Source organism: Prosthecobacter sp. Pr1, from assembly GCF_057652315.1.
In genome coordinates this window covers 1-115,343 of record NZ_JBYFBS010000016.1, presented here as the reverse complement: position 1 = coordinate 115,343, position 115,343 = coordinate 1, and the positions used below count along the sequence as shown (strand labels likewise).

Below are 115,343 nucleotides of genomic sequence, written 5' to 3'. Positions count from 1 at the left end.
ATCCTGAAACTTCTCTTTGAGCACAAAGTGAAAATCGAAGTCCGGGTCGATGAACGTGGTCTCATCCATCGGCGGAATAAACAGCGGCTCCTCCCCCGGAATCGTGCGGCGGAAAAAGAGATAGCTGGTTTCACCGAAGTAAGCGAGGCCGAGGCTCTTCTTCTCCCCACGGATCAGCGGCGCCAGACTCGTGCCTTCAAACCGCGGCTGAGCAGGCACACCCACGAGGTCCAGCAGCGTGGGCGCAAAATCCAGCGTGCGCGCCAGCTGCGCATGCCGCTGCGGCTTCTCCAGACCGGGGATGTGGAAAATCGCGGGCACATGATTGGCCTGATCACCGCCATTGAAGGTGGTGCCGTGGCCAAAGGTGCAGTTCGGCTCAAAGAGATCATCCCCATGGTCTCCGGTGACCAGGATGATCGTGTCATCCAGCAGCCCCTGCTTTTCCAGCTCGGCCACCACGCGGCCCACCGAATCGTCAAACATGCGCACGCAGCCGTCATACAGCGCCGTGATCTGCTCCACCTCCTTGCGCGGCAGCTTGCTCCATTTTTCATTGATGTCCGTGCCACCGATGAACTCGTCCACGTTCAGCGCCAGCTCATGCTTGTGCGGGCCGTCGTACTTCGGGTCCGTCCACATCTTCGCGTAATGCGTGGGCGTCTTGTACGGCAGGTGGGTGCATGAATAGTAACCAAAAAGCAGAAACGGCTGCCGGTCCCCCGCACGCTGCTTGATGCGGTCGATCACCTGGTCCGTCACCACCTCCGGCGTCATGTAGTTCGCGAACGACTTGAGCTTGGGAAACAGCATATGCCCCACGTGGTTGTCAAAAAACAGCGGCAGAATCTGATGATGCAGAAAGACCACCTCGCTCATGTACACGCGGAAGTTGTCAAAATCGGAGACGATGATCTTCTCGAAGCCCATCGGCAGTTCGTTGAATCCGCACGCACACCAGTCGCCGATCACCGCCGTGTCATAGCCCTGACGCTTCAGCTCCGCGCCGAGCGAGGGCGCTTCCTGATTCGCCTTGTCCACCATCGCCCGGCTGGGGAACATGTGCCGCACCCCGTGCGTGTGCGGATACTGCGAGGAAAACATGCTCGTGAGCGATTCCAGCGTCGAAGCGATCGGCGTCAGGCAGCGCTCAAAATTCACCCCCTTCGCCGCGATGCGGTCGATGTTCGGCGACGTCAGTCGGTGATACCCATTGCAGGAAAGATGATCCGCACGCAGCGAGTCCGATCCCAGGATGACAATGTTCTTGGGCCTCTTCCTGCCACCCGCCAGCTCTTCCACATCAGGCACTCGGTTCACCCCGTAGCCACTCACCACAAACAGCGCCAGCAAGCCCGCCACCGCCGTGAAGCTGAACAGCAGCGGCCGCGCGGCCCGCGTGAACCAGCGCCGCAGCTCAAAAAGATAGAATCCCGCCGCCGCCACCAGAGCCACCAGCGGAAACACCTGCGTGATCATGCCATGCACGGCATCCTGCACGCCCGTGCCACACACCCGCCCCAGCGCATCATACCAGCCCAGCAGATAGCTGTAGTCACCGAAATACGGCTTCTCCAGCATCAGCTTGAAGATGAAAAAGCCATATAACAGGCACGCAAACAGCAGCGTGCGCCACACGACTCCCCAGCGCGCAAAGGTCCGCACCTTGCCCCACAGCCGCACCAGCGGGTAAATGAGCAGCACATACCCGGCGGCCACCAGCAGGTAGCCCTTCAGCACCACCAGATTGCTCCACACCAGGTACCACCAGTGGTGCTGGATGGCCACCTCCGAGAAGCGGTTGTTAAACCCGTACGAATTGCCTGCAAAGCTCAGGATCGCGCTCAAATACCACGCCAGCAGCGTGCCGAACACGGTCAGCACGACAATTTTCAAAATGTGACGACGTTGCAGGGATGGAGGCGGCATGCTGGAGGGGAACCTAAGACTACAGCACTATATATGCTGCTCCATCGGTATATCTCAACTCCTCACATCACTCAAGACAGCGTTGCCGAGATAACGTCCCTCCCCCTCCGCCACATCCAGCATCCAGCATCCAGCATCCAGCATCCAGCATCCAGCATCCAGCATCCAGCATCCACCTCACGGCGGCAGCTGATTCGGTGCCGGCAGTTTCCCCTCCACCACATCCACCCGCGCACCCACCTTCACCCAGTGGACAGCGCGATGATTTCTGCAGACGCCATGCGGATGCAGCCATACGAGGCCGGCGTCTTCAGCTTGGCCTCCTCCGGCGTGCCGTGAATGTAGATCGCCCGCTCCAAAGCATGCCTGTTGCGCCACTCCATGCCACGCAGGCGCAGCACGCGGGTCACTATGGCATCACGCCCCGGCGCATCCACCGGCACGATCTCCCCCGTCTCCTCCCGGGCCTTCAGCCTCGCCCCCACCGGCAGCCCCTGCCCCACGATGTCCACCACCTCCATACGCCCCAGCGGAGTCAGGTACGTCCCCCGTTTGTCACCCGTCCCAAACCGGGAAGTGCTCACACGAAACAGCCGCCGGGGAGTTTCCCCCTCCATCGTCACCATCATTTGCTCCGCCACACTCACCACCAGACGCTGTGTCACTGGCACCACCATCTGCGGCACCTCACCAGCGGCCTGTCGCCTGGCATGCCCGCACGCCACCAGCGCCAACATCACCATGGTCAGGTGCACGGCCACTGCGATTTTCTTCATCCGTTCCCCCATGGTATGTCCCTGCAAACAGCAGCCAGTTTCCAGCACGCAGCCCGTTTAATCAGCCCCCGGCAGCCGTATTCCCGTCGTTCTCTCATGCGGATAGTAACGCTCCCGATGCGAGCGTGTATGCCCGATTGGGTCAATCCAACGCCAGAAATCATCCACCTTCGTATGGGTTTCATGGGCGCAGCCTGCCATCAGGCAGCTTCCCAGCAGGATCATCCAACAGCGCATCACATTCATTCCGCGTCACTCTGAGATAGGCTGCAAAGGGGTTCAAGCATTGCTTATGGCCCCCTGATTTAATCCAGCCCACCCCACAAGCCCGGTGCAAATCTGCACTCTTTTCATCTTTGAGTTCTAAAAGCTCATGGGAATCTGCGAAGCTTCGACCGAAAGCGCAGGCGGGATCACGCGGCGGAAGTCGTCGAGTGACACAGGCTTGGTCAGGAAGGCATTCATGCCGCACTCGCGGCACTCCTCTTTGACTCCAGTGAGGGCATGCCCCGTCATGGCGATGATGGCGGGCTGATGTTTGAGCTGGAAATTCCCGCGAATACGCCGCGTGGCCTCCACTCCGCCCATGACAGGCATCTGCAGGTCCATGAAGACAATATCATACCCTCCTTGAGCGACCATGCTGACGGCCTCCTCACCGTTGTTGGCGATGTCCATCCTCACATAGCCCAGACGCTGCAGCAGCATCGAGGCGATCTTCTGATTCAAAGGCTGATCTTCAACCAGGAGAATTTGCGCCGGGTTCTGGCTGGCGAAGTTGTCCGTCTCCGCCTTGGCAGCCTTGGCAATGGCACGGTTCGTGGCTTGAGACACATGAATGTCATGCACGCCAGCAGCGGCACGTGCAGAACCTTGATTCGACATGGCCGGAGGCGCAGGCGTCTCCAGGACCGAGGGGGACTCAAACGTGGAAACCATCTGCGGCTGTCCCATCTGCGGCTGTCCCATCTGCGGCTGTCCCATCTGCGGCTGGAAATAATAAGGCTGCTGCGACTGTTGCACAGGCGTGGCAATCGGACGCAAGGAAGGCGCTGTGACAGGAGCCGGTGCCGTGATGGGCCGCTCCAGAGGTGCGGCCGCAGTGACAATAGGAGTCAGGACCACACGACGCGGCATGCGGTACAGCTCTGCCATGGTGCGCAGGAGCTCACGACGTTTGATGGGCTTGGAAAGCCGTGAGTGACGGCTGCCGGCGGGCGGACTGAAGCGTTCACGATCCAGCTTCGCGCTGGTGATGGACATGATGGTGATGATGGCGGGGCCCCGCATGGCGGCGGCATTCAGCATCTGCACGGCCTCCTCATGCTGAAGGCCCGTGACGTCGAGGATGAAAAGGCCCGCTTCTTCGATCACTGCATCCAGCTCCACCAGCGAACGGTCACGCAGCAGCCTCACGGTCATGCCCCATTGCATGAGTGACTGGTTCAGCACCTGCAACGTGGTGGGATGCGCGCTGTAAACGGTGACTGGCCGCGCCTTGACACCATCGATCCAGGCCAGTTCTTCCTCACGTGATTCATCATCCGGGGCAACGATGAGCGGCAGTTCAAAGAAGAAATCAGACCCCTTCCCCTCCTCGCTCACCACACTGATCTCCCCCTGCATCATCTTGATGAGCTTCTTGGAAATGGCGAGGCCCAGACCCGTGCCGCCGTATTTGCGCGTGGTGGAGGTGTCCGCCTGGTTGAAGGCCTGGAAGAGCTGGCCGATTTTTTCCGGCGGAATGCCGATGCCGGTGTCACGCACGGAGAAATGCAGCAGCGTCTTGTCCCCCTGCGGTGTCTGGCGCGAAACCTGCCGCACCAGGATCAGGATCTCCCCCTTCTCGGTGAACTTGATGGCGTTGCCCACGAGGTTGACGAGGATTTGTTTGATGCGCTGGAAGTCGCCCAGCACCTTGCGCGGCAGCGCCGCGTCGATGTGGACATTGAGCTCGATGTTCTTCTCCGCCGCTTTGTGGGAGAAGACGTCCGTCGTTTCGCCAAGCAGCTTCTCGATGTCCACCGGCAGCTTTTCCATGTCCATCTTCGCGGACTCCAGCTTGGAGAAATCGAGGATGTCATTGATGACGTGAAGGAGTGATTCACCGCTGGAGCGGATCATGCGGATCAGCTCCTCCTGCTCGGGATCCAGCCCCATCTCAATGAGCAGGCTGGTGGTGCCGATGATGCCGTTCATCGGCGTGCGAATCTCATGGCTCATGTTTGCCAGGAAGCTGCCCTTCGCGGCGGTCGCGGTTTCCGCCTGCCGCTTGGCCGCTTCATATTCGACGAGCAGAGTATGCTTCCGCTGGTCATCTTCCTGCACGTGCGAGATCATCGTGTTGAACTCCTCCTGCACCAGGTCCAGGTCATCATTGCCGTTGGCGGGGACGCGGACATTGAGATTCCCCGCACGCATCGCACGGAAGGCGTCGATGAGCGCATGCGTCTTCTTCGTGATGCGCCGGCCGATGATGTAAAAGCTGAACACTGCCAGGGCCAGACCGGCGCAGGCGCCGAGAATGGGCACGGTAAGACGCTGGGAATTGAAAAGATGACGCAGCTGCACCAGCGGCTGACGTGCAATGAAAGCGCCCGCCACATACCCGCTTCTGGAGTACAGCGGCGCGGCGCTGATGAGCCAGTGATCCCCGCCGTTGATTTCCATATCACGACTGTCACTGGTGTCATCCATCACCAGAGAACTGCCCGCCATCACGCGGTAGATGAGATTGTTCATGTGTGCCGCAGAAGGCTCCTCAATGGCACAGCTCTGGCAGCCCGGAAGGATGACGATGGACGGCGACTTCACCACCGGCGGGGTGCCGGCGCCACCAGACTGGCGTGGTGCCACCACCTCGACCTGGAGCCCCAGATTCTGCAAGGCGGGCGGGATATCCACCGTCTGCAGGCGCATCCGCAAGCGTGTTTCATTCTCCCAGTTCAGCGGGGCCACTCCGGCCATCTCGCTCTCAGTGAGCGCCTGCCGGTTCAGCTCCATCTGGCCCGCCAATGCCACCGCACCGAGGTAGGAGCTCTGCACAAAACGCAGAGTGATAAACTCCTGCCAGATGAAGCCCGTGGCAGTCGCCCCCGCACCCACCAGCACGGCAAACATGCCGAGCAGTGTAAAGCGGTTGGCGATCTGAAAGTGAAACCTCATGAAGCAGAACCCGATTTGAAGCTCGAGAAACCTGACTCCGCCGCTTCCGAATCCTGCACCATGGCACGACGCACCGCCAGACACAGGCTTTCAAGATTGAAGGGCTTGTGCAGCACATCCACAAAACCAATCGCCTGGCAAAGATCCTTCACATCCTCCTGGAAGTACCCGCTGCACGCGATGACGGGCAGCCGCGGATCACACGCACGCAGCCATTCCAGCACCTCAAATCCGGAGGCGCCGCCAGGCATCGTGAGATCCAGAATCGCCGCGGTGAATCGCTGCCCCGCTTCCATGCCCACGCGCACGAGCTCCAGCGCCTCTTCGCCACTGCGGGAGGTGACGGCCTCAAACCCGTGGGCCTCCAGCACGGCCTTTCCCACAGCCAGCACATGAGGTTCGTCATCGATGATCAACACGCGCGCAATGGCACGCGAGGCAAATTCACGAGGCAGAAGCTGAGTGGTCGGGGGCATGGCGTTCAAGAGTTGGATGGTTGAAAAAAATTCTCCCGCTTACATGGCGGTGTAGCTGAGGCATTTGATTTCATCGAGAGATGTGTGCCCGCCGATGACCTGCTGCAGGCCTTCTTGATAGAGCGAGCGGAAACCATTTTTGAAGGCGGCGGCGCGCATCGCGCTCAGCGGGGCGCCCTCTTCCACGAGGTCGCGCAGTTCATTGTTCACCTCGCACAGCTCCATCAGCGCCACGCGTCCGGCATAGCCTGTGCCATGGCACTCATCACACCCGCGGGCGGTGTAGATCGGTGTGGTGATCGGCTGGGTGATGACGGCCTGCTTGGCCATCAAATCCTGCACGTCCGGCGGGGCCTGCATCGGCTGCTTGCAGTAGGTGCACAGGCGGCGCGCCAGACGCTGCGCCTGGCTCAGTGCCAGTGAATCTGCCAGCAGATATTTTTCCACCCCCATCGACAGCAGTCGTGACACCGCACGCAAAGAGTCATTCGCATGCAGCGTGGTGAGCACCAGATGTCCCGTGAGAGAGGCGTTCACCGCCGCACCTGCCGTTTCCGCATCGCGTGACTCACCGATCAGGATGATGTCAGGGTCGGCACGCAGCAGGGAGCGCAGGCCGTTCGCGAAGTCGAGTCCGCGCGCGTTGTTTGTCTGCGTCTGATTGATCCCTTCAATTTCGTATTCGATCGGGTCTTCGATCGTCTGAATGTTGACGCTCTCATCATTCACGCTGTTGAGCAGCGCATACAGCGTGGTCGTTTTACCAGAGCCGGTCGGGCCCGTCACCAGCACCAGCCCCTGGTCGCGCTGCATGGTCCGTGTCAGGATGTCGATCTGGCGCTGCGAGAGATTGAAATCCGAAAGGCGCTTCACCCCGTCCTGCTTGTCCAGGAAACGCATGATCACCTTCTGGAACTCACGCCGCGTCGGCACCGCAGCCACGCGAACATCCACCCGGCGCCGGCCGATGGAGAGCGCCATGCGCCCGTCCTGGCACTCCTGCCGGTTCTGGCTCATGCCCGCGTAGTTTTTCAGCAGCGCCACGTAGCGGTTGAGCTGACTCTCCGGCGCGGTCATGATCGTCTTCATCGTGCCGTCCATGCGCGCACGGAAGCGCGTGAAGCTGTAAAATTTCTCCAGGTGCAAGTCGGAGGCGCGGCAGCGGATCGCGGTGAACAACGCCCACTGCACCAGCTGCTCCGGCTCGTGGTTCGGATTCTGCGGATTGATCCGCGCCATGTCTTCGGGAGAGATCTCCACCACGCTGGCATCATCCGCCACCGAGAGCGTCGTCCCCTCCATCGAAGCCACCGCGCTGGGGTCAAAGGTCGCGCCCGCACGGTTGATCGCCTCACGGATGCTCGCCAGATCCGCCAGCACCGGCACGATCTTCACCGACGGATTGCCCATCGAGAGCCACTCGTCCTCGAAAGCATAGCAGTCAGCGCTCTCACTCAGCAAAAAGACGACCTGCTTGCCGATGTAGAGCGGGTAGACATTGTGCCGCTCCAGCAGCGGGATCGGGAAGAAAGTCTGCCGCTGAGCCTCGGTGGCGCTGTACACCAGCGTTCGGCAGCCGCTGACGAGGTGCTGCAGGGCGATGCCCATGTTGCGCTGCACCACATTGAAATGCGTGACTCCCAGCGTCTCCGACTTGCCTTTCTGCGCCTCGTAGAAACCTTTTAGCTTCGTGATTTCAGCCGGCTCATAGGGATATCGTTCCAACAGCCATTGGAAGGTGCCTTCCAGCCCCAGGTCGGCAAACACCGGTGGCTGCAGCTGCTCCATCGCGTTGGACTGGGAGATCGGCATCTGGCCAAAGCGCTGCACCAGATCCTTCCGCGTGTTTTGATACTGGTCCTGGGTGATCAGCACCCGGATCGTGAGGAAGTGCGGCACTCCCCACAAGTCGCCCGCCCGTGGGTTGTGGTGCGCCATCACCAGCAGCGGTCCGATGGTGCTCACCGGCAGCCAGGGATCCGCCACATACGGCACCCGGCCCAGCTTCCGGATCAGCCGCTCCGCATCCGGCGAGCAGCTCTCACGCAGCAGCGTCACGGGCAGCATCCCATGCTGCAGCGCCAGGCCCTCAATCGATTGAATGGCAAGGATCGCCGTCTGCCTCGCCTCAACTATCGTGTTTGGCGGATTACTCGCAGCACCAAAGGATTTTGGTGCGAGCGGGTTCGTCGGGATCTGGAGGGTGGCAGCCATGAGTTTTTGCGTGGCAGGGATCAGCGTCCCGCCGTTTGGAAGTTCGGCGGAAAAACAAATGCCGTGGTGAAGTCCGTACCTTCGAAATTCATCAGAATGCCGGTGCCGCTCTGCCCGGGTTTGAGCAGTTCAAACATGCGCCCCGTCCAGCGCAGACGATGCACAGTGGTGTCGCTGGAGGTGACCGGATTGTACCGTGGGTCCATATAGGGGGAGCCCGGCTGCGCACGGTTGCTGTTCGGATCACGATATTGCAGCGTGCGCAGAATGACCATCTCATCCGAAACGGACCCGCTCCTGGCGTCAAACAGCAGTTCGTAGTTCTGCTGAGCAAAACGTGACAATGCCTGGTTCAGCGTCTCCTGCCGGGACTCGGCCAGTGCGTCTTTGGAGCTGCCTAAAAATTGACTGAACGATGGCACCGCAATGCCCGCCAGCACTGACAGAATGCAGATCACCATGACCATTTCCGACATGGAAAACCCGCGCTCACTGCCGACGGGCAGCCAGGTGGTGCGCTTTCCTTGATGTGAGGTGAAGGTCATGCCGGAATGCGTCAGTAATTAATCGTCCCGGTCGGGCTGGTGAGAGTGACCTTGACCATGGACGTGATCGTCGGGGGGAAAGCCACCGAGTACCCGGACGGCAGGTAGCTGACCAGGTCCTTTTCTGCAAAGCTCAGGTAGTTGCTCAGCAGTTTGTACTTCAAATCGGGCGTCGAAGCTGCGGCCCATTCCAAGGCAGCCTGGGTCCGGCCTCGCACCTGGATGTAGCTCGCCTGCGCCAGATTCAACGACTCCGCACGCGCGATGGCCAGATTGCGCTCACTGTCACCCCGCATGCGGGTGACGGACGGGATCGCCATGAAGGCGATGATGCCAATGATCGACACACAGGCCATCATCTCCACCAGCGAGAAACCGCGGCTGAACAAGTGAGATTTGGAAGAGGAGGTATGCATGATGAAGTTGAGCGGGAGACCGCTTTATTGATTGACCAGATCCACACGGGGAAAATCGCCTTGCTGCCAGTCTGGCAGCGTCAGGTACTGCTGCGCATTGTACAAGGCAGCGGTTTGCAGTTGATTGGCGTTGCTCGTGTAATCCGTAAAATGATCGGCTGTCGTTTGATCGAGAAAGCCGACACGCGCACTCGGATCCGTCGATGTCGGGTTGGGTTTCAGCAGTTCGAAACGTGCCTGGGTGGAGGACTTGGAATTATACTCGGAGCGCACGCTTTCGAGACTGCGAAACTGAGCTGTGCTGCCCATGCGCATCTGCGCCATCACCCACGCCGTCAGCGCGCTCTGCACCGACGCCTGCTGCTGCCGTGCCATGACACGGTGCGCATCGCGTGAGGCATTCGAAATCGCTGCCACCACGATCGATGACATGATGCCGATGATGGCAATCGTGAAGATGGCCTCAACAAAACTAAATCCCTGCTCCCTCCTCCTCTTTATTGTCATGTTCATAATCAGTGCCACCTAAATTTGCATATCGCACAAAAGCCGCCGGGGAGTCACCTCCCCGGCGGACGTGAAGCGTCCGAATCTGTTGTTTTTAGATCAACAATGAGCCGGGCGAAACGTTAGCTGAGCCTTGGACTACTGCGAGGAGGTCGTGTCGTACTTCAGCTGCTTGTTGGCGTTGTCCCAGCTCAGGTAGCCGATCACCGTGGTGCGATCTTCAGCATTGATGGCACCAGAGGTGAAGACCTTGCCCGCGAATGCACCCTGCGTTGGGGACAGCGTGCCACCTTCAGCAGCGGCAACAGCCGATGCAGTGTCGGTGATCGTGCTGGTGTCAGCGCCAGCGGCGATGGCGGCATTCACCACGGAGGCAACGGTCTGCGCATTGCGGCGGGCCGAAGCGTCACGGGCGCTTGCGTTCAGGTTGCCGATGTTCGGGATCGCGATGGCGGCGATGATGCCGATGATGGCGATGACGACGAGCATTTCCACGAGGCTGAAGCCAGCTTTGCGGGAAGTGTTGAGCTTGATGTTTTTCATAGTGTGTTGTGTGTGTTTGGCTGTTGGTTTTGCATTCGAGATGATCAGCTTGTGGAGTTGTTCAGCCTCGAATTATGGAAATTGTAATTTATTGTGGAAATAAGTTCAATGATTATTTTCATATTTTTTACAATTGAGACACATCTATTCGCTTCTGTTTCAGTCTTTGCAGTCGTTTTCCCTGCTAAAGGCTAGACTTAAGGCCCGATAATTCGCGCCTGTCTTTTTTCGAATACGGCCAAAGTATAAAGCTTTTTCCCTTCGAAAAGCACCCCAATCCCCCGTTGTGTGCCCCAATTTCATCCAATCTGGATTTAATTGGCGATTTAATTCTTCTCATAATTCAGCCCTTCCAACCTCCATTAGAATAATATGGCCATTATTATCTATGCCCTAAATTTTAATCAAAGCCGATTATCTTGAATGAAATTTTCCATACTAACAATAAGCTAAAGCTTCATCTGGTAACGTCAGTCCACGACCACCTCCGCGACTTCCGCTCGCCAACTCCCCACAAAGAGGCAAATTTCCATCCTTCATGAATCCCCTCCTCATGCCAGCACTCCTGCTCTTCGGACTCTGCACCTTTGCCCTCGCAGCGGAGCCGCCCGCCAGCCCCGTGCTGCCTCCCGCCGTGATTGTCCCTCCGGAAGTTCATGAGATCGCCCCGGATCAAGTCGTCCGCCAGCTCGTCGATCAACCGGACACGCTGATCATTGATGTCCGCACCGAGGACGAGCGCCACATCCGCGGCTACATCCTCAAATCACTCAACTACGACTACTTCCACGGCCAGCAGGCCCTTGATGCCATCGCCAAGCTCGACAAAACCAAGCCCTGCATCGTCCACTGCGCCATCGGCGGCCGCGCCCAGTTCATCGCCGTCCAGATGCACCAGCTCGGCTTCAAAAACATCCTCCTCCTCAAAGGCGGCTTCAATGCCTGGACCGCCAGCGGCCAGGCCATCGCCAAGTGAGGGCCTATTCCGCCTTCTTCATCTCCAGCCGCTCCCCGCACCGCATCACGCGGTACGGCTGCTCCAGCCTTTCGCAGGCGCTCACAAATTCGTCCGTCGTCTCCGTGTTAAACTCAAACATGTCGTAGTGACAGGGCACCACCAGCCTTGCCGCCCCCACCTTGGCCAGCGCCGCCGCCTCCGTGCCATTCAGGTTTCCCGCCACCCGCCGCTCCGGCCGGTTCCCATTGATCGGCAGCAGCATCAGATCACAAGAAAACTGCCGCGCCATGCGCACAATGTCATCGTGCCAGAGCGTGTCCCCGCTGTGGTAGATCGTAAACGGCCCGCACCTCACCAAAAAGCCCGTGCAGTGGCAGTGCTCATCCTCATCACGGATCACCTCATTGTGCTTGGCAATGACCCCTCGAATTTCCCATTTTCCCTCGAAATACTTGTCCCGGTCCCCCGTGCCGCAGTAGGTCACGTCGGCATCCCCCAGCCTCTTCTTGGCCTCGGGAATGACCGGATAAGGCACATACAGCCGAAAGCCCGGATTCGCCTCCGCCAGCGGCACCAGCGTCGCGCCGTCCAGATGATCCGTGTGCACATGGCTCGCCGTCACACGGCTGATCCCCGTCAGCCACCCCGGGTCGATGCAGCGCTCCGTCATCCGCACATGCGGCTTGTCCGTGGCGGCATACTTTTCCGTCAGTGAATCCGAGAGGTAGGGGTCAAACAGCAGCCGCTCCCCGGCCCACTGCGCCAAAAATCCGCTCTGCCCCAGCCACCACACATGCAGCGTGTCTTCGTCCAGCGAAGCCGCCGCCATGTCCGCCAGCAGCGCATCGTCTTTTTGTAACGCTGGGATCATGCGCCAAATTGGATCGCTGCGATTTTTTCCGCCATGTCATGGCTGGCGCAAAACACCAGTTCCGCCGCCGCCGCACGCGACATCCGCGCATGCAGCGCCACCACTCGCCCCATGCTCAGCCCGTCCACATACGCCTGCACCGGCCGGTGCTTCGGGTCGATGTTCCGGATCTCCACCGTCGTGTCAGGAGAAAGCAGCGCGCTGCGCCAGTGCGCCGGCTGCAGCACGTTCGAGCCCACAAGTAACCATGCCGGCGTATCCGCCAGCAGCGGCGCCGCACCCATGCTCCGCGCATACGCCGTCGATCCGGCAGCCGTCGCCACCAGTGCCCCGTCGCACACCAGCTTGGGAATTCGTCGCACGTTATTCACAGTGATCTCCAGCCACGCCGACTGGCTCGTCGCACGCTCCAGCCAGGAATCATTGAACCCATGCGCCGGGTGTCTGCGCCCCTCTTCGTCCTCAAACTCAAGGAAGAGCATCGGCATCTGGCGGAAAATCACATCGCTCGGCGGAAACGAATTCGCCGTTACTTGATCCGGCCCGTTCAGCAAAAATCCCAGGTGCCCCGCATTGACGCCGAAAAACGGCAGCCTCTTCCGCCAGTGCTCGCGGATGCTCCGCAGCATTGCCCCGTCCCCGCCGATCACGTTGATGAAATCCGCCTCCCCCGCCGCCACATGCCTGCCATCCAGCAGCTGGCTCAGCTCACGCACCTTCGGGTTTTCCACATCCGCCTGCAGGAAAAACTTCGCGTCCTCCAGCGTGCCCCGCGCCCAGTTCCCCGGCACCGGCGCACGGTACAGGCCGTAGCGCGCTAGGTAGGCCTCCGCCCGTGGCGGCACCAGATCGCGCACACATTTTCCATGGCTCAAATGTTCGCGGATCTCCGTGCTGGAGCCCTCAACCAGATGCTCGATCACCCGTGCATGAGGTGGCAGGTCGTCATCACTCATCGTGTAGCCCGGCCGCTTCAGCACCGCAAAATTCGCCCGATCCCACAGCTCCAGCCCCTGCGCCCACGTCCGCTGGATCAGCGACTCCCCTTTCGCACCTCCCGTCACCAGATCCGCCCCCACCACATGCCACAGCTCCCCTTCAGCCTCAAAGCGCCGCTGCAGCTCATGATTCCGCGTAAAAGTTTCCTGCTCAAAGTCAGACAGATCCACCGTCACCTTCGGCAGCCCCCCAAACACGATGTCCGCCAGCGCCGCCCGGTACACCGATGGCACGCTGTCCGTCTCCGGCTTGTCCGGCCGTGGTCCGCAGGGGATCACCCGCACCTCGTCAAAATCCTGCGCCAGTCGCATGGCGATGGCGGCATGGTGGTTCCCCGGGGGGTTGAAGCTGCCTCCAAAAATAGCGATCCGCTTTGGCATGCCCCACCGTGCCAGTGGTCCCTGCGAGTGCAAGCAGCCAGAAGCCCTCCTCGCAAAGTCAGCCCGGCAAATCTTTATTCCCATGTCGTTTTTCCAGCGCACCAGAATCGCTGCTTGATACTGTGCCTCCTTTCTGCCGCCCCTGCTCGCACGGCAGCTTCCCCTTTGATATTCAACGCTTCACCATGAGATTTTCCCTCCCTTCCCTGCTCCTCTGCACCGCCCTCACTTCCTCCCTGCAGGCAGAGGTCACCCTGGACCCCTGGTCCTACACCGAGACCGATCTTTACCCCAGCGCCATCGTCTCCACCGCCACCGTGGACTGGAACGGTGACGACCAGATCGCCGAAGACAAAAAAACCGCTGACGACCCCAAGCCCAGCAAAAAGGAAATCCCCATTTATGGCGACGAAAACGGCTGGCTCGCCGTCGATCTCACCGGCCTCCCCAAAAACGCCCAGGTTGAAGTCACCATCTCCATCGACGGCTTCCTCAAGCCCTCCACCTGGAAAGGCAAAGTCACCCGCATCACCAAAGCCGGCGAAGCCCGCATCTTCCCCAAGGCCCTCTGGGACTACGATGCCCTCCTCAAAGTCCGCCAGCAGCGCCCCATCAACGTCACCTTCCAAGCCACCGTCAATGGCGTCGCCGTCCCCGACGACCACGAAACCTACGTCATGCGCTCCATCAATGACTGCATGTTCTACGTCCTCATGGACGAAGAAGGCGAGGACTTCGACGACTTCTCCTGGCTCTTTGCCGCCTACGTGAATGAAAACCACCCTGAGGTGGACATGATCCTCAAGGAAGCCCTCAAAAGCGGCATCGTCTCCGACTTCTCCGGCTACCAGTCCGAAGAGCCCAAAGACGTCATGATGCAGGTCTTTGCCATCTGGAACGCCCTCCAGCGCCGCGGCATCAAATACAGCGATGTCTCCCACACCCTTCCCAGCAAATACGTCGTCAGCCAGACCGTCCGTTTTCTCGATGACTCCGTGCGGGCCACTCAGGCCAACTGCGTGGACGGCTCCGTCCTCATGGCCTCCGTCCTCAGCAAGATCGGCATCACCTCCTACCTCGTCATGATCCCCGGCCACTGCTTCCTCGCTTTCGACCTCGGCGATGGCGAAGACGCCAAGCGCATCGGCCTCGAAACCACCATGCTCGGCAACGACGAAATCCGCTCCGTCGAAGAAATCGCCAATCTCACCGAGAAAGCCAAACTCACCGAGTTCAAAGCCTCCTACAAGACCTTCACCAGCGCCGTCAAAATCGGCAACGCCAACCTCAAGAAATACAAGACCGAGTTCGAAGACGACTCCGAAGACGCCGATCCAGACATCCAGCTTATCTCCATCCCCGACGCCCGCGATCTCGGCATCATGCCCATCGCCACGTCCAGAGATTCCAGGTAGCCGAACGCACCTCCCATCTCCGCAGGTGAAATAAAGTATTCCTACTTGCCCGGTGGGCGTAGCCCTTTCATAATTATTGCCATGCGACTGACCAAACGCGGAGAATATGCCTTGCGCACCATGATACGGCTGGGCATTGCCGAGAGACAAAAAGAAGGCGTGATTTCCGTCTCCTCATTGGCGGAGCAGGAGCATCTGCCCTTCAAGTTTCTTGAGGCCATTCTCTTCGAACTGCGCACTGCCGGCTATGTGGAAAGCACTCGCGGCAAATACGGCGGCACGCGGCTGGCCAAGCCGATGAAATCGATCAAAATGGGCGAAATCGTCCGCCTAATTGATGGCAAGCTCGCTCCCATCGGCTGCGCCAGCGAGACGGAGTATGAGAAGTGCACCTGCCCGGACGAGACGCATTGCGGACTGCGCATGCTCATGATCGATGTCCGCAATGCGATCGCCAACATCCTGGACCGTTACACCTTGGAAAACGTGGTGGAAGTCACCCTGCGCAAACAGGAACAGTGCGCTGCAGCCCCGAAAAAGTCCGCCAGGAGAAAAGCCAGCGCTAGGCATGCCGATCCATCAGACGGCTTCCTGGCCGTGCTGCTGGACTCGGTGGCATAGCCCGGACTGTTTGTTGCAAGCGCAGATTCGCTGAACTCATGCCCTGGCGTGCTCAGCCGCTTCAAAAACTGCGCCCTTCTGTCTCCAGGGGTGGTGGCTGCCTCATGCGCCACCTCTCAGCACGGCGCTAAAAAGCAATTTTCACCCGTCCGCGCCACCGGCTGCGTCCGAAATCTGCCGGAAGACAAAAAGCCTTATATTCCTACTGGACAAGAGTGATATAAAAGCTTAATCTCCCACTAGAAAGATATGCTTTAAAACAGCTCATCAAAGAACCGATCCGAAAACGGAAGGACTTTTCAAAATGCGCCCGCGTCCGAATCCCCTCCATGGGAAAGGCTGCGGTCCACCCCACGGAACAAATGAAAAATCCCCTGCACTCAGACTTCCCCATTCTCGCTTCGACGCCGGCCATGCTCCGGCTTTGTGAATGTCGTTGAGTTGATGTGGTGACGGGCTGCCCCTGCCAGTTCGTCTTTCCTCAGCACCCGTCTGTTCTGTCTCTTTGGCTTCCTGCTTCAGGATCAGCCTCTCCACGCGCACGCCCTCTTTCCAGGCATCACGGCGCTTCAGCCCCCGCTTCTTCTCATGAAACTTTCCGCTTCCCGCTCCAGCTCCCGCCGCCGTGGCATGGCTTTGGTCATGGTCGTGCTCATGCTTGCGCTCATGCTCACCCTCATGCTCGCCGTGTATTCCATGTCCGGTTCTGAGCTGAAAGGAGCCAATCGCTACGCCAGCGGCCAGCAGGTGCGTCAGTTTGGCGATCTCGCGGTGGACGTGGCCATCGCGCAGCTGCGCAAAGGCACCACGCCGAACGCGCAAAACATCGGCCGTGAGGTCTGGACCTCCCAGCCCGGACTCATCCGCCAGCATGATGCCTCCGGAGATCTGCTCGCTGCATACAAGCTCTACTCCAGCTCTCAGATGGTCGTGAACGGCGGCACCGATGCCGAAGTCTCCCTGCTCAATGACACTCCGCCAACGAACTGGCAGGAGCTCAAGGCACGCTACGTCGATCTGAACCGTCCGATCCACCGCATCGATACCACCGGCACCACCACGCTGCATTTCCCCATCATCGATCCACGCGCCATGACCGGGCAGACTGACACCGTCAGCGGCTTCTCGTATTCAGACAAGCTCGTCAACGGCCGCACCGTCACCGGAGTGAAGACCACCGGAGGAGACAGCCAGCGCCTGCCCATGCCGGTGGAGTGGCTTTATCTGCTGCGCGATGGCACGATGGGCACGCTGGACCTGCAGAACAAATTCGTCGCTGCCGTCTCACCGACTGTGGACAATCCCATCGTCGGCCGCATCGCATTCTGGACCGATGACGAGAGCAGCAAGGTGAACATCAACACCGCCTCCGAGCCCACCCCCTGGGCCGTCCCCACTTTCTACCACGAAGACGATGCAGCCTATGCCCGCTACCAGCCTGTGAATGGAGAACTCCAGCGCTATCCCGGCCATCCCGCCACCACCGCGCTCAGCCCCATTCTCTTTCCCGGCAAAACGCTCACTCCTCCAGACAAGGATGTCATCTATCGCCTCACGCCCAAGATCGGCACCGGCGGCTCTGTCAGCGGCACCAAGTCCTTCCAGGACAGCAGCATCGCCCAGATCAAACTCGCCTCCTTTCGCAAAGAGCGGCTCTATGCCAGCCTGGATGAATATCTGCTGCAGGAAAACCGCACAGAAAACAACTTCGGCCTTGGGGTGCAGGCGCGGGACGTCCTCCAGCGCAAAGGCTTCTTCCTCACCGCACAAAGCCGTTCTCCAGAATTGAATCTACACGGCCTTCCCAAGATCGCCCTGTGGCCCGTCAACTATCGCGGCACGGACTACGGCACTTCGTACGATCAGCTCATCGCCTTCTGCTCCACCCTGCGCCAGAGCGGCACCGGCGGCCTGCGCAAATACATCTTCCAGCGTGGCAACGCAGACTCCACCACGCAGGACATCCAGCGCCCTGAAAACCAGGCATTGCTGAATTATCTCCACACTCTCCTGCAAAACCCCATGCCCGGCTTCGCCGCCGTGCCCAGCCAGAACTTCTCAGCCAAGTACGGCGATGACCTGCGGCAGATCCTCGTCGAAATTTTCGACTACGTCCGCAGCACCAACCTGCATGACGGCAACATTGTGCAGGACCCCAAGGTCATCACTCCCGGCGTCGATGCCACGCAGAACTTCCTCCTTGGCTACGCCTCCGGTTCATCGCGCACGTTTCAGTTCAAGACCTTCACCGATCCACGCTTTTTCCGCTCAGACCCAGACAGCCCGGACGCCAGTGGCTCTGGACTCGTCGAGGCACTGGGCTATCCCGGCCACGGCCAGGTCACGCCATCACAGTGGGCCACCGGCGGCAAAACTTACCAGGGCATCGGCCGCTTCCCCACCGTCACCGAAGTCGGCCTGCATTTCATCTGCGCCGCAGACAACACCGACGACCCCGCCAACACCTATCCCGAAGTCTATCCCAACATGGGCAGGCCCGGCGGCCGCACCGCGCCCACAATGGATGGCACCACACCGCAGGCTCGCTGGTATTCAAACTTCCCCCCGGTGCCCACTCCAAATCCCTTCCGCGGCGAAAAGGCAAACACCAAAACCTGGCCCAAAACCGCTGGATTCCCCTACGGCCCGGACCCCGCGCATCCAGGCTACCAGTCCGTAAACTGGAACTTCCAGCTCAACAAAAACACCCCGCTGCAGCCCGGCATCCGCCGCATCCAGTCACGCCTGCTGCTGGAGTTCTTCGTGCCTGCCGCAGGATACACGCTTCTGGAACCCGAGTTCACCGTGCGCGTCTCCGGCCTCAAGAAATTCCGTGTCAACGGGCAGCAGCTCTTCCCCAATGACAGCGAACTCCTCTACACCGGACGCCGTGCCACCAACACAGGCAGCCAGATGACCGGCGGCTACGGCATCGGTCTCAAAGGCGTCCTGCGTGGTCGCGAGGCCGTCGCTCGCGCACCCATGACCGCTGACAACAACTGGGGCAATGCCGACTGGAAAGTCAAACCCTCCGCCTCCTCTGGCGATGACACCAGCGTGATCAATTACAACCTCCTCAGCAACTTCATCGACATCGACGTGGGCCGTGACGGCAGCAAGCCCATGAACTTCTCCCAGGCGGATCTCAGCATCGAAATCTACAGCGGACACCTCAACCGCATCCCCGCCAGCGGAGACACTCAGGCCGTCCTTGTACAAACGCTCACACCCAGCTTCCCTGCTGCACCCACCATGCCCGCCCCCACGCTGGTGCGGCAGTTCAACAACGCCATGACTGCGGCGAACGACAAGCTGGAAGCTCCCGCCTGGTGGACATTCTACAGCCGGGGTGCCCTCGGCATCAGCCTCACCAAGGCCCAGGAGACCGCCATCCGAAACGATTCCTCAGGCTTTTACAGCACCTTCACGAAAAACAGCACCGCCACTCAGCGTGGCCGCATCTTCCGGGACAACGTGGCAGCCCGTACCGGCTCACAGCCCGCCCGCGGTGCCTACTTCTTCGGCTTTGATGCCGAAGACTCTGCAGTCCGCCTGTTCAAGCCACAGGTCTCCTCCAGCGTGGCGCAGGCCGAAATCGAAGAAGGCAGCGACGTGGTGCAGACCGTCACCATCAAGCATGGCGACTACCGTCTCACCTCCGCCATGAACGTGGTGGACGCCAGCCAGTGGCAGCCGCATCGCTATTTCGGCACTCGCAGGCTCGCCCACAGCTTCACCAATTTCGTTTCCAATCAGCTGCCCGGATATGACTACGGCACCAAGTCCGACGTCCCCAGCCGTCTCGTCGCCACCAAGGCCGGAGCCACTTATCCAAACACTCGAATCCCGGATCTCCCCTACTTTAACGCCGCCACCACGGCTGCACAACTCTACGGCGACTTTGACAACGGCCCGGGCCCAGCGCGCGACGGCCCCTACATCAACAAACCCGATGAGGGCAACGTGAACAAAGTCGCCAATGGTGGCGTCCCCTACCTCAGTGAATCCAACCAGCACACCACGGTGGACAACGTCTTCTTCACGCCCAACCGCCTCATCGCCTCCCCCGGTGCGCTCGGCTCTCTGCCCACCGGTGTAAAGTCTGGCAAACCCTGGCGCACCCTGCAGTTCCGCCCGCAGCAGGGCCACCCCGGCGGCCCGTCCAAACTCGGCGGCACCAATCCTCCCGACCATCTGCTGCTCGAATACTTCTGGATGCCCGTCGTGGAGCCTTACGCCATCAGCGAGCCCTTCTCCACCGCCGGCAAGATCAATCTGAACTACCAGATCCTCCCATTCTCCAACATCCGCCGGGCCAGCGGCCTGCACGCCCTCCTTGCCAGCGAGCGCATCACCGCCGTACCCACCAGCGACGCGCCGAACTACAAAGTCTTCCCAAAGTCCTCGGATCAAAACACCTTCTGGACCACGTCCGGCGGCCAGCGCTGGCACTACAACATCGACGCGGAAAAGACCCTCGCCCAGTTCGAGCAACGTTTCAAGGCCGGCAAGATCTTCCTCAGCGCCAGCGAGATCTGCGACGTCCATCTCGTCCCGGATCGTGACGTCGCGGACTACACTCAGATGGAAAGCTTCTGGGCCACCCGCCGGCTCACCGGAGACAACACCCGCGAGCGCCCCTACACCAATCTCTACCCGCGCATCACCACGCGTTCAAACACCTACCGCGTCCACTACATCGCACAGATCATCCGCAAGGCACGCTCCACACCGGTCAACACCATCACCGATGGTGACACCTTTGAGAGCGAGTACCGCGGCTCCGCCGTGGTGGACCGCTTCCTTGATCCCGCTCAGGCGGATCTCCCGGACTTCACCTCCAGCACCACCGCCTCTCCCGAGAGCCTCGACAACCACTACCAGTTCCGCGTCCTCGAAAAGCGCAAGTTCGGCAACTGACCCTCCTCACAAACCAAAACAAAAACCATGAACATCCGCACCTCCAGCCTCCGCACGCATTCGCAGGGTTTCTCCCTGGTGGAAGTCACCCTCGCTCTCGCCATCGCCGCTTTTGGCATCACCACCATCATGGGCCTGATCCCTCATGGCGTGACCAACGTCCGCACCGCAGGCGAGATCACCGCCGCCTCGCGCATCTCCCAGCACATCCTCGGCACGCTCGATCAGTCACAGGCCTCCGGTGCGCAGCAAAAGCAGCGCTACTATTTTGACGCCTACGCCGTCCCTGTCGATCCCGCAGGCCGCAGCAAGGCCGACATCGCCTTCGTCGCCGAAGTCGGCGTTCCTGCCACCGATGTGCTCCTTCCCGGCAACACCGGCACCAACGATGCCTTTCTGCGCCGTGTCACCGTGAAGCTGAAGCAGACACCCGCCGCTGATTTCAATTTCACCGAAGCACAGCCTGCCACCTACAAGCTCTACTCCTACGTCGTTGCGAGGACTGGCAAATGAAACCCACCTCCTTCCATTCACGCCGCAGGCAGGCATTCACTCTCGTGGAGCTCATGGCCTCCATGGTCCTGCTTTCACTGCTCATGCTTGCCTGCGTCACGGCGCTGGACTCCGTGCGGCGTTCCGTCACCGGAGTGCATAACAAGACGCAGCAGTTTCGTGAGGCACGCCAGGCGTTTGAACTCATCACCAAGACACTTTCCCAGGCCACGCTGAATCCTTACTGGGACTACTATTACAAAGCCACCGGCTCCAATACCGCACCTGCCACCGGTACCGTCACTCCACCCACCGCCTACATCCGCTTCTCGGAGCTGCAGTTTCAGATCGGCCCGGCCACCACGCTGCTCGGTGGGAAAGCAACTCCCGCCAGCACCCCGGGCCATGCCACTTTTTTCCAGGCACCTCTGGGGCTGACGAACGACCAAAACGGCCTCGGCAGCCTGCTCAACGCACGTGGCTACGCCATCCAGTTTGGCGATGACAACACCAACCGCCCGCCCTTCCTCTCCGACTACACCATTCCCGTGCGCTACCGCTACCGCCTCGTGGAATACCGCCCGCCGTCAGAACAGGCAACTTATTTCCAAGGCAACACCATCTACACGCATCCCATCGACTGGTTCCGGCAGGACCTCGAACAATCCACACGCATCGTGGCGGAAAACATCATCCTGCTTGTTCTTTCACCTCGCGTCTCTGCAGAAACCGCCCTCGCCACCAAGAAGACCCCGTATTGGATCGCACCCAGCTACACCTACAATTCCCTCGACGTGAACAACGCCACCCCCGCCGTGGATAAAGTCACCGTCGATGCTGCGGGCAATGCCACGCAAGGCACACAGCACCTCCTGCCTCCGCTCGTGGTCGTCACCATGGTCGCACTGGATGAAACCTCCGCCGCCAAATGGGCGCAGGAGTACAATCAAACGCCCGTGGATTATCTGGCGCAGGCCGCTGCGCCCTTCACCGATGCCACCGCCTACGATGCAGATCTCGCCAGCCTGGAGGCGTGGCTCAATCAAAAGCGCCTCAATTACACGGTCTTCTCCAGCACCGTCCCCCTGCGCAATGCCCGCTGGGACTCCCGCACTTACTGAATACCAGCACCTCACATGATTCTTCGCACCCATCACAGCCGCCCGGGCTTCACCTTGATCGAGCTCATCGTCGTCGTCAGCATCATCACGGTCATCGCCGTGCTCAGCGCGCCCTACATCGCCGGCATGGCCGCTTCGGCGCGTTTGCGCACGGCCTCAGAGGCCGTGCAAAACCGCCTCATGGAGGCCCAGTCCCTCGCCATCCTCTTCAACACCGACGCCGAACTCCGCGTTTATGAAGCTGCCGATCTCATCGACGGCCGGCCCACGCTGCGGAAGCTGCGCATCCACACCCTCCGCCCGCCGGAGGATGTCCCCAACGCCCCTGCCACCGACGTCTTTGAACCCATCGGCGCCGTCACCAGCCTCGATCAGGAAATCGAAATCAGCGCAGACGCCACCCGCTCCTCCATCATCGACCTCGGTTTCCAGGAGAGCGCATCGGATATCTACGGCCGTTACATCGCCCTGCGCTTCCACTCAGACGGCAGCCCCGCGCTCCAGCCTGCCAAGCCATGGTTCCTCACCCTGCATGAAAAGAAAGACGCACAGCTGCGTGACGCGAAGCTCAAAAACTTCGTCACCGTCCAGATTGATGCTGCCACCGGCCGCCTCCGCACCTTTCAGCCCTGAGCATTTCAGTCATCACCGCCTCCGCGTTGCTCACCTTGTTCAGGACGTGACAGGCGAACTGTGACAAAACAATGACAGAACAATTTTATAGTCTATTTGTCGAATAGGAGTTATAGGCCATTTAATTCCCACCATAAAGGTAGGGCAGCAACTCCGACGCAAACACGATTCAGGGCGCCATCATCAACAACACGGGCGCGGGCACCAGCGGCACCAATGCCGTGGCACTGATGAAGCGGGACACAGGCGTGTGGATTCTCGCCGGAGCCAGCACCTACAGCGGCGGCACCACGGTCAGTGGCGGCACCCTGGTGGTGAACAACGCGACGGGCTCTGCCACAGGAACGGGCTCGCTCACCATCGCCAATGGCGGACGCCTCGGCGGCAGTGGCACTGCGGGATCGCTTGCTGCGGGCGCGGCCCTGACCCAGCAGACTGGCGGAGTGATCTTCGCGGGTCAGAACGGAGTTCAGGATGCGCAAACTCTCACGCTGCAGGCCGGCGCGGGCTTCACGCTCAGCGGCAGCATCGAGCTCGACATCATCGGCGGCGCTGCGAGCGGTACGCTCAATACTCCGGGCGGCAGCAATGATCTCCTCGTCTTCAGCGGCGGCGCGGTGACACTGAACGGAGCCACGCTCACCATCCACTCAGCACTGCCGGTCACCAGCGGCACATGGGTGGCGGGATCGACATGGAATCTCATCGACTGGTCCTCCGTCTCCGGCACTTTTGACACTATCACCGGCCTTCCCGATCTCAGCTCACTTGGTCTTGCCTGGGACTGGAGCCAGCTTTACTCCAGCGGCACGCTCAGCGTCGTAGCCGCAGCGCCGGAGCCCTCCCGTGCGCTTCTGGCGATGGTCGGGCTGTCCCTGCTGCTGCAGCGCCGGCGGCGCGCAGTGTGAGATCACGCCACGCGGGCCAGCTTGATTTCCGCATGCGGCCGCCGTGCTGTTTTAAACCGCGTGGGCTGATGAATGGCCTGGAAAATTCCAATGCGGGATTCGCTCACCACCACGGCGGTGATCACCGGCTGCGCCAGCAGAGCCAGCGCTGTCTGTATCTGAAGAGCACCCAGATGCAGACCTGTGGAGTCAGCGAGATTGAGACGGCCCGGCATGAGAGTATTCACTGCCGGCTCCTGACGACCACGGGATAAAATGCCCTGCACAGACAGCAGGATCACGCCTCCCAAGGGTTCATCCGGAAGTCGCAGGCTGATATGAACCTGAAGATATTCCTCGGTCATGGTGGCATCCCAGGTTCGTTCGGGAACATCGGCATGAATCTGGAAATCAATTGGGACAGCTGACAAGGCGTGCTCAATGGCAGTACTGAACCTCCCTTTCGGAGCGACTGCATCGGCGTGGTGACGGAGCAGGTAATGCTTGAGCAGAATGCCAAAGCAGGAAATGCGAAGTGCTGACATAGGAGGCAGTTCCGAATGGTTCACGCGCTCAATGCCACGCCAGGCTGGGAGGTGTGGCGCAAAACATCCAGCACATGATGCAGATGACCGATGATGGCCTGCGGGCTCGCATCCTCATGCCGGAACTCTCCTCGAAGGATGCCCGCCTGGGTGTTCGAAACATCCACCGCAGACGGTTTGAAGTCCAGACCGGCGCAGCTTTCATCCGTGAATGTCAGCACACCGGAAACACGAATCAGGATGGCGGCTGCAGCGGGCTGACGCGGCGTGATCAGCAGCTGCAAAGGTCTTCCCACGAGCTGCTGTGCAGGGAGTTTTGAGACCACCACCACCACGGCATAATCATGCGACAGCAGCCGCAGGCTGCTTTTGAAGGTGGCGAGAAGACTGGCATTGGGAGGCTGAATGACCTGCTGTTCCTGAAGCAGTTGCTCAAGAAGCCATTCGCGCAGCGTGAATTTTTGATCGTTGTCCATGATGGAATGCGGCTGTTATTTTTCTGTGCCGGTTGTTTTACCGCCGCTCTTCACATCGCGTGATGCGGCACACCGGATGGAGGCGGTCAAATCTCAATGCCTCCCGGCGGTCTGCGGTCAGGTGCGCCTTACTCCTATTAAATATATATGATTTAAAAACCTTCAACCGGAAAAACGCGGCTCATTCAAAAAGATACAACCCGCCATCCGGCAGAAACGATGAAACACATCCGGCCTTTGAGAAGCCGGGGGATTCGCCGCCGCACCAGCGCATGACTTATTTTTTTAATTCCTACTTGCCGTATGTATTTTATAACATATTACTCAACGCAGGCCGAAGCAATCCGCCCGGATTCCCCGCCACCCTCAAGAGACTGACCGGACCACCGGAGGTGTTCGAAGCATGCATAAGCATCTGTTTGAAGCATCTCAGGCGCTGTCCCAACGCGTGATCCGAAAGGATCAGGTCGGTCCCAAACCGAAACACAGGCCACCGTTCCGCAGCCGCTCAAACATGAAAAAGACCCTTTCGACAAGAACACTGGATCAGCGCTTCCTGACACAGGCGCTTGGTCTCCTGCTCCTCACCGCGACCGCTGCCTTTGCTGCTGAAGTGGAGTCCAAGAAGCTCACTCGCGGCACCTATTACCAAAACCCGCTCAGCTACAGCACCACGCGTGACCCAGATCCGCCGAAGTATGTGCGCAACGTGAGCGAGCTGGGCGTCGATTCGCTGCTGAACGTCAAATGGCTCGATGTGGGCCTGGACTACCGCTTCCGCTATGAGTACCGCGACAACGACCTGCGCCGGGCGCAGAAGGGAGTGGACCAGCCCCTCCTTCACCGCACGCGCGCCTACATCGGCATCAAGGACATCCTCGACCCCTTTCGCTTTGCGTTTGAGATGCAGGACTCACGCCGCGAAAACAGCAGGTATGCGCGTGACAACCGCGACGTGAACGAGTTTGAGATCATCCGCGCCTATGTGGAGCTCTATTTCAAAGACCTCTTCGGACATGACTCCATCGGCAACGCCCGGCCCTTGAGCATCCGCTACGGGATTCACAACTTCGAATTCCTTGACCGCCGCCTCATCGGCAACAACCAGTGGCGCAACACCGCAAACGCCTTTCAGGGCTTCCACGCCAGCATTGGCCAGGAAAGCAGCGACTGGCAGCTCGACCTCCTCGCCGTGCAGCCGCTGAACCGTCTGCTGTATCAGATGGACCGTCCTGTGGAGCAGCAGTGGATGTATGCCGCCATCGGCCATTTGCGCCAGTGGTCAGACGTCATCACCTTGGAGCCTTATTACCTCGCGCTGCATCAGTCCGCCTATCGCGGCGTGGCGGAGCGCATGGTGCATAACCCCGGCCTGCGCGGCTACGGCATCATCGGTGCCACGGGCTTCGACTACGACGCCAGCATGAACTACCAGTTTGGTCAGAACGGCACCAGCAAGGTGCGTGCCTATGCCGGCACGGTGGAGGTGGGGTACACCCTCAGCTCCAATCCGTGGAAACCGCGCGTCAGCCTGTTTTACGGCTACGCCAGCGGCGACCGCAATCCTAACGACAGCACGGACAACCGCTTCGAGCGCTTCTTTGGCTTCGGCCGTCCGTGGTCGGCCAACGACTACATCGTCTTTGAAAACATCAGCACACCGAAAGTTCGGGTGGAACTCAAGCCGCGCCACAATCTGCGCGTGGACTTCGGCTACAGCTACTACTGGCTCGCCAGCGGCACGGACCGCTTCAACGCGGCCAACAACGCCCGAGATCGCACGGGGGCCAGCGGGAACTTCCTGGGCCAGGAGTTCGACATCCGCGCCCGCTACACCTGGGACGCGAAAACAGAGTTCACCATTGGCTACTCCTACTTTGCCGCGGGCGGCTTTGTGGAGCGCCAGCTGCAGCGCCCCAGCACCAACTTTGCCTACTTTGAATTCAGTCATCGCTTCTTTTGAAGCCAAACCTCGAACTCCCCGATCCACCATTCCGCATTCAAACCTCGTCATTTCCCATTCTTTTCTCAAACATCATGAAAACACGCCTCAGCCTCCTCTCCGCCGCTCTCTTCGGCCTCACCGCCCACGCAGCCGACTTTGAGCTGCTCAACGTCTCCTACGACCCCACCCGCGAACTCTACTCGGAGTACAACAAGGCCTTCGCCAAACACTACAAGGAAACCACCGGCAAAAAAGTCAGCATCGACCAGTCGCACGGCGGCTCCGGCAAGCAGGCACGCGCTGTCATCGACGGCCTCGAAGCCGATGTCGTGACGCTCGCACTCGCCGGAGACATTGATGTGATCGGCCAGCAGGCTGGCTTGATCTCGAAAGACTGGCAGAAGCGCCTGCCCAACAGCAGCGCGCCTTATACCAGCACCATTGTGTTTGTCGTGCGCAAGGACAACCCGAAGAACATTCAGGACTGGGACGACCTCGTCAAAGAAGGCGTGAACGTCATCACTCCGAATCCGAAAACATCCGGCGGTGCCCGCTGGAACTACCTCGCCGCCTGGGCCTATGCGCTGAAGAAAACCGGCAGCGAAGCCAAAGCGAAGGAGTTCATCGCCGCGCTCTTCAAGAACGTGCCCGTGCTGGACACCGGTGCGCGTGCCGCCACCACCACCTTCGCACAGCGCGGCATCGGCGATGTCTTCCTCTCCTGGGAAAACGAAGCCTGGCTCATCCAGCGCGAGTTCCCCGGCCAGACCAAGATCATCGTTCCCTCCATCAGCATCCTCGCCGAGCCGACCGTGGCCGTGGTAGACAAGAACGCCGAGAAAAAAGGCACCGCCGAAGTCGCCAAAGCCTACCTCGAATACCTCTACTCTCCCGAGGCGCAGGAAATCATCGGCAAAAATTACTACCGCCCGCGTGACGCCGCAGCCGCTGCCAAATACAGCGCCCGCTTTCCAAAGCTGAACCTCGTCACCATCGACGGCGACTTCGGCGGCTGGGCCAAGGCGCAGAAGAAGCACTTCGATGACGGCGGCATCTTTGACCAGATCTATCAAGGGAAGTAAGCCCACCGCCCCCCTGTGAATGCGCTTCTCACGAGTGGAGCGCATTCACTTTGCACCACGAGCTCATTGATAACCAGCCTGCTTCATCCCTTGTCACGCCCACGCCATATCCTTCCCGGCTTCAGGCTCTCGCTTGGCTTCACCATCACCTACCTGAGCCTCATCGTGCTCTTCCCGCTCTCCATGCTCGTGTGGAAGGCCACCAGCGGCGGATGGGAGCACATGCTTGCCACACTGACGCAGGCGCGCGTGATTTCATCGCTGAAGCTCAGCTTCGGCACGGCCTTCGCCGCCGCGCTGGTGAATGCCGTCTTCGGCCTGATCACCGCGTGGGCGCTAGAGCGCTACGCCTTCCCCGGCCGCCGCCTGCTGGATGCCATGGTGGATCTCCCCTTCGCGCTGCCCACCGCCGTCGCAGGCATCGCCCTAGTCACCCTCTATGCGCCCAATGGCTGGATCGGCGCCTGGCTCGCGCAGCATGACATCAAGGCCGCCTACGCACCGCTCGGCATCACCATCGCGCTCACCTTCGTCGGCTTTCCCTTCGTCGTGCGCACCTTGCAGCCCGTCATCGCCGATCTCTCCATGGATGTCGAGGAAGCCGCCGCCTGCCTCGGCGCGAACCGCTGGCAGACGCTCACACGCATCGTGTTTCCCGCGCTGCTGCCTTCCACCCTCGCCGGCATGACGCTCGCCTTTGGTCGCGCCGTCGGTGAATACGGCAGCGTCGTCTTCATCTCCGGCAATCTCCCCTTCAAAACCGAGATCGCCCCCCTGCTCATCACCATGCGCCTTGAAGAGTATGACTACTCCGGTGCCGCCACCATCGGCGTCGTCATGCTCGCCGCTTCCTTCACCATCCTCGTTCTCTCCAACTTGCTCGCTCAGTGGAGCCGCAAACGCACGGGAATGAGATGACGAATCACCCTTCCTTTTTTTCCACTTACCGCCTCCCCTTTCGCATTTTTAAAGCATGGCCGCCATCATCGACATCCATCCACCGCGCACCGTCCGGCCTCGCAAAGCTACCTCCGACTCCCTCTTCTCGCGCGGCCTCATCATCGGCACCGCCGTGGCCTTCATGGGGCTCATGTTTGTTCTTCCGCTCGTCGTCATCTTTCAGGAAGCCTTCCGCAAAGGCTGGGAAGGTTTCGTGGAAGCCTTCGATGACCGCGCCACCATGCACGCCATCTGGCTCACGCTGAAAGTCGCCGCCATCACCGTGCCGCTCAACACGCTCTTCGGCCTCGCCGCAGCCTGGTGCGTCTCGCGTTTTCAGTTTCGTGGCAAGCGCTTTCTCACCTCCCTCATCGAGCTGCCGCTGTGGGTCTCCCCGGTCATCGCCGGCATGGTGTATGTGCTGCTCTTCGGCGCGCAGGGTTTATTTGGCCCGGCGCTGAAAGAGCACGGCTTCAAGATCATCTTCGCTCTGCCCGGCATCGTGCTCAGCACCATCTTCGTCACCTTCACCTTCGTCGCCCGCATCCTGGCTCCGCAGATGGAGGCGCAGGGCCAGGCTGAAGAAGAGGCCGCCATGACCCTCGGTGCCAACGGCTTCCAGATGTTCTGGCGCGTCACCCTGCCCAAGATCAAATGGGGCCTGCTCTACGGCATCATTCTCTGCAACGCACGCAGCATGGGCGAGTTCGGTGCCGTGTCCGTGGTCAGCGGCCACATCCGCAACAAGACCAACACCGTGCCGCTGCACATCGAAGTTTTGTACAACGAATACCAGTTCGTTCCCGCCTTTGCCGTCGCCTCCATGCTGGCCTTGCTGGCGCTGGTGACCCTGATTTTGAAAACTCTGACGACCACCCGCCGAGGAGCAGCATGAGCATCCACATCCACCACATCTCCAAATCTTTCGGCAGCTTCCAGGCGCTGAAAAACGTCGACCTCGAAGTCAAAACCGGCGAACTCGTCGCCCTGCTCGGCCCCAGCGGCAGCGGCAAGACCACGCTGCTGCGCATCATCGCCGGACTCGAATTCGCCGACGCCGGCGCAGGCAGCATCCAGTTCCATGGCACCGACGTCACGAACCGCAGTGCCTACGAGCGCAAGGCCGGCTTCGTCTTCCAGAACTACGCCCTCTTCAATCACATGACCGTCGCGGAAAACATCGCCTTCGGCCTCCGCGTCATGCCACGTGCCACACGGCCCGATCGCGAAGAAATCGACAAAGCCGTCACAGAACTCCTGCGCCGCATCGCCCTGGAAGGCTACGGTTCACGCTACCCGTCCCAGCTCAGCGGCGGCCAGAAGCAGCGCGTCGCACTCGCCCGCGCCCTCGCCGTCGGCCCGCAGGTCCTCCTGCTGGATGAACCCTTCGGCGCCCTCGACGCCAAGGTGCGCAAGACCCTGCGCAAATGGCTACGCCAGTTTCACGACGAAACCAAAGTCACCACCTTGTTTGTCACGCACGATCAGGATGAAGCCTTCGAACTCGCCGACCGCGTCGTCGTTTTGCATGAAGGAGACATCCAGCAAATCGGCTCACCGCAGCAACTTCGCGAGCATCCGAAGAATGAGTTCGTCGCCGACTTCCTCGATTGCGTGATGATTTGAGTGTTCGGCTGATTTCTCATGCTCCGGAGCAGATGACATCAAGCGCCTCTGCCAAAGAATGAGCCTGGTATAGCCGCCCGTCCTTCAACCTTTGGTTATGATGCGCCAAGCATCAAACTAACAGCGCGGAGAAACTGTACCGCATCCTCCGGATGCCGGGCGTGCAAACCGGCGAAGCTTGCGGCGGATTCCAGGCCGACGTGGAGTGTGATGCCTCGGCTGTTCAGCTCTCGGAAGGCGTCCTCATCGGTGACGTCGTCTCCCAGGAACAAGGTGGATTCAGAAGCAATGTCGAAATGCTGCTGGATACGGCGCAGGGCATGGCCTTTGTGCCAGTCTACTTGCGGACGAAACTCGACAACTTTTTTTCCATCTGCGCGGCGGATGCCTGCGGGGAGCACCATCTGCAGCACGGCTGCATGAAGACGCGGAAGATCAGCGCTGGCGACGCGTCGGTAGTGCAGGGTCAGGCCAAGCCCCTTGTCTTCGATCAGAGCTCCTTCAATGCCACCTGCAAGGGATTGAAGCTGCGTGACAAGCGCCTCTATCTGCGGCCGGTTTTGAGCTGAGGAGGGATGCATCCAGTCAAGTCCGGCACCGCTCATTTCCAAACCATGATTGCCTGCCAGAACAATGTTTTCCTGGGCAATCGGCAAACGCGAGGCGAGATCAGCCAGCGACCGCCCGGAAAGAAATGCCAGCCTCACACGCGGATGCAGCGTCGCGAGACTTTTGATCACCATCTGAGCCTCCGACGACAACACCGCCCGGGATGGGCAATCCATGATCTGAGCAAGCGTGCCGTCAAAGTCTGAGGCGATGAGCACACTCGGCGCCTGAACCAGACAGGAACAAATTTTTTCGAGATGCCGGGTCCAGTGAGGTCGCAGGCTCATTTCATGCATCCTCAAAAGGCTGCTGCTCAAGCAGTTCATCGTCATCTTCGTCGTCCGGGTGCTCAATGCGCAGCATGGCCATGAGCAGACGGCTGGCCCAGCGATAGACGTTCTGATGTGCCACCTGCTCGCGCATGAGCCGCATGCGCCGCTGCTGACGCCCGGCGCTCATTGTCAGCGCGTTATGTACAGCAACGGAAATTTCCTCAATAGCGTAGGGGTTGATGCTAATGGCCTGCGTCAGTTCCCGCGAGGCTCCGGTGAAAAGGCTCAGGATCAGCACGCCACGCTCGTCACTTCGGCTGGCCACAAATTCCTTGGCCACCAGGTTCATGCCGTCATGCAGGGAGTTCACCATGAAAAAATCTGCCAGCCGGTGCAGGGCCATCATGTCCAGCGGCCCGTGGTGTTCCTTGAGGAGATAAACAGGCTGCCAGTCCGAGGTGCCAAAGCGTTCATTGATGCGCGCCACCGCGAAGTCCACTGCCGCCTGTTCCGCCTGATAACTTGCCAGGTGATCACGACTTGGCACGGCAATCTGCACAAAACAGAGCTTGCCCAGACTCTCCGGGTGCTGTTCAAAAAAAATGTTCGAGCCCATGGATGCGCTGTGGGATGCCTTTGGAGTAGTCCAGACGCTCGATGCTGGCCCCGATCTTCCGCCCCTTCAGGCCGGGCAGTCGCTGCAGCCAGCGCTGCATGGCGGCAGCCACTTCTGGCGAAGTGGCGAGTTTGTTGTCAGCTTCGAAATCGATGCTGATGGGAAAGGGGCGCACGCGGGTCAGATGCCCGCCACGGGTGATTTCACTTCGGTCCGTGTCCACCCGTGCTTCCAGAGCGCGGTCCACGGTGCCCAAAAAATTCTGACAATGGTAATGAATGTGAAAGCCGAGGAGGTCATTGCCCAGCAGACCGTCCAGCAGTTCCTCCCCCCATGGAAAGGCGCGAAAGACTTCACGGTTCGGCCATGGGATATGCCAAAAGTGTGCACTCACGATACGTCCGCCACTCATCTCCCGCAGCATGCGCGGCAGCAGGCAGAAGTGGTAGTCTTGGATGAAGACCAGCGCCTTGCCGCCATCCGCCTCCTTGAGCACCGCTTCGGCAAAGATGCGGTTCGCCTCTTTATAAGCCAGCCAGTCCTGGGGGCGAAACTCTGGGCGGGTGAAGGTGATGTGACACAGCGGCCACAGTCCTTCGTTCGACAGCCCGTAGTAAAATCCGCGTTCCACTTCGGGATCAAGCCATACGCGCCGCAGTCTGTAGCCCGGCGCCTCAGGCGGCACCATCACGCAGTCGTTTGCATCCACTGTGTCCCGGTCCGCATCCCCTGCCCCCTGGGCCACCCAGGTGCCGCCGGAAGCCATCATGATAGGGTGCAGCGCCGTGGCCATGCCACTGGCTGGCCGGATGCACTCCACCGTGCCATCCGGGCGCTTGCGGTGGATGAAAGGTTCGCGGTTTGAGACCACAATGAATTTGCGCCCCTCAAGACGGCTTTCAATCAGCCGGTGCAATCGTTCCCGGCTCCACCGCTGCTCCACCGCTGTCGGTGAGAGCCATTCAAGGAACCTCCCTCCACCCAGCCCAGTTTGAATCAGGCGATGAAACCTGCTGCGTTTTTTTACTGTCGTTGACATCTTCTTGGTGAAGCAACCCTTGCCGCCAGTTGCAGGCTCTCGCAATTCGCCATAGCCCAGTCTCTTCTGTGGCAGAAACCGCGACAGCCCAAGCCACCACTCGCATTCCATTCGACAATGCTCATGCATCCATCCTCACTTGATGTCTGACTGAAATGCATCATTGAGCGGGTCTATGTAGCTCTTGTGTAGTTCCACCTTGTGAGACACCCGCTTTGCTTTCATCCGCGCGCACAGTTGGCACATTTAAGCGGTCAGTCAGTTTGGCGGAACAAAGCGCCTTGTTAACTCATTCAGTAATGAGTGGCGCACCCGTCAGGATTCGAACCTGAAACCTTCTGATCCGTAGTCAGATGCTCTAATCCGTTGAGCTACGGGTGCGTTGAAACTTACCTTCCCGCCGTGTTTGAAACAGCGGGCAACGAGAATAGACCAGTGCGTTCTTTTGTCAAACTCTGTGGAGAGATTTTATTCATTTTATTCACGTTCCTCAGCGCGATTGCTCATACGCATGCGCCACACGCAGCACGGTGGCTTCATCCAGCGCTTTGCCCACGATCTGCAGTCCCACAGGAAGCGCTTTGCCTTCCACATCCACCGTGCCGCATGGCAGACTGATTCCCGGAAGTCCGGCCAGATTCACGGGAATGGTGAACACGTCTTCAAGATAGGCCGCCAGCGGGTTGTCTTTGAGTTCACCCAGCTTGTGGGCTGGTGTGGGGCTGGTGGGGGAAAGGATCACGTCCACTTTTTTGAATGCTTCCGTGAAGTCATTACGGATCAGCGTGCGCGCCTTCTGCGCACGGATGTAATACGCGTCATAGTAGCCGGAGCTGAGCATGTAGGTGCCCAGCAGGATGCGCCGCTTCACCTCGGGGCCGAAACCTTCCGAGCGGGACTTCGTGTACTGCTCCATCAAATCCCCTGCACTGCTGCTGCGGTGACCGTAACGAACACCGTCAAACCGGGCGAGGTTGGCCGAGGCCTCCGCAGGTGCGAGCACGTAGTAAGTCGCCACACCGAGTTCCGTATGCGGCAGGCTGATTTCTTCAATGATCGCCCCCAGAGACTCCAGCTGGCGAATGGCCGCCTGCACGCTGGCAGACACTCCGGCGTGGATGCCGTCGATGTAATACTCTTTGGGCAGGCCGATGCGCAGGCCCTTGATGTCCTGGCCAAGGGTTGCGGTGAAATCCGGAACCTCGATATTCAGCGAGGTCGAGTCATGGGCGTCGTAACCACAAAGGTGATTCAGCAAAAGCGCGGAGTCTTCCACCGTCTTGGTGACCGGGCCGATCTGGTCCAGCGAAGAAGCAAACGCCACGAGGCCATAGCGGGACACACGGCCATAGGTGGGCTTGATGCCCACGCAGCCGCACAGCGCCGCTGGCTGGCGGATCGAGCCGCCCGTGTCTGACCCCAAGGCCGCAATGGCAAGATCTCCCGCCACCGCCGCAGCACTGCCACCGCTGGAGCCACCGGGGACGCGGGAAAGATCGCGCGGATTGCGAGTGACGCCGAGGGCGGAGTTCTCCGTGCTGGAGCCCATGGCAAATTCATCCATGTTCAGCCGGCCAAATGGAATGGCACCACCCGCACGCAGCTTTTGGATCGCGCCCGCATCGTAGGGGGCCGTGTAGTTTTCAGCCAGGATGCGCGAGCCGCAGGTGCAGGGCTGGCCGGTCACGTTCATGTTGTCCTTCACCGCGATGGGGATGCCACCCAGCGGCTTCGTGATATCGGCGCGGTCGGCTTCGGCGAGAGCGGCTTCAACGTCCCAGGACAAATAGGCACCGATCTCCGCATTGCCTGCTTCGATGGATTTCGCGACATCCAAAACGATGTCTCGTGGCGTGATTTCACCCGCAGTGATGCCTTTGCGCAAGGCTGCGATGGTGGAGGAGGCGAGCATAGGAAAATGAGAGCGGGAAGCAGCGGCAGAGGTTGGACGGTTACTCGATTACCTTGGGAATCTGAATCTGGTCGGCGATACGTTTCGGCGCGTTGGACAGCGCCTGCTCCTGAGTAAAGCCAGGACGCGGTTCATCCGCCCGCAGCACATCATAAACGGGCATGGCGTGCGCCGTCGGCTCCACTCCGTCCAGATCGTAACGTGTCAGCGTGTCGATGTAGGTCAGAATGCCGTCCAACTGGGACTCGTAGCGCTTGGCTTCTTCGTCGGAGAGCGTAAGCCGGGCCAGCTTGGCCACATGGTTGATGTCGATCTTATGAGCTTCAGGCATGAGGAAACGGTTCTTTCTTGCCAGCAGGAACCCTGCTTTGCAAACAAAAGGCACAGACTGTTTGCAGTCTGTGCCTTGAGAAACTTGCCTTGTTGGCTGTTACCAGCCCTGGGAGGAGGAATACGGAATCTCGGAGCGGAAGCCCACTTCAGGAGCGAACTCCGTGTAGCCCCACCAGGTGTCCACGTTCTCCTTGTGATGATAAGGTGGGCGGTAGGTGCGCTTCCAGCTAGGAATTGGGAAGGTGGCAATCTCATAGAGCCCGTAGCCAGCTCTCACCAATGTGCGCTTGGTTCCTTCGACGAAGAAATCGGAAGCGGCGGCGATGGAACCATCAGACTCGTTGGTCTTGCGCCAGACAGCCGGGTATTCGAACCAGCCAAACAGAACGTTGCCGATACCGCGGCTGAGTTTCCGGCTCCACGTAAAGTGATGTCCGGGAGGAGACTGGATGTCACCGTAAGCGATGCTGGAAAGAGCGCAGACGGTGAAGGCAAGGAGTAAAAAACGATTTTTCATGTGGCTTAATGATGATTAACAAAATTTGGGCGTCATTGGCAACCATTAAGTTGCGCTTTTTTACAGTCCTTTTGCCTGTTTTATCGCTTTCCACGCGGAAATTGGCGTACCAAAAGCTGCTGCGCTTGTTCGAGGGCCGCACGATCAGCCGGACTGGCCATCACATTGTTCATTTCCGCCTCATCACGGGCGTGGTCATACAGCTCGCTCGCCACCACGCTGCCAGTGTCAAAATCCCGCCATTCGGTATAACGCAGCGTCGGGGTGCGGACGCTCACCCCCATCACCTCCGGCCTGCCACGCGGGGTACGGTCCGGATAGGCAGGTCGGGGAAATTGCGTGTAGGCGGCGACTTTGATTTTAGCCTTGGGATCGTTCAGCAGCGGCACAAGGCTGACCCCGTCCAGGCCCGGCGCCTCCGGGACAGCGCACAGGGCGGTGATGGTGGGAAAAAGATCCACCATTTCCACCAGCGCATCCGTGCTGGCCCCGGCATGCTTTGCCTGCGGTGGCACCACGATGAGCGGCACGCGCGCATCCAGCTCGAAGTTTGAGGTCTTGGCCCACAGACTGTGTTCTCCGATGTGGTAGCCGTGATCCCCCCAGAACACGATGAGAGTGGAGTCCAGCAGGCCCTGCTTTTCCAGCTCGGCGGTCACCTTCCCAAGCTGGGCGTCCATGTAGCTGATGGCGGCGAAATACCCATGCCTCATCTCCGCCGACTGCTCTGCGGTGGGCTGCTTTTGGTCTTTCACCGGCCCCAGAATCTCCGTGCTCTGGTGAAAAGCGATCTCTGGGGCGGCGGCCGGCCGTGCGGGATCGAGCACCGGCAGCTGGTCTCTCTGATACATGTCCCAGTATTTTTTGGGAGCGTTGAACGGGGCGTGCGGCTTCCAAAAACCGACGGCAAGAAAAAACGGCTCGCCTTTGATCTCACCCAGCACACGCACAGCCTCGGCGGCCACCCGCCCATCATAATAGGCTTCATCCGGCAGATCACGGCACTCACACAGCGGCACCTTTCCATACTGGCGCAGGCTGCTGGAGAGCGTGGTCAGATTCGGCGGCAGCGGTCCGCCGACCTGCGGCACGTCATCGCCGTGATTTGCGTAGTGCAGGAATTCCGGAGCGCTCCATGAGCGCGGGTCGCCATGCTCCTTCGTATGCCAGTTGTGGAAAATTTTGCCCACACAGCGGGTGGTGTAGCCGTGGTCCTTCATCCACCCCGGCAGTGTGTTCACCGCCGGCTTCAGCTCGCGAAAATGCGTTCCATTCACATACAGCCCCAGAGTGTCCGGACGCAGCCCGGTCAGCATGGAGGAGCGGGAAGGATTGCAGACCGCCTGCTGGCAGTAGGCCTTCCGGAAAATCATGCCGCGCTTCGCCAGCGCATCGAGATTAGGCGTTACCGCCACAGAGCCGTAGCAGCCCAGCTCCGGACGCAGGTCATCAGCCATGATGAACAAAACATTCGTGCGGGGTGCTGCGTGCAGCAGCGGGACGGACAGCAGAAAAATAGCCTTCAGGGCGGCAGCGCGACAAATCATCATCGGGCCATAACGCGCCATCCTCAGCAATATTGCCCGGCTGGCAGGCAAAAAAAGACTCAGTCCTGCTGCCCCTTCAGCTGGTTTCGCATGCTTCGCCACTCCGCGCGGTGGTTCTGCGCCCAGTCATTGAGCGCAAACTCAAACCCGATGTCATGGCCTTCGCTCTCACTGGCGAGCCACTTCAGGCGTTGAATTTCTTCCTGCTCGGCAAGGAATTCACCATAGGGAGTTCCAGCTTGGGCAGCTATGGTTGGACTGGGCATAGGCCACTCTCAGTGAGTTCACCCAAGATTCAAGCACGAGCTGTTGGGAGCCGGGTGGCTGCCATTTGCACCGCCTCAGGCTTTCCCCACCCGCCCTTGAGCTAAGAATTTTTCCACCTGTCAAAGAAAGCAAATGACAAGATCTGAGCACCCCTTATATAATTAAAGACTTAAAGTCACACGTTCATGCCGGAGTAGCTCAGTGGTAGAGCATCGCATTCGTAATGCGAGGGTCGCGGGTTCAAATCCCGCCTTCGGCTCCACCAACGCGTGTTTGCCATGACCCATCCGAGCATCGCTGACAATGATCCGCCACGCCGCAGCCGAGCCCGGCGGCGCGAGGCCATGATCAACGCCGTTGCCACCATTCTCGGCTGCATGGCCCTCGTGATCATGATCGCCACGGTCGTACGGGTCGTCATGATCAAGCTCTGGGAGTCCGCCCGGGTCAATCCTGAGTACGTTCAGTCGATGTACGACAATGATAAGGAACATCACTGGTCAGGCAATATCAAAGAGCAGCCTTCTCTTTTGGGCGATCCCTCCGAGATCCGTCCGTCCATAGGCGCCGCCCCCCGTGGAGTCAGCCCCAACACTCCTGTCAGCTCCCAGTCCAGTTCATTGAAACTCATGGCTTCAGGCTCCCCAAGTCCCTCCGCCATTGTGGACATCGAGAGCAAAAGATCCCAAATTGAACGCACACTTCGTGGTTTTTTTGAAGCCTCCACCACGGACCAGCAGCTCGCTTTTGTCCGTGATCCCCAGCGTGTGCGTCCATTGATGGAGCATTACTACAGCAGCCATCCTCACGCTCCGCTCGAGTGGAAAACTCTTGGCTGGGCGCTGCCGGTGGAGGAGGAAGGCTACCGTCTCGGGTATGCTCAGGCCGTTTTTGCCAATGCCGAGCCTGTCAGCCTCATCATTGAAGAAATGGTGGACGGCACCTTCCGGGTGGATTGGGAAAGCTCGGTTCGTTATGGCGAAATCGACTGGGAGGAGTTCATCAAAACCCAGCCGTCCGCGCCCACACTCCTCCGCGTGATCGCCTCCAAACCTCAGAATATTCCGCCGGAGGCCGCTCCGATGGGCAGCGAACTGCTCGAAATCAAGCATCCTGACGATAATGACGTCGTTTATGCCTACTTTGATCGTAAAGATCCTAAATTCCAACCCCTTCTCCAGCAACTCCAGACCGGAAACTGGAAAGATGTCCCCTTAACTTTACGACTTTGTTTTCCAGGCCCAGCAGGCAGCGCTAAAAACGCACGGATCGCGGAAGTCGAAGGAAAAGGATGGCTGATATTGCATGGAACCAGGAGCTAGACTGTGAGCAAACCTAAACGAAACACGAAAAAGGCGGCCCAAGGTAAGGCCAGGCCTGTTGCGGCAAAATCCAATAAAACCGTGGCCTCCAAGACCAAGGCCAAACCTGTCCCAGCCAAGAAAACGCTGACCCAAAAGAAGCCGGTTCCCGCCAAAAAGACTGCTGCCAAAAAAACCGCGGCCAAGCCAGCCCCGAAGAAAGTGGTCAAAAAAGCCACTCCATCCAAGGCCGTGGTGAAAAACCTTGCGGCCAAGGCTCCTGCTCCAAAAACCAAACCTGTCGCGGCGAAGCCCGCTCCGGCCCCCGCCAAGCCTGCCCCCAAGCCGGTGGCTAAAGCAGCCAAAGCGCAGGCACCCGCCCCTTCCAAGCCTGCCGCCGCCGCCAAAGCTCCTGCGGCCCCCGCTCCTGTGGCTGTCAAGGCCGCGCCAGCGCCTGCCCCTGAGAAGCCCGCGCCCGCCAAAAAGGCCCCCGCCCCCGTTCCAGCCCCGGCTGTGGAAGTGGCTGCGCCCGCAGTAGAGGCCCCGGTGGTCGCTGCCGCTCCGGTCGTCGCCGTGGTCAAGAAAGCACCGGCCCAGCCGCTGCCACCTCCCGGCCCCACCAAGTCTGGCGCTTTGTTTTACGATTCCCACATGCACACCCCGCTGTGCAAGCATGCCTGGGGTGAGCCTGAAGAGTACGCCCAGCAGGCCCTCAAGGCCGGCCTCAAAGGCATCATCTTCACCTGCCACTGCCCCATGCCCAACGGCTTCTGGCCCACGGTGCGCATGTCGGAGAGTGAGTTCGACACCTACGTCGCACTCGTTCAGCGTGCCGCCGATGCCTTCAAGGGCAAGCTCGACATCCGCCTCGGCATCGAAAGCGAATTCTTCCCCGGTTGTGAGGAATACATCGCCAACCTCCACAAGCGTGCCGACTTCCATTACGTGCTCGGCGCCGTTCACTGGCAGGCCAAGGAATACCTCAACAAGTTCGAGACCGGCACCATCGAAAACTTCCGCCGCACCTACTTCGAGCACCTCGCCAAGTCGGCTGAATCCGGCCTCTACGACTGCCTGGCACACCCCGATCTGGTCAAAAACTACCATCCGGACTCCTGGTGCTTTGCCATCGTCAAAAACACCGTCTCCACCGCTCTCGACCGCATCGCGGCCACCGGTGTGGCCATGGAACTGAACACCTCCGGCCTCAACAAGAGCTACTCCGAAATGAATCCCGGGAATGAAATGCTGCGCATGATGGCTGATCGCAAGATCCCCATCGTCCTCGGCTCCGATTCGCATCGCGCCTTTCGCGTCGGCGAGCATTTCGTCACCGCCTTGAACCACCTGACTGAAGCAGGCTACGAAAACGTCAGCTACTTCCTCAACCGCCAGCGCATCGACCTCCCCATCCCCGAGGTGCTTGCCAGCTTGAAGAAAGCCGCAGATCATAACGCCTGATTTCCACCCATGGTACGCACAGGCATCGGTTACGACGTTCATTCCTTTGAAGAAGGCCGCCCCCTCGTCCTCGGCGGTGTCACCATCCCGCATTCGCGCGGCCTCAAAGGCCATTCGGATGCGGATGTGCTCAGCCACGCCATCGCCGACGCCGTGCTCGGCGCTCTTGGCGAGCCCGACATCGGCCACTGGTTTCCCCCCAACGATCCCACCATCGAAGGCATCTGCAGTCTCAAAATCCTCGAAAAGTGCGCCCAGATCGCCGCAGACAAGGGCATGCGCATTGAAAACGTGGACTCTTCCCTCATCGCTGAAGCGCCCAAGGTGAATCCCCACGCCGCCGCGATGAAAAAGAACATCGCCGCCGCACTGGGCATCCAGCCCAATCAGGTCGGCGTCAAAGCCACGACCAACGAACGCCTCGGGTTCGTCGGGCGTGAGGAAGGCATCGCCGCCATGGCCATCGCCTGCATCAGCAAAATCTGATTCAGCGGGATTCTGCAAATCCCTCTTTTTTGTCTTCTTGCCAGCATGTGTGCAAGAGTGGAAAGAACTCCCGTTCCGTCCTCGTGTTCACTCTTCGCCCGTTGATGCCTTTCTCGGCTTCAATTTTACTCGTCATTCTGATTTCGTCATCCCCCCATGTCCGACTCCGCTGCTGCCGCCGCTCTCGTCTCAGGTTACAACAAACTCAAAGCTGCTCTCGGCAGACGCATCGTCGGACAGGAGGCCGTCATTGAGCAGGTCTTCATCGCCATCGCCGCCGGCGGCCACAGCTTGCTCGAAGGGGTGCCCGGCCTCGCGAAGACCCTCCTCGTCAAATCGCTCTCCGACGCGATGCACCTGAGCTTCCGCCGCATCCAGTTCACGCCCGACCTGATGCCTGCGGACATCACCGGCACCGAGATCATCCAGGAAGATGCGGAGACCGGCCGCCGCAAGCTCGTCTTCCAGCCAGGCCCCATCTTTTCCCAGATCATCCTCGCCGACGAAATCAACCGTACCCCTCCCAAAACGCAGGCCGCTCTGCTGGAGGCCATGCAGGAAAAGCATGTCACCGTCGGTCAGGTCACGCATGAACTGCCCAAGCCCTTCTTCGTGCTCGCCACGATGAACCCCATCGAGCAGGAAGGCACCTACCCGCTCCCCGAAGCCCAGAAGGACCGCTTCCTCTTCCTCATCAAAGTCGATTACCCCACGCGCGATGACGAGCGCGAAATCATCGCCCGCACCACGGGTGGCGTGACACAGGAAATCGAAGCCGTCATCACCGCTGAAGAACTCCAGGCCGCGCAGCAACTGGCCCGCAAGGTGCCTGTGCCTGATCACGTCATCGACTTCGTCCTCGATCTCGTCCGTTCCACACGCCCCACGGAACCCGACGCCTCCGAGTACGTGAAGAGCATGCTCAGCTGGGGTGCCGGCCCGCGTGCCAGCCAGATGCTCGTCCTCGCCGGCAAAGTCCGCGCCCTTCTTCAGGGCCGCACGCATGTCACCACAGACGACATCGAAGCCCTCGCCGCCCCTGCCCTGCGCCATCGCCTCGTTCCCACCTTCCACGCCGAAGCCGAAGGCATCACGGTCGATCAGATCATCGCCGAACTGGTGAAGAAGACGAAGAAGAGCGAAACGCGAGTGCTGTGAGCGGCTGCGCCACACGCCCGCCCCCCCTAATTCCCCACATCAGTGGCTACTCTCTCCGACATTCTTCAAGCCGAAGACATCACCAGCCTGCAGACTCTGCAGCTCTTTGCGCGCACGGTTGTCGAAGGTTTCACCACCGGTCAGCATGCCTCGCCGCACAAGGGCTTCAGCGTCGAGTTCCGCCAGCACCGCCCCTATGTGCAGGGGGATGAGATCCGCCGCCTTGACTGGAAAATTTTTGGCCGCACCGACCGCTTCTACATCCGTGAGTTTGATGAAGAGACCAATCTGCGAGCCACCGTCGTGCTCGATGCCAGCGGCAGCATGGGCTACCGCGGCCAGAAGGGCATTTTGAAGTTCGACTACGCCCGCAAGCTCGCCGCATCCCTCGCCTACCTGCTCATGAGCCAGCAGGACGCCGTGGGCCTCATCACCTTCGACTCCAAGGTGCGCGACGTCATCCCCTGCCGCACCAAGATCACGCACCTTCACCTGCTGCTTGAGACCATGGTCAAGACCGAGCCCGGCAAGGACACCAGCCTCGCCCCGGTGCTCGAATCCCTCGCCCAGCGCCTCAAGCGCCGTGGCCTCGTCATTCTCATCAGCGACTTCTTTGACGATCCCGCCGCCCTCCTGCGCTCCATCGGCGTCCTGCGCAAGAAAGGTCACGAGATCATCGCCCTCCAGCTCTGGGACCGCGACGAAATCGACTTCCCCTTTGGCAACTGGGCACGCTTTGAAAACCTCGAAAACGACGACGACTTCCTCCTCCTCGATCCCGCCACGATCCGCCAGCGCTACATCGAGGCCCAGCAGAATTTCGCCGCCCAGCTCAAGGAAGGCTTCCGCAAGCATCAGGTCGATTACTTGAGCCTGCCTACCGACGAATCCCACTCCGCCGCGCTGCGGAGTTATTTAGCACTGAGAATGCGATGAGTTTTCTTCACGGCATTCTCCTTTTTGGCGCAGCGGCCTTTCTCATCCCGCTGATCATCCACTTGTTGAACAAGCGGAAGGTCGTCACCGTGCGCTGGGGTGCCATGCACCTGCTGCATGAGGTCATCCGCCAGCGGAAGCGCAAGATGAAGGTCGAGCAGCTCCTGCTACTCATCATCCGCATCGCCATTCCCATCGTGCTCGCCCTCTGTCTCGCACGCCCGGTGCTCACGGCACTACGATCGCTCGGCCTCGGCAGTTCCTCGCTCATCGTCATGCTGGACGATTCCTTCTCCATGCGCGCCCCCGCCGCACAGACCACACTGCCCGGCGGCACCGTCATGCAGCAGGCGCGTCAGGACATGCAGACAATGATCACCGATCTGCCAGACGGCTCCAGTGCGCAGGTCCTTCTCTCCGGCGGCACGCCGCGCAAGCTGCTGGATCAAGCCACCACGGATCGCACCCTCATTCCCAAGCAACTCAGCGAGGTGCCCTCCATGTCAGGCCCGCTGTCTGCGAATGATGCCTTTCAGGCCGCCACCTCGGCCTTGAAGGACTCCCCCAATGCCACGCGAGAAGTTGTCATCGTCTCCGATTTCCAGGAAGCCGACTGGAAAGCTATCGCCGACGGTGCTGCGCTGCCTGCACTCGAAACGATTTCCAAACAGGAGCCCAAGCCGCAAATCACCTTTTACCGTGTGGGCAGTGATCTCGCGGAGAACATCAGCATCGCCAGCGCCGACATCTCCGCACTCGTCGCCGCTGAGTCCCAGCCCATCGGCCTGAGGGTGCGCATCAAAAACCACGGCAAGCGCCCCTGGCAGGACATCCCCGTGCATCTCGAAGCCGATGGCGCACGCCTGCGCACCGCCCGTGTTTCACTCGCCCCGGAAGGCGAGGCCGTGCTCTCCTTCACGCATGCCTTCGACAAGGTCGGCGACCATTCGCTCTCCGTCCGCCTCGAAGGCGACAGCTTCGCCGACGACAACGCCTTCCACTCCATCGTGCAGGTGCGCAATCAGCTCAACGTCCTGCTCATTGATGGCAGCCCCGGCAAAGAACCACTCAGCGGCGCCACCGACTTCCTTGAGATCGCCCTCACACCACACACCGTCGCAGCAGCCACTCTGAAGGACCTTATCCGCACCAAGAAGATTGATCTGCGCAAAATACGCAATGAAGACCTCCGCCAGCAGGAAGTCATCATCATGGCCGATGTGCAGCGCCTGCAGGGCAACACGCAGAATGAGATCGACAAATTCGTCAAAGAAGGCGGCGGCCTGCTCGTCTTCGCCGGACCTGACTGCGATCTGGATTGGTACAACCGCGAGTTCTTCCGCAAAGGCGAAGGCATGTATCCTGCCGCCATCAAGGGCCAGGCCCGCGCCGATTCCGACTCACTGCCAGCGCGCATCCTCATGCAGCGCTTCACGCATCCCTCCGCGCTGTATTTCAATGACACTCGTGCGGGTCGCCTCCAAGACGCCGAGTTCCGCCACTGGCTTGAGCTCGCACCGCAGGGGGATCAAACTCAGCGCATCTTCAATCTCGACCGCAACGTGCCGCTGATGATCGAGAAAAAGTACGGGCGCGGCCGCGTCATCGCCGCCGCCACCACCGCCAATGCGGAGTGGAGCAATCTGCCCCTGCAGCCCTTCTTCGTGCCACTCATGCAGCGCCTCACCACCTACCTTGCCACCGTAGGCAGCGCTCCCGCCTGGCAGCTTGTCGGTTCCACGATCCGCCTGCCGCTCGAAAAAGCCGAACTCGGCGTCGAGTTCACTCTGCGTGATCCCACCGGCCAGATACAGACGCTCAAGTCCGCCAAAGAAGGTGACGCCGTCTTCGTCCAAAGCCCCTCCATCACCCAGCCCGGCATCTTCCAGCTTCAAAAAGTCGGCGCGGAAAAGACCATGCTTCTTGCCTTCAACATCGACGGCACCGAGTCCGATCTCAAAGCCCTGCCTTCCGCCGACATCCAAAAAATCGCCACCCGTTACGACGCCGCCTTTGCCGACACCCTGCCCGCCTACCAGGCCCTTGACCGCACCCGCCGCCACGGCAGCGAACTCTGGCAGCCGCTGCTCATCCTCCTGCTGGGCCTTCTCTTTGCCGAAGTCCTCCTGCAACAGCACATCGCCAAAGGCTGACGCAGGCTTAACGACCGATTGAAACCCTGCTCCAGAAATCGTATTAACTGGCATGACCCCCGAACAATCCACGGATACCCTTCTCTCACGGATCACCATTGATCCTGAAGTCTGTCATGGAAAGCCCGTCATTCGCGGACTGCGTTATCCGGTGGAATCCATTCTGGAGTATCTCTCCGCCGGCGACAGTTTTGAAGACATCCTGGCCGAATTCCCTGATCTCGTTCGCGACGATCTGCGGGCCTGCATTGAATTTGCAAATCAATCACTCAAGCTCCGCAGCTGGCAGCTCGTCGCGGCATGAAGTTCCTGATCGATGCGCATCTCCCCCCTGCCCTGCGGCGTGTTTTCGCCGCCGCAGGCCATGATGCCCTTCACACGATCGATCTGCCGGATCAAAACGCCGCGAAAGACAGCGCGCTCAATTTGGTTTCAATAGCCGAGCAGCGAGTTGTCATCTCCAAAGATACCGACTTCTATTATTCTCATCTCTTGCACGGACGTCCATGGAAGCTGGTGCTGGTCCGTACCGGCAACATGAGCCTCCGCGACACCTGCAAGATGTTCGAGACCCATCTCCCAGCGATTGTTTCCGCATTGCAGTCTCACACGCTCGTTGAACTGGATCGCCAGAATCTCTCCATCATCGCCTGATCATGACTCCCCAGACCGAAACCTCCCTGCGCTTCACCGGCGGCTATTCGCCGCTCCCGGTGGTCGTGCTCGCGTTCGGTCTTGCGGCCCTGATGTGGTTTCTCTACCGCCGTGAATTGAAGTACGTCGGCAGTCGTGCCGCGCAGGTGCCCGCCATCCTGCGTTCGCTGGCGGTCTTCATTCTCGTGCTGGCGCTCGCGGGTCCGATCCTGCGCCACGTCACCACCTTGCGTCAGCTTGGACGCGTCGTCGTCGCGGTGGACAGTTCCGCCAGCATGCAGCTCACGGACGAAGCCGCCGGCGCTGCCGCTGGCACATCCAAGGCACGCTTTCAACGCGCCGAAGATCTCCTGCTCAAAGGCACGACACCACTGCTGAAAAAACTCGCCGAGACCCAGGATGTGGAGCTCGTGGCCCTGCGCGGCATGAACACGCAGCGCCTGTGGTGGTACCGCCAGGGCGGCAAGGACACTTCCGGCGACATGCCCGCCACGTTTGAGATGCCCGCCACCTCACCCATCACCAATCTCGATCAAACCCTGCGCTCCGCACTCGGCCCCGCCACCGCAGGCACCGCGCTCGTTGTGCTCTCGGATGGCCAGCACAATTCCACCGGCTCTCCCGAAGAATTCAGCACCGCACTCAAAGCCAGCGGCACTGCCATCTTCACCATCGGCTTTGGCACTGAAATCCCACCGCCGGACCTGGCCCTGCTGGCCGTCGCGGCCCCCGAATCCGTCTTCTCCAAAGAAAACTTCCAGGGCCGCCTCACCGTCAATGACAGCATGCCCGCTGGTGTTCCTGCCAATGTGCGCATCGAAAGCCAGGGCAAGGTGCTGTGGAAAAAGGACTTCACCACCGATGGCAAAGGCGAGAAGGGTTTCGATTTCATCTTCCCCGTCACCGAGCTGCCACCACCCGCCCCCGGTCAGCGCGACAAAACTCTGCGCAGCGTGAACATCCTCATATCCGCCAGCGGCGACCGCGCCGCGCTGGAAAAGACGCGCTCCAACAACGCCCGCGAGCTCTCCATTCACCTGCTGGAAAAGAAGCGCAAGGTGCTCATCCTCGATGGCCGCCCGCGCTGGGAGTCACGTTACATCCACAACCACTTCGACCGCGATGAGCGCTGGCAGGCCACCAGCATCTTCGATGACATGGCGGACAATGCCGCCAATGGCAGCCTGCAAAAAAACTTCCCCAAAACTCGCGACGAACTCCTGAGCTACGACCTCATCATCCTCGGTGAAGTCATCCCAAGCCGCCTCAAGGCGGAAAGCCTCGACTGGATCCTTGAGTTCGTCGAAAAACGCGGCGGCGGTTTGATCATGATCGATGGCCAGCGCGGCAAATTGCACGAATGGAGCCAGGGCAAAACCGCCCCGCTCATCCCGGTCAAGTTTGTCCCTTCCAGCACCAAGCATCAGCCCACCAGCCTCGAACTCACCACCGATGGCCAGCGCTTTGATGCCCTGCGCCTCAGCGACAGCCCCAGCGCCAACACCGCTCTCTGGCCCACGCTTTCCAAAGTGAACTGGCACGCAAATGTCGAGCCCCTGCCCGCGGCCATCACCCTCGCCAAAGCGCAGCAGCCCACCATCGTCTTCCGTCAGGTTGGCGCCGGTGCCGTGCTTTACCTCGGCACGGATGAACTCTGGCGCTGGCGCTTTCAGGTCGCGGATTTGTATCATCAGCGCCTGTGGATGCAGCTCGGTGCCTGGATTGCCGCGCCGCCGTTTCAGATCGACCAAAAGAAACTCTCCGTCGGCACCGACCGCCTGCGTTACTCGCCCGGCGAAGCCTCTGAAATCCGCGTGCGTGTGCGCAATGACAAAGGCGACATAGTTACCGATGCCCAGCCTCGCGCCTACCTCATCCACGACGGCGCTGATGTCGCCACCCTGCAGCTCGAAGCAGACCCCACCCACATCGGTGTTTATCGCGCCCTCACCCCGCCCCTCAAAGCAGGCACCTATGAGATCGCCGTCGCGGAAAGCCCCAGCGCGCCGCGCAGTGAGGCACGCCTCTCCCTCCACGTCTCTGATACTGGCAATCCCGAGTGGGCCACGCTCACCATGAACCGCACGCTGCTCGAAACCATGGCCACCAATAGCGGCGGTCGTTTCCTGCGCGAAGAACAAGCCGCTACCGATCTCCCCAGCCTGCTACAAAGCATCGACCGCAAGCAGGTCATCACCCAGGAGACCAATCTCTGGTCCAGCTGGTGGTGGTTCGGTGCCGCCATCCTGCTGCTCACCGTCGAGTGGCTCATGCGCAAGCGCCTCAAACTCGTCTGATCATGGCCGCCTCCACCGATCGCTCCCAGCTCGCCGTCCGCGTCACACCGAACGCCAAGAAATCCGAGTTCGCCGGATGGACCGCCGATGAAAAAGGCCGCCCCGTGCTGCTGGTGAAACTGCACGCCCCACCCGTGGATGGCAAAGCCAACACCGAGCTCATCCGCTTCCTCGCCGAAGCCCTCGACTGCCCCAAAGGCCAGATCACGCTGATACGCGGCACCTCCAGCCGGCAGAAGACCGTGGAGCTTCCTGCAGCGGTGCTTGAGCGGTTGTCCAAGTGATTATGGCCAGTGATTGATGCTCGACAGGAGCATTTCCTATCAGCTATTTTGAGCGTCATCTGCGCCCATGCACGATGCCGATTTCTTCATTACACTTTCTTCAATCCTACTGCTCGTTGCAGTGTTGGCATGGGTCCAGCATTCCAAAGCCAGAAAGATCGTCCTGCAGTGGGCCCAAACGACGGAAGTAGAGCTTGTCTCCGCACAGGTCCGTTATCTCAGGACCGGCCCTTTCTTTCTTGCACACAGCAGAGGGCAGTTTGTCTTCCGAATCCTTGTCAGGGATCAAACTGGCCACGAGCGCGCAGGCTGGCTGCGCGTGGGTGGCTGGCTCCTCGGCGTCTTGTCGTCAAAGACCAAAGTTTATTGGGATTCCTGATTTACCCCGGAGCCTGCTCCAGCAAATTCATCATGAGGAAGGACAGCATCAGCGCCAATTGTTCTCCTTCATCCGCCGGGCCTTCCTGCTTCAATCTAAAGCTTCCTTCGGAAAGCGAAGGCTGCTTGGTCAGGCGCATCGTGGGAGCTCCGCCTTCGCGACGGGTGGCGAGGTAGCTCGGGCGCAGGAAGTAGCCAGAGAGCAGGTTGATGCCCATATCGCTCACAAGGGCGTCCAGCATGGTGATAAGAGGATTGACATTCTGAATCGCAAACGTCGGTTTTTCCTCACCTGGAGCAAACACATCGTAGTGCGCCTTCCACATGGATTTCATTCCACGCCTGCCCACCCCGCCCAACTCCCGCCCATCGGGAGATCTGAACGTGTAGCGCGCCGACCAGTCGATGATGCGGTCCGCCTCAATCGTCGCCAGCAGCGACCTCTCCGAGTCATCCGCGAACACCTCCACCTTCTCTTTAAGGCGAAAAAACTGCTGCCTCACATGGCAGATCGTTCCGCCATACGCATCCGTGACATCGATCTCCGGCGTGGACGTCATAAGCTTGAAGCAGAAGTTAAGCGGGTAGTACATGAGGCCGCGAAGGTGACCGGACGGCTCAAGGCTGCAATGACAGAACGACCGCAGATTTGCAATCGTCGGTCGACCTTGAAGAGATTGCTACTTTCCTTAACCCCGCGCCCGCTCCAGCAGATTCATCATGAGGAATGACAGCAGCAGTGCCAGCTGCTCCCCTTCATCCGCCGGCCCCTCCTGCGTCAATCCAAAGCGCCCTTCGAAAAGCGCGGGCTGCTTGGTCAGGCGCAGTGTGGGAGCACCCGCCTCGCCACGGGTGGCAATGTAGCTCGGATGCAGCATGTAGCCGGTGAATATTCCCACGATGGGAATCTCACCCACCAGGCCATCGAGCATTTTCACCCACGGATTCGCTTCCTGAATTGCAAATGTCGGCATCTGCGCTCCAGGAGCAAAGACATCATAGTGCGCTCTCCACAGCGACTTCATTCCGCGCCGGCCAATGGCTCCGAGCACCTGACCCGTGGGAGATCTAAATGTATAGCGCGCCGACCAGTCAATGATGCGGTCCGCCTCAATCGTCGCCAGCTGCGTCCTCATCGTGTCATCCGCAAACACCTCCACCTTCTCTTTGAAGCGAAACAGCTTCTGCTTCACATAGCAAACCGTGCCGCCATGGGCATCCGTCACGTAGATCTGCGGAGAGAAGGCCAGAAGCTTGAAGTGGAAAGTGAGCGGGTAGTTCATGTGAGAGCCAAGGTGGCCTGACCAATGGAGGCTGCAATGATAGAACGAACGCCGGTTTGCAATCAGGCGGCCGCTTTGGCCATGTTGCCCAGCAGCGCCTGCGCACACGCCGCCGCAAACTCCGGCGCATTGATTTCGCAGTCCATCTCCACCAACGGAATGCCCGGACGCAGGTTCTGACGGATGGCATCAAACAATGCCGCATCAGCCTCAGCATCATAGAACGGCTTGCCGGCAGCGCTGATGATGCTGATGGCCTTCAAAGGCAGCAGCACAGTGACGGGGCCACGGTAGGCATTTGCCTTCAAGGCGATGATGCGGCCCAGCTCCGCGCATTCCGCAGCATCCGTGCGCATCAGCGTCACCTGCGGATTGTGAATGTAGAAGTGCCGTCCTTCAAACCTCGAAGGCACACTCGCGCGCTCCCCAAAATTCACCATGTCGAGGCAGCCCGGTGTGATGATGGCCGGAGCACCTGTCCTTGCGGCCGCATCCAGGCGTGTGGGGCCGGCGCTGAGAATACCGCCCAAAAGTTCATCCGCCCATTCGGTGGTGGTGATGTCGAGCACGCCTGCAAACATACCGCTTTCGATCAGCGACTCCATGATCTTGCCGCCCGTGCCGGTGGCGTGGAAAACGAGCACTTCATACCCGGCGTCTTCCAGCACCTGCTTCGCCCGGTTCACACACTCGGTCGTGTTGCCAAACATCGAAGCGGCGATCAGCGGTTTGTCCACTCCCTCAGGCACCGAGCTTTCCACCATGCCGCAGATCGCCCCCGCCGCGCGGGCCAGCAGCACGCGGGAAATCCGATTGATGCCACTCACATCGACGATGCTCGGAAACATCACAATGTCCTTCGTGCCCACATACGGCGCCACGTTTCCAGCCGCCAGCGTGGACACCATCACCTTCGGAAACCCCACCGGCAGTGCCCGCATCGCCGCCGTGCCGATGGCCGTGCCACCGCCACCGCCGAGCGAAATCACGCCCTGCACCTTGCCGCTGGCGACCAGCGCCGACAAAAACGCCGCAGCCGCGCCAGCCATGGCCGTCACCGCCTCGCCACGGTCCTGCCTCTCCATGATGCCCGCCAAGTCCACCTTCCCCGCCGCCGCGACCTGCTCCCGCGTCACATCCGGCTTCACCTGCGGCACATCCCCGCTGCCGGTGTCGATCAGCAGCGTCTGATGCCCGCGTGCGCGGATGATTTCCGCCACGTAGGCGTGTTCGTGACCTTTGGTGTCGAGCGTGCCGAGAACTGCGATGGTTGCCATGGTGGCAGCATAAAAGCGGGCGCAGGAAGAACAGCAACCGTTTCACACCACCTCCTATCCGCCCTCCACCCGGCTTGACGGGCCAACTGCAGGCCATTACTCTTGCGCTATGCCGCCCGTAGCAGCAATGCCCGCTGACAACCTCGACTTCGCGTGGGACCGTCCTGAAACGGCTTCCAGCCTGCGAGCGCGTCTCGCCACCAGCACAGGCGTTGACTGGCTGCACACCGCCGCCTGGCTCATGCGCGAGGCACGGGTGGACCAGGTCTGGCAGTTTCTCACTCTGAAACAAGTCGCCGAAAGCTTTCCTCAACTCAGCCCCATGCTTGGTCGTCGTCGTCCCGTCTGGGAGCATCTCCTCCGCGCCGCTCATGAGCTGGGAAGAATCTAACGCCTGCACGCCGTTGAAACGCGATTTTCTTCGCGCTTGGTTCGCGCAGGAACAGCGCTTTTTCCTCACGGGCGGCAGCGCTCTCGGGTTATTTTATCTCGATCACCGCCGCTCCTATGACCTAGATCTTTTCACCGGTGACGAGGTTGAGGGCATCGAAGTTCAAAACCTCGTGCACCGTGTCGCCGCTGAAATCAAAGCAGACTGCCAGGCCTTGCGTACCGCCCCTGACTTTCACCGTTTTCGGCTCACGCGTGGTGAAGAACGCGAGTTGGTAGATGTCGTCGTGGATCGTGCGCCACAGCTTGATGCAAAGAAAGCCGACTTCGACGGCATTCGGGTGGACACGCTGCGGGAGATCATCGCCAACAAGCTGACCACGCTGCTCAGTCGCACCGAATTGAAGGACGTGGTGGACCTCTACTTTCTGGAACAGGCAGGCCACGACCTGCTCGCCGCCCTGCCAGACGCCCAAACCAAGGACGGTGGCTGGGAGCCTGCCGTCGTCGCCATGCTCTTGGACGGACTGCGCGTCACCGAACTGCCGGCTTGGATGATACGCCATCTCGAACCTGCCGAACTTCAGGCGTTTCTGAACCGCTTGCGAATGGCCATTGCCGAGAAGGCCTTGCCAGCAGCTTGAAGGGATAAAAACGGCCCAGTCCTAGAAACCTGCGGCGGTCATCGACGCAATCCCCGCTATTTTCCTCCCCCTCCGCCATTGAACACGGCGGATTCCTCGCCAAGTCAGGGGGTCCCACCCATGTCCCAAGCCGTTTTCCGCACCATCCCCCTCCGCGAACTCAACGCCGACCAGCTCCTCGACCTCTCGAAGCGCATGAAGCTCTCGCTCTCACGCGCCGACATGCTGGCCGTGCAGAAGATTTACAACGACGAAGGCCGCGAGCCCACGGACGTCGAGATGGAAGTCATCGCCCAGACCTGGAGCGAGCACTGCAAACACCGCATCTTTGGCGCGAAGATCACGCACACACTCGACGGCAAGGAAGAGATCGTGGACGGCCTCTTCAAGACCTACATTCGCAAGGTCACGGAAGAGATCTGCAAGGACAAGCCCGACTTCGTGCTCGGAGCGTTTGAAGACAACGCAGGCTTCGTCCGCCTGGACGCCGACAAAGCCGTGTGCCTCAAGGTGGAAACACACAATCACCCCAGCGCCATCGAGCCCTACGCCGGTGCCAATACCGGCCTCGGCGGCGTGATTCGCGACATTCTCGGTGCCGGCAAAGGCGCGAAGCCGGTCGCCTCCATCGACGTCTTCTGCTTTGGCCCGCCCAACATCGAGCAGGAAGACATCAAGGCCAAGGATGTCATCCACCCCCTCGGCGTCATGCGTGGCGTGGTGCGCGGCGTGCGCGACTACGGCAACCGCATGGGCATCCCCACCGTCAATGGCGCGATCCAGTTTGACGACACCTTCATTTACAATCCTCTCGTCTTCTGCGGCACCGCCGGCATCATCCCGATCAAGGACATCGCCAAGGAAGTGAAGCCCGGCCACCTGCTCGTGGCTGCCGGTGGTCGCACCGGCAAGGACGGCCTCAAAGGCGCGACCTTCTCCTCCGCATCGCTCACCACCGACTCCCACGAAGAGGACCAGACCGCCGTGCAGATCGGCAATCCCATTGAAGAAAAGAAGGCCGCTGACTTCGTGCTCGCCGCACGTGAGAAGGGCCTCATCCAGTTCGTCACCGACTGCGGTGCCGGTGGCTTCAGCTCCGCCGCAGGCGAAATGCTGCGTGAAACTGGTGGCGAAGTGTGGCTGGAAAACGCCCCGCTCAAAGCCCCCGATCTCGAAAGCTGGCAGGTCTTCATCAGCGAATCCCAGGAGCGCATGGTCATCGCCATCGAGGAAAAAGACCTCGCTGCAATGCACGAGCTCGCCGCCATTTACCAGACCGAGCTCTGCGTGCTCGCCAAGGCCGATGGCTCCCAGCGCCTCAAAGTTTTCCACCACGGCACCATCGTCTGCGATCTCCACGTCGCCGCCCTGCATGAGGCCCCGCGCCGCGAAATGAAAGGCAAATGGCGCACCCCGCCGTCCGTGAAGCCCGTCGTCCCCGTGCGTCCTGAATCCTGGACTGCCACGCTCAAGACGCTTCTCTCCGATTTCTCCATCGTCTCCCGTGAGCCGATCATCCGCGAGTACGACCACGAAGTGCAGGGCAACACCGTCCTCAAGCCCCTCGCCGGTGCTTCCGGTGACGCCCCGCAGGACGGCAGCGTCATCCGTGTGGATGGCAGCAATCAGCTCGTCTCCCTCGCCTGCGCCTTGCTCCCTGAGTGGGGCAAGACCGACCCGCACCTCATGGGACGCGCCGTCGTCGACGAGTGTGTGCGCCAGCTCGTCGCCATGGGGTCCAATCCCGACCGCATCGCCATCCTCGACAATTTCTGCATGGGCAATCCTGACAACGAGCGCGAGCTCGGCGCCCTCGTGGAATGCACCAAGGGCATGGCCAAAACCGCCATCGCCTACGCCGCCCCCTTCGTCTCCGGCAAGGACAGCTTCTACAACTACTTCATCACCGACGAAGGCCCCGTCTCCATCCCCGTCACCCTGCTGCTCAGCGGCTTCGGCATCGTGGAAGACGCCAAGCACGTCGTCGGCGCTTCCCTCCGCCGCGTCGGCAGCAAGATCGCCATCCTCGGCAAAGCCAGCGCCGGACTGCGCGGCAGCATCGTCGCCAAGTACACCAAAGGCATCGGCATGGACGCCGGCCCTGACTTCTGCGAAGTCGAAAGCCTCGCCGCTTACCGCCGCTATTTTGAACTCGTGAAGCAGGGCGCCGTCCTCAGCGCCCACGACATCGGCGAAGGCGGCCTCGCCGTCGCCCTGGCCGAAATGGCCTTCAGCGGCAAAGGCGGCCTCCGCATCTCCACGGACAAGATGCCCGCCCACGCCGGCCTCACCACCGCCGAACTCCTCTTCGGCGAAACCCCAGGCCGCCTCCTCGTCGAGATCGCCCCCGAACACGTCAGCGCCGCCGAAGCCGCCGGCCTCACCATCATCGGCGACTCCACGCGTGATCCCTACCTCTACATCTCCCACAACGGCACCACCCTCATCGATTCCCCCATCGATCAGCTCAAGCCGCTGTGGCGTGATGGTTTGGTGAAGTATTATTGAAGCGGAGAGCGAAGGGCAAAGAGCGTAGAGTCCAAACCCACTCCGCACGGCCCTTGATCGTCCTCGTACTCGATCCAGGCGTAGCCAAGAAAGGCACCGCTCACTTCTTTGCCTCGGCGCGTCGGCCCCTTCTGGTCCATCCGCGTCGACACCGGAGAAGCCTCAAAACAGGCTTCTCTTCCTGCTTTTCTTCCCGGCAGATTTGGCAGAAATCACCCTCAATTCCATGAGGTTCGAGACGAGGCCCTCAATCTCAAGACTGGAAATAAGTCGCACATCACTGGTCTCGATTCTGAGTGAGTGACGAGACGCATGAATAGGGGCGTCATTATTCCGTGAGAGACTCAAACTGATGTTATTGAGGCATATCAACCGTCCGTCACTCCCCATGCTTAGTTCGGAATCATGAATTTTTGCGGCGAGAACTTCCGTCCTCATCTCGACACCAACATCATTCGCCAGATGGATGGTCGTTTTCATGGGGCCGGAGGGATTCGATTTGGCGATCCACAAATCAGCAATCGAAACCGCCAGATCAAAATTTAACGGTGAGATGATAAGTTCGCAGCTTCTTGGGCCAGTCTCTAGTCGCAAACGCTCTTTTCGGCCGGCCTCAATATGTTGTTCGAGGCGTTTGTTGTATGCTCTGATTTCCTTGAGTGACTTGAACTCGCCATCGGCATCCCGTCCGGCATCCATCCATTCAAATTCTGATATTTCATGAATCCTTACCCCTTTTGCTTTCAACAATGCGTCAGTGAGATCAATGGGGTTACCCATATCCAGACGACCCAATGCGCGAATCAAGTAGTGGTAAGTGGGGTCTTCGACCTGTAACCGTACCCCGGTTGAACACCGACAATCCCAAGACCGTGAAGAATGGTCTATTGTATCTCTGGACGCCTGACTGTTGGGAACATTTAGTTCTGAACACACCTGTGAAAAACACTCCATGCTGTTCGCTGGTCCTTGGACCTGAACAAGCACTGACTCAACGAGCTGGTCCAACGGGACTCGAAGGCTGACCTGCCCAAGTTCTCTGGCTTTGAATATTTGCTCAAACTCAGCCTTCACTACTACTTCCCTTAGCTTCGCCCCAAGGCGAACGTTGATTCCCTGAATAAGAAGAGAAATGTCCTTCGCTGAGTGCAAGTTCCTATTTTGGAGCAGATTGAAAGGACTCGGCAACTTGGCTTTTTCGCATCCTGGAAGGCAGTAGATGTTCGCTGAATCCAGCTTATGAAGACCATATCCAGCCTCGAAATACGTCCATCCTGATTCCAACGCTTTTGGCGAGATAAATACAAGCATTAGGGTCATGCGGTCCAATGCGGCTTTAACTTCTTCCGGCCAAATGGTCCCATGTGGAATGCTCTCGTCGTCAGATGAGAGGAAAAACTCGACCAAACCACCTGCACGTTCATCCAGGAGACGCTTCAGAGCCACCAGTTCCCGTCTGTTGCTGGAAGAATGGCTTAGAAACACAGTTGGTTTCTTTGGAGGGGTATGCTTTTTCACAGACGGCAGTGCAAGAGGATGTTGATGCATCCAACGGGACGAGCCTTCACAAGCTCCAGCGCGTCACGCACCAGACGCTCCAACTGCAATGCCGTGGCGTCATCGAGTTGTTGAAGGGTTTGATCAATTTCCAAAGCAAGGCTGCTCATACTGGGAGGATAATCTTCCTCAAGCCCTCCGCATCCTCAAAACATTAATTCACTTGGAAGTGCCTTAAGCTGAAAGTTTCGGCATCAAACAACAACGAGGTGCTGAGCGGTCGCACCCAAGATGGCCAGGATTTTGATGCCTGCGTCTAACGTGGCCAGACAACCTGAGTGGTGAACGGCCAGCGCGAGCAGATAGTTGTCGGTCAGGTGCTTGGAATTCGGCATCAGGCTGTGGTCGAACCTTGTAACATCGGTCAAACGAATGTCATCCGGCCAGAAATGATGATCAACAGCCTGAGTGGCTCTGTGCAGACGGCCTGAAATGTCCTCAACAGTCAGTCGGCCCGGATAAGATGACTGCGACATGATGCGGATGCAGGCATTCTCCGTGAGCGGGCAAGTGGCCCAACCAACACTGCGATTGGCGGACAGCCATGCATGCGCTTTTTGATGATGTTCATGCGCTGCGTCGAAGAGCGCGATCAGCATGTTCGCATCGAGCAAGGCGATCATGCTGCTTCCGACTCCTCCATCAACTGCTGCACCAACGCGGAGGACACTATACGGCCATTCGCAGGAACGACTTCAAACCCATTAGAGCCGGTCTGTGTCGTTTTATTGAGTCCCGCGCCGGAGTTCGGGACACCACAGACCAAATCCAGCGCTTTGGAAACAAGCCTTTCCAACTCAGACGCTTTTGCGGCATCGAGCTTTTGGAGGGCTTGGTCAATTCGAAGGGCCAATGTGCTCATGATAAGTCAAAGCATAATCAAAAGATGCATCTTCGCACCTGCAAAGTTGTCATCGCTCGCAGCCTTGAAACGCCTTCCAGCCCCACCATGCCCTCGCTGATCGCGATGGTAAAATCCTCCGCTTATGCAGGCGCTATCTCCAAAAACCTCATCCTCCGACAGACTGAGCAGGCAGCCTCAACCGGCAGTAAACACAAGTGCCCCCCGTGCTCTTGGGCGTGATCTCAAAGCTGGCCCCCACGCTCTGCGCACGGTAGCGCATCGTGCGCAGGCCCATGCCAGCTCCCATGAGCGACTTGTCTGCTGCCATGCCCACGCCGTCATCCTCCAGCCGCAGTTCCAGCACATCGCCCCGCCGGGTCAACGCGATGACGATTTCACGGGCTCGGCCATGCCGCACCGCATTGGCCACCGCTTCCTGGGCGATGCGATAGAGATGCATGGCCACCTTCGGGCTGTCGATCTGGATCTCGCCGCTCTTCTGAATGTGACGATGGAGATACCGGTCAGCCTGCTGGTGTTGGCCGCCAGCTCTTTCAAAGCGACGGAGAAACCGGAGTCGTCCACATGCACCGGGAAAATCCCACGGGCGAGATCTCGCGCATCCGCCACCGCCTGCTGCACGGACTCCACCACCAGGGCGGCATCCTGCGCCGTTGGCGACTGCTACGAGTGCAGATCTTCTGCCAGCGCATGCACGGCGCAGCCAATGGCTGCCAGCTGCTGGCAGAGGCCGTCGTGCAGATCCTGGCCGATGCGCTGCTGCTCATGTTCACTGACCTTGATGATGTCCAGCTCAAGCTGTCGGCGCTCCTCCAGCATCCGTATGTAGGCCGCGTCAGCGTCCTGCTTGCTGTGCACAGCATTCACCGCAAACACCAGCACGCAGAAGTAGAACTCCCGGCTGATCATGGCCCAGGCATAGCCCATCTGGGTCGTATAGGGATTGGAGTGCCTGTTGGCCACCCACCACACGCCGCCGGACACAATGGCCACAGCCATTCCCCCGCTGACGCCTGACCACCAGACGGCCAGAATAATGGGAACCGCATAAAAGATAAATCAGCTGATCTCCCAGCTGGTGGCGTGATCCACCCAGCCAAGAAGCACCGTCAGCAGCATAGGCGCTGACAGTGGGCCCCAGAGAGGGCTGGCGCGCATTCTGACGGTGATGCCTCCCAACCGCGTTTTTGCACCCGCCGGCAAGGACCAGCCATCGGTGCTATTCGCAGCACTTCCATTCATGAGATGAAATGGGGCTGATTCAGCATGGGATCAGAAAGGCGCATTCCGAGAACTTTGCCAAGAATCAAATCCCTCATTGTTCAGACAAAAAGTCTGGAATCCAAGCATGCAGCCGCAGGCAAAAAGAACTCGTTGTCATCTTCTGTCAGCAGCCTTGCATGCGGCATGTCATTGCCGCTCGTCCTCCTGAAAGCCTTTGCGCTCATGCTGGCACTTGTCCTGGCCCCCTTGGCGGTTTTCGGCCTCTGCTGCATGCACACCTGGCAGGGCAGGCTTCTCAGCACCGCCATCGGCCTGCTGGCAGTCAGCCCCCTGCTCTATTGGATCGGTGATGAACGCGGCTCCGTAATGCAGCTGCGGTTGGGAAAAATTTCGTCTCTCGTGGCATGCGTCGGCATAGCGGTCGCACTCTGGCAGACTCCCGATGCGCACACCTCAGAGACGGCACGGATTCACTCGCGCTTCTCCGACGGCAGCTGGAATTATGACTGCAGTTCCATCGGCTCCCTCCTGCCAGAAATCGATCAGATCCATCTCGGCTATACTGTGGCGGTGGCCTTAGATCCCTTCTTCACCCGTCAACAGCGCAGTGAACTCTCTGCGATGACGGACACCCTTTATGCTGAGATCAGCACGGATCCAGACTTCACCGCCGTCGGCTCTGCTCTGCCGTCCATCTATCGCGAGATCAGCTTCAGGGATTTCCGTGACGGCCATTACTTCCACTACATACCGGCTGGCATCGACCGCAGCAAACCAACGCCCGCCCTGGTCTTCCTGCATGGCAGCGGCGGCAACTTCAAAGCCTACACCTGGCTGCTTTCCAAGATCGCCGATGAACTCGGCATCACCGTCATCGCCCCCACCTTCGGCATGGGAAATTGGGAAAAGCGCGGAGGCTACGAGGCCATCACACGCGCTATCGCCGATGCCGGAAAGCATGCAGCCGTAGACCCCGATCAGATCCACCTCATGGGCCTCTCCAATGGCGGCAAAGGCTTGTGTCTGGCCGAATCCACCAACGGGCCGAAGTTCCGCTCCCTGATTTTTCTCTCAGCCGTGCTCCACAATCGCATCAAGCCGGCTGACCTCGCCGCACGTCTGCAACCGCGCCGCGTCCTGATACTCTCAGGCGGCAGCGATGACCGCGTGCCCTGGGAGTATGTCTCCGGTTATGCGGAAAAGCTGAAGGCAGGCGGACTTGAGGTCACCTCACGCCGCTTTGACGGTGAAGATCATTTCCTGTTTTTCCACCAGCGCGCCGAGGTCATCAATGTCGTAGCCGCGTGGATTGCCGCCGAATCGACGGCACGCATTCCGCCATCACGTTGAATTCCCTCTGCCTCAACGCGGCCTGCCCTTCTCAACCACCGCGATCTGAGCCGCTTCAATGAGTTTCTGAAGTTGGGGATCCCCCGGCTGCACCTGTGCGGCAGCTTGATAATGATCAAGAGCCCGGTGTGGCAGGCCGGTTTGAAAATACACCAGCCCCAATGCCTTGTGCGCCTGCGGATCATTGGGCATGGCTCGCAGGATGTCCCGGAAGACGGCCACAGCTTCATCATACCTTCCCACCCCGGCGAGGCTGAGGCCCAGGGTGAATGCCACCGGCGGCTTGGTGGTGGCGGTTTTGTCGATGTTGATGAGCTGCATCGTGGTGTCGAGCGCCTCCTTCGGGCGGTTGAGCCTGAGCAATGAGTTGGAAAGATTGAGCAGTCCGTTTTGAAAGCGCGGTTCGACTTTCAGCGCCTCACGGAAGCACTGCACCGCCTTTTCATTCTTCCCGGCGTCGGAATAGGCCGCGCCCAGATTTCCCCAGGTGCGGTACTTGCCCGGACTCTTCGCCACGGTGTCCTCCCAGAGGCTTTCCCGCGTCCGCCAGACATTGTTGCGAAAGCAGGTTTTCCATGAAAGCGCCCCGACACAGAGGAGGGTGAACACCGGGATCCCCACCCGCAGCATCCGTGCGCGAAGGCCGCTGCTGCTGCTGCGCAGCCAGTCCAGCAAGCATGCCACCAGAATAAAAATGCCAATCGATGGCAGGTAGGAACGATGCTCCGCCACGAAGTCCGGCAGGGGCGTCAGCGCCGAAGACACGGAGATCGTGATGAAAAACCATCCCACACAGGCAAAAACCAAAACAAACCGCACATCCCCCCGGAACCGGCGGAACAAGCCCCATGCTGTCAGCACCATCCCGCTCAGCACGGCCAGGGCCAGCAGCACCGGCCCCTGCAAGAGCGAGCCATAGAGCGGCCACTCAGGATCGAGATTCATCCCCTTGGGCCAGAACATCTGCCGCAAGTAATGGGTCATGACCGTCAGTTCGGTCACAAAGTAGTGCCAGTGACTCACCGGTTCATCCCGTGAATTGACGATGTTCATGGCGGCATCGAAACTAAAGCCGCCGTGCTGCGCCGCCGCCGTCATGAAAACCAGCACTGGAATGAGCGGCATGCATAGCAGCAGCGGAAGCCCCCTGAATGCAGCCGCCCGCAGCCGCGTGCCGAGCACCAGCCAGTCCAGCAGCACGGCCAGCAAAGGGATCATGAAGGCATCTTCCTTCGTCTGCATGGCCAGCAGCACCGCCACCACCGCGCCTCCACGTAGCAGCCACCTGCCCCACCGGGACTGCACCGAGCATGAGGCAAAATACAGACACAAACTCAGGAGCGAAAAAAGCACCACCAGCGAGGTAAAACGCTGAACGATGTACGTCACTGATTCCGTGGCCAGCGGATGGACCGCAAACAGCAGGGCCGCTGTCGCAGAAATAAACAGCACGGAACCTCGCTGCAAACTGGCGGCCAGCGTCGAACGACGGAGCAGCACCGTCACCAGCGCATAGAGCAGGATCGCATTCACTGCGTGAATCGCCACATTCGCCAGTCGGTACCAGTGCGGGTTGAATTCATCCAAACTGTAGTTCAGGCGAAAACTCGCATAGGCGACCGGGCGCATGACAGCATTGACGGCATAATCAGGGTCAGACCCAATTTTAAAGGGCCGTTTCACAAACTCGTTGAAGTCCTTCAAATGATCAAAGGTGTTTCCTCCACGAAAGAACGGATTGTCTATGAGATAGGTATGGTCGTCAAACGCCATGGGGAAATCGGCCGTCCAGACGTAAAGGCTGGCACATAGACCCATCAGCAAAGCCGCCATGGCTGCGTGGACCCAAAACCCGGAAGCAGGTGGTCTCTGCACTGGCTCTGAAAGACCTTTCTGAGATGCGACGTTGATCGCATCCAGAGATGCGGCGTTGATCACTTGAGTATTCGTGACGGCGCGAGTCACGGCTTTACCGCTGGGATGTTTGCTGCGTCTGTGTTTTGACATGGCTTTGATCAGGTGATTTTTAACTGATGAAAGTTTGCCCTGAACCGGCATTCACCAGCAAAAGACATGCCGTGTCGCGTTGACTGCCACGGAGGCTAAAGCAAATACCAAACCATAAGACCGCTCACGAAAGTTTGGTCATCCCCGAAACGAGCTGGCAGGCATTGAGAACCAATGTTAAAACCTCTCGCTGCGCCAGCATTGCAAAGGATTCAGCTTAGGAACGGCACAACCGCAAGGGGACAAGTGATGTCGGCCGCTCACACTCCATGGCGGAGCCCTGCGGGGCGTTTTCGAACGTCCGCTGTGGAATGACCAGCTCCCTCCGAGCACGCAGATGAACTCGCTCGCCCCCCCTTTTGTGCACCATCTTGAGAGTCAAGCTTGGCACCTTATAATTAAACTAAACCCTAGGCTAACAGCCTACCTAAAACCAAAATTCGATACAATCTTCAGAGATTTTTTGAATTCTTTGACGAAAACCTTTATCCTGACTCAGGCTGGCGTAAAGCACAGCCCGGCCAACACACCTCCACTTCCTATCCATTGCGGAGAGGCAGTCGTACCTCAGCTTGGAATTTCGGGATTTAATCCAGCATGCACGGTCTTGACTGGGTGCCAGTGAGCTCAGGCACCATGGTCGCGAACCCATTGTCCCGCACGCAAATACAGCTCAGCGGCACTGCGCAGCTGAAGCTTTTCTTTGATGCGCGCACGGTAAGTTTCGACCGTCGATTCACCCAGATTGAGGGTCTGGGCGATCTCGCGCGTGCTCTTGCCGCGGCCAAGCATTTGAAACACCTCCAGCTCGCGGTCCGCCAGCGTTTCCATCCCGGCCAGTTCCGAGTTGCTGCGCTTCTGCGTCATTCGCTCCAGCAGCTTGGCCGTCATCTGCCGGCTCGCATACACGTCCCCTTTCATGACACAGCGGATGGCCTCGATCACTTCCGTGGAGGCTTCGTTTTTGGTGATGTAGCCCTTGGCTCCGGCACGCAGGGCGCGCTCGGCGTACAGCTCCTCATCATGCATCGAAAGCACCAGCACATTGATGTCCAGCCCCTGCGCCTTGATGTCCTTGAGCAGCTCCAGGCCGCTGGAGCCATGCAGGGTGATGTCCACAATGGCGATGTCGGGCTTGGTCTCCAGGATCAGCCGCATGGCATCTCGAATGTTGTCTGCTTCACCGCAGATGGACATGCCCAGATCACGGTCGATCAGCTGCCCCAGATGTTCGCGGAACATGGGATGGTCTTCGACAAGGAGCACCTTGCAGCTGTTCGCTGCTTTCAATTCAGTTTTCTTCATGGTCATAGAGATGTTTGAGTTGTTTGAGATCTTTCAGCTGCACACGGCAGCACACCATGGTTCCACCTTGGCTTCGCGGCTCCACGGCCAGCACAGCCCGCAGCGCCTGCGCACGGTAGTGCATCGTCCGCAGCCCCATTCCATCGCTGCGCGCGCGTGAGGACTGGGGCATGCCTTTGCCATTGTCTTCCACCCGCAGTTCCAGCATTTCGTCCTCGAGCTTCATCGCCACCTGAATCTCCGTCGCACCACTGTGCTTGACCGCGTTCGCCACAGCTTCCTGGGCGATGCGGTAGAGATGCATCGAAACCTCCGGGGCATCCAGCGGCACATCCACGCAGTCGTTGACCACGATCGGAATGCCCGTGAGACGACTCATCATTTTCCCCAGATCCGCCAGCGCCGCCGCCAGCCCGCTGCGGTCCACATGCACCGGAAAGATGCCACGTGCGAGATTGCGCGCCTCCATCACCACCTGCTGCAGCGATCCCTCGATCAAGCTGGCGTCATGCGCAGCTTGAATGCCCTGCGCCTGCAGGTCCTCCGCCAGCACCCGCGCCGCACAGCCGATCGCCGCCAGCTGCTGGCAGATCCCGTCATGCAGATCCTGGCCGATGCGCTGCTGCTCATGTTCGCTCACACTGACGATGTCTTTTTCAAGCTGCCGCCGTTCCTCCAGCATCTGGATCCGCGCCTCGTCAGCCTCCTGTTTGTTGCGCAGCGCAGTCACGGCAAATACCACCACGCACAGATAGACCAGCCGGTTGACCAGAGCCCAGGCATAGCCCAGCTGGGTCTCATAAGGATTCGTGTTCATGTTTGCCATCCACCACACCACGCCTGACAGCACCGCAATGAACAGCCCCGCCCTGGTTCCCGCCCACCACACCGCCAGAAAAATCGGGATGCCGTAAAAGACAAACAACGTCAATTCAAAACCGGTGATGTAGTCCAGCCAGCCGATGCCCAGCGTGACTATCATCATCACCGCAATCGTGAGCCAGACGGACTGGTTGCGCATCGCATTCGTGGTGCCGCCCCACCAGCGCGACAGCCTCGTCTCCATGACCGGCTCACACGCCGCTATGATGGTGCTGGCATTCATGGCTTCGTTTTCCATCCTTTCACCATATTCGTAAACTCACGATAATCACGAATGTAATCCTCCGCCTCATACGGGCGCGAAGCCAGCACCATCAGCACCGAATCCGCTGAATGCAGATGCTCCTGCGCCCACACCATGGGCGGCACCAGCACGCCAAAGGTGGGACGATTCAGGCAGAACTCCTCGCGGTTTTCTCCATCATCCACACTGAGGTGGCACTCGCCATGCACGCAGACGAGGAACTGCTCGCACAAACGGTGGGCGTGCTCTCCGCGCGTGCTCAGCGAAGGGATGCCGTAGGTGAGAAAGATGCGCTGCGTGTCAAAGGGCAGGTCATGGCTGAATTCCAGCGCCGTGAGATTGCCCCGCACGTGGTCCACCACATGGCGCATCTCAAACAGACGCACACCGCGCACGGAGCAGTTTTCAATGGTGGTTTCGTGGATCATGCGGACGGTGGTTTCACGTGGATTGTTAAAGTACGCACAAGGCTTTGCGGCTTGCCGGAAACGGTCAGAAACGCACGCCCGACATACTCGCCTATGATTCCTAGCATCAGCAGCTGCGCACCACTGAAAACGGCCAGCGCCCCCATCAGCGACCCCCAGCCCAGCTGCCGCGGCCCCACAAAAACGGTTTCGAGCACCACAACCGCCAGAATTACCCCCCCCAGCGCACATAGCAGCACCCCCAGCACACTGGCGATGCGCAGCGGCATGACGCTGAAATCAAACAGCAGACTCAGCGCCAGCCGGATCAGCTTGCGCAGCGTGTAACCGCTCCGCCCCTCCTGACGCTCCACATGCTCCACCTCCAGCGTCGCGATGCGGTTGGTCGCGCCCAGGATCAATCCATCCACATAAGGATAAGGACCGCGATACGCCACGATCCTCCCCACCAGCTCATGACGCAGCGCCCGAAAGCTTGAGAGGTAAAGATCCTGCGGCTTGCCTAGCAGAAACGTGGCGCAGCAGTTCGCCAGCCAGCTGGCCACATTGCGTGCCCAGTGATGCTTCTTTTTCGCATAGCGCGAATAGACCACCTCGGCGCCTGACTCACGCAGGTGACGCACCAGTTTGACCGCTTCACTGGGGGGATTTTGCAGGTCATCATCCAGGTTCACCACGAAGTCCCCGCTGGCATGGCGGTAGCCTTCCAGCACGGCGGCATGCTCGCCAAAATTGCGCGCCAGCTCCACCACTCTCACGGCCGCAGGAAAATCCACCACCGCCTGCCGGGCCGCCATCGCGGTGCCATCCGTGCTGCCGTCGTCCACCAGCACCAGTTCCCAGGTTTCCGGCAGCGACAAGGCGCGGAAAGCGTCCAGCAACGGGCGCAGGCCCTCGCCTGTGTTGTAAAGCGGCACCACAAAGCTCAGTTCTGGAGCCGTCTCAGTTGATTCCATGCGGCAGCCCTCCGGTTGATCGTTTCGTTTTCCGCGCGACCGCAAAGACGGAGGAGCCAAACGGCACGCGCAGTTCCCGGCACAGTCCGGCGTCCAGTTTGCCCACGCCTGCCAGCAGCGAGTTCATCCAGCGCGGCGTGAGCTTCAGATCCGACTCACCCGCAGCCGCCGGCTCTTTTTTCAGGCGGCTCAGGTGCCTCCACGCCAGCAGCGGCAAAAACAGCCAGGCATTCCAGTAATGGATTGTTTCCACGGTAAAGCTCGCATGCTCCAGCAGCGCCCGCACTTGGCATGCACCATAGCGCCTGGCACCGCTGACCGCCACATCGTGGGATCCCCGCAGACCTTCAAACGCAGGCAGGTTCAGCACCAGCAGGCCACCCGGACGCAGCACACGGCCCATTTCCTCCAATGCCCGCTTTTCGATCACCCCGGAATGATACAGCACATCCAGGCTGAGCACGGCATCAAAGGCTGCATCCGCATGCGGGAGCGCCTCCACCGAACCCAGCAGCACCGTGCTCAGACCTCGCTGCTGGCAGTGCCGTACCGCCTCTTCCGCAGCATCCACACCCGCCACATTCAGATCACAAATCCGTCCCTGTAAAAACCCCAGCATCCCCCCCGTGCCGCATCCGGCATCCAGCAGCCGGCCACGTGGCGGAAGTCGCCCTGCCAGGGCATGCAGCACCTGGCTGCGCAGCACCGCATACCACCAGTGGCGGTCCTCCACCGCCCGCATGAGATCGTATTCAGGCGCCCTCATGTTCAAACCTTTCCATGGCTTTCAAGACGGCACCCACAGCATCCTCGGACAAGTAAGGATGCATGGGCAGTGACAGCACCGCAGCAGCAGCCCGGTCAGACTCCAGCAGCAGTTCGTTGCCGCTGCCAAAAGCACGCTGCCGGTGCAAGGGTACGGGATAAAGCGCCGCCACAGGAATCCCGGCTCGTTGCAGGTGCAGCATCAGCGCATCCCGCCGTTCAGACCGCACCACGTACTGGTGGTAGGCATGCTCACACCCGCCCCGCACCATCGGTGCAGTCACCACCCGGCTTCCCACCAGCCGGGCATCGTATTCCGCCGCCAGCCTTCTCCTTTGCAGAATGCTCTCATCCAAAGCACCCAGTTTCACCCGCAGCACCGCCGCCTGCAGTTCATCCAGCCGGCTGTTCACCCCGGCTTGCTCGCTGACGTAGCGCTCCTTCCAGCCGTACTGCCGGATCACGCGCAAACGCTCCGCCAGTTCGGTGTCATTCGTCGCCACCGCACCGGCATCTCCCAGAGCCGCAAGATTCTTCGTCGGGTAAAAGCTGAACGCCGCCACTTTGCCCAGCGTTCCGACCGGCCGCCCGTGCCACATCGCACCGTGCGCCTGCGCACAGTCCTCCAGCAGCTCAATGCCATGCTCATCCGCCACACGTCGCAGACTTTCCCAGTCGGCCGGATGTCCGTACAAATGCACCACCACCGCCGCCTTCACTCCACGCCCACGGGGTGAAGTGAGCAGCGCATCCAAAGCTTCAGGACAAAGCGTGAACGTGCCCGGCACAATGTCGACAAACTCAGGTGCCGCCCCGCTGCGCGCCACCCCCGACGCCACCGCTGAGGGGGCAAAGGATGGCACCGCCACCTTGCTCCCGGCTCCGATCCCCAGCGCTCGCAAAATCAGCTCAATCGCATCCGTCCCGCTTGCCACGCCCACGACCTGGCTGAGCCCCAAATAAGTCGCAAATTCAGTTTCAAACGCATCCACCTCGGCGCCCAAAATATAGCTTCCACTCGCACAAACACGCTGCATCGCCCGGGTCAGGGCCACCTCATGTCGGCGCTGATCTGCCTGCGGATACGGCAAGGACCAGTGGTTGATTGAACTTGGCATGCCCTCACCTTCATCCATGACAAATTTGTCGCAAATAACGCCACACATAGCGGTAAGCGCCACATGATGTAAAGCACTGATTTAGAGAAGCCCGCCCGCCTTCACGTCCAGTGAATCATCTGCGCCGCCCCGAACTCTGATTTAGCTCGGTGTCCTGACACTTGTTTTCCATCGCGACGAAATCAGCAACAAAAGCCGCCATTCACATGCTCAGCAGGAGCTTCCCCCCTTCTGCTAGACGTCTTAAATAGCAGCACGTGTGCACAAAATGCGGAGGGGCAACCGAGCCATCCCCCGCTCTCAAACAACCGCCGTTTCCTCATTCGGTCTGCCAGCTCCTCCTGTCATCAACACATGATGATAAGCCAGCACTTCTGATGAAAGATTTTGTGACCATTCCCTTTTGGCCGGAGCCTCTTTTTCAAGGCAGGTGAAGGGGATGATAAAACCCTCATTTTGGAACGCTGTTGCAGCGGCTTTGACATTTTTCTGCCTGACAGCCAGCCATGCTGTCGGCGCGACTTATCTGAGCACAGGCTCAGGTGCCTGGAACGCAAGCGGCACTTGGCAGAGTAATGCCAACCCCAAGACCGCCACCACGGACAGCGTGACGATCCAGACAGGAAACACCGTCAACTATGCAGGATCCAATGTGGGAACAACCTTGTCCGCAGGCGGCAGCACAAACGACTTCAGCGTGGCCAACGGCAACATGGTCACCATCGACGGTGGCTATCTCACTCAGACCACCGGCGGCTGGGTCCGCATTGGCAACAAAAGCGCCGGCACCTTGGATATTAAAAGCGGCGGGGGTTACCTCAACGGCCCGCTGCAGGTCGGCACCGAAACAGCCGACGGCGCAGGCGTGATCAACGTTGGCGATGGCGTGGGCGCTGCTGGCACTGCGCTGCTGATTTTGAATACCTTGATCGATGGCACCACCGCCACCAGCACCAATGTGGAGGTCAATCTCGGCAACACCGCCGGCGCTTACGGCATCATCAACATTCAGTCAGACGGCCTCATGGAAGGAGACACGACCGGGCCCATCCGCATCGGCAGATATGGTGCCGCCACCGGGCCCACCACCCAGAGCGCCCTCAATGTGTATGCAGGTGGCCAGCTCAAAGTGCATGATGCCTTGGAGGTCGGTTCCCTTGCCGGCTCCATCGGACTGCTGAACCTGAGCGGCACAGGTGCCAAGGTGACGCGGGAGATCGGCCAGTTCACCGTGGGCTACACGGGCAAAGGTACGGTCATCGTGGAAAATGGCGCCACATTCGAGAGCCTCAACGGCACCAGAGCTGACATCTTCTTCGCAAGAAACGCGGGCAGCGAAGGCACGCTCATCATTCGCGACAACGGCACATTCATCCGCAACACCGGGGGCTCAGTAGGCGATTTTAATCTCGGCTATGTCGGCACCGGCACCATGACCGTGCAAAGTGGCGGCCAGTTTACCAACAACTCCAGCAACTTTGACTGGATCGGCACCAAGAACGGCAGCAACGGCTCCGCTTACATCAATACCGGCGGCGTTTACTACTCCAAGAGTGCCTCCGTCGTCGTGGGCAGCGAGGCAGGCGCAACGGGGCTCCTCCAGGTGAATGGTGGCCAGTTCGCCATGGCAGGCGGCACCCTGCAAATCGGCCTCGTAGGAAAAGGAACGTTGCAGCAAATCTCAGGCACCACCAGCGTGGTCAAAATCGTCATGTCCGGCAAAGGCGGCGAGTCATACTTCGACATGCAGCTTGGCACCCTGTCCACCAGCAGCACCTTCTACATCGGTGGAGACACGACGGATACGGGCACAGGCACTGCCAAAGCCACTCAAAGCGGCGGCACCGTCAACGTCGGCGGCACGATGTCCGTCGGTGCATCCACCACTCACACAGGCAGCTACGCCATGACGGGGGGCACGCTCAATTTCACCGCTGCCGCCGCCGATGTCACCGTGGGAGAACGCGGCAACGGCAGCATGGTCATCGGTGCGGGTGCCACCTTCAGCGTGCAGCAGACCACCGGACAGTTCTACGTGGGCCGCGAGAATGGCTCCACCGGATCGCTCATGGTGGACGGCACCATGACAAAGACCGGCACCACCGCCATCCGCGTGGGTCAGGGTAATGCAAGTGGCGTGAACAACACCACCGGCTCAGGCTTGATCGGTGGCACAGGAACCATCACCGCTGCCGCAGGCATCATCGTCGGCAACAACGGCACGATCACCGGCGGCACAACGACCAGCGTGGGCGCCTTGAACATTCAGGGAGATCTCAGCCTGATCTCCAGCGTAGGCTCCAGCACGCACAGCACTCTCTTCGTCAATTTCGACAGCTCCACCACCCTGCAGGCAGACCGCCTCACCATCACGGGCAATTTCAGTCTGGGAAATGCCACCATCGCCGGCACGTGGGCCGCAGGCAGCGCCACCGGCGTGGACAGCCGCTATTGGATCGTGGTCAATTCAGGTGGCAACGCCATCCAAGGAGATGCCAGCTTTGCCAACATGACACTGACTTCCACCAACGACTGGGCCGCGATTTACACAGGCATGGGCGCAGATGGTTTTGTGACCATCGACGGCCAGGACTTCGCCATGTTCTACAGTGCCAACTTCTCCACCGGCGCCCTCACAGGCGGGCACGACCTCATGCTCTCCGCGATGGCCCCTGAACCATCTCGCGCCTTCCTCTCCCTGCTCGGCCTCTCTTCCCTGCTGCTCAAGCGCCGCCGCCAGAGGCTTTTGTAGCCTTACTGACACATAACGTCGCGCGCACACGAAGCTGATCCCCTCTCCCCACCGATAGTAGGGCAACGCCCAAGACGCACTTGGGGGAGAGGTAAGGGTGAGGGGCCATCCCATGCTTGCGAAGGGCATCCGTCATCCCCTCATCCCACCCCTCTCCCCGAAGAAAATAATTCTTCGTCTTCGCTTCTCAGTGGCAGGGAGAGGGAGAACCGCTTTCGCTCCCTGAATTGATCGGAAACAAAATGACTTAACACGTTCTACTCCTCACAGCAGCCCGCCCGCCTTCACATCCAGATACTTGTTCGCCAGCGCCACTGGCAGCATCTGCGCCGACTCATCCACCGTCAGCACCCGGCGCGCACGCAGCGACTCCAGCAGCTGCCGGCGCTCGCCAAAGTAATGTGTCAGAGCCCCGTATTGCAGCGCGTCATGCAGATGCTCAATGGGAGCCGCAGCACGCTGTTCCAGTTCCTGCTCACGCAGGGTGGCCGTCAGCACCAGATGCCGCTTCTGCATCGCACCGACAGCCGCCGCCAGTGTAGCACCATCCTCGCTGCGCAAATTGGTCAACATGATCACCAGAGCGCGTCGCTTCTGCAGTGTCATCACACGTTCCGCCGCTTCGATGAAATCACTGGGCTCGCTGCTGGCTTCATAATTATACAGATGGTTGAGCAGCTTCGGCATGCTGTGCGCACCCTTGACCGGTGGCAGCCAGCGCTGCACCCCGCCAAAGCCCACCACCCCCACTTCATCCCCCTGCCGCAACGCAATGAAGGCGATGAGCAGCATCGCATTCAGACAGTGGTCAAACTGGCTCAGCCCACCGTCCAGCGCTCGCATGCGCCGGCCGCAGTCCGGCACCAGCAGGATCGTCTGGTTGCGCGTCTCCTCGTAGTCACGGCTCACCAGCATGAAGCGGCGCGACGTCGCCTTCCAGTCGATGCGTGAAAGCACATCGCCATCTTGATAGTCGCGCAGCTGGTGGAAATCCAGCGAGGCACCCATGCGCTTCCGCTTGATGATGCCCATCTGCTCCACGCGGTTCGCCATCGCCAGCAGGGCAAAGCGCACCACCGGCTCATAGTTTGGATAGGCGCGCGTCTGGCTCTCGCCCGCGATGAAGTGAAGCCTCCGCCACAGGCCAAAGGCCGAATCCACCAGCACATGCGCCGCTGTGAACGCATGCTGCCCCCGGCGCACAAAGCGCGCCTCATACGAGATCGCCGCAAACTCACCCGGTGGGATGCTCACGCGATACGCCAGCCCTTCCGCCTCCGCCGCCGTCGGAATGCCGTCGAACACCTCCAGCCTCAGCGTGCGCCGGGTCGCATGCGTCACCGTCAGCGTCACCGCAGATCCCACCCCCAGAGCAAAGCGTCCCGGCAGCGAGCGCTGGCCGGTAATACGCCCGCGCCGCGGCAGCGTACAGGCATCCACCACCAGTGCCAGCAGCAGCAATCCGCCCCCGATTTGCCAGAGAATGATGCCCCCCTCCCAAACACACGCCACCACCGCCAGGACGAACCAGGCGATGAGAAGTCGGAGCAGCAGGGCGGTCGGGCGCATGAAAATCAGACGCGGGGCGCTTCGATGGTCTTGAGCAGCGAGTTCAGCATGTCATCCACGCTCTGGCCGCTGATCGCGATTTCCGGCGCCAGTTGCACACGGTGCCTCAGCACAGGCAGCACCGCGCGTTTCACATCCGCCGGCGTGATGAAACTGCGACCTTCCAGCAGCGCGTACGATTTGGCCACGCGCACCAGACTGATCGCGCCGCGCGTTCCCGCACCGAGCGAGATCGCGCTGTGCTGACGCGTGGCGCGCACGATTTTCACCGCATAGTCCACCACTTGCTCCACCGCCTGCACCGCTGCGGCTTCGTCTTGCGCGGCCAGAATGTCCTGCGGCGTGCAGACCTGCGGCACCTCCGCCGTGGAGAGCCCCCCGCCCGACGCGCGCGATGAAACCGCCTTCACGATCCACGTCTCATTCGCCACATCCGGGTAGTCGATCAGCACCTTGAGCAGGAAGCGGTCGAGCTGCGCCTCCGGCAGCGGATACGTCCCTTCTTGTTCGATGGGATTCTGCGTCGCAAAAGTCATGAACGGCGGCGCCAGCGCGTGGCTCTCGCCATCAATCGTCACCTGCGTTTCCTGCATCACCTCCAGCAGTGATGACTGCGTCTTGGCAGGCGCACGGTTGATTTCATCCGCCAGCAGCAGATTGGCAAACACCGGCCCGCGCCGCACACGAAACGTGCTGCTGCTCATGTCAAACAGCGTGTGCCCGCAGACATCGGAGGGCATCAGATCAGGCGTGAACTGAATGCGGCGAAAACTGCCGCCAAACGTGTGAGACAGAGCCAGCACCAGATGCGTTTTGCCCAAGCCCGGCTTCCCTTCCAGCAGCACATGCCCCCCGGCCAGCAGGGCCGCCAGCACCTGATACAGCACCTCCTCCTGCCCCACAAACACCTGGCTCACCGCCGCATGGATCTTCCGAAAAATCTCCGTGCTCCTCGGCATGGAAGGCGGTGCAAAACCACCGGACGGCGGCGGCACGTAGAGACTGGAGACGTCAGGTTCAGGAAGGATCGGATTCATGGAGTTGTGGGTGATGTTTTAAAGAGCACGGCGGATGGTCTGAAGATCGCGCATGAGAATCACAAATTGGTGGGCGCTGTTCGGCGGCGTCACGTCGAACGCATCGGTCACCCGCTTGACCGGCAGCCCGCTGCGGCGGGAGATCTCCAGGGCGAGCGCGTCGTTCATCTGCCAGCTGCCGTCATCCAGTGATCGCAGCCGCTCTCGCACACGCTCCCACACCGCATCTCGTGCTGAATTCACCAGCAGCGCCACGCGCCGCATGCGCCAGAAGAATTCCCCCAGCGCACCGATGTGGCTGGCAAAATGACGCGTCGAGTCCAGCTCCACCTCCGCCAGCGGCCCAAAGCGCGGCATCTGCTGCCAGAGCCAGAAGCCGAGGCACAACGCCAGAGTGATGACGGCCATCCAGCCATGCTGCCACAGCAGTCCAAAGAAACTGCCCGTGGAGGCCGCGACAAACAGCACCTCCTTGGAGCCGTGCTCCCCGACGAGCGCGGACAGCCAGCGCGCGTGATCGTGGTCTCCGAGCCAGTGATTGCGGAATGGGCGTGCATGAGCCAGCAGCGTGACCATGCCCATCCCATGCCTCAAATGCAGCGCCAGCGCATCGTCCTTGGGCCCGGCGGAAAACTCACCCGGCAGAAGCCTGCGTTTAAGGTTCAGGCTCTGGTAGCCACCGAGATCAAGCTGGTAGGTCCTGCCATTCCATGAAACCTCCTGACGTGACACCTCATTCACTTTTTCCTTCCAGGCCTTTTCCACTTCCCCGTCCTTGGCGCTCTCCTGCCCGCCCGCCTTGCTTTTCAGCAGGTCCTTGACCTCCTCCATCGGGAAGCGCTTCTGCACCCCGACACCAAGCTGTTCCATCACCGGATCCTTCTGCTCTTCCAGCAGCATGGCGGAAATGAATTCGCCAAACTGCGTTTCAAAATCGTTGTACGGACGAGTGCCATCAAGGAAGTAAATGAGGTGCCCGCCGCTGTAGGTCCAGCGCAGCAGCTGCTTCGCCCGCCCTTCAGGCAGCCCCCCTTCGCCAGAGACAAACATCACCGCATCATGCGGCGGCATTTTCCCCAGCGACTTCTCCGCACGGGCCTTGTGCCCCAGTTCATTGAGCAGGCGCTCCGCCGCCAGGAAAGGATTCACCCGCGCCTTGCCCTTGTAGCCCGTGACTCTCTCCACCTCCTCCCAATGACCGCCGCCGCCATCCCCGCAGGCACAGAGAGCCAGCACGACGGCCAGCATCAGCAATCCACGAATGAAGTGCCGCATCACGCCACACCTCCTTTCTCCACAAACGGCCACCACTCGCACAGCGCCCCCATTTCAGCATCTGACACCGGCATCACCGCATACGCCACCTGCACCCACGCGCCCGTCAGCTGGCGGAAGTAGTCGGCCTCCGTTTGATCTCCGGCCTGCAGCACCTGCACCAGGCAGTCCTCCTCCGTGTCACTGTCCGTGATCGGCACCCGGCGGCGGATCACCAGCCACGAAAGCGAACCCCGATACAGCAGACTCAGCGCCTCCTTGAAGTCACCCGCAGCCCATGCCGCACGCGCTGCCGCCACGATGTCCTCCGGCAGGCTCTCGCGCGTGATGTTCATCCCCATCAGCACCTTCGGCGCCCGCACCGGCGCCTTGCTCGCACCACGTGAACTGAACAAATGGCGGTTCTTCACCAGATAAAGGATCAGCCAGCTCACCACCCCAATCACCAGCATCCAAAACAACAGCTGGAACAAGTCAGCGAAAAAATCCATCCCCTGTGCCTTGGCCCTGCCCTCCACCTTGTCTTGGCCCTTGTCCTTCTTTTCATCCTTCACCCATTCCGGAGTTTTAAGCCTGTGAATTTCAAAGTCAGGATCTTGAAGCACCTCCCGTGCGACGATGGCCGGATCCTTCTCGTCAGCCGCCTGCACGGCAGACTGAGCACCACAAATCATCAGCACAGCGATGATCACCGCCACAGTCGCGGAAGTCAGCCGCGCGGCCAGTCGACGAAACGCCAGCTCCACATCCCAGCCTTCAATGCGTGTGCGGCAGTTCAAATACAGCGCAAAACCCGCCCCCACATAAAAGGGCTCCAGCAACGTGACGATGACCATGTGACAGACCGCACCCCACCAGAGAAAAGCATCCGGAATCGTGCTCTCGAAATCAAAGGCTTGAAGCAGCCCGTCCCAGTCAGGCTGCGCGGATTCCGGCAGCAGGCCATACGTCCCCCACATCAGCCCAAGCCAGGCAGCAAGTTCGATGTTGGAAAACGCCAGCGTCATCGAAAGCCCCGAGCTTCCCCCATCCATCGCCAGAGTCTTGATGCGCCTCTTCACCGCCGCACCACGCAGCCCCTCCAGCATCTGCGCCGGCAGCGCAAAGCTGCGGATCATGGACAGCCGCCGCCACAGCAGCGCAGGCAAAAAATTCGTCATCCACAGCCGCGGCCACTGCTTCCAGGTTGCAAGAAAACCGGGCCGCTCGCCAAAGGCGGCACGGCTCAGAAAGAACAGCGGCACACGATCATACAGCGGCTTCAGCCACCACACCGCCAGCGGAATCAGCGCAGGCGATTCACGCAGCAGCACCCCCACCAGCACCCACAGCGGCACTACCGTGCACACCCACAGCAGGAGGATGCGGCCAAAGTCACGCCTCACCATGGCGCAGCCCAGGTCCACAGCCTCCCACGGCTGGCGTGGCCGCAGCGTCACGGTGATGTCCTCAAGCTTCATCCGTCTGCCTCCTTCCGCTGAGCAGGAGAAACGCCGCCACCAGCAGCCAGCACATGCCTCCGGCGGTGAATTTAATCACGAGCGGCAGATCCATCGGCGACCAGAATCCTTCAATCACTGCCGCAATACTCGTCATCACCGCCGCACCCACCAGCAAAGGCAGCGCCTTGCGCCCTGCCAGCACCAGCGCCGTACGCCGCTCCATTCTGCCGGGGCGCAGCACCGACCAGCCCACGCGCATGCCGGCCATTGCCGAAATCACCGCGCCCGTCATCTCTGGCGCACCATGCGCGACCACCCATGAATACAGCGTCAGCGGATTGCCCGAATAATGCACGTATCCAGCCGCCGCACCGAAGAAGAGCGAATTAAACAGCAGGACAAACAACGCACCCACACCACCCAAAATGCCACCTGCAAAGATCTTGAAGTCGATGCTGACATTGTTCCAAATGTAGTGGCAAAACGCCGCAAAGCCGGAGCCGAAGCTTTCACGCACAAAATCAGACGGCTTGCTCGCCTCCCCATACATGCTCTCGATTTGCACCATGGTGTCCGGCCCCAGAAATGACATCGCCCATTCGGGATGTGACGGCGTGATGACGGCGATCAGCACCGCTGGCAGATAAAACAAAGCCGTGCACCACCAGAACAGCTTCCACTCCGCACGCACCGCCTGCGGAAACTCCACCACCAGCAGCCGCGCAAACGCCTCCCATCCCCCGGAGCTGTGGCGCTCCAGCACTCGGTAACTGCGGATCGCCAGCGCATTGAGGTGCTGAGTCAGGCGCTGCGGGCTCATGCGGTGCTGCGCCACGCTCAGATCATGGCACACCTGCCGGAAAGTGGCGGGCAGTTCCTCCACCGCATCCGAAGGGTGTGGCTTCTCCGCTTCTTTCAGCAGCGTCTCCAGCTTCTGCCAGCGTGGCTCGATCTGCTTTTCAAACTGGGCCGGTGTCATGCGCGAAACATGGCTGCTCCTTTCAGCGGTGGCGGACTGCCGCTTTTGTCTTCCGGAGCCTGCAGCCACAGCGCCATGCCGCACAGCCGGCGCAGTCCTTCCACTCCGGTCGCCTCGGTCAGCGGCTGCACCAGCGTGGCCAGTTCGATCCGGCGCTCATCCGCCCACAGCGGCGCACGCTCCAGAAACTGCAGCAGCGCCGCCTGCTCCTCCCGCGTCAGCACCTGCGATGGAGCACGCCTTTCGGCACGAATTTCCACATGCGGCGCGATGGACTGCGGCACCTCCGCATACGTCACCACGGTGTTGGCCACCAGATCACCCAGACGCTGAAACCGCTTCGTAAACAGCATGCACACGACACCCGTGAGATACAGCCCCGGCATGAAATCCACCACACGCAGGAAATTCCTCATCACCGCCTGCGCCACAGACACCGGCCCGCCGGTCACACTCATCACCCGCAGTTTCATGAAACGCTGTCCAGGCGTCGCCCCTTTCGCACCCGCCTCAAAAAACACGTTGTAAAACCACTCCATGAAAAACGCAAACAGCAGGGACAGTCCGCGTGTCATGTCCTCGCCAATCAGTCCTAGCAGCAGCCAGTGCGCACAGATCGCCATCACGATGTCGATGCAGATGCGGATGATGAGGTCGATCAAATAGGCCATGCTGCGCACCGCCGGCCCCGCCACGCGCAGTTGAATCTCCACGCCGTCCGCGAGTTCGACTGTTTGCAAGGTGTCCGCGCGTGCCTCTGCCATGAGCCATCAATGAAGCGGTTTCGTTTGGTTTTGACAACCCGCGAATTATTTTCGTAGAATTTGTAAACGCAGGGTATGGTTCCAGCGCTCATACTCCCACTTTCACCCGCCATGGAATCCCCCCTTTCAAATCCCTACTCCTCCCCGGTCGCCAATCTCTTTGGCTCCGCCACCAGCAGCGCTGCAGAGGCTGTCTCCCCCAGCACGATCGCCCAGCTCGCTGGCACCAAGCCATGGGTGCGGTTCATGTCCGTGATCTTCTGGCTCGCAGGCCTGTTTCTGGTGCTCCTGAGCGGCTTCTACGCCTTGCTCGCCGCCTCCGGCACGTTCAACAACGATTTCAAAAGCAATCCTGCAATCGCGGGCAATCCCGTGTTCGCAAACAATCCCGCGTTCCTTGCTGGCATTCTGATTGGCACATCGGTCTACCTGGGTGTGTTTGCCTTCCTCACCATCTACCCCGCTCTGAAACTTTGGAAGTACGCCAACAGCATCGGCAAACTGATGGCCTCACGCTCCATTGCGGATCTCGATGCTGCTCTGACCGAGCAGCGCCGCTACTGGAAGTTTCACGGCATCATGACCCTCATTGGCATCTGCATGGTCCTCATCGGCATCATCGCCTTCTTCGCTTTGATCTTCACCGCCATCAGTTCGGGCATGAAATTCCCGCGCTGATCTCACCCCATAAGCGCCACCGCGATCGGATCCACCAGCGGCTTGCCCACCCGCGTGAGCCGCACGTGGCCTGCATCATAGCTCAGCAGCCCCTGTTCGCGCAGCGTCTCGAGCATCTTGCGTGACTCGGCATGAACCAATTCCAGCGGCAGTCCGCGTGCAGTGCGCAGCTCCAGGCCAAAGCGCTCCGTGCGCCGCTGTTCTGGCGTGAGTTCCTCCACATCCACCGCCGTTTCTTCACCAGCCAGCGTCATCGCCATGTAGCGCGGCGTGTCCTTCACATTGTTCCAGCGCCTCCCGCCCACCGTCGAAAACGCCCCGGGCCCGATGCCGAGATAATCCTCCCCCAGCCAGTAGGCCTCGTTGTGCACGGATCGATGCCCCGGCTTCGCGTAGTTTGAAATCTCGTAGTGCTCAAACCCGCCGCCCTCCAGCGTGTCGATCGCCAGATTGAAAAACTCCGCATCACGCCCTTCGTCCTCGCGGTACTCCCCTGCTTTGAGCCGGCGGAAAAAATCCGTGTCCTCCTCGTAGTTGAGGTTGTAGGCCGAAATGTGGTCCGGCTGCAGCGAGATCGAATGCTCCAGCGTCTTGCGCCAGGTTTCCACACTCTGCCCGGGAATCGAAAACATCAGATCCAGGTTCAAGCTCGGAAACCCCGCCTCTTTCAGCACCTGCCAGGTCGCTTCTGCATCCGCCCGGGCATGGTCTCGCCCCAGCGTTTTCAGCGTCTCATCGTCCCAGGCCTGAATCCCCAGGCTCACCCGCGTCACCTGCATCTCGCGCATGATCGCTGCTTTTGAGGCCGTCACCGTGCGCGGATTCGCCTCCATGGTGAATTCCGCCACCTCGGACATGTCCACCCGCTCCTGCAGCCCGCGCAGCAGCCGCTCCAGATGCACATCACTCAGCATCGTCGGCGTGCCACCGCCGAAAAAAATCGTCTGCGGCCGCAGCGGCTGCTTTTCCGCCTCCCTCAGCAGCGCATCCACAAACGCCGTCATGTCCGTCCCGCCCGGCGTGTGCTTGTGAAAGCTGCAGTACGGGCAGATGCGGTGGCAGAAAGGAATATGGACGTAGAGATGCTTCACTGGCTGGAATCTAGATGCTGGGGACTGGATGCCAGATGCTAGCAGAGAAAGCTTGCTCCGACATCCAGCATCCAGCATCTAGGATCTAAAATCCAGCATCCAGAACCATGTCCGACGAAACACATCACGAACGCGAACTCGGCGGCCAGCTGCTGGCCGCAGTCTCCCGTTCGTTCTACCTCACGCTCAAAGCGCTGCCCAAGGAGCTGCGCGAGCCCATTTCCCTCGCCTACCTGCTCGCACGCACTGCAGACACCATCGCCGACACCGCCATCGTCAGCGCCTCCGTGCGGCTCGACTGCCTCGAACGCTATCGAGAACTGGTGCGCGGCACCGGCGAAGCCCAGGGCCTGGCAAGCACTCTCACCACCCAGTTCCGCACCAAGCAGAGCGACGCCGCCGAGCGCCGCCTCATGGAAAAATTCGCCGACGGCATCGCCTGGCTGCGCACCATGCAGCCCGTCCCCCTCGCCGCCATCCAGAGCGTCCTGGAGCACATCATCGACGGCCAGATGCTCGACATCCGCCGCTTTCCCGCCGATGGCCGCCTGCGCAGCCTCGCCAGCGCCGAAGAGCTCGACCAGTACGCCTGGCTCGTTGCCGGATGCGTCGGCGAATTCTGGACCCAGCTCTGCGCCACCGAACTCCCCGGCTCGCTCGATCCCACCGTCACCACCGCCCAAATGCAGGAATGGGGCGCACGCATGGGCAAAGGCCTGCAGCTCATCAACATCCTCCGCGACATCGGCGAAGACACCCGCGACGGCCGCTGCTACCTCCCCTGCCAGCCCGAAGACATCCAAACCGAGTGGAGCCTCTGGCTGCAAACCTGCACCGAGCATCTCGAATGCGGCCTGCTCTACGTCCAGCACGTCACCCATGGCAAGCTCCGCTACGCCACCGCCCTGCCCCTGCTCCTCGGCATCCAAACCGTCGCCAAAATGCGCTCCTCCCCCTGGGACAAAGTCCAGCAAGGCATCAAAATCTCCCGCCTCGACGTCGCCAGCATCCTCGCCCAGGCCGCCATCGCCTGCCGCAGCGCCACCGCCATGGAAAAGCTCTACCGCAAGCTCGCACAGGGTTGATCTGATTTAATTCGGGATGCAGCTGCAGGGCCAGCGGTCACTGCCGTGGTATGCCTGGTAGCTGGACGTCCTTGATGATCAGATTTTTGTTGAGCGTGACTGTCAGGCGGTCGCCCTTCCTGACGATGTGGAACGTGCTCCTTTCTCCAATCGGTTTGTCAGCCTTCACCTTGGGAGTCACCCCGGCATGAACTTTGGCGTAAAGCTGTCCGTGTTGGAATAAACACGTTCCTGTCGCATGTCGCCAGCAAGCTATCTAGCCGTCTCGCTTCATCGAGGTCGACGGCCTCGGAAGCGCGCCGATTGCAGTCCTCGGCTCCGGGCCTGAGCCCATGATTTAATGCGCTTCCCTACCTATCTTTATAGTACCTAGAGGAGAATGAATTAAGGATTGAAATGGATTGGTCTGTCCTGCTAGCCTCCATCTTTCCGATGAATTTTCCCCATCAAGGTCGCGTTCGAGCCCGCTCCATAATGCTGAAACACCTGTTTTTATTTATCGGGGTCCTTTTGCCATGTGTTTTGCCGATCCAAGCCATGGCAGCAGGGGTCTGGTCCACGTTGCCTACGGCCCCCTCCGGGGTCGGTTTGATGATGCTTCAGCCGGATGGAAGCCTGCTGATTTTTGATGGCGGGGGCACCACGATTGCCAAACTCACGCCGAATGCCCAGGGAAGCTACACCGCAGGGACATGGACTTCCCTGAAATCCATGTACAATTCCCGGCTTTATTTCTCCTCCCAGGTGCTCAAGGACGGCCGCATTTATGTGGCTGGCGGAGAGTATGGCACCGGCGGATCTGCAGCTGAGGTTTACAATCCACTCACCAACAAGTGGCTCATGACCCCTTCCCCCGGGGTGCGTTTCAGTGATGCCAATTCCGCCATGATTCCTGACGGGCGCGTGCTGAATGCCGTCGTGTCGGTGTCCCGGACCACCAAAATTTACGATCCGGCCACGAACACCTTTACCGCCGGGCCGACCTGTCTCGGCAGCAACAATGAATCCGCCTGGGTTCGCCTGCCAGACGGGAGCGAACTGATGGTGGACATCAACTCCACCAACTCCGAACGCTACATCCCGGCCTCAAACACCTGGATTGCCGATGCGACGGTGCCTGTGTCGCTTTACGATCCCTATGGCTCGGAGACGGGAGGCGCCATGTTGTTGCCCAATGGCAAGGCCTTTTTCATCGGCTCTCTGGGACATTGTGCCATCTACACACCTTCCGGATCAACCGCGAATGGAACCTGGACGATCGCGGCAGACATCCCCGCCTCACAGGGCGCACCTGATGCGCCGTGCGCCATGCTGCCCAATGGCAAAGTGCTCGCGGCAGTGTCTCCGGTGCCGACTTCAGCTCAGCACTTCCCCTCGCCCACATCCTTTTATGAATACGATTATACGAACAATACGTGGACGGTCGTGCCCACCCCGGGCGGTTCACAAAACCATGCTTCTTATTATGGCACCATGCTCATGCTGCCGGACGGCACCTGCTTGTATTCAAATTTTAGCTCCACCATTTACCGCTACACCCCGGACGGCACTCCGATCACGGCGGGCAAACCGGTGATCTCATCCGTCTCGCAAAATGCAGACGGCACCTTCCACATTGTCGGCACCCAGTTGAACGGCTGGTCCGAAGGCTCGAGCTACGGCGATGACAATCAGAATGCGACGAACTACCCCATCGTGCGTCTGACCTCTGGCTCGTCGGTGTACTACGCTCGCAGCTTCAACTGGAACAACAACGGCGTCGTGACCGGGGCGCTGCCAGTGACGACTGAGTTCACCGTGCCGGGCTCCGTGCCAAACGGCGCTTACAATCTCGTGGTGGTCGCCAATGGCATCAGCTCAGACCCGGTTTCTTTCACCCTCAATCCCATTGCCATCACACTCCCTGCCAGCGTCACGGAAAATGGTGTGGCTGGTTCCGGCACCGTGACTCTCCCCACGGCCGCAGCCGCAGACACCGTTGTCTCCCTGAGCTCGGCCAACACTGCGAAGGTGACGGTTCCCGCTTCAGTCACGGTGCTGGCCGGACAGACATCAGCGACGTTTGACATCACTCCGGGCAACGATGCGGTCCTCTCCGGCAATCAAGCCATTGGCATCTCCGCCGTGGCTTCGGGGTATCAGTCAGGCTTTGCCAATTTGATTGTCATTGATGACGACACGGCCGTGATCTCAATCTCGCCCTCAGCCACCTTTGCTTCAACGGGCGGCACCGGCGGCCCCTTCACGCCCGCTTCAAACGTCTACACGATCTCCAACACCGGCAACACGAGCGTGACATGGTCGGGGGCCATCACTAAATCGTGGCTGACGCTGTCACCTACCAGCGGCACCATCCCGGGCGGAGGCAATGCCACCGTCACGCTGACGATCAACTCCGCTGCCAATTCGCTCGCCACAGGCAGCTACTCCGACACGATCACTTTCACCAACACCTTGACTGGAGACGGCTCCACCACCCGTGCCGTGTCGCTGTCAGTGGCTGGCACACCGGCCATGTCCGTGACATCAGGGGCTCTGGCCTCGACGGGTGGGGCGGGCGGCGCCTTTGCGCCTTCCAGCGCCCTCTTCACCATTCAGAATCCTGGCACTGCTTCCATGAGCTGGACGGCGGCCAAAACAGCCTCCTGGCTGACCCTTTCGTCCACCAGCGGTACGGTCGCTGCGGGATCAACGGCAAACGTCACCGCATCGATCAACACGACATCGGCCAATGCGCTCTCTGCCGGAGCTTACAGCGACACCATCACCTTCACCAATACCAGCAACGGCAATGGCAACACCACCCGCTCGGCTTCGCTGCTGGTGCAGGCCAAGGTCAGCTCGCAGGCGCTCTCCACCAATCCGGGCTGGAGCACCCAGGGCGAGTGGACCTACGGCGTGCCGACGGGCAGCGGTGGGCCGCCCAATGGATTTGCAGATCCCACCGCTGGCAAAACCGGCAGCAATGTCTATGGCGTCAATCTGTCCGGCAATTACTCCACCACTCCGGGCGGCCCGTTTTATCTGACAACGACCGCCTTCAACTGCACCACATCCACCCAGACCAAGTTGAAATTTCAACGCTGGTTGAACACGGACGTCCAGCCTCTGGCTTACGCAACGGTGGAGGTTTCCAACAACGGATCCACGTGGACCCAGGTCTATGCCAATGACACGGGCGCAGTGACCGACTCCGCATGGCAGGCGGTGACCTATGACATCTCGGCAGTGGCAGATCATCAGGCCACGGTCTATGTGCGCTGGGGTTACCAGGTGGAGGCTGGCGCGCTCGCCTACTCCGGCTGGAACATTGATGACGTGGATATTTTGGGCAACGCCAATCGATTGGCGCCCTCTGCGACCGCGCAGAGCAAGTCCCTCGCATTCGGAGCCACTCAAGCCATCACCCTGGCCGGCACGGACGCCAACTCGCCCACTGGCGCGCCGCTCAGCTTCACGGTCTCCACCCCTCCTTCGCACGGCACTCTCTCCGGCATTCCTCCCAGCGTGAGTTACACCCCCGCGCTGGGCTACTCAGGCACGGACAATTTTGCCTTCACCGCCACCAACCTCTATGGCATCACCAGTTCTCCTGCCACCGTCAACCTGACGATTGCGGCCGGCCCGCCGGTGGCAACGCCGAAATCGGTCACCGTCGCTCCTGACACACCGACGGCGGTTACGCTGACGGGCACCGATCCCAACATCCCTGCTCTGCCGCTCACTTTCTCGACCACCTCTTCTCCCGCTCACGGCACCCTCTCCGGCACCGCACCCAATCTGACCTACACGCCTGCCGCCGGCTATACGGGCCCGGATTCATTCACCTTCACCGTGAACAATGGCGTCGCCACCAGTCCTGCCGCGACGGTTTCCATCACTGTCGGCATCGTGAACATCGTGGAGACGCTCAGTTCCAAGGCGAACATCGTTGGCAACAAGCCCCTCTCCACACTCGTCCTGGGTGCCGATGGTGCGCTCTACGGCACCTGCCAGACCGGCGGCCTCAACAATCAGGGGTCAGTGTTCAAAATCACCACCGCCGGAGTGGTCACCACCTTGGTGAATTTCTACGGTGTCAACGGTGCCGCACCGCAGGCGGGCCTCTGCCTCGGCAGCGATGGCAATTTCTACGGCACCACCACCGCTGGCGGAGCCAACAATCTGGGCACCATCTTCAAAATGACCCCGGCAGGCGTGCTCACCACCCTCGTCAGCCTCAGCTCGGCTAGTCCAAACATGGGCTCCGTGCCAAAAGCGCCGCTGGTGCAGGCTTCCGACGGGAACTTTTATGGTTCGACCACGGCTTCAGGAGCATCCACCAATGGCACCCTGTTCCGCGTGACCCCCGCTGGCGTGCTCACCGTCCTCAACAACTTCACCGGCACCACGGGAGCGGTGCTCGGCTCAAACTGTCAGGCGGCGATGATTCAAGGCAGCGATGGCAATCTCTACGGCGTCACCGGCGGTGGCGGTGCGGGTGGCTTTGGCACCTTGTTCAAAATGACGACCAGCGGCACCTTCACAACCCTCGTTGCCTTTACTGGAACCACCGGTGTGGCAATCGGATCCACCCCGCTGGGTGCGCTGGTGCAGGGCTCGGACGGCACGCTCTATGGCACCACATCCACCAGCGGCGCGAATGCCAACGGCACCATCTTCAAATGCACCACCGCAGGCGTGCTGACCACGCTGCAAAGTTTCACCGGGGCCTCCGGCCTCGTGATCGGCGGCACCTGTGTTTCACCGCTGGTGTTCGCGGCCGATGGCGTGACGCTCTACGGCACCGCCTCGGCCGGAACGACGTATGGCTCTCTCTTCACCATCACCACGGCGGGTGTGTTTACCAACCTCAAGTCATTTGCCTCCACGGACGGGCCGTCAACTCCGATCGGTGGCATGACGTTCGTAAGCGCAGACGGCAATTTCTACGGCACCCTTTCTGGCAACGCCGCCAACGTCGGCGCGACACGCGGAGGTGTGTTCAAGCTGATCCCAAACCCCGGCGTTTTCAGCATCCTGGCATCCTTCCAGTTGATGCCGCCCACCTATCGCAACCTCATCAAACACAGCGACAACAACCTCTACGCCACCACGACGCAGGGAGGCACCAATCAATACGGCAGCGTCATCAAGTTCGTGACCCCGAGCACGCTGACCACACTGACCAGTTTCTCCGGCTCTTCAGGCGCCACCAATCCCAACACTCTCATTGTCGGCACCGACAATAATTTGTACGGCACCAATCCCACCGGCATCATCAGCACCAACGGTTCAGCGTTCAAGCTCACCACGGCCGGCTCGCTGACCACTCTGGCGACCTTCGGCGGAACCTCCGGCATTCAGGGCTCTGCCCCCAGTGCGCATCTCACTCCAGGCGGGGACGGCAACTACTACGGTGTCACCTCCGGTGGCGGCACCAACAGCTCTGGCGTCGTTTTCAAATTGACTCCCACCGGAACCTATACCGCACTCGGAGTCTTCTCCGGCACCACGGGCGCCCTGCTCGGCTCATCTCCACAAACCCGCCTCGTGCTCGCGCCTGATGGCAATCTCTACGGCACCACTTCGGGTGGGGGCGCTGGAGGCTTTGGCACGATTTTCCGTGTCAATGTCGCAACCGGTGCCGTGACCTCACTCATCGCCTTCACCGGCACGACCGGGGCCGTGCTGGGCAGCAGCCCCAATACCAACCTCGTTCTCGGCAGTGATGGCGTTCTCTACGGCACGACGACCGGCGGCGGCACCGGCAGTTCCGGCACTGTCTATTCATTCACGACGGCTGGCGTTCTGACCACCCTGGTGAACTTCACCGGCACTGCAGGCGCGGCACCTGGCTCCACTCCCGCCTCAAACCTCGTCTTTGGCAGCGATGGCATTTTGTACGGCACCACCACGGGCGGCGGCGTCAGCGGTGCGGGCACCGTTTATTCCTGCACCAAAGCCGGAGTCTTCACCTCGCTCGTCGCCTTTACCGGCGCGACGGGCACGATGCCGGGCAGTTCTCCCTCCTCCATGCTGCTGCAGGCACCCGACGGTTGGTTCTACGGCACCACCGGCTTTTCCGCTGCTTACTCCATGGGAACGGTCTACCGTGTCCATCCCAGCGGCATGGCACAGTCCTTGTATGCTTTTGGTTCAAGTGCGGACGGCGGTGTGGCCACAGCCTCCGGCAGCTTGTCTCTGGACTACCGCCTCGTGCTCGGTGCGGACGGTTATCTTTATGGCGCCAATGCAGGTGCCATCTACCGGGTGCACCAGCAGCCTGCGGTTCAAGATCTGCCAGATGCCATCGTCAGCTCCAGCACCAGCGCCACCCTCACGGCCAGTGTGATTCCAAACCTCGACTCGGCGACAGCCTATTTCGAGTGGGGTCTCTCCACCAGCTATGGCACGCAGTCGGCCGGACAGAACCTCGCCGCAGGCACCACCGCCATGGATGTGAGCGCAAGCCTCAGCGGCCTCATTGGTGGACAAATCTACCACTACCGGCTGGTCACCATCACCGCCCAGGGCACTTATTACTCCCAGGATCAAACCTTTGCCACCCAGGGCCCTCCCATCGTGATCACCGGTTCATGGACCGGCACCGCTCAAAACGGCATCACCGTGGACGGTTACATTAATCCTCTCGGCAGTCTGACCAACTACTGGTTCGAATACGGCGAAACCACCGCCTACGATGACTTCACCGTGCCACAGGTCATGGAGAGCGTACCCATCACTCTCGATCCCGAGACCGAGCCCGATGGCCCGCAAAACCTCTCCAGCGGCGTCGCGATGCTGCCTGTCTCCGTGACCATTGGTGAAGGCATCACCCCAGGCACGGTCTTCCACATCCGCCTGGTGGCTCAAAACAGTTTTGGCATCACCTATGGGGACGATCAGGTCATCACCACCCTCACCCCTCAGCCCACCGCCATCGTCGAACCCACGTTCCATTATGTCGTGACCGGCACATCGCCACAGAGTGGTCTCACCCTGGCCAATGACGGCTACTTCTACGGCACGACGAGCACAGGTGGCTCCATCAATGTCGGGACCGCCTTCAAGATGTCCCAGGGCGGCACCATGACAAAGCTCACAGACTTCTACGGTACCGCCAACAGTGGCGTCGATGGCAACGGCCCTCAGGGGGCGCTCATTCAAGGCCCCGATGGCAATCTTTACGGCACCACAAACACCGGCGGCACCACAAATTCAGGCACCATTTTCAGACTGACTCCGGATGGCACACGCACCACCCTGGTGAACTTCACCGGCAGCTCCGGTGTGGCGCTCGGTTCCGGTTCAGTCTCCAAGCTGACCCTCGGTCTCGATGGCAACTTCTACGGCACCACCACCGCAGGCGGCACATCAAGCGGCAACGGCACCGTCTTCATGATGACACCCGCAGGTGTGCTGACCACGCTGGTCAATTTCACCGGCACCTCAGGCGCTAATCTGGGAACAAGTCCGCGCGGACTCTTGCTGGCCAATGACGGCAACTTCTACGGCGTCACCAACTCGGGCGGCTCAGGCGGCGGAAATGGCACCATCTTCAAGATGACGCCTGCAGGGGTGCTGACGACTTTGGTGAACTTCACCGGCGCCACCGGAGCCGCGCTGGGCACCGGCCCCAATTGCACGCTCGTTCAAGGCATCGACGGCAATCTCTACGGCACCACCGCGACCGGGGGCACCTTGAATCTCGGCACAGTCTTTGTCTGCACTCCCACCGGCACCTTCACCACCCTCGTGCAGTTCTCAGGCACAGTGGCTCCGGCCTTGGGATCCAGCCCCAAAGGCGCGCTGGTTCAGCTGAGCGACGGAAATTTTTACGGCACCACGACCGCCGGCGGCACCGCAGGTGGCAATGGCACTTTCTTCCAGATGACTCCAGCCGGGGTGCTCACCACTTTGGTCAATTTCACCGGCACCACCGGCACCGCACCGGGCACCGCACCGCAGGGGTCATTGGTGGCCGGAGTGGATGGCACTCTCTACGGTGCCACCAGCAGTGGCGGCCTGTTCAATCAAGGCACCCTGTTCAAAGTCTCCACCATTGGCTTGCTGACCACCTTGGTGAACTTGAACTCGCCACCCGTTTTCAGCAAACTCGTGCAGGGAAGCGAGGGCACCTTCTTTGGCACCACCACTGGCGGCGGCACGGCTCTTGGCTACGGCACCTTCTTCAATGCTTCCATTGACGGTGCCCCTGCCATCCTTTCCCAGCTCCCTCCGGTCTCCGGCACCAGCGCCATCACATCCCGCGGCGGCTTGCTCCTCGGCAGTGACGGATTCTTCTACGGCACCAGTTCCGCTGGCGGCGCCACCAACTTCGGCTCTGTTTTCAAGGCAAGTCAGTCAGGCGTGGTGACCACGCTGCTCAACTTCACCGGCAGCACCGGCACGGCCCCGGGCTCCAGCCCGCAGGCGGCGTTGATCCAGGGTTCAGACGGCAAGTACTGGGGGACGACCAATTCGGGGGGCAGCTCGTCCAACTTCGGCCAGGTTTTCACCATCACCTCGGCGGGCCTGATGACCCAGGCGGCGGTTTTCACCGGCACCACCGGCTCAGTGCTCGGCTCCAATCCTCAGGGCCCCCTGCTGCTGGCCAACGACGGCAACCACTACGGCACGACCACCACAGGCGGCACCGGCGGCGGTCTGGGCACCGTCTTCAAGATCACGCCTGCGGGTGCCTTCACCAACCTCGTCAACTTTAACAACGTTATTGGCGGTGTGCTGGGTTCCAGCCCTCTCGGTGCCATGGTTCAGGGACCTGACAACGCACTCTATGGCGTGACCAGCACCGGCGGCACGGCGAACCTGGGAACCGTTTTCAAAGTGACCTTGGCAGGTGGGTTCACCAACCTCGCCAGCTTCACCGGCACCACCGGAGCCCTGCTCGGCTCCACACCGAGCAACGGCCTCTTCGTCGGACCCGACGGTCATTTCTACGGCGTGACGTCCAGCGGCGGTCTTTACAACCAGGGCACCCTCTTCCGGGTCGGCACAGATGGCAGCGTGCAGAGCTTGTATTCGTTCACCGGCCGTCACGACGGCATCGCAGCGGCCAATGGTCTGCTGAATGCAAATGACGGCTATCTCTACGGCCAGACCAGCTCCGGCATTTTCCGCGTCCATCCCACACCTGCCGCACTCGCGCTGCCCGCCACCAATGTGCTCGCCTACAGCGCCACCTTGAACGGCTCGATCGTTGGCGAGGAATACTCTGGCACCACCTGCTTCGAATATGGACTGACCACCAGCTACGGCACCACCACCACACCTCAAGCTTTCAGCGCGGGGAACACCCAGCTTGCCAGGGCGGCAGGCATCGTCGTGCAGCCCTTCCTCACTTATCACTGCCGCATGGTTGCAGTGACCTCGGGCGGTGTGTTCCCAGGTCCGGACCGCTCTTTCTCCACCTCCAATACGGGTACCTTCAACAGCGCAAGTGATGTGCCCGTCACCATCGACAGCTTCAGCGCCAGCGGCCTGCCCCTGACCCTCACTCTCGGCTTCGCTCCGGCAAATGGCACTGTCTTGAAACTCGTCAACAACACCGGCAGCAGCCCCATCAGCGGCACCTTCGCCAGCCTGCCGGAAGGCAGCGCCGTCACCGCGACGTTCAATGCCCAGTCCTATCTCTTCCAGATCAGCTACATCGGCGGCGATGGCAATGACATCACCCTCACCGCCACGACCCAGGTCATCGCCTTCCCCACTGTCGGCCTGAAGCGCACCACGGATGCCGCCTTCGCGCTCGGCGCCACTTCCACCAGCGGTCTGACCGTCAATTATCAAATCGTGGCCGGCTCCGCTTCAGCGACGCTCGCAGGCAGCACCGTCTCCCTCACCGGCACCCCGGGTGTGGTCACCGTCAAAGCCACGCAGACCGGCAACGGCGGGAGTATCGGTGCTGCCCTGCCAGTGTATCAATCCTTCATCGTCCAGACAGCGCCCGGCTTTGTGCAGCTCAGCAGCAGCAAGGCCAATGACTTCACGCTCGGCATCCGCAGTGATGGCACGCTCTGGGCTTGGGGCATCAACTCAAACGGACAGCTCGGCGATACCACCACCTCCTCCCGGCGCACGCCGGTTCAGGTCGGCACTGCCACCAACTGGTCCAGCGTAAGCTGCGGCACCTCCCATGTCGTGGCCCTCCGCAGTGATGGCACGATGTACGCCTGGGGCCTGAACACCAGCGGACAGGTCGGCGACTCGTCGTTCTCTCAACGCTCCAGCCCCGTTCAGATCGGCACCCTGGCACAGCTCGGCGTCACCAAGGTTTGGTCCCTCGTCTCTGCCGGAGCCACCCACACCGTGGCTGTGGCAAACGATGGCACTCTCTGGGCCTGGGGTGGCAACTCCAACGGCCAGGTCGGCCAGAACAGCACCCTCACCACCACCTATTCCACCCCCACTCGCATCGGCACGGCCTCCACCTGGTCCATCAGCGGCCAGACCTTGAGCGCGGGCGGCGACTTCACCTTCGCCATCGACACCCTTGGCAAACTCTGGGCCTGGGGTCTCAACACCAACAACCAGCTCGGCGACGGTTCTGCCACCACACGACTGGCCCCCGTCCAAATCGGTACCGGCACCACCTGGCAAAGCGTCGCCGCCCATTCGAACGGCGGCTTTGCGACGCTGACCACCGGCACGCTCAATGCGTGGGGACTTAACTCAAGTGGACAAGTCGGGGACAACACGCTGACTCAGCGCTCCGCCCCGGTCGTGATCAGCGGCACAACGGACTGGTCCGGAGCCACTCTCGCCGCTGGCAGCAGTCACTGCATCGTGAGAAAAACGAATGGAACGCTGTGGACCTGGGGCGCCAACACGCTGGGTCAGCTCGGCCAGGGTTTCGCAGACAACGCGGCCCGCGCCAACACTCCCCTCCAGGTTGGTACCGCGTCCAATTGGGCGGCCGTTACTGGCGGTGTGAGCGTCTCCCACGCCGCGACCTCGGATGGTTCGGTTTACAGCTGGGGCACCAACACCAATAACATACACGGCGTGGTCATGCGTTCGCTCCTGCCGCTCTCGCAGCAGTTGGGCGCGGTCTCCAGCGCGGTGGGCAGCACCAACAATACCTACTTCATCAGACCGGACGGCACCCTCTGGGGCATCGGTGGCAATTCCTCGGGACAGCTGGGTCTCGGCGCGACCGATTCCAGCCAGCATCCGACTCCGGTGCAAATGGGCACGGGCTTCACCTGGCTCAGCGTTTCCTCCGCCAACAGCTCCATGCATGCCATTCGCAGCGACCACACCCTTTGGGCCTGCGGCAACAACGGCAGCGGCCAGCTCGGTGACGGCACCATTACCACCCGCTCGTCGCTGATCCAGATCGGCACGGATGCGGACTGGAACTTCATCTTTGACGCCAACAACTGCACCTATGCCATCAAGACCAACGGTACGCTCTGGGCCTGGGGCGCGAACGGTCTCAGCCAGCTGGGTGACGGCACCACCACTCAGCGCAACTTCCCCATCCAGATCGGCACCGACACCAACTGGCGCATGGTCGCTGGCTCCGCGAGCTCCTCGACCTCCTTCGCCGCAGGTTTGAAAACCGACGGCTCGCTCTTCACCTGGGGCAGCAACTCCAACGGCCAGCTCGGCAACGGCACCACCACCACCGTCGTTCGGCCCACGCAAGTCGGCGTCGCCACGGACTGGGCCACGCTCGCCGCTGGCAACACGCATGTCCTCGCACTCAAAACCAATCACACCCTCTGGGCCTGGGGATTGAACAGTAACGCTCAGCTGGGGGATGGCACCCTCACGCAGCGCACGTCACCGCTTCAAATCGGCACTGCCACCAACTGGGCCAGCATTGCCGCCGGGACGGCACACTCGCTGGCCACCACCAGTGATGGCAGCCTTTATGCCTGGGGCAGCAATGCGGTGGGTCAGCTTGGCAATGGCACGGTCACCACCAACTTCAGCCCGGCGCGTATCGGTACCGGCACCCTGTGGAGCACCCTGCCCGCGCAGGCCTTTGCGACCCACAGCCTGATTTTTGCCATCGACCGCACCCTCTGGACTGCTGGCCAGAACTCCTCCGGTCAAAGCGCCTTTGCGGGACGTAATCTCTGGGTGCCGACCCTCGCTGTGCCAGGCCTGAACTCCCCCCAAAGCCTCACCTTCACGCCGCCATCCACGGTGACCGTTGGCAACACCATCACCCTCAGCACCACAACGACCAGCGTCCTGCCCTCCAGCTACATCGTCACCGGGCCCGCCACTCTGGTGGGCGATCAGCTCACCGTAAACTCCGCCGGCACCGTCTGCGTCATCGCCTATCAGCCCGGGGACAGTGCGTGGCAGTCGTCCGACATCAGCCATGTCCTCATCAATGCCACTGCGCCAGATGTCACCACTCTCGCCGCCACCTCAGTCGGCACCACCACCGCCACGCTCAACGCCATTGTCAATCCAGACGGCACCACCAGCACCGCGCAGTTCAAATACGGCACAACCACCAGCTACGGCACCAATGTGGCCTTCGCTCTCAATGGTGATCACGACGTCGTCCCGCAAAACATGACCACCACCCTCACCGGCCTCACCCCTGGCACAACCTACCATTTCCTCGCCGCTGCCACCAGCACACTAGGCACCACCAATGGTGACGACGTGGTCTTCACCACGCTCAGCACCAACGCCGATCTTGCCTCCCTCTCCTTTGCCGGAGGCACCCTCACGCCTGCCTTCGCCCCAGCCACCACCAGCTATGCTTCGGAAGTTTCCAACGCCACTTCCAGCATCACCCTCACCCCCGTGGTGGCGGAGGCGCATGCCAGCTTCACCGTAAATGGCGCTGCCAGTCCAACCCTCCCTCTGACGGTCGGCACCAACCCTCTGGCCATCCTCGTGACTGCGCAGGATGGAGTCACCACCAAGACCTACACACTCACGGTCACCCGTCGCACCCCCTATCAAGACTGGGTCCTGACCACCGGGATCGCAAACGGCAGCTCAGGCGCGCAGCAAGACAGCGATGGCGATGGTATTCCCAACCTCCTCGAATGGGCCTTCGGTACCAATCCAACCCAGCGCTCGTCCGGCATCCTCAGCGTCACGGGTGGCGCGCTCTCCAAGCGCGGCACCCCGGGCGTTCTGATCTCCGGCCCCGATCATCTGGCTGTCTTTGGACGTCGGATGGACTACCTCTCCGCCGGACTCGTTTATACCGTCGAGTTCAGCGCCAATCTCACCTTCTGGCAGCCTTCCACGGACACCCCCGTGTCCATTGGCAACGATGGAGAAATGGAAGCGGTGACCGTGCCCTACCCAGCGCAGATCAATGGCCAGGACGCACGCTTCTTCCGTGTGAAAGTCATCACTCAATGAACGAGCCTTTCGGCAGCGAAGGGCTGCCGCCCGTCCTGCAAATCCCGTAGAACGAATAACGAAGCGATAGCGCGTGCTTCCCAGGAAGTGCTGCCTTATAAACGCGCCAGCCCCATCCGGGAAGTAAACCGTGCCCCCGTTTGCGCACGCGCTGACCAGCTGCGTTGCCCATTCAGGAGGAACTTTCCAGGAGCTTGCGCTCGGTCTTCGTCTGCCGGGCAATGCGTTGAGGAGTTTCTTAAGATAAGACCTAGGTTTTTCTTTGCTCCGTCAAAAGCGTCGTCAGGGCATGAACAATCCGCAGCCGCAAGTGTCAAAAACGTTGAATGTGAAGAACTCATGGCATGGCTTCCCAAAATAGGAAGGTTCAAAAACCGAGCTGCGAAGCCCGCCGAAGGAGGAACATGCCCTGATTTTATGGCTCCAGATAGACTGTTACGTCCCGCGCTATGGGTTGTATCGGAGGTGCATTTCATGATTGCAGCTTTCCAAGGTCCCGATAGCATCTAGCTTTTGTGTTAGTCATATGCGATAATGCCCCCCTTGAAGCCCCTCCGGACGGTAATGATGACCCAAAATCATCCGTGCGAAAAATCCACCAATCCGCATGCATTATTAAAGCTCAAAACCACAACTCGCAATTGGTGACGTACCATCTTCAAAACCGCCGCACTCCGACAAGCGCCGGCTCGGTCTTGCTGGCTGTGTTGTGCCTGGTGGCAATGCTCTCGTTTTTAATCATCATGGCAGTGTCCGTTTCACAGCAGCATGGCGAAATGCAGCAGGCAAGATACGGCATGATACGCGCCCGCCAGCTTGCGGAAATGGGAGTGGCTGTGGCAGCCCATCCTCAAATCAGGGTTGGGGATCCACTGCTGCGGCGGAGTGTTTCCGGCGTGGAGCGCTTTGAAGTCCTGCTTGGCACCGAAGAATCCCGGTTGAATCTCAATGCATTGCTCACGGACCAGCATCTTCCCGTTCTCGAGCGGATGTTGAAATCTTGGGGTATCTCGGCGGCCGATGCTCAGGGCATCGTGGCAACGCTGATGGACTGGACGGACGCCGACGATTTGAAACGTAGGCCGGACAGTGCGGAAAAGCTGGATTACGATCATCTTGGATATTCAGACCGGCCGTTTAATCGCAAATTCAGCAGCCTCAATGAAGTGGATCTGGTGGCACGTGCAGACGAAATCCAGGCGGCAAGACCAGACTGGCGCTCCTTTTTCACGCTCCGGGGCACCGGCCAGTTGGATGTGAACATGGCCTCTGCCGAAGTGCTGGCTGCGGCGACAGGAGCTTCACTGGAGAATGCCAGCCGGCTGGTGCAGCTGCGCAATGGTCCGGATGGTCTGCAGCAGACCGAGGATGACCAGCCGCTCCAAAGTCTGAATGAGGCACTCTCGCTGCTTGGCATTGTCGGACAACAGGGTGCGGACATTACCCCCTTGCTCACGCTTCAAGGAGCAACACTGCGCATTGAAAGCATCGGCACCGCAGGAGATTCACGCTGCGGCATCGCGGTCATCATGAACAAGAATGGCGGCGTGCCACGCATCGCCGAGTGGCGCGAATTTCCCGTGGAAGGAGCACATCGGCTTTGAAATTTATGACTTTTCAACGTCCATCGCAGCAGTCACTCAGCTTTCCGGGAGAGGAATCTCGTGAAGCATGGCAGTGCGGCGCCGATGGTGTTTGGATGCCCGTAGAGCATGCTGCCCACGACGGTCTGATGGGGATCGAGGCACTCGCCTTTGACAGCGCACCCTTCTGGTCTCTGACTCAGGAGGCACTCAATGAAACGGTGGATCTTCGCTGGGAAGGTCTGGGGATGAAAAACGAAAGCGGTTCGCGCCTGTGGCTCAACTGGCCGGTGCTGCAAAAGGGCAGGCAGGCTCTGGTGGGCACTCTGGCGCTGGCCGAGGAATTTTCCGACTGGGAACAGTGCGTTCATGGCCGGTTTGAGCCCAGCGTCCGCATGCTCCCGCTGCCTGACAATGGCATAGCCCTGTGGAAGGAGCTGGGCCGCCATGTCGTGGCCTTCACCCATGAAGCTAAACTGCTGCATCTTGGAGTGCTGACGGCTCGCAGTCTGGATGTGGACGCGGCCTTTGAAATTCGTGACATGTGCGCCACGTTGCAAACACACGGCTTCATCAACTTTGCTCAGGTGGACACCATCCACGTGTGGACGCACTGTGAAACCGATTTCGCCCCGCAGCTCGCCTGCCTGTTTGAAGCTGCCTCCATCCTCAAGGAGAAGCGTCCTGACCCGCGCCCTCCTGCGGAGTCCAGCGGCCTGCTTCCGGTACAGGTGGCCGTGCGGCGGCAGCAGCAAAAGCGCCGCCAGAGCCAGATGCTCATCCTGGCCGCCGCAGCACTGGTTTATCTCTGCTTTTTCGGTGCCTGGTGGCTGCGCTTGCAATGGCGCACATCGCAGTTGGATCATGCGGATGTCGTCATGAGCAACGCTCAGCCGGAAATCGATCTCGTGCGCGAGGCGCAGAACCGCTGGCAGGAGATGGAGGCCGCGATCAATCCGGATTTGTATCCGGTGGAGCTGTTTCATCAGATCGTCTCGCTGCTCCCTCCGGAAGGCATCCGGCTGAAGGAATTTCAGATCGACGGCGACAGGCTCATCGTCAGTGGTGAGGCCACGACGGTAAATCAGGCGATCGCCTTCAAAAGCCAGCTGGCCGCGTGCATACCACTCCAGCGCTATACCTGGAATATCCCTTTCCCGACCATTCGTGAAGACAATCGCGCGGAATTTCGCGCCGAAGGAAGATTCAATGGAGGACTTGTGAATGAAGGCCAGTGAACTCAGGCTGCTCATGATTCTTGGCGTGCTCGCCGCACTGTGCGGTGGTGCTCTCCTGTCACAGCGTCTCCTGCGCAAGCAGCATGCGATTGAACGGCGTGAACAAGCCCTCGAACTGCGGCAGATGGAAATGCAGTCGATGCTCACCGAAGTCGAAATGTGGAGGCAGCGCCTGAACTGGCTGCAGGAGACGCAGCCGGCGATGACCAGTGAAAACCAGGCCAGTGAGCAACTGCTCGAAACGCTGCTGGCCACTGCCGCCACAAACGGACTGACAGTGCAGAAGAAACAGCTGCATGAGCCGGTGACCGCAGCCTTTTACCGTGAGGTGGGAGTCACGCTTACCATCAGAGGTCCGCTGCCTTCCGTTTTCCGCTGGATGCACGGCCTGCTTGCTCCCGCATCTTTCAGGGTGGTCCCCCAGGTGAAGATCACGCCGGATGCCGCCAATCCGGCAGACGTCGTTGCCATCCTGCACATCAGCCAGCTTCATGCACCCGCCGTGGCGCAGGAACCATCCCCGGAGGGTGCTGGCTCATGAAACCTGGAGGCCTGATGATCCTTCTGCTGCTGATGGCCTTCCGGGCATACGCGCAGCAGGAAGCACTGATCTTCCAGCCGCCCGTCCCTCATGACGTGCAACGCTACGAGGCTGGCTGGAACAAGAATCCGTTCACCTTGAAAACAGTGGCTCCCGTCGCGGAGCAAGCCTCCTTCGCAGCAGATCTCACCATCGGCACCTACTTTGGCGACTCTGCCGATCCCACGATCATCATCGTCAATACGAAAACGAACGAACGCACCAGCCTCAGGCAGGGCCAGCCAGCTTCCAACGGCATGAAGCTCAGCAGTGTCAAATTGGGTGCCAGTCGCAAGGACCTGGTGGCCCAAGTCACGCTCGGCACGGAAACAGCCGCCATCCGTTACAACGACAGCTACGTCAAACAGATGGCCGCCGCCGAGACGACCAAGGCTCCTTCAATGCAGCCGTCCCATCAGCAGCCCGGCACCCAGTTGAAATTTCCGACACCACAAAATCCCTCTCAGCCAGGCAGGGGCTCTGCTCCGGGTGCCGCTCCAGCCAACGCACCGGCCACCGCGCAGGCGAATACTCCCGTAAATCTAGGCCGGCCAGGCTTCGTTCCGCCTCCAGGCACACTTCCAGGCACCCTCAATGCGGTAAATCCGCCCCCCTCCTCACCGCTTGTGTCACAATCTGCTGTTATGCAAGGCTCTCCCCCTGTTCCAGTACGCCGCAGGCTGATTAGCCCGTCTCTCAATTCCCCAGTCATCTCGCAGTAATCATCTGCCTCCGCCTCCCCCATGAAATTTTTCTGCAAATTGGTTCTGCTTTGCACTGCCTTGACAGGCATGGTTCCTGGATTCCTGGCGGCGCAAAACGCCCCCATCCCCCCGACGCGCAACCGCCCGCGCTTGGGTGCGCCTGTAAATCCTCCCTCATCCACGCCTCCGCAAATCACCGTGCCGGCACCTGGGCGCACATCAGCTCCATTTCCCGCTCCGCTGCCCCCGCCCGCCGCCGTTCCCGCTCCGCCTCCCACCACACCACCTCCGTCCTCCGGCAAAAACATCATCGGCTTCACCGCCACCCCGCTCTCTGAGGTGATTGGAGAGTATTTCCGGGTGACTGGACGCCGCGTTCTCAAGGACCGTGGTCTGGAAAACGCCACTGTCACCATTGAAGTCCCGGGTGAGTTCAGCGACGAAGAATACCGCACCATCATCGAAAAAGGGCTGCTCATGCACGGCTATGTGCTCGTTCCCAGCGGGGACAACCTGTTCAAACTCATCGCTGCCGAACAGGGCACCAGTCCCTCCACCCAGGGCGTGCCGCTTGTGCTGCGCTCAGAAGATCTGCCGACCAACGACCAGGTCGTCACCCATGTCATTCAGCTCAACTACCTCCAGGCGGAGGAGGCCTCCACCGCCTTTCAGCAGCTCATCCCCCTGCATCCATATGGAAAAATCCTGGCCGTGGCCAACGGCCAGTCGTTGATCATCACCGAGGCCTCGCAGACCATCCGCGCTTATCTGGAACTGGCCCGGCAGGTGGATGCACCACCCATGGAAACCATCCATAAAACAGTCCGGCTTGAGCGTGCGGAAGCGGCAAAAGTGGTGGAGCAGCTCAACAGCCTGCTAGGCTTGGGCGGTGGCGACGGCAATCGTTCTGCCGCACCGAAATCCAGCGGCGCCGCCAGACCCCCGGGCGCACCAGGATCCGTTCCAAACACTCCAAACGCTCCAGTATCCGCCTCCATGGGCGGCGGAGCAGGCGTCACTCCGGAGGCATTTCAGCCGGTCATCGAAGCCATTGAGCGAACCAACAGCCTCATCATCGTCGCTCGCCCCGTCGACATGCGGCGCATCGACAGCTTCATCACGGACTTGGACGCGCAATCGCCCTCCTCCCGTTATTATTCACGTCGGCTCAAATACCTCGACCTCACCGTTTTCCTCAGCCTCGCCGAAAAAGCGTTGCAGCGGACTTCGCAAAACATCGGCTCCAGCGGCCTCCCCCAGCAGAACTCATCCTCCACCCCGACAAATCCAGTCAACAACAGCTTTGGCAGTTCCGGTTCCAGCTCTGGATTCGGTGGCAGCTCTGCATTCGGTGGCAGCTCAGGATTGGGCGGCAGTTCAGGGATGGGCAGCGGCGGGATGTCTGCCAGCAACTCCTTTGGCGCGGGCAACATCTCGCCATTGGATGTCACCAAAAAAACCATCAGCATATTGATCGGCAGCACCTTCGTCATCGCCGATTCCGCCAGTTCCAAATTCATCGCCACCGGTCCGCCAGATCAAATCAAGGCGCTGGAGGAGCTCGCGGATGAAATGGACGTTCGTCCACGCCAGATCCTGCTCTCCGCCATCATCGGCGAGTTCACGCTCGGCGATAACTTCAACTTCGGTCTCGACTGGATTCAGTCCCTCAAAAAAGTCGGGGACAACGGCTTGGTTGGCGGCGTGCTCAACACGCAGGGCACCGCCTTTGCCAACCCTGCTAATTTGAAGGACGTCGCCGGCTTTCTCGGTGCTGGCGGCCCTGCGGCGCTCGGCGGGCTCACCGCCTACGGCCAGATCAACAAAAACCTCAACATCTTCCTGCAGACCCTCGAAAGCACACAACGCTTCCATGTCCTGCAGCAGCCCACCATCACCGCTCTGAACCACCAGTCCGCCAGCATCTACATCGGCCAGCAGATCGCCATCGCCGGGCAGAGCTACACCAGCGGCGTGGTTGGCGGCGGGTTCACCTCCACCACCCAGTACATTCCCGTGCGTCTTCAGCTCGACATCACGGCGCACATCTTCAACGACAACGAGGTCATGCTCGAATTCAAGCAGCAGAACAACGATGTCTCCGGCTACACCACCATCAGCGGCAACCAGGTCCCCAACATTTCCGAACAGGGCATGCACAACAGCCTCATCGTTCCCGATCAAGCCACCGCTATGCTCGGAGGCCTCATCACCGAGCGTGACACCAACAACAAAGGCGGTCTCCCATTTCTTGTTCGCATCCCCGTTCTCAAGCACCTCTTCGGCAACACCAACATCAAAAAAGAGCGGCGTGAGATGATGATCTTTGTGCAGCCTCGGATTCTCTCCGACTCGGCCGACCACATGCTGGAACAGGCAAAAATTGGCGACCACATGAGCACTTATACTCAAACCGAACAGTTCGCCAGCATGCCCGAAGATATCGTCCCACGCGCCTTGCCCGCTCGTGCAGACAAGCCCAACGATCTCCTCCCGCCGCCGCCGAATGCTGCCGCAGAACCCAAACAGGGCCTCTTCGGTAAAATGAAGGGCTGGTTTCAAAAGCCGAAAAAGTGATAGGCGGTGTCTTCTTTCGCCAAACTCGCGGCATCAAGCCATGATCTCCATCCTTCGTCTTTGTCGGTGATTTTTGAGAAGGTCAGACTGATGGCTTGGTCAAATTTTCGGGTATTCAGCCATCGGCACCGCGCAGCAGGGATTTGCTCTTGCTCCACATCTTCTCGATGGGATTGCGGTCGGCTGCCTAGCCGGGCAGGAAGTGCACCTCAGCTCCCGCTGCCTGCACCAGCCCATTGAATTCGACTTGGGTAAGTCATCGAGGGGCACCGAATCCATGGACCGGTTGTCGTCGTCTTTCGTCATCCCACTCCGCTTGACCCCAGTCCCAACGGGACTGCGCACCATAGCGAAGGGTTGCCGAGCCTCAGCGAGGCTACCCTGGTACAGGATACAACCCGGTTGGGCAAGCAAACCCAGCGCCTTCGCCACACCCCACGCCCACCAGCAGCGTCTGCAAGGCGCTCCGCCGCACTCACAACGTACCGCCAGCTCCCCAATCCCGCTAAATTGCCAAAGTAGAACTAACTTCCGCCAGCCGTAAACACCAGCCGCATGAAGCGCCGGTTCGGGTTGCCAGTCGCCAGCGAATCGCGGGCACGCCAGGTTTGCACCGGACCATCGTTCACAAGTTCCAGAGCAATAGGGCTCCACAATCCAAGGCTGTCCGTCGATTGCGCTGAATAGCTGACGTCGGGCAAATCTTTGGGGCGCGTGAAGGTCAAGGTCAGACCATTGGCATCCGCGATCGGAGCGGGAGCGGCATTGCGCACCCACGGATTGGTGCCGAGCGCGTACTCGGCCAGATTCTTCAAGCCATCGCCATCGGGATCGACATCATCGGCGGCCCACCCTGCGGTGGTCTGTGTGGGGGTGAAGTGCTGCGTGCGCCAGCTTGCGGCGGACTGCCCCCTGATGGTCAGCGTGCCGCTTGCCGTGCCGCTGTAGTTGGCGTCGTTGATGCTGGCGGCAATGACATAGCTGCCATGACTGGTGGGCGCTGTGGAGGATCCGTTATAGGTGATGCTCACCGTGAGTCCGGACGGCGTGGTGGTGGCCGAAACGGTCTTCGGGGTGCCGTCATACGTTTGCAGCAGCCCGTTCAAAACAAGGCCGGCTGTCGCTTTGTCTATAACGATGCTAAAATTCTGCGTCGCCGCCGTGCCAATGCCATTGCTCGCCGTCACCGTTCCCGTGAAGGTTCCCGCCGCCGTCGGCGTCCCTGAGATCACCCCTGCCCCGCTCAGGATCAAACCTGTGGGCAAGGCCCCCGAGGTCACCGTGAAGGTCGGTGCAGGTGTGCCGCTGGCCGTGTAGGCAAAAGGGGTGTAGGCCGTGCCAAACACGCCGGTGCCAGTCGGCGGCCCATTGGTGAATGCAGGCGCTTGATTCACCGTGATGCTGAAATCCTGCGTGGCCGCCGTGCCAATGCCATTGCTCGCGGTCACCGTGCCCGTGAAGGTGCCGGCTGCCGTGGGTGTCCCTAAGATCACACCAGCCGCGCTCAAGCTCAAGCCGGTCGGCAACGCTCCCGCAGTGACACTGAAGGTCGGCGCAGGAAATCCGGTCGTGGTGTAGCTGAAGTTGTAAGGCGTATTCGCGAGCGCAGCCGGAGGCGGAGAACTCGTGATGGCAGGGGCTTGATTCACCGTGATGCTAAAATCCTGCGTCGCCGCAGCACCAATGCCATTGCTCGCCGTCACCGTTCCCGTGAAGGTACCCGCCGCCGTCGGTGTCCCTGAGATCACCCCTGCCGTGCTCAGGATCAAGCCGGTCGGCAACGCTCCCGCAGTGACACTGAAGGTCGGCGCAGGAAATCCGGTCGTGGTGTAGCTGAAGTTGTAAGGCGTATTCGCGAGCGCAGCCGGAGGCGGGGAACTCGTGATCACAGGGGCTTGATTGACGGTGACGGTGAACGTTTGCGACACCGTGCCGCCATCGAGATCCGTCGCAGTAACCGTCACGTTGGTCTGGCCGCCTGCCAGCGCATTGATCTGCACGTTCGTGCCGCTGATCGTGGCACTGGCCACGGCGGGGCTGGTATTTCCTGTCACCGCGTAACTCAGGACCGCCACCTCCGCCGCCGAGGTGATCGAAACCACCTTGGTCGTGTCCATCGCAGCGCTCGCGGAGGTCAGCGGCCAGTTGTCCATGCTCGTGGAGGTTCCGCCCAGATTCACGGAGTAGGTTGCGTTTGGCAGGTTGCCGATGGCGTCGGCCACCGTCATGCCGTTCCCCGCCACGCGCGCGAACGCGGTGAACCCTCCGTTCGCATTCGGGCTGCCGCTGTCACGGTCCAGATTGCTGCTGTTGTTGCCCAGATTCACGAAGAACTGGTCCGTGGCGCTGTTCGGATTGCCGCCAACCTTCGCCATCGCCACGGTCCCCCGCAGGTTCGAGATCCCCGGTTCGTTGGTCGGGGAGGGGCTGGTCGGCGTCACACTAAAATTGTTCGGTGCGGACTGCACTTTGAAAGCGCCGCCCTGCGCCACGAAGCCGGGGACCGCACGATGGAACACCGCCCCGTTGTAGTTGTTCACCGCTGCATTCACATAACTCAGGAAGTTCGTCACGGCCTGCGGAGTGGCCGATTTGTACAGGATGAAGTCCATCGTCCCCAGGTTCGTGACGATGCGCACCGCCGATTCGGAGTCCGGGTCCGCGAACTTGTCCCCCAGCGCCACAGAAGTGTTCCCGCTCGCAGTCAGCGTCTGCGTCCCGATCGTCGTCGTGGAGACCGGTGCCGCAGGCGCTCGGATGACACGCAGTTGCAGCGTGTTGCTGGCCGTCCAGCCGTTCGCAAACGTGGCGGACATGGGACAGTTGAAGGCCCCCGTGACAGTGGGCGTGCCGGTGATTGCACCCGTCGAACTGTTAAAGGTCAGGCCTGTCGGCAAACCCGTGATGCTCCATGAACTGCGAGACGATCCGGTGCTGACCACCGCCTGATACGAAAACGCCTGGTTGTAAAAGATGGGCGGCGCTGTGCCGCTGGTGAATCCGTCCTTCGTCGTCGCACTGGCAGTGTTGCTTGGGGCCGATTCGATGACCGTCGTGGATTGGTACGCGGCGGTCACCTTGAAATCATACGCAGTGCCCGCGCTCAGCCCCGTCACCGCGTAGGTCGTGGCATTCGCGGCGGCATAATTGAACAGAGTGTAGCTGCCGCTGCCGCTCAGCCGGTAATACACCGCATACCCGCCCTCGACCTCCGAGTTGTCCACCCAGCTCAGATTCACCGTGCCTTCCGAAGCCGCCGTGGCCGTGAGACTCGTCGGCGGCGTGAGCACTGGCGTCGTGACGGATGCAACGGATGAATAAGCCGAATACGCCGAGGGACTCGCTTCCGTGCCCTGATAGCCCCTCACACGAAAATAGTATGTCGTGGAAGGAGCAAGCGCGCTGATGATTCCCGTGAAATTGGCACTTGTGCTGCCCAACAGCGAAAAGGGACCGGCGGCAGCAGTGCCGATTTCCACAAAATAACCCGCTTCCGAATAGGCGTTGTCCGTCCACATCAAGATCATGCTTCCATCCGCTTGAGCCTTGCTGAGAAGGTTGCCAGGGGTGCCAAGCGCGGCAAAAGTCACGTTGACAGTGTTCGACAATGACGAACCCGAACCATTGTTGGCGCGGATTTGAAACGTCGCAGTGCCTGAGATGCCTGAAAGGCTCGTGCTGATGGTTCCCGTACCAGGACTGGCGCTTAATCCGAAAGTGCCAAGCCCCGTTCCATTGGCATTGTACAGCAGGTCAAAGCTGGTTTCATCCGTCGAATTATCATCCCAGATCAGTGTGAAGGCATTCGAGGCGGTGACGGCACACCTCAGGTTGGTCGGTGCATTCGGTGCCGCCACCGCAGCACTGGTGAATGCCAGAGTGAGGAAGCTGAGGATAAAAAAGCGGACAGCCCGGGGGGAGAAGGAACACGAAGCCATGGACGTGAGACAGTCTGGGAAACAAAAACAGCGAGGGTAGCGAAGCAGACTGCCAACGTCAATTCCTAGAAGTTGCAGCAAGCCTGGCGGCCCTATGAAAGACACCCCGGAACGGATTTTGTTCAGCAAATGGGCGATCAACGACGGACCTCACTCGAGATCCCATAGGGCTGAGCGCGAATGATACTCCCGCGCATCATAAACTTTCATTTGGAGAAGGCCCACTCCCAACCCGCCTTGTTTAATCTCGACGCGGCGGAGAAGCACGCCCAGAGCCGGTTAAAAACCACGGCTCCCACTACGGACTCCCGCACCGCGCCGGGCGAAGCTCATTGCTGGGAGCGCTGGTTTTTAACCGGCTCTGGGAGCCCCGTCATGCAAACACGCGCCGCATTTCCAACCGTACTGGAATGCATCATCTCTTTCATTTTGAGAAGGCCCACTTTTGAAGGTTGCTGATGCGCGGCAGTATAGCAGGCAGGCGTTCCACGCAGCCAATGGAACCGCTCCGCCGCCGGGCACTGTGAAAGGCTTTTTAAGAACGGCCAATGAAGGCATGCTGCTGGAAGTCCAAGTCTCCAGTCCATCCACTTCAGCCAGCCTCTCGGGCCGTCCATGATATTCTTGCGGAGGTGCTTGTCCCCTTGCCTTATCAGACAGATACTCTCACGTCTTGTCATGCAATCCCCGTCTAAACCCGAGATCCCGGAAACGGACATCGAGTCCTTGATTCCCAAAAAAGGCGGCAAGCTTTCTTGGTTCGCCATGCTGACGTGGGTTCTGATCGGCGTGGTGTTGCTGGGAATGACATGGCTGGTCTTAACCAAGTTCGACATCGGCAGGCTGCGCGGACCCGGCTACTTTGTCACCCAGGCACGGGAGGCCTTGGACGCTGGGAGTCTGCCGGAAGCCCTGAGTGCGATCCAGAAAGTGCATGGGCCCGCCCGCGGCAGCCCGGACTTCCTTCGGATTCTTGCTGATTACCTGCAAAAAACCTCCTCCGAACCAGCCCTGCTGGCGGAAACCCTTGAGAAGCTGGAACTGGCAGGAAGCGCGCGCCCAGACGACGTGCTCTGGATCAGTCAGGCACGCTATCTTACCGGAGACACCCGGAGAGCCAGAGCCGCCTGGGACCGCCTCTCATCCTCCCAGCGTTCCAGCTTGATGGCGATGAAACTCAACATCGATCTTCTCCGCAAGGAAGGTTCCCTCCACGAAGCGGCAGAGCTTGAGCTTCAACTCTTCCAGCGTTTTCCGGACGAGCCCGAGGTGGCGTTCCGCAAGGCGTTAAAAGACCTGGATGGCAGCTTCCCTGAGATCAGGGATGCCGCGTGGAAGGTTCTCTTTAAAATGGCCTCAATGGGAGGCCAGACTGGACTCGATGCAGTGAGGGCTCTGAGCCGACGCACCGAACTGACGTTGGCCGAGGCGGAACAGTTGCTGAAACTGGCGGAAACGCATCCCGACATCACGCCGGATGACCGGCTGATGATCGTTTCCGCCATCATGCGCCTGAATCCAATGCGGCGTGAGGAAACGATCCAGGCAGAAATCGAGCGCTACCGGACGGCCGGTCCCGCCATCCTGGCACAGGTGGCTGCTTGGCTCACCAGGGAGAAGGAATACGCCAAAATTCGCGAACTTGTTCCGGAGAGCGTCCTGCTCGAATCACCTGCCCTGTTTCCCTTGGTCGCCCAAGGCCTGCAGGAACAACAAAAGTGGCAGGAGTTGATGGATCTGCTGAAAAAAGGAAAAAAGCTCCCGGTCTCAAATGCACGCGCCGCCACCTGGCGGGCGCTGGCGGTGCGAAACCTGCATCCTTCTGACATCAAAGCCGCCCGGGATCATCTTGAAGAAGCCATCCAGCAGGGTGCTTCGGAAAGAAATGCCCTGGCCCTTTTGGGAGCCGCCACTCTCGCCGAGTCATGGCATATGACGGATCTGGCGCTCCAGGCCTACCAGGCGCTCGCACAACCCGGGTCCTCTGGCGAGCTGCAGATGCTCGAGAAATGCTGGGAAATGGCCACCATTCAGAACGATTCCGCCTTGCTCGTCCGCCTCGCCAGCAGGCTCCTCAAGCTAAGGCCCGACGACCTTCAGTTTGTCCGAAGACACGACTACCTCTGCCTCCTCCGTGGCGTGGGCCTCGAGACCACATTGCTGGATGGCGAAACAGCCACCGGAAGCGCTTCCGACCATCTGCTGGAAGCTCTCAAAGCCTACCGTCTTCATGACTTGGCACACGCCTCCGTCGTCCTTCACAAGGTGGTGGACACAAAAGACTTTTCCATGGGTGAGAAAGCCGTCTATGCCGGTCTGCTCGCCACGACATGCAATGAAGTCTCTCAAGCCTACCAGATCGCCGAAAAAATCCACACCGAAGGACTCTTGCCCGAAGAAAGGGTGTTCTTGGAATTGGCCCTGTGAGCCTCGGCTCCCGAACCTCCCTTGGTTGGGCACAGCACCTGCGAAAGCAAAAAGCCTGCTCGAACGAATCCGAGCAGGCTTTTGCGAAATCAAACAGCGGAATTAACGACGGCGCCGGCGGAGAGCCAGCATACCGAAACCGATCAGGCCAAGCATGGAACGGCTGGGTTCGGGGGCCACGGTAAGCGAGGCATTGCCAGCAGCCGCTGAATTTGCAGCCCCCGCTCCAGGGCTAAGCTGGCTGCCGTCTTGAGTATAGAATAGAAGACTGTGATCGGTGGTGCCATCTGCCGGAGTAATCCAAGGATCTGAACCATCGACTGCGCTTGCATTGGTATAAAAACCATATTTCGTTCCTGCGGGAATCGTGGTTGAGCCGGCTGTAAGCGTAGGGAACCATAGGAGCGCAAGTGGATCTCCGACGGTCCAGTTTGTGAGGGAGCCGGTATTGAGAGTGAGGCTGCCCGTTGCGACCTGAAGCACTCCATTCACGTTAGGATTCCCAAGCAGGTCGCCCCGGAAAAGGACTCTGTCGTCCGTATTCAGGAGGCTGCCAACCGCAGTGAAAGAACCGGCGGTAATGGCATCAAATGTGCCGTCAGATGTGCTCGAAACGAGCATGAACAAACTCGATTGACCGAGTGCTCCACCAGTAGAATCCTTCAATAAATCACCATCGATCAAAAAAGAAATGGTGGCACTCGCGGGGGAAATTGCGAGGAGCAGCAAGGAGGCGCAGAGGATTCGGCGTGTCATATCGTTGTTTGGGAAGATTAAAGTGAGGCGGGAACGATATCAATTGGCAGGAACAGGAACATAGGGTGGCCGAACAGTCCAAAGCGCTGAGGCAGCTTGGGCCGTAGCCTTCTTACGAATGACAATGCCTTTATTCGGACCAACGACAACATCATTATCAACAAGGGTTCCAGAATCTCCAGATTTCCGCCACCCCGGGCCAGGCGAATTAGCGCCGGTATAGTAATAATAAGTTGCGTCGGCTGCTTTGTTTTTCCCAGGGACGCCGTTGTCCCAAACCAAAACTACATCCTGACGTGCGCCTGTAGAGTGAGTCGCGCTGCCTACAAATGCTCCCGATTCATACAGTTTAAGTTGGGCGAGAGTCATTTCAGTGGCAAAAGGCAACGCGACTGCATTGTCCTGATCTGTCGATGAGGCAATTGTTCCTATCGGTGTGGTCAGTTGTGCCATCTGAACTGTGCCTGTAAAGGTGACGGTAGTTGCGGTGGCAATATTGTGCCTGACCGCGAAAAAAGTATCTGGAAGAAGAATATCGTCATTGGCAATCGTCCCCGAGAATCCCGCTCGCCTCCATCCTGGCCCAGGCGCAGAAACTCCTGAGTAATAGTAATATGAGACAGGGAAGGCCAAATTCTTACCAGCCGTTGCGTGATCCGGTATGAACACCGAAGATAAACGTACGGTAGATGAGGCCGAATGACTGGAACTTGGATGCACTCCTGCGCCATCAGGGAAGATGGAGCCAAAGGTGTCATACGGGATGACTTCCAGAGTCGTGGTTGAGTCGATGGCCGTGCTCAAATCGTCACCTGCTGTGTCCACGGTCAGCGAAGCGGCAGCATTGGAAACGACTGTGTAATACATGCCTGCCCGTGTGCCAGTTTTCAAAAAGACGTAATAGGTTTTGGGCTGCGTGACCGCGACATAGACAAACTGATTGATGGTCAGGGCAGGCGTGCCGCCGAGGGTAATGACGTTGTTGGTGTCCGTGAACGTTTCTCCATTGTCCCACGCACCATTGCTGTTGCCGTCTGTGAACGGCTCACCAGCGTCATAGGTGCCATTGGCCGAAAGACCGGAGGCTACGCCAGCAAATTCAGGTGAACGCTTGAAGGGAATGTACACATACGAGTCCGAGTTGCCCGCCAAGTTCACCGTCACGAACCCAACCGGGTCGGTTTCCACAGCCTCCGTGGTGAGAATGCACACACATAGGGCGGTTAAGGACATGTACAGCTTTTTCATGGCTAAAGTGTGTATGTATAATCAAATCGTGGGCGGAGGGGAAATAAAATATCGAGTTTTCTAACAATATTACTCAGGACTTGGGGCCCGGAAATGCGTGAGCACTGGTTTATACCCCAACATGCGGATTTGGTTACATGAATACTGTGACAAAATGCTGAGGAGCTTAAAAAAGGCCGAAAGCACCTCTCAAATATGAGAAACCACGGGGTGCGGCTCGCTAGGCGGCGCTTCGGCTGCCTGACCGCGACTCAGAGCATCCCGCTTGCGTTCCAGACAATTTCACGATTGCACATTCCGATCGTTTCCGATATACGTGATTCTCCGTCCGGGTTTGCGGCCTGAGCGAGTCCTGTCAGTTTTCTTCATTCGAGAGCAACTCGCATTGTGAGAATAATCCGTCGCTTGCACAGCTGGCTCCAAAGGATGCACCATTGATGCTCTCCACAACTCTTGAAACCGCAGGCTCAAAAAACCCAGAGAATGATGTCCGTGCCTGCACTCGCCACGATCTGACCCTATGATCTCCATCCTCCAATCCAGCGCCCAAGCCGCAGGGGTGATGGACTCCGACGTACAAGCCGCCCTCAACACCGCCGCAGGCGGCGGCATCTCCCCCGTCCTCGCCCTCATCGAGAGCGGGGCCGTCGATGAACGCCTTTTCTCCCGACACCTCGCCGACTCCCTCGGCTGGCCCTGGCTCGAAACCCCGCGCCCCGAACCCGCCGACGCCGCCGAGCTCAAGCGCCTCATCCCCGCACGCTTCGCCGTCCGCCACCAGGTCTTCCCCGTCGGCTTCGGCCACGGTCGTGTGACAACCACGTCACACCAGCCCGCGGCCGATTCATCATCCCCGCAAAAACGCACCCTCAAGCTCGCCTGCCACGACCCCTGCGATCTCCTCGCCCGCCAGGCCGTCGCCCGTCAGTCCGAACTCCCCGTCGAGTGGTGCCTCACACCCCGCACCGAACTCCTCAGCGCCGTCCAGCAGCTCTACGGCGTCGGTGCCGAAACCTTCGACGCCCTCATCGCCGCTGGAGGCGGCAGCTCCGACGACCAGCACCTGCGCGATGAAGCCAACGTCATCGACGACGAAGACGAAGACGCCTCCGTCGTCAAATTCGTCAACCAGATCATCCGCGAAGCCCTCGCCCAAAAAGCCACCGACATCCACGTCGAGCCCCAGCCCGACTCCCTCCGCATCCGCTACCGCATCGACGGCTTCCTCCACGAGATCCCTGTCCCCGAAAACATCAAATCCCTCCAGGCCTCCGTCATCGCCCGCATCAAGGTGATGAGCAAACTCGACATCGCCGAGAAGCGCCTCCCCCAGGACGGCCGCATCAATCTCAAAGCCGACGGCCAGTCCATCGACGTCCGCGTCGCCTGCATCCCCAGCGTCGAAGGCGAGTCCATCAGCCTCCGCCTCCTCGGCCAGGAACGCTTCACCCTCGACCGCCTCGGCCTCAGCGAAGAGCACCGCGCCAAGATCGAGCTCCTCCTCGCCAAACCCAACGGCATCGTCCTCGTCACCGGCCCCACCGGCTCCGGCAAATCCACCACCCTCTACACCTTCCTCTCCCAGCTCAACAGCGTCCACCGCCGCATCGTCACCATCGAGGACCCCGTCGAAAACAAACTCCCCGGCATCGTCCAAATCCCCGTCAAAAACGAAATCGGCCTCACCTTCGCCAGCGGCCTCCGCAGCATTCTGCGAGGTGACCCCAATGTCGTCATGGTCGGCGAAATCCGCGACCTCGAAACCGCCGAGATCGCCGTCCGCGCCTCCCTCACCGGCCACCTCGTCTTCTCCACCCTCCACACCAACGACGCCGTCGCCGGCATCACCCGTCTCATCGAGATGGGCGTCAAGCCCTTCCTCGTCGGCACCGCCGTCCGCGCCTTCATCGCCCAGCGCCTCGTCCGCTGCCTCTGCCCCTCCTGCAAAGAGCCCGCCAACTACCAGCGCGCAGAACTCACCAAACTCGGCTTCCCCGAAGTCAAAAAAGACAATAAGCTCTACCGCGCCGCCAAAGGCGGCTGCCAGCAATGCCGCGGCACCGGCTACTCCGGTCGAGTCGCCCTCTATGAGATCGCCCTCATGACCCCCGCCATGCAGGCCCTCGTTTCCCAGAAAGCCTCCGAGTCCGATCTCCAAGTCCAGGCCCGCAAAGACGGCTTCGTCCCCATGCGCGACTACGGCCTGCAAAAAGCCCTCGACGGCATCACCACCCTCGAAGAGGTCGCCCGCGTCACCAGCGAAGAACTCGAATGATGTTCGCCTTCCAAGCCCTGTCCGCCGACGGCTCCGTCAAATCCGGCACCCTCGAAGCCGCTGATCGCGGCGATGCTTTGCGCCAATTGTCCCGGCGCGGCTTGCAGGCCCGCTCCATCCAGTCCCAAACCGCCGAAGTTGCGAAATCCGACACAAAGAGTACCGACTCTGTCCTCACCCTCTCCAAGACCGATGTCATTCGCTTCACCGAAGACATGGGCGACCTCCTCGCCTCCGGTCTCCAGGTTGAGCAAGCCCTGCAGGCCATGGAGAACCGCAGCGCCTCCAAACTCGGCACGTTGGCGACGCGCGTCCGTGCACTCGTTCGCGACGGCGTGCCACTCTCTGCAGCATTACGTCAGGCCTCGCCCTCCTTCGACGAACTCTACTGCAACATGATCGCCGCCGGTGAAAACAGCGGCGCGCTCGATGACATCATGGACCGTCAGGCCCGCCACCTCCGCCTCATGGAATCCGTCCAGGCCAAGGTCGTCGGTGCGCTTATTTACCCAGCCTTTCTCATCAGTGCCGGAGGAGCGCTCGCTTTGGTCATGGTCACCTACCTTTTGCCAAAACTTGCCTCATTGCTCACCGGCTCCGGCAAAGAGCCCCCCTTCATGATCAAGGTCAGCCTCGCCCTCTCCGACCTTCTCAAAAACTACTGGTGGGCGCTCGCCATTGCACTGGGCTGCATCGTGATGCTGCTCTTTGCCCTGCGCAAAACCCCCGGCTTCCAGTCCGGGTGGCACCGCTTCATGATCAAGATGCCCGGCATCCGCGACATCACCCGCGCGCGCTTTGAACTGCAGTTCTTTGAAACCCTCGGCAGCCTGCTGCGCGGCGGCGTGCCCTTGCTGCATGCCCTGGAACTCGTGCGCCGCGCCGTCACCAATCTGCACCTGAAGCATTCCCTCACGCAAGCGGAAGCATTGGTGCAAGAAGGTGCATCTTTGAGTCATGCGATGAAAAAGACGCACGCTCTCGACTCGCAAGCCATCGACGTCATCCGCATCGGCGAAGACACCGGCCACCTCGCCGAGGTGCTGGGCAAAGCCGCCACGCGCATGGACACGCAGCTCACCCGCACCATCGAGCGCGTCACCGCCCTCATCCAGCCCTGCCTCCTCCTCATCATGGCCGCCCTCGTCGGCACCCTTGTTTACACCATGGTGAACATCGTCTTCTCAACCCTCAGCCAGCTCCGACATTAACCCAACCATGAAACACCTCCGCTCCTCTTCCAAAAACGGCTTCACCCTGCTCGAAATGATGGTCGTCTTGCTCATCATTGCGCTCATTCTCGGCACCGTGGCCTTCATGGTGCAGGGCATCGAGGGCGATGCCGAACACGTCACCACCGGCGCCAAGATCAAAAGCCTCGAAGTCGCCCTGACCTCCTACAAGATCAGCAATCTTACTTATCCCACACAGGAACAGGGGCTGGATGCCCTGGTGTCACGCCCCACGGCAGAGCCCAAGCCCAAGCGCTGGACCCAGCAGGCCAAACCCGACGGCATCATCGATCCCTGGGGTCGCAAGCTGGTGTATCGCAACCCCGGCAAGCACAACGCGGGAGGTTATGATGTGTTCTCCCTCGGTGCGGACGGATTGGAGAACACCGACGATGATATTGGCAACTGGTAGCAAAATGAAGGCCTTCACGCTGCTGGAGATGATCGTGGTGCTCGCCATCGCGTCCCTCGTCATTGGCATCGGAGCCGGAGCCATGCAGAAGCTCACCGAAGAGCACGAACTGCTGCGCGTGGCCCATGACGCAGAGCGCGTCCTGATGCATGCCATGACCCGCACACTCACCACCGTGCAACCTCAGTCCGTTGATCTCACCAGCCTCAGCCAGAAAGCCAAGCTCACCGTGCGGCATGCAGGCAGCGAGACATTCATTTCTACCACCGACCAGCACCTGTGGCTAAGACCCGGCGGATTATGTGAACCGTTGACCCTGCGCTGGCAAAACGGTGCAGCCTGGGTCAGTGCCACACTGGATCCTCTGACGGCAGGGTTCCAAGAACTGGAGGAAAACCCTTGAGACGCCGTGGCTTCACCCTGCTGGAAACCCTGCTGGCGCTGATGGTGTTCAGCACGGCGGTGGTGGCGCTGGTGGAAGCCGTACACCAAATCGGCGAGCACACGCTGCTGCGCCGGCATGAGGCTGCGGTACAGGAACGCATGCGGTCGCTGTTGGTGGAACACACGCGCAGGCCGGATGAGATTGAGGAAGTCAAAGTACAGGAGGGTGATGTAAACTACACCGTGACGCACACGCCTTTGGAATTGAAGAATCGCGATGGTCAGCCGGTGGCGGGATTGTTTGAGGTGCGTGTGACCGCTGCATGGAAGGAAGGACAGACGCTGCAGCAGGCCAGCGCTGAAACCTGGGTGTATCCGCCGCTCTTCCGCTGATGAAAAAACTGAGCCAGTCATCCCGAGCGAAAGCATTCACCCTGCTGGAGGTGATCATTGTACTGGCGATCACGGCGCTGGTGCTGGGGGCGGTTTATTCCCTGGCGCAGGGTACGCTGATGCTGGCGGATGATGTGCGCCGGGCGGAGCGCCGCGACGCACGGATGCAGGCTTTTACCACGTTTTGCGAGCATCTGCTGGCGGAGGTGCCAGCCACGGCGCTGCTGAATCTCAGCACCACGGAAGAGCATGGGCAGTATCTCACGAAGCTGGAACTGGAGCCTGTGCGCTCCCCGTTTGATGAGACGCCGGACTGCCGCGTGGCGTTGTTTACGCAGGGCCAGCCTGGAGGCGGGTTGCGGCTGATGCTGACGTGTCATTCTGAAGCAAACGAGAGCAGCGTGGTGCTGTTTGAAGACTTGGCGCAGTGCGAGTGGCGCGTGTTTCATCCGACGACGCGGCAGTGGGCCACTATTTGGTCCGAAGGCAACCCCGGCGGAGTTCCGACGGCGCATCCGCATCCGCCGCTGATGAAACTCGTGATGTCGCAGGCGGGTGGTGAAATCCAGGAGCAGATTTTCTGGATCACTCCCAGTGAACCCAACCTGCTGACCGCCGCTCCAATCCCCGCCCCCCTTCCCCCTAAGTCTCCCCAATGACCGTCTTTTTGCAGGCCTGACTGGCAACAGTGGAGGAGCGACAGGCTTCTGGGTGGAGGTCATTCCAAATGGTTGGCAGCCACGCGTTGAAAGAGAATCGCGCTTTGTTTTAAAATCAGACGACGTTGGCTGAGGCGAGGGGATCGCCGGCGGGGAGGTCGATCCAAAATTCGGCGCCGGATTCATCCAGGTTGCGGCAGCCGGTGCTGCCGTTGTGGGCGTGGGCGAGGGCTTGCACGAGGCTGAGGCCGAGGCCCATGCCGGGGGTGTTGGCGCTGGCGGCGGAACCGCGCATGTAGCGCTGCCAGATTTTGGTCTGATCGGCGGCGGTGAGTCCGGGGCCGGTGTCGCGGACGGAGATGCGCGCCAGTTCGCCCTGGGTGCTGAGCACGAGGGTGATGATGCCGCCGCGCGGGGTGTAGGCGAAGGCGTTGTCGAGGAGGTTGGCGACGGCCTGGTTGATGCGCTGGCGGTCGAGCAGCACCCAGCGGGTGTCGGGGGCTTCGAAGATGAAGGTGAGGCCGCGTTCATCGGCGGCGGCTTTGTAGAGTTCGAACAGATCGGCGAGCAGCTGACGGAGGTCGATGATTTCGAGGTGGAGCTTCAGGGCTTTGTGCTCGGCTGCGCGGGTGGTGAGAATGGTCTGCACGAGCTCGGTGGCGCGGTCGAGCTCTTCGAGGCCGCGAGCGGCGGCGTCGCGGGCGGTGGGGTTGTCGATGTGATCGTGGAAGGTTTCGAGATTGCCGCGGATGCGGGCGAGCGGGGTGCGCAGCTCGTGGGCGAGATTGTCATTGGCGCTTTGGAGCTCTGCGGTGAGGGCATCGATGCGGTCGAGGCCGGTGTTGAAGGCGGTGGCGAAGGCCTGGAGTTCGGGGACGGCGCCGGGTGCCTGAAGCCGGGCCTCGGTGCTGCCCTGGGCGAGCTTGCGGGTGCTGAGCATCATCTCCTGCACGGGGCGCAGCACGTGACGCACGAACCACCAGAGGGGCAGGAGCATGAGGACGGTGGAGGCGAGTCCGGCGAACCAGAGATGGCGGCGGATGTGATCGACGTAGGCGAGGTCTTCGGCGTCGGTGCGGCCGAACCAGAGGGCATTTTTATCGTCGAGAATCTGACAGCCGACGAGCAGCTGCTGCTGGCGTTCGGTGTGTGGAATGGTCATGAGCCAGGTCTCGGATGGCTTCAATTTTTTGGGCGGGCGTTTGGGCCAGTTGTAGCCTGCGACGGCGTCCGGGGTCTGCTCGAAAATGGTCTCGCCCGCAGGATTGGTGATGCGGACGGCCTGGCTTTCCTCGTGTTTGCCGGCGGCAAAAACTTCGGTGAGTTCCTTGAGGCCATTGCGGTTGTAGAGCACGGCGTACTCACCCAGGTCATCGAGCACGACGGCACGGGCGATGCTGCTGAGGTTTTG

Annotated in this window: 91 protein-coding genes, 2 tRNA genes and 1 pseudogene (1 of these 94 running past the window's edge); 45 read left to right on the top strand and 49 right to left on the bottom strand. The window is 60.2% G+C overall.

Features of this window, described 5'->3' with window-relative positions:
• From AC24GY_RS22060 to AC24GY_RS22020, 9 genes are all read right to left on the bottom strand, one after another.
• On the bottom strand, positions 1-1,929 hold the 5' portion of the coding sequence (locus tag AC24GY_RS22060; RefSeq protein WP_487687276.1) for a sulfatase-like hydrolase/transferase. The gene continues 264 nt to the left of window position 1, outside the view; the window shows 1,929 of its 2,193 coding nt (coding positions 1-1,929); its start codon is at positions 1,927-1,929; its stop codon lies off the left edge, out of view.
• A gap of 242 nt (positions 1,930-2,171) precedes the next feature.
• A complete protein-coding gene (locus AC24GY_RS22055) occupies positions 2,172-2,705 on the bottom strand; it encodes a L,D-transpeptidase family protein (RefSeq protein WP_487687274.1) in 534 nt (177 codons plus the stop codon).
• A gap of 363 nt (positions 2,706-3,068) precedes the next feature.
• The gene (locus tag AC24GY_RS22050; protein WP_487687272.1) at positions 3,069-5,870 is read right to left on the bottom strand and encodes an ATP-binding protein; all 2,802 of its coding nucleotides are present in this window, start codon (positions 5,868-5,870) and stop codon (positions 3,069-3,071) included.
• Positions 5,867-6,346: a response regulator gene (locus AC24GY_RS22045; RefSeq protein ID WP_422320924.1), complete on the bottom strand. Its 480-nt coding sequence runs from the start codon at positions 6,344-6,346 to the stop codon at positions 5,867-5,869. The genes AC24GY_RS22050 and AC24GY_RS22045 overlap by 4 nt, the downstream gene beginning before the upstream one ends.
• 39 nt (positions 6,347-6,385) lie before the next feature.
• Positions 6,386-8,560 carry a GspE/PulE family protein gene (locus AC24GY_RS22040; protein WP_422320925.1) on the bottom strand — a complete coding sequence of 725 codons (2,175 nt, stop codon included), beginning with the start codon at positions 8,558-8,560 and terminating at the stop codon, positions 6,386-6,388.
• A gap of 20 nt (positions 8,561-8,580) precedes the next feature.
• Positions 8,581-9,105: a type IV pilin protein gene (locus AC24GY_RS22035; protein ID WP_487687268.1), complete on the bottom strand. Its 525-nt coding sequence runs from the start codon at positions 9,103-9,105 to the stop codon at positions 8,581-8,583.
• A gap of 11 nt (positions 9,106-9,116) precedes the next feature.
• Positions 9,117-9,521 (bottom strand): type II secretion system protein, encoded by a 405-nt coding sequence (locus AC24GY_RS22030; protein ID WP_487687265.1) that lies wholly within the window; start codon positions 9,519-9,521, stop codon positions 9,117-9,119.
• A 24-nt stretch (positions 9,522-9,545) separates the two neighbouring features.
• On the bottom strand, positions 9,546-10,034 hold the full coding sequence (locus AC24GY_RS22025; protein ID WP_487687262.1) for a type II secretion system protein: 489 nt from the start codon (positions 10,032-10,034) through the stop codon (positions 9,546-9,548).
• Positions 10,035-10,166: 132 nt separating this feature from the next.
• Positions 10,167-10,571 (bottom strand): prepilin-type N-terminal cleavage/methylation domain-containing protein, encoded by a 405-nt coding sequence (locus AC24GY_RS22020; protein WP_487687260.1) that lies wholly within the window; start codon positions 10,569-10,571, stop codon positions 10,167-10,169.
• 538 nt (positions 10,572-11,109) lie between these two features.
• Between AC24GY_RS22020 and AC24GY_RS22015 the strand changes: the two genes are divergently transcribed.
• Complete coding sequence (locus AC24GY_RS22015) at positions 11,110-11,547, top strand: rhodanese-like domain-containing protein (protein WP_422315142.1); 438 nt, start codon at positions 11,110-11,112, stop codon at positions 11,545-11,547.
• Between the two features lie 4 nt (positions 11,548-11,551).
• Here the strand turns inward: AC24GY_RS22015 and AC24GY_RS22010 are convergent, their stop codons facing one another.
• Together AC24GY_RS22010 and AC24GY_RS22005 are read right to left on the bottom strand one after the other, a co-directional pair.
• Positions 11,552-12,400 (bottom strand): MBL fold metallo-hydrolase, encoded by an 849-nt coding sequence (locus AC24GY_RS22010; protein ID WP_487687258.1) that lies wholly within the window; start codon positions 12,398-12,400, stop codon positions 11,552-11,554.
• Positions 12,397-13,779 carry an NAD(+)/NADH kinase gene (locus AC24GY_RS22005; protein ID WP_422315138.1) on the bottom strand — a complete coding sequence of 461 codons (1,383 nt, stop codon included), beginning with the start codon at positions 13,777-13,779 and terminating at the stop codon, positions 12,397-12,399. The genes AC24GY_RS22010 and AC24GY_RS22005 overlap by 4 nt, the downstream gene beginning before the upstream one ends.
• Before the next feature lie 185 nt (positions 13,780-13,964).
• On the opposite strand from AC24GY_RS22005, the gene AC24GY_RS22000 reads away from it, so the two are divergent.
• From AC24GY_RS22000 to AC24GY_RS21970, 7 genes are all read left to right on the top strand, one after another.
• The gene (locus AC24GY_RS22000) at positions 13,965-15,194 is read left to right on the top strand and encodes a hypothetical protein (protein ID WP_487687255.1); all 1,230 of its coding nucleotides are present in this window, start codon (positions 13,965-13,967) and stop codon (positions 15,192-15,194) included.
• Positions 15,195-15,275: 81 nt separating this feature from the next.
• On the top strand, positions 15,276-15,815 hold the full coding sequence (locus AC24GY_RS21995; RefSeq protein WP_487687252.1) for an RrF2 family transcriptional regulator: 540 nt from the start codon (positions 15,276-15,278) through the stop codon (positions 15,813-15,815).
• A 588-nt stretch (positions 15,816-16,403) separates the two neighbouring features.
• A complete protein-coding gene (vccA, locus tag AC24GY_RS21990; protein ID WP_487687249.1) occupies positions 16,404-20,735 on the top strand; it encodes a Verru_Chthon cassette protein A in 4,332 nt (1,443 codons plus the stop codon).
• Between the two features lie 27 nt (positions 20,736-20,762).
• The gene (vccB, locus tag AC24GY_RS21985; RefSeq protein ID WP_487687246.1) at positions 20,763-21,248 is read left to right on the top strand and encodes a Verru_Chthon cassette protein B; all 486 of its coding nucleotides are present in this window, start codon (positions 20,763-20,765) and stop codon (positions 21,246-21,248) included.
• Positions 21,245-22,348 carry a Verru_Chthon cassette protein C gene (gene vccC / locus AC24GY_RS21980; protein WP_487687243.1) on the top strand — a complete coding sequence of 368 codons (1,104 nt, stop codon included), beginning with the start codon at positions 21,245-21,247 and terminating at the stop codon, positions 22,346-22,348. Before vccB ends, vccC begins: the two co-directional genes overlap by 4 nt.
• 15 nt (positions 22,349-22,363) lie before the next feature.
• The gene (gene vccD, locus AC24GY_RS21975) at positions 22,364-22,981 is read left to right on the top strand and encodes a Verru_Chthon cassette protein D (protein WP_487687240.1); all 618 of its coding nucleotides are present in this window, start codon (positions 22,364-22,366) and stop codon (positions 22,979-22,981) included.
• Positions 22,982-23,211: 230 nt separating this feature from the next.
• On the top strand, positions 23,212-23,889 hold the full coding sequence (locus tag AC24GY_RS21970; protein ID WP_487687238.1) for an autotransporter-associated beta strand repeat-containing protein: 678 nt from the start codon (positions 23,212-23,214) through the stop codon (positions 23,887-23,889).
• A gap of 2 nt (positions 23,890-23,891) precedes the next feature.
• Here the strand turns inward: AC24GY_RS21970 and AC24GY_RS21965 are convergent, their stop codons facing one another.
• Complete coding sequence (locus tag AC24GY_RS21965) at positions 23,892-24,299, bottom strand: hypothetical protein (RefSeq protein WP_487687236.1); 408 nt, start codon at positions 24,297-24,299, stop codon at positions 23,892-23,894.
• Between the two features lie 134 nt (positions 24,300-24,433).
• Positions 24,434-24,889 carry a hypothetical protein gene (locus AC24GY_RS21960; protein ID WP_487687233.1) on the bottom strand — a complete coding sequence of 152 codons (456 nt, stop codon included), beginning with the start codon at positions 24,887-24,889 and terminating at the stop codon, positions 24,434-24,436.
• A gap of 514 nt (positions 24,890-25,403) precedes the next feature.
• Between AC24GY_RS21960 and AC24GY_RS21955 the strand changes: the two genes are divergently transcribed.
• The 5 genes and pseudogenes from AC24GY_RS21955 to AC24GY_RS21935 form a co-directional block, all read left to right on the top strand.
• Positions 25,404-26,852: an alginate export family protein gene (locus tag AC24GY_RS21955; protein WP_487687231.1), complete on the top strand. Its 1,449-nt coding sequence runs from the start codon at positions 25,404-25,406 to the stop codon at positions 26,850-26,852.
• Between the two features lie 74 nt (positions 26,853-26,926).
• Positions 26,927-27,916: a sulfate ABC transporter substrate-binding protein gene (locus AC24GY_RS21950; RefSeq protein WP_487687228.1), complete on the top strand. Its 990-nt coding sequence runs from the start codon at positions 26,927-26,929 to the stop codon at positions 27,914-27,916.
• Positions 27,917-28,006: 90 nt separating this feature from the next.
• Entirely contained in the window at positions 28,007-28,834 is an 828-nt protein-coding gene (gene cysT / locus AC24GY_RS21945; RefSeq protein WP_487687225.1) for a sulfate ABC transporter permease subunit CysT, read from the top strand.
• Positions 28,835-28,889: 55 nt separating this feature from the next.
• Positions 28,890-29,750: a sulfate ABC transporter permease subunit CysW gene (gene cysW, locus AC24GY_RS21940; RefSeq protein WP_487687222.1), complete on the top strand. Its 861-nt coding sequence runs from the start codon at positions 28,890-28,892 to the stop codon at positions 29,748-29,750.
• A pseudogene (locus AC24GY_RS21935) lies at positions 29,747-30,463 on the top strand (sulfate/molybdate ABC transporter ATP-binding protein); the annotation flags it as partial. The gene cysW and the pseudogene AC24GY_RS21935, both read left to right, overlap by 4 nt.
• 113 nt (positions 30,464-30,576) lie before the next feature.
• Here AC24GY_RS21935 and otsB read toward each other — a convergent pair.
• From otsB to AC24GY_RS21890, 9 genes are all read right to left on the bottom strand, one after another.
• Positions 30,577-31,377, bottom strand: coding sequence for a trehalose-phosphatase (gene otsB / locus AC24GY_RS21930; protein ID WP_487687219.1), 801 nt, complete (start codon positions 31,375-31,377; stop codon positions 30,577-30,579).
• A 1-nt stretch (position 31,378) separates the two neighbouring features.
• Positions 31,379-31,978, bottom strand: a complete 600-nt coding sequence (locus AC24GY_RS21925; RefSeq protein ID WP_487687217.1) for a trehalose-6-phosphate synthase — start codon at positions 31,976-31,978, stop codon at positions 31,379-31,381.
• A complete protein-coding gene (locus AC24GY_RS21920; protein ID WP_487687214.1) occupies positions 31,956-32,894 on the bottom strand; it encodes an alpha,alpha-trehalose-phosphate synthase (UDP-forming) in 939 nt (312 codons plus the stop codon). Before AC24GY_RS21920 ends, AC24GY_RS21925 begins: the two co-directional genes overlap by 23 nt.
• A gap of 427 nt (positions 32,895-33,321) precedes the next feature.
• A tRNA-Arg gene (locus AC24GY_RS21915) sits at positions 33,322-33,398 on the bottom strand.
• A gap of 109 nt (positions 33,399-33,507) precedes the next feature.
• Positions 33,508-34,929, bottom strand: a complete 1,422-nt coding sequence (gene gatA / locus AC24GY_RS21910) for an Asp-tRNA(Asn)/Glu-tRNA(Gln) amidotransferase subunit GatA (RefSeq protein ID WP_487687212.1) — start codon at positions 34,927-34,929, stop codon at positions 33,508-33,510.
• 40 nt (positions 34,930-34,969) lie between these two features.
• Entirely contained in the window at positions 34,970-35,260 is a 291-nt protein-coding gene (gatC, locus tag AC24GY_RS21905; protein ID WP_487687209.1) for an Asp-tRNA(Asn)/Glu-tRNA(Gln) amidotransferase subunit GatC, read from the bottom strand.
• Positions 35,261-35,359: 99 nt separating this feature from the next.
• The gene (locus AC24GY_RS21900; RefSeq protein WP_487687207.1) at positions 35,360-35,779 is read right to left on the bottom strand and encodes an exosortase system-associated protein, TIGR04073 family; all 420 of its coding nucleotides are present in this window, start codon (positions 35,777-35,779) and stop codon (positions 35,360-35,362) included.
• An 80-nt stretch (positions 35,780-35,859) separates the two neighbouring features.
• Positions 35,860-37,329, bottom strand: coding sequence for a sulfatase (locus AC24GY_RS21895; RefSeq protein ID WP_487687204.1), 1,470 nt, complete (start codon positions 37,327-37,329; stop codon positions 35,860-35,862).
• Positions 37,330-37,385: 56 nt separating this feature from the next.
• Positions 37,386-37,592 carry a hypothetical protein gene (locus tag AC24GY_RS21890; protein WP_422322392.1) on the bottom strand — a complete coding sequence of 69 codons (207 nt, stop codon included), beginning with the start codon at positions 37,590-37,592 and terminating at the stop codon, positions 37,386-37,388.
• Positions 37,593-37,780: 188 nt separating this feature from the next.
• On the opposite strand from AC24GY_RS21890, the gene AC24GY_RS21885 reads away from it, so the two are divergent.
• The 12 genes from AC24GY_RS21885 to AC24GY_RS21830 all read left to right on the top strand — a co-directional run bounded on the left by AC24GY_RS21885 (position 37,781) and on the right by AC24GY_RS21830 (position 48,702).
• Positions 37,781-37,855 (top strand) — tRNA-Thr (locus AC24GY_RS21885).
• A 115-nt stretch (positions 37,856-37,970) separates the two neighbouring features.
• Positions 37,971-38,915 (top strand): hypothetical protein, encoded by a 945-nt coding sequence (locus AC24GY_RS21880; RefSeq protein WP_487687202.1) that lies wholly within the window; start codon positions 37,971-37,973, stop codon positions 38,913-38,915.
• Between the two features lie 81 nt (positions 38,916-38,996).
• Positions 38,997-40,355, top strand: a complete 1,359-nt coding sequence (locus AC24GY_RS21875) for a histidinol-phosphatase (RefSeq protein WP_487687199.1) — start codon at positions 38,997-38,999, stop codon at positions 40,353-40,355.
• 9 nt (positions 40,356-40,364) lie between these two features.
• On the top strand, positions 40,365-40,841 hold the full coding sequence (gene ispF, locus AC24GY_RS21870) for a 2-C-methyl-D-erythritol 2,4-cyclodiphosphate synthase (RefSeq protein WP_487687197.1): 477 nt from the start codon (positions 40,365-40,367) through the stop codon (positions 40,839-40,841).
• 156 nt (positions 40,842-40,997) lie between these two features.
• Positions 40,998-41,999, top strand: a complete 1,002-nt coding sequence (locus tag AC24GY_RS21865) for an AAA family ATPase (protein ID WP_422319386.1) — start codon at positions 40,998-41,000, stop codon at positions 41,997-41,999.
• 42 nt (positions 42,000-42,041) lie between these two features.
• Positions 42,042-42,935 (top strand): DUF58 domain-containing protein, encoded by an 894-nt coding sequence (locus tag AC24GY_RS21860; protein WP_487687195.1) that lies wholly within the window; start codon positions 42,042-42,044, stop codon positions 42,933-42,935.
• Entirely contained in the window at positions 42,932-45,088 is a 2,157-nt protein-coding gene (locus AC24GY_RS21855; protein WP_487687192.1) for a BatA domain-containing protein, read from the top strand. The genes AC24GY_RS21860 and AC24GY_RS21855 overlap by 4 nt, the downstream gene beginning before the upstream one ends.
• Before the next feature lie 52 nt (positions 45,089-45,140).
• Positions 45,141-45,392: a DUF433 domain-containing protein gene (locus AC24GY_RS21850; protein WP_422319393.1), complete on the top strand. Its 252-nt coding sequence runs from the start codon at positions 45,141-45,143 to the stop codon at positions 45,390-45,392.
• Positions 45,389-45,742 (top strand): DUF5615 family PIN-like protein, encoded by a 354-nt coding sequence (locus tag AC24GY_RS21845; protein WP_487687190.1) that lies wholly within the window; start codon positions 45,389-45,391, stop codon positions 45,740-45,742. The genes AC24GY_RS21850 and AC24GY_RS21845 overlap by 4 nt, the downstream gene beginning before the upstream one ends.
• A gap of 2 nt (positions 45,743-45,744) precedes the next feature.
• Positions 45,745-48,039: a hypothetical protein gene (locus AC24GY_RS21840; protein ID WP_487687188.1), complete on the top strand. Its 2,295-nt coding sequence runs from the start codon at positions 45,745-45,747 to the stop codon at positions 48,037-48,039.
• A gap of 2 nt (positions 48,040-48,041) precedes the next feature.
• Entirely contained in the window at positions 48,042-48,323 is a 282-nt protein-coding gene (locus AC24GY_RS21835; RefSeq protein WP_422319399.1) for a DUF167 domain-containing protein, read from the top strand.
• Positions 48,324-48,390: 67 nt separating this feature from the next.
• On the top strand, positions 48,391-48,702 hold the full coding sequence (locus AC24GY_RS21830; protein ID WP_487687185.1) for a hypothetical protein: 312 nt from the start codon (positions 48,391-48,393) through the stop codon (positions 48,700-48,702).
• Position 48,703: 1 nt separating this feature from the next.
• On the opposite strand, the gene AC24GY_RS21825 is transcribed toward AC24GY_RS21830, so the two are convergent.
• The 3 genes from AC24GY_RS21825 to AC24GY_RS21815 all read right to left on the bottom strand — a co-directional run bounded on the left by AC24GY_RS21825 (position 48,704) and on the right by AC24GY_RS21815 (position 51,261).
• On the bottom strand, positions 48,704-49,294 hold the full coding sequence (locus AC24GY_RS21825; protein ID WP_487687182.1) for an LURP-one-related/scramblase family protein: 591 nt from the start codon (positions 49,292-49,294) through the stop codon (positions 48,704-48,706).
• A 96-nt stretch (positions 49,295-49,390) separates the two neighbouring features.
• Positions 49,391-49,984, bottom strand: coding sequence for an LURP-one-related/scramblase family protein (locus AC24GY_RS21820; RefSeq protein WP_487687180.1), 594 nt, complete (start codon positions 49,982-49,984; stop codon positions 49,391-49,393).
• A gap of 62 nt (positions 49,985-50,046) precedes the next feature.
• Positions 50,047-51,261, bottom strand: coding sequence for a Tm-1-like ATP-binding domain-containing protein (locus tag AC24GY_RS21815; protein ID WP_487687178.1), 1,215 nt, complete (start codon positions 51,259-51,261; stop codon positions 50,047-50,049).
• 127 nt (positions 51,262-51,388) lie between these two features.
• Here AC24GY_RS21815 and AC24GY_RS21810 point away from each other — a divergent pair, with 127 nt between their 5' ends.
• The 3 genes from AC24GY_RS21810 (at position 51,389) to purL (ending at position 54,803) form a co-directional block, all read left to right on the top strand.
• On the top strand, positions 51,389-51,652 hold the full coding sequence (locus tag AC24GY_RS21810; protein ID WP_422315728.1) for a hypothetical protein: 264 nt from the start codon (positions 51,389-51,391) through the stop codon (positions 51,650-51,652).
• Positions 51,633-52,295 (top strand): nucleotidyl transferase AbiEii/AbiGii toxin family protein, encoded by a 663-nt coding sequence (locus AC24GY_RS21805; protein WP_422315726.1) that lies wholly within the window; start codon positions 51,633-51,635, stop codon positions 52,293-52,295. Before AC24GY_RS21810 ends, AC24GY_RS21805 begins: the two co-directional genes overlap by 20 nt.
• A gap of 120 nt (positions 52,296-52,415) precedes the next feature.
• Positions 52,416-54,803: a phosphoribosylformylglycinamidine synthase subunit PurL gene (gene purL / locus AC24GY_RS21800; RefSeq protein WP_422315724.1), complete on the top strand. Its 2,388-nt coding sequence runs from the start codon at positions 52,416-52,418 to the stop codon at positions 54,801-54,803.
• Between the two features lie 162 nt (positions 54,804-54,965).
• Here the strand turns inward: purL and AC24GY_RS21795 are convergent, their stop codons facing one another.
• The 6 genes from AC24GY_RS21795 to AC24GY_RS21770 all read right to left on the bottom strand — a co-directional run bounded on the left by AC24GY_RS21795 (position 54,966) and on the right by AC24GY_RS21770 (position 58,224).
• Positions 54,966-56,321, bottom strand: a complete 1,356-nt coding sequence (locus tag AC24GY_RS21795; protein ID WP_487687175.1) for a toll/interleukin-1 receptor domain-containing protein — start codon at positions 56,319-56,321, stop codon at positions 54,966-54,968.
• Positions 56,318-56,470, bottom strand: a complete 153-nt coding sequence (locus AC24GY_RS21790; protein WP_487687174.1) for a hypothetical protein — start codon at positions 56,468-56,470, stop codon at positions 56,318-56,320. Before AC24GY_RS21790 ends, AC24GY_RS21795 begins: the two co-directional genes overlap by 4 nt.
• 84 nt (positions 56,471-56,554) lie before the next feature.
• Positions 56,555-56,983 carry a TA system VapC family ribonuclease toxin gene (locus AC24GY_RS21785; RefSeq protein ID WP_487687171.1) on the bottom strand — a complete coding sequence of 143 codons (429 nt, stop codon included), beginning with the start codon at positions 56,981-56,983 and terminating at the stop codon, positions 56,555-56,557.
• Entirely contained in the window at positions 56,980-57,222 is a 243-nt protein-coding gene (locus AC24GY_RS21780) for a hypothetical protein (protein ID WP_487687169.1), read from the bottom strand. The genes AC24GY_RS21785 and AC24GY_RS21780 overlap by 4 nt, the downstream gene beginning before the upstream one ends.
• A 148-nt stretch (positions 57,223-57,370) precedes the next feature.
• Positions 57,371-57,664 (bottom strand): sensor histidine kinase, encoded by a 294-nt coding sequence (locus AC24GY_RS21775; RefSeq protein WP_487687166.1) that lies wholly within the window; start codon positions 57,662-57,664, stop codon positions 57,371-57,373.
• A gap of 224 nt (positions 57,665-57,888) precedes the next feature.
• Positions 57,889-58,224, bottom strand: coding sequence for a histidine kinase (locus tag AC24GY_RS21770; protein ID WP_487687164.1), 336 nt, complete (start codon positions 58,222-58,224; stop codon positions 57,889-57,891).
• A gap of 408 nt (positions 58,225-58,632) precedes the next feature.
• On the opposite strand from AC24GY_RS21770, the gene AC24GY_RS21765 reads away from it, so the two are divergent.
• Positions 58,633-59,799: an alpha/beta hydrolase gene (locus AC24GY_RS21765; protein WP_487687161.1), complete on the top strand. Its 1,167-nt coding sequence runs from the start codon at positions 58,633-58,635 to the stop codon at positions 59,797-59,799.
• Positions 59,800-59,811: 12 nt separating this feature from the next.
• On the opposite strand, the gene AC24GY_RS21760 is transcribed toward AC24GY_RS21765, so the two are convergent.
• From AC24GY_RS21760 to AC24GY_RS21730, 7 genes are all read right to left on the bottom strand, one after another.
• Entirely contained in the window at positions 59,812-61,806 is a 1,995-nt protein-coding gene (locus AC24GY_RS21760) for a tetratricopeptide repeat protein (protein ID WP_487687159.1), read from the bottom strand.
• 627 nt (positions 61,807-62,433) lie between these two features.
• Positions 62,434-63,111: a response regulator transcription factor gene (locus tag AC24GY_RS21755; protein WP_395731451.1), complete on the bottom strand. Its 678-nt coding sequence runs from the start codon at positions 63,109-63,111 to the stop codon at positions 62,434-62,436.
• Positions 63,098-64,216: a sensor histidine kinase gene (locus AC24GY_RS21750; protein ID WP_487687156.1), complete on the bottom strand. Its 1,119-nt coding sequence runs from the start codon at positions 64,214-64,216 to the stop codon at positions 63,098-63,100. The genes AC24GY_RS21755 and AC24GY_RS21750 overlap by 14 nt, the downstream gene beginning before the upstream one ends.
• Positions 64,213-64,665: a sugar 3,4-ketoisomerase gene (locus AC24GY_RS21745; protein WP_422315310.1), complete on the bottom strand. Its 453-nt coding sequence runs from the start codon at positions 64,663-64,665 to the stop codon at positions 64,213-64,215. The genes AC24GY_RS21750 and AC24GY_RS21745 overlap by 4 nt, the downstream gene beginning before the upstream one ends.
• Positions 64,662-65,621, bottom strand: coding sequence for a glycosyltransferase family 2 protein (locus tag AC24GY_RS21740; protein ID WP_487687151.1), 960 nt, complete (start codon positions 65,619-65,621; stop codon positions 64,662-64,664). The genes AC24GY_RS21745 and AC24GY_RS21740 overlap by 4 nt, the downstream gene beginning before the upstream one ends.
• A complete protein-coding gene (locus AC24GY_RS21735) occupies positions 65,608-66,387 on the bottom strand; it encodes a class I SAM-dependent methyltransferase (RefSeq protein ID WP_422315306.1) in 780 nt (259 codons plus the stop codon). Before AC24GY_RS21735 ends, AC24GY_RS21740 begins: the two co-directional genes overlap by 14 nt.
• Positions 66,374-67,504: a DegT/DnrJ/EryC1/StrS family aminotransferase gene (locus AC24GY_RS21730; RefSeq protein WP_487687149.1), complete on the bottom strand. Its 1,131-nt coding sequence runs from the start codon at positions 67,502-67,504 to the stop codon at positions 66,374-66,376. Before AC24GY_RS21730 ends, AC24GY_RS21735 begins: the two co-directional genes overlap by 14 nt.
• Before the next feature lie 478 nt (positions 67,505-67,982).
• On the opposite strand from AC24GY_RS21730, the gene AC24GY_RS21725 reads away from it, so the two are divergent.
• On the top strand, positions 67,983-70,256 hold the full coding sequence (locus AC24GY_RS21725; RefSeq protein ID WP_487687147.1) for a beta strand repeat-containing protein: 2,274 nt from the start codon (positions 67,983-67,985) through the stop codon (positions 70,254-70,256).
• A 264-nt stretch (positions 70,257-70,520) separates the two neighbouring features.
• Here AC24GY_RS21725 and AC24GY_RS21720 read toward each other — a convergent pair whose 3' ends face one another.
• From AC24GY_RS21720 to AC24GY_RS21695, 6 genes are read right to left on the bottom strand one after another with little or no spacing between them, the layout of a single operon-like run.
• A complete protein-coding gene (locus AC24GY_RS21720; RefSeq protein WP_487687144.1) occupies positions 70,521-71,825 on the bottom strand; it encodes a DUF58 domain-containing protein in 1,305 nt (434 codons plus the stop codon).
• A gap of 5 nt (positions 71,826-71,830) precedes the next feature.
• Positions 71,831-72,862, bottom strand: a complete 1,032-nt coding sequence (locus tag AC24GY_RS21715) for an AAA family ATPase (protein WP_487687142.1) — start codon at positions 72,860-72,862, stop codon at positions 71,831-71,833.
• An 18-nt stretch (positions 72,863-72,880) separates the two neighbouring features.
• Positions 72,881-74,137, bottom strand: a complete 1,257-nt coding sequence (locus AC24GY_RS21710) for a DUF4350 domain-containing protein (RefSeq protein WP_487687337.1) — start codon at positions 74,135-74,137, stop codon at positions 72,881-72,883.
• On the bottom strand, positions 74,137-75,597 hold the full coding sequence (locus tag AC24GY_RS21705; RefSeq protein ID WP_487687140.1) for a hypothetical protein: 1,461 nt from the start codon (positions 75,595-75,597) through the stop codon (positions 74,137-74,139). The genes AC24GY_RS21710 and AC24GY_RS21705 overlap by 1 nt, the downstream gene beginning before the upstream one ends.
• Positions 75,587-76,558 carry a stage II sporulation protein M gene (locus AC24GY_RS21700; protein WP_422315294.1) on the bottom strand — a complete coding sequence of 324 codons (972 nt, stop codon included), beginning with the start codon at positions 76,556-76,558 and terminating at the stop codon, positions 75,587-75,589. The genes AC24GY_RS21705 and AC24GY_RS21700 overlap by 11 nt, the downstream gene beginning before the upstream one ends.
• Entirely contained in the window at positions 76,555-77,322 is a 768-nt protein-coding gene (locus AC24GY_RS21695; RefSeq protein WP_487687138.1) for an RDD family protein, read from the bottom strand. Before AC24GY_RS21695 ends, AC24GY_RS21700 begins: the two co-directional genes overlap by 4 nt.
• Positions 77,323-77,433: 111 nt before the next feature.
• Between AC24GY_RS21695 and AC24GY_RS21690 the strand changes: the two genes are divergently transcribed.
• A complete protein-coding gene (locus AC24GY_RS21690; RefSeq protein WP_487687135.1) occupies positions 77,434-78,000 on the top strand; it encodes a DUF5362 family protein in 567 nt (188 codons plus the stop codon).
• Between the two features lie 2 nt (positions 78,001-78,002).
• Here the strand turns inward: AC24GY_RS21690 and hemW are convergent, their stop codons facing one another.
• Complete coding sequence (hemW, locus tag AC24GY_RS21685) at positions 78,003-79,091, bottom strand: radical SAM family heme chaperone HemW (RefSeq protein ID WP_487687132.1); 1,089 nt, start codon at positions 79,089-79,091, stop codon at positions 78,003-78,005.
• A 107-nt stretch (positions 79,092-79,198) separates the two neighbouring features.
• On the opposite strand from hemW, the gene AC24GY_RS21680 reads away from it, so the two are divergent.
• The 7 genes from AC24GY_RS21680 to AC24GY_RS21650 all read left to right on the top strand — a co-directional run bounded on the left by AC24GY_RS21680 (position 79,199) and on the right by AC24GY_RS21650 (position 100,208).
• Positions 79,199-80,176 (top strand): squalene/phytoene synthase family protein, encoded by a 978-nt coding sequence (locus AC24GY_RS21680; protein WP_487687130.1) that lies wholly within the window; start codon positions 79,199-79,201, stop codon positions 80,174-80,176.
• 591 nt (positions 80,177-80,767) lie between these two features.
• Positions 80,768-93,526 (top strand): choice-of-anchor tandem repeat GloVer-containing protein, encoded by a 12,759-nt coding sequence (locus AC24GY_RS21675; RefSeq protein ID WP_487687127.1) that lies wholly within the window; start codon positions 80,768-80,770, stop codon positions 93,524-93,526.
• Positions 93,527-94,269: 743 nt separating this feature from the next.
• Entirely contained in the window at positions 94,270-95,130 is an 861-nt protein-coding gene (locus AC24GY_RS21670; protein ID WP_487687124.1) for a type II secretion system minor pseudopilin, read from the top strand.
• A gap of 5 nt (positions 95,131-95,135) precedes the next feature.
• Positions 95,136-96,347, top strand: a complete 1,212-nt coding sequence (locus AC24GY_RS21665) for a hypothetical protein (protein WP_487687122.1) — start codon at positions 95,136-95,138, stop codon at positions 96,345-96,347.
• Positions 96,334-96,888, top strand: a complete 555-nt coding sequence (locus AC24GY_RS21660) for a GspMb/PilO family protein (protein WP_487687120.1) — start codon at positions 96,334-96,336, stop codon at positions 96,886-96,888. Before AC24GY_RS21665 ends, AC24GY_RS21660 begins: the two co-directional genes overlap by 14 nt.
• Entirely contained in the window at positions 96,885-97,649 is a 765-nt protein-coding gene (locus tag AC24GY_RS21655) for a hypothetical protein (RefSeq protein WP_487687117.1), read from the top strand. Before AC24GY_RS21660 ends, AC24GY_RS21655 begins: the two co-directional genes overlap by 4 nt.
• Before the next feature lie 69 nt (positions 97,650-97,718).
• Positions 97,719-100,208, top strand: coding sequence for a secretin N-terminal domain-containing protein (locus AC24GY_RS21650; protein WP_487687115.1), 2,490 nt, complete (start codon positions 97,719-97,721; stop codon positions 100,206-100,208).
• A 524-nt stretch (positions 100,209-100,732) separates the two neighbouring features.
• Here the strand turns inward: AC24GY_RS21650 and AC24GY_RS21645 are convergent.
• Positions 100,733-104,146 carry a putative Ig domain-containing protein gene (locus AC24GY_RS21645; protein WP_487687113.1) on the bottom strand — a complete coding sequence of 1,138 codons (3,414 nt, stop codon included), beginning with the start codon at positions 104,144-104,146 and terminating at the stop codon, positions 100,733-100,735.
• A gap of 678 nt (positions 104,147-104,824) precedes the next feature.
• Between AC24GY_RS21645 and AC24GY_RS21640 the strand changes: the two genes are divergently transcribed.
• Entirely contained in the window at positions 104,825-106,573 is a 1,749-nt protein-coding gene (locus tag AC24GY_RS21640; RefSeq protein WP_487687110.1) for a hypothetical protein, read from the top strand.
• A 102-nt stretch (positions 106,574-106,675) separates the two neighbouring features.
• Here the strand turns inward: AC24GY_RS21640 and AC24GY_RS21635 are convergent, their stop codons facing one another.
• Both AC24GY_RS21635 and AC24GY_RS21630 read right to left on the bottom strand, forming a co-directional pair.
• The gene (locus AC24GY_RS21635; protein WP_487687108.1) at positions 106,676-107,329 is read right to left on the bottom strand and encodes a hypothetical protein; all 654 of its coding nucleotides are present in this window, start codon (positions 107,327-107,329) and stop codon (positions 106,676-106,678) included.
• 39 nt (positions 107,330-107,368) lie between these two features.
• Entirely contained in the window at positions 107,369-108,577 is a 1,209-nt protein-coding gene (locus AC24GY_RS21630; RefSeq protein WP_487687105.1) for a TIGR02597 family protein, read from the bottom strand.
• Positions 108,578-109,097: 520 nt separating this feature from the next.
• Between AC24GY_RS21630 and AC24GY_RS21625 the strand changes: the two genes are divergently transcribed.
• Genes AC24GY_RS21625 through AC24GY_RS21600 form a run of 6 tightly spaced genes read left to right on the top strand, consistent with a single transcriptional unit; the run spans position 109,098 to position 113,932 of the window.
• A complete protein-coding gene (locus AC24GY_RS21625; RefSeq protein ID WP_422319245.1) occupies positions 109,098-110,852 on the top strand; it encodes a GspE/PulE family protein in 1,755 nt (584 codons plus the stop codon).
• Positions 110,849-112,063: a type II secretion system F family protein gene (locus tag AC24GY_RS21620; protein ID WP_487687103.1), complete on the top strand. Its 1,215-nt coding sequence runs from the start codon at positions 110,849-110,851 to the stop codon at positions 112,061-112,063. Before AC24GY_RS21625 ends, AC24GY_RS21620 begins: the two co-directional genes overlap by 4 nt.
• A 7-nt stretch (positions 112,064-112,070) precedes the next feature.
• A complete protein-coding gene (gene gspG, locus AC24GY_RS21615; RefSeq protein WP_487687100.1) occupies positions 112,071-112,496 on the top strand; it encodes a type II secretion system major pseudopilin GspG in 426 nt (141 codons plus the stop codon).
• 4 nt (positions 112,497-112,500) lie between these two features.
• Positions 112,501-112,899 (top strand): pilus assembly FimT family protein, encoded by a 399-nt coding sequence (locus AC24GY_RS21610; RefSeq protein ID WP_487687097.1) that lies wholly within the window; start codon positions 112,501-112,503, stop codon positions 112,897-112,899.
• Positions 112,896-113,273: a type II secretion system protein gene (locus tag AC24GY_RS21605; RefSeq protein ID WP_422319237.1), complete on the top strand. Its 378-nt coding sequence runs from the start codon at positions 112,896-112,898 to the stop codon at positions 113,271-113,273. Before AC24GY_RS21610 ends, AC24GY_RS21605 begins: the two co-directional genes overlap by 4 nt.
• On the top strand, positions 113,273-113,932 hold the full coding sequence (locus tag AC24GY_RS21600; protein ID WP_487687095.1) for a type II secretion system protein: 660 nt from the start codon (positions 113,273-113,275) through the stop codon (positions 113,930-113,932). Before AC24GY_RS21605 ends, AC24GY_RS21600 begins: the two co-directional genes overlap by 1 nt.
• Positions 113,933-114,047: 115 nt before the next feature.
• Here the strand turns inward: AC24GY_RS21600 and AC24GY_RS21595 are convergent.
• A partial coding sequence (locus AC24GY_RS21595) for a sensor histidine kinase (protein WP_487687093.1) occupies positions 114,048-115,343 on the bottom strand: 1,296 nt, incomplete at its 5' end.

Coding starts and splice junctions, on each gene's coding strand:
- AC24GY_RS22055 (WP_487687274.1), bottom strand. CDS start 2,705: ATGAAGAAAATCGCAGTGGCCGTGCACCTGACCATGGTGATGTTGGCG.
- AC24GY_RS22050 (WP_487687272.1), bottom strand. CDS start 5,870: ATGAGGTTTCACTTTCAGATCGCCAACCGCTTTACACTGCTCGGCATG.
- AC24GY_RS22045 (WP_422320924.1), bottom strand. CDS start 6,346: ATGCCCCCGACCACTCAGCTTCTGCCTCGTGAATTTGCCTCGCGTGCC.
- AC24GY_RS22040 (WP_422320925.1), bottom strand. CDS start 8,560: ATGGCTGCCACCCTCCAGATCCCGACGAACCCGCTCGCACCAAAATCC.
- AC24GY_RS22035 (WP_487687268.1), bottom strand. CDS start 9,105: ATGACCTTCACCTCACATCAAGGAAAGCGCACCACCTGGCTGCCCGTC.
- AC24GY_RS22030 (WP_487687265.1), bottom strand. CDS start 9,521: ATGCATACCTCCTCTTCCAAATCTCACTTGTTCAGCCGCGGTTTCTCG.
- AC24GY_RS22025 (WP_487687262.1), bottom strand. CDS start 10,034: ATGAACATGACAATAAAGAGGAGGAGGGAGCAGGGATTTAGTTTTGTT.
- AC24GY_RS22020 (WP_487687260.1), bottom strand. CDS start 10,571: ATGAAAAACATCAAGCTCAACACTTCCCGCAAAGCTGGCTTCAGCCTC.
- AC24GY_RS22015 (WP_422315142.1), top strand. CDS start 11,110: ATGAATCCCCTCCTCATGCCAGCACTCCTGCTCTTCGGACTCTGCACC.
- AC24GY_RS22010 (WP_487687258.1), bottom strand. CDS start 12,400: ATGATCCCAGCGTTACAAAAAGACGATGCGCTGCTGGCGGACATGGCG.
- AC24GY_RS22005 (WP_422315138.1), bottom strand. CDS start 13,779: ATGCCAAAGCGGATCGCTATTTTTGGAGGCAGCTTCAACCCCCCGGGG.
- AC24GY_RS22000 (WP_487687255.1), top strand. CDS start 13,965: ATGAGATTTTCCCTCCCTTCCCTGCTCCTCTGCACCGCCCTCACTTCC.
- AC24GY_RS21995 (WP_487687252.1), top strand. CDS start 15,276: ATGCGACTGACCAAACGCGGAGAATATGCCTTGCGCACCATGATACGG.
- vccA (WP_487687249.1), top strand. CDS start 16,404: ATGAAACTTTCCGCTTCCCGCTCCAGCTCCCGCCGCCGTGGCATGGCT.
- vccB (WP_487687246.1), top strand. CDS start 20,763: ATGAACATCCGCACCTCCAGCCTCCGCACGCATTCGCAGGGTTTCTCC.
- vccC (WP_487687243.1), top strand. CDS start 21,245: ATGAAACCCACCTCCTTCCATTCACGCCGCAGGCAGGCATTCACTCTC.
- vccD (WP_487687240.1), top strand. CDS start 22,364: ATGATTCTTCGCACCCATCACAGCCGCCCGGGCTTCACCTTGATCGAG.
- AC24GY_RS21970 (WP_487687238.1), top strand. CDS start 23,212: ATGAAGCGGGACACAGGCGTGTGGATTCTCGCCGGAGCCAGCACCTAC.
- AC24GY_RS21960 (WP_487687233.1), bottom strand. CDS start 24,889: ATGGACAACGATCAAAAATTCACGCTGCGCGAATGGCTTCTTGAGCAA.
- AC24GY_RS21955 (WP_487687231.1), top strand. CDS start 25,404: ATGAAAAAGACCCTTTCGACAAGAACACTGGATCAGCGCTTCCTGACA.
- AC24GY_RS21950 (WP_487687228.1), top strand. CDS start 26,927: ATGAAAACACGCCTCAGCCTCCTCTCCGCCGCTCTCTTCGGCCTCACC.
- cysW (WP_487687222.1), top strand. CDS start 28,890: ATGGCCGCCATCATCGACATCCATCCACCGCGCACCGTCCGGCCTCGC.
- otsB (WP_487687219.1), bottom strand. CDS start 31,377: ATGAGCCTGCGACCTCACTGGACCCGGCATCTCGAAAAAATTTGTTCC.
- AC24GY_RS21925 (WP_487687217.1), bottom strand. CDS start 31,978: ATGGGCTCGAACATTTTTTTTGAACAGCACCCGGAGAGTCTGGGCAAG.
- gatA (WP_487687212.1), bottom strand. CDS start 34,929: ATGCTCGCCTCCTCCACCATCGCAGCCTTGCGCAAAGGCATCACTGCG.
- gatC (WP_487687209.1), bottom strand. CDS start 35,260: ATGCCTGAAGCTCATAAGATCGACATCAACCATGTGGCCAAGCTGGCC.
- AC24GY_RS21900 (WP_487687207.1), bottom strand. CDS start 35,779: ATGAAAAATCGTTTTTTACTCCTTGCCTTCACCGTCTGCGCTCTTTCC.
- AC24GY_RS21895 (WP_487687204.1), bottom strand. CDS start 37,329: ATGATGATTTGTCGCGCTGCCGCCCTGAAGGCTATTTTTCTGCTGTCC.
- AC24GY_RS21890 (WP_422322392.1), bottom strand. CDS start 37,592: ATGCCCAGTCCAACCATAGCTGCCCAAGCTGGAACTCCCTATGGTGAA.
- AC24GY_RS21880 (WP_487687202.1), top strand. CDS start 37,971: ATGGCCCTCGTGATCATGATCGCCACGGTCGTACGGGTCGTCATGATC.
- ispF (WP_487687197.1), top strand. CDS start 40,365: ATGGTACGCACAGGCATCGGTTACGACGTTCATTCCTTTGAAGAAGGC.
- AC24GY_RS21865 (WP_422319386.1), top strand. CDS start 40,998: ATGTCCGACTCCGCTGCTGCCGCCGCTCTCGTCTCAGGTTACAACAAA.
- AC24GY_RS21855 (WP_487687192.1), top strand. CDS start 42,932: ATGAGTTTTCTTCACGGCATTCTCCTTTTTGGCGCAGCGGCCTTTCTC.
- AC24GY_RS21850 (WP_422319393.1), top strand. CDS start 45,141: ATGACCCCCGAACAATCCACGGATACCCTTCTCTCACGGATCACCATT.
- AC24GY_RS21845 (WP_487687190.1), top strand. CDS start 45,389: ATGAAGTTCCTGATCGATGCGCATCTCCCCCCTGCCCTGCGGCGTGTT.
- AC24GY_RS21840 (WP_487687188.1), top strand. CDS start 45,745: ATGACTCCCCAGACCGAAACCTCCCTGCGCTTCACCGGCGGCTATTCG.
- AC24GY_RS21835 (WP_422319399.1), top strand. CDS start 48,042: ATGGCCGCCTCCACCGATCGCTCCCAGCTCGCCGTCCGCGTCACACCG.
- AC24GY_RS21830 (WP_487687185.1), top strand. CDS start 48,391: ATGCACGATGCCGATTTCTTCATTACACTTTCTTCAATCCTACTGCTC.
- AC24GY_RS21825 (WP_487687182.1), bottom strand. CDS start 49,294: ATGTACTACCCGCTTAACTTCTGCTTCAAGCTTATGACGTCCACGCCG.
- AC24GY_RS21820 (WP_487687180.1), bottom strand. CDS start 49,984: ATGAACTACCCGCTCACTTTCCACTTCAAGCTTCTGGCCTTCTCTCCG.
- AC24GY_RS21815 (WP_487687178.1), bottom strand. CDS start 51,261: ATGGCAACCATCGCAGTTCTCGGCACGCTCGACACCAAAGGTCACGAA.
- AC24GY_RS21810 (WP_422315728.1), top strand. CDS start 51,389: ATGCCCGCTGACAACCTCGACTTCGCGTGGGACCGTCCTGAAACGGCT.
- AC24GY_RS21805 (WP_422315726.1), top strand. CDS start 51,633: ATGAGCTGGGAAGAATCTAACGCCTGCACGCCGTTGAAACGCGATTTT.
- purL (WP_422315724.1), top strand. CDS start 52,416: ATGTCCCAAGCCGTTTTCCGCACCATCCCCCTCCGCGAACTCAACGCC.
- AC24GY_RS21790 (WP_487687174.1), bottom strand. CDS start 56,470: ATGAGCAGCCTTGCTTTGGAAATTGATCAAACCCTTCAACAACTCGAT.
- AC24GY_RS21785 (WP_487687171.1), bottom strand. CDS start 56,983: ATGATCGCCTTGCTCGATGCGAACATGCTGATCGCGCTCTTCGACGCA.
- AC24GY_RS21780 (WP_487687169.1), bottom strand. CDS start 57,222: ATGAGCACATTGGCCCTTCGAATTGACCAAGCCCTCCAAAAGCTCGAT.
- AC24GY_RS21775 (WP_487687166.1), bottom strand. CDS start 57,664: ATGCATCTCTATCGCATCGCCCAGGAAGCGGTGGCCAATGCGGTGCGG.
- AC24GY_RS21770 (WP_487687164.1), bottom strand. CDS start 58,224: ATGGCTGTGGCCATTGTGTCCGGCGGCGTGTGGTGGGTGGCCAACAGG.
- AC24GY_RS21765 (WP_487687161.1), top strand. CDS start 58,633: ATGTCATTGCCGCTCGTCCTCCTGAAAGCCTTTGCGCTCATGCTGGCA.
- AC24GY_RS21760 (WP_487687159.1), bottom strand. CDS start 61,806: ATGTCAAAACACAGACGCAGCAAACATCCCAGCGGTAAAGCCGTGACT.
- AC24GY_RS21755 (WP_395731451.1), bottom strand. CDS start 63,111: ATGAAGAAAACTGAATTGAAAGCAGCGAACAGCTGCAAGGTGCTCCTT.
- AC24GY_RS21750 (WP_487687156.1), bottom strand. CDS start 64,216: ATGAATGCCAGCACCATCATAGCGGCGTGTGAGCCGGTCATGGAGACG.
- AC24GY_RS21745 (WP_422315310.1), bottom strand. CDS start 64,665: ATGATCCACGAAACCACCATTGAAAACTGCTCCGTGCGCGGTGTGCGT.
- AC24GY_RS21740 (WP_487687151.1), bottom strand. CDS start 65,621: ATGGAATCAACTGAGACGGCTCCAGAACTGAGCTTTGTGGTGCCGCTT.
- AC24GY_RS21735 (WP_422315306.1), bottom strand. CDS start 66,387: ATGAGGGCGCCTGAATACGATCTCATGCGGGCGGTGGAGGACCGCCAC.
- AC24GY_RS21730 (WP_487687149.1), bottom strand. CDS start 67,504: ATGCCAAGTTCAATCAACCACTGGTCCTTGCCGTATCCGCAGGCAGAT.
- AC24GY_RS21720 (WP_487687144.1), bottom strand. CDS start 71,825: ATGCGCCCGACCGCCCTGCTGCTCCGACTTCTCATCGCCTGGTTCGTC.
- AC24GY_RS21715 (WP_487687142.1), bottom strand. CDS start 72,862: ATGAATCCGATCCTTCCTGAACCTGACGTCTCCAGTCTCTACGTGCCG.
- AC24GY_RS21710 (WP_487687337.1), bottom strand. CDS start 74,137: ATGCGGCACTTCATTCGTGGATTGCTGATGCTGGCCGTCGTGCTGGCT.
- AC24GY_RS21705 (WP_487687140.1), bottom strand. CDS start 75,597: ATGAAGCTTGAGGACATCACCGTGACGCTGCGGCCACGCCAGCCGTGG.
- AC24GY_RS21700 (WP_422315294.1), bottom strand. CDS start 76,558: ATGACACCGGCCCAGTTTGAAAAGCAGATCGAGCCACGCTGGCAGAAG.
- AC24GY_RS21695 (WP_487687138.1), bottom strand. CDS start 77,322: ATGGCAGAGGCACGCGCGGACACCTTGCAAACAGTCGAACTCGCGGAC.
- AC24GY_RS21690 (WP_487687135.1), top strand. CDS start 77,434: ATGGAATCCCCCCTTTCAAATCCCTACTCCTCCCCGGTCGCCAATCTC.
- AC24GY_RS21680 (WP_487687130.1), top strand. CDS start 79,199: ATGTCCGACGAAACACATCACGAACGCGAACTCGGCGGCCAGCTGCTG.
- AC24GY_RS21675 (WP_487687127.1), top strand. CDS start 80,768: ATGATGCTTCAGCCGGATGGAAGCCTGCTGATTTTTGATGGCGGGGGC.
- AC24GY_RS21670 (WP_487687124.1), top strand. CDS start 94,270: ATGGCAGTGTCCGTTTCACAGCAGCATGGCGAAATGCAGCAGGCAAGA.
- AC24GY_RS21665 (WP_487687122.1), top strand. CDS start 95,136: ATGACTTTTCAACGTCCATCGCAGCAGTCACTCAGCTTTCCGGGAGAG.
- AC24GY_RS21660 (WP_487687120.1), top strand. CDS start 96,334: ATGAAGGCCAGTGAACTCAGGCTGCTCATGATTCTTGGCGTGCTCGCC.
- AC24GY_RS21655 (WP_487687117.1), top strand. CDS start 96,885: ATGAAACCTGGAGGCCTGATGATCCTTCTGCTGCTGATGGCCTTCCGG.
- AC24GY_RS21650 (WP_487687115.1), top strand. CDS start 97,719: ATGGTTCCTGGATTCCTGGCGGCGCAAAACGCCCCCATCCCCCCGACG.
- AC24GY_RS21645 (WP_487687113.1), bottom strand. CDS start 104,146: ATGGCTTCGTGTTCCTTCTCCCCCCGGGCTGTCCGCTTTTTTATCCTC.
- AC24GY_RS21640 (WP_487687110.1), top strand. CDS start 104,825: ATGCAATCCCCGTCTAAACCCGAGATCCCGGAAACGGACATCGAGTCC.
- AC24GY_RS21635 (WP_487687108.1), bottom strand. CDS start 107,329: ATGACACGCCGAATCCTCTGCGCCTCCTTGCTGCTCCTCGCAATTTCC.
- AC24GY_RS21630 (WP_487687105.1), bottom strand. CDS start 108,577: ATGAAAAAGCTGTACATGTCCTTAACCGCCCTATGTGTGTGCATTCTC.
- AC24GY_RS21625 (WP_422319245.1), top strand. CDS start 109,098: ATGATCTCCATCCTCCAATCCAGCGCCCAAGCCGCAGGGGTGATGGAC.
- AC24GY_RS21620 (WP_487687103.1), top strand. CDS start 110,849: ATGATGTTCGCCTTCCAAGCCCTGTCCGCCGACGGCTCCGTCAAATCC.
- gspG (WP_487687100.1), top strand. CDS start 112,071: ATGAAACACCTCCGCTCCTCTTCCAAAAACGGCTTCACCCTGCTCGAA.
- AC24GY_RS21610 (WP_487687097.1), top strand. CDS start 112,501: ATGAAGGCCTTCACGCTGCTGGAGATGATCGTGGTGCTCGCCATCGCG.
- AC24GY_RS21600 (WP_487687095.1), top strand. CDS start 113,273: ATGAAAAAACTGAGCCAGTCATCCCGAGCGAAAGCATTCACCCTGCTG.